The sequence below is a fragment of the Microbacterium sp. MMO-20 genome, assembly GCF_037147735.1.
Lineage (GTDB): Bacteria > Actinomycetota > Actinomycetes > Actinomycetales > Microbacteriaceae > Microbacterium.
Map to the genome: position 1 here is coordinate 1 of NZ_JBBCUU010000005.1, position 112,659 is coordinate 112,659.

The following is a 112,659-nucleotide window of genomic DNA, read 5'->3' on the forward strand; positions in this document are numbered from 1 at the left end:
GGGTGTGACGCTTCCTGCTGTTCGTCATGATCTGACCAGTCTCCCTGCCCGAACCCTCGGGCGACAGGACGACTCACACAACGACTGGACCTACAAAACGGGGTCAGTCCACCCCCAGGACCTTGGCGTCATCGTGGCCGCCATGCCCGCCCGCTGGCACCTGCCCCTTCGGGTGATGTTCGGCGCACACATGCGGTCCGGCGAGTTGATCGCCCTCCAGCGCGGCGACTACGCGGATGGGCTCCTCCAGGTGGAGCGGCAGACGACGCTCGTGAACGGCAAGCCGGTGACCTCCGGCACGAAGACCGGCAACGCGCGGACGGTGCCGCTCCCGCCCAGCATCGCGGCGGAGGTCGAGGCGCACCTGTCCGCGACGACGGGGTTCCCGAAGTCCCCGATGTTCGGCGGCCCGGACGGCATCACCAGCCACGGCCTCGGGCAGGCGTGGCGAAAGGCGGCGAGGTCCGTGGGGCTCGGGCAGTTCCACGTGCACGACGTGCGGCACGCGGGGCTCACGGCGGCGGCCCAGGTGGGTGCGACGACGCGCGAACTCATGGCCCGCGCCGGGCACCGGACCGCACGCGCGGCACTCATCTACCAGCACGCGGCGGAGGAGCGGAACGCGACCCTCGCGGCGGCCCTGGACGTGCTGGCTGGAGGGGCCATCGGCGGCGCTACTGGCACGGGGCTGGCACGCGGAGGCCTTCAGGCGCTCCCAGAGACGGCCGCGGATGCTGTGGAAAGTGGCCGCTGACCTGGGGATAAAGGGACTGTGGAGCCTAGGAGATTCGAACTCCTGACATCCTGCTTGCAAAGCAGGCGCTCTACCAACTGAGCTAAGGCCCCCTGTGGAGAAATCTACGGGGTGGTGGGGCTACCAGGACTTGAACCTGGGACCTCTTCATTATCAGTGAAGCGCTCTAACCGCCTGAGCTATAGCCCCGTGTGGAGGCCGGCGTCGCCGCCGTCAACCTCCAAGACTTTACCCGACTCGCGGGCAAAGCAGAAATCGAGTCAGTTGGAGGTGAAGCCGACGAGCAGGCCGCCGGTGACCTTCACCATGAGGTTGTAGATGCCGGCGACGACCGCACCGAGCACGGTGACGACGATGAGGTTCAGGATCGCGACGATCGCCGAGAACGCCATGACCTGCGAAAGGCCGATGTAGTCGCTCAGCACGAAATTGTCGTCGAACGCCTTGAAGAGGTCGTCGAGACGCGTGATCATGCCCGTGGTCTGGAGCACCATGAACACGAGGAACGCACCGACGATCGTGACGATCGCGAGGGCGACCGCGGCGAGGAACGACAGCTTCACGGCCGACCAGAAATCGACGTACACGAGGCGCAGGCGCACCTGCTTCGCGCTCGTCTTGCTCGATGACTTCTTGGCCAGCTTGTCGGCTACCGTGCTCATGCGTCAGTGTCACTCTCTTCGGGGGTCGAGGGCGTGGTCTCGTCCGCGGGGCTCGCCATTTCGTCGGCGTCGCCCAGGGTACGCTCCGAGTTCCGGGCGATCGCGAGGATGCGATCGTCGTCATCGGGGCGGGCGAAGACGACACCCATGGTGTCGCGACCCTTGGCGGGGACCTCGGCCACGGCAGAGCGTACCACCTTGCCGCTGGCAAGAACCACCAAGACCTCGTCGTCCTCGGCGACCATCAGGCCCCCCGCGAGATCACCCCGATCCTCGCTGAGTTTGGCCACCTTGATGCCCAGGCCGCCTCGTCCCTGCAGGCGGTACTCGCTCACCTTGGTGCGCTTCGCGTACCCGCCTTCGGTCACGACGAACACGAACGCGTCGTCCGCAGCGACGGATGCCGAGAGCAGCGAATCGCCTTCGCGGAAGCTCATCCCCTTGACGCCCTCCGTCGCGCGGCCCATCGGACGCAGCGAATCGTCGGTCGCGGTGAACCGCAGCGACATACCGTGCCGCGAGATCAGGAGGATGTCGTCGGTGTCGTTGACGAGCAGAGCGCTGACGACTTCGTCGCCCCCGGTCTCGTCCTCCTGGCCGCGCAGGCGGATCGCGATGATCCCGCCCTGACGGTTCGTGTCGTACTCGCTCAGGAAGGTCTTCTTGATCTTGCCGTCACGGGTCGCGAGCACCAGGTGCGTCGCGACCTTGTAGTCGCGGATGTCGAGGATCTGCGCGATCTCCTCACCCGGCTGCAGGGCGAGCAGGTTCGCGACGTGCTGACCCTTGGCATCCCGGCCCGCCTCGGGCAGCTCGTAGCCCTTCGCGCGGTAGACGCGCCCCTTGGAGGTGAAGAACAGCAGCCAGTGGTGCGTCGTCGTCACGAAGAAGTGCTCGACCACGTCGTCGGCACGCAGCTGCGCGCCCTTGACGCCCTTGCCGCCGCGATGCTGGGAGCGGTAGTTGTCGCTGCGCGTGCGCTTGATATAGCCGTCGCGCGTGACCGTGACGACGACCTCCTCCTCGGGGATGAGGTCCTCCATCGACATGTCGCCGTCGAATCCGTGCAGGATGTGCGTACGACGCTCGTCGCCGAACTTGTCGACGATGCCCGTCAGCTCCTCGGAGATGATGGTGCGCTGGCGCCCCTCGTCGGCGAGGATCGCCTGGTACTCCGCGATCTGGCGTTCGAGCTCCGCGAGCTTGTCGAGGATTTTCTGACGCTCGAGGGCGGCGAGGCGGCGCAGCTGCATCGCGAGGATCGCGTCGGCCTGGATCTCGTCCACACCGAGCAGCTCCATGAGGCCCGTGCGCGCGGCGTCGACATCGGGGGAGCGGCGGATGAGCGCGATGACCTCGTCGAGGGCGTCGAGGGCGAGCGCGTAGCCGCGCTGGATGTGCGCGTCCTCCTCGGCCTTGCGCAGGCGATACTGCGTGCGGCGGACGATGACCTCGACCTGGTGCTCGATCCAGTACGAGACGAACCCGTCGAGCGCGAGCGTGCGCGGCACGCCGTCGACGATCGCGAGCATGTTCGCGCCGAAGTTCTCCTGCAGCTGCGTGTGCTTGTACAGGTTGTTCAGGACGACCTTGGCCACGGCATCCCGCTTCAGGACGATGACGAGCCGCTGACCCGTGCGATCGCTCGTCTCGTCGCGGATGTCGGCGATGCCCTGGAGCTTGCCGTCGCGGGCGAGGTCGCGGATCTTCGCGGCGACGTTGTCGGGGTTCACCTGATACGGAAGCTCGGTGACCACGAGGCACGTGCGGCCGTGGATCTCCTCGACGTTCACGACGGCACGCATCGTGATCGAGCCGCGGCCGGTGCGCTGCGCCTCACGGATGCCCTTCGTACCGAGGATCTGCGCGCCGGTGGGGAAGTCGGGGCCCGGGATGCGCGCCATGAGCGCCTCGAGCAGCTCGTCGCGCGTCGCGTCGGGGTGCTCGAGTGCCCAGAGCGCACCATCGGCGACCTCGCGGAGGTTGTGCGGAGGGATGTTCGTCGCCATACCGACGGCGATACCCACCGAGCCGTTGACGAGCAGGTTGGGGAAGCGCGCCGGCAGGACCGTCGGCTCCTCCGTCTTGCCGTCGTAGTTGGGCTCGAAATCGACGGTGTCCTCGTCGATGTCGCGAACCATCTCCATGGCCAGCGGCGCCATCTTGGTCTCGGTGTACCGGGAGGCTGCAGCGCCCATGTTGCCGGGGGTGCCGAAGTTGCCCTGACCCTCGGCCAGCGGGTAGCGCAGCGACCACGGCTGCACGAGACGGACGAGCGCATCGTAGATCGCCGAGTCTCCGTGCGGGTGGAACTGACCCATGACGTCGCCGACGATGCGGGCGCACTTGTTGAACCCCTTGTCGGGACGGTAACCGCCGTCGTACATGCCGTAGATAACGCGCCGGTGCACCGGCTTGAGGCCGTCACGCACGTCGGGCAGCGCACGGCCGACGATGACGCTCATCGCGTAGTCGAGATAGCTTCGCTGCATCTCGACCTGGAGGTCGACCTGGTCGATGTTCCCGTGGTTGTAGTGCGCGGTCGGGTCGGGGCGTTCTTCGTCAGTCACTGTGTTCTCTCGATCAGATGTCCAGGAAGCGGACGTCCTTGGCGTTGCGCTGGATGAACCCGCGGCGCGATTCGACGTCTTCGCCCATGAGGATGGAGAAGATCTCGTCGGCCGCGGCCGCGTCGTCGATCGTCACCTGGCGGAGCGTGCGGGTCTCAGGATCCATCGTCGTCTCCCAGAGCTCCTTGGCGTTCATCTCGCCGAGGCCCTTGTAGCGCTGCACGCCGTTGTCCTTCGGGATGCGCTTGCCCTCTTCGAGACCGGCGGCGAGCAGCGCGTCGCGCTCCCGGTCGCTGTAGACGTACTCGTGCGGGGAGTTCGACCACTTGAGGCGGAACAGCGGCGGCATCGCGAGGTAGACATAGCCGGCCTCGATGAGCCCCCGCATGTACCGGAACAGCAGCGTGAGCAGAAGCGTCGTGATGTGCTGGCCGTCGACATCGGCATCCGCCATCAGGACGATCTTGTGATAGCGCGCCTTCTCGACGTCGAAGTCCTCGCCGATGCCCGTGCCGAACGCCGAGATCATCGCCTGGATCTCGGCGTTGCCGAGGGCACGGTCCAGGCGCGCCTTCTCGACGTTGAGGATCTTGCCGCGCAGCGACAGGATCGCCTGACGCTCGGGGTCGCGGCCGGACACCGCGGAGCCACCGGCCGAGTCGCCCTCGACGAGGAAGATCTCGGAGATCGAGGGATCCTTGCTCGTGCAGTCCTTGAGCTTCTCGGGCATGGAGAACGACTCGAAGACGCTCTTTCGGCGCGCGGTCTCGCGAGCCTTGCGCGCCGCAAGGCGTGCGGTGGCCGCATCGATCGCCTTCGTGATGATGCGCTTGGCCTGCGCCGGATTGCGGTCCAGCCAGTCGGTGAGCTGGTCGCCGACGATCTTCTGCACGAAGGCCTTCGCCTCGGTGTTGCCGAGCTTCGTCTTCGTCTGCCCCTCGAACTGCGGTTCGGAGAGCTTGACCGAGATGACCGCGGTGAGTCCCTCGCGGATGTCCTCACCCGTGAGGTTGTCGTCCTTCTCCTTGAGGAGGTTGTTCGCGCGCGCGTACTTGTTGATGAGCGTCGTCAACGCCGCACGGAAGCCCTCTTCGTGCGTGCCGCCCTCGTGGGTGTTGATCGTGTTCGCGAAGGTGAAGACGTTCTCGGTGTAGCTCGTCGTCCACTGCATCGCCAGCTCGAGCGAGATATGCCGCTCGGTGTCCTCCGACTCGACCTCGATGATCTCGTCGTTGACGATCTCGGCCTTGCGCACCTTGTTGAGGTACTCGACGTAGTCGACGAGACCGCGCTCGTAATGGAAGTCGTCGAGCGGCTGCTTCTCGACGGCCGTGCCGTCCTCGCCGTCGACGACGTACGCAGAGGCGGGGCGCTCGTCGCGCAGCGTGATCCGCAGGCCCTTGTTGAGGAAGGCCGTCTGCTGGAAGCGGGTGCGCAGCGTGTCGTATTCGAACTCGACGGTCTCGAAGATCGTGGCATCCGGCCAGAAAGTGATGACCGTGCCGGTCTCGTCCGTCGTCTCACCCTGCTCGAGAGGGCCCTGCGGCTTGCCGCCGTCGGCGAAGACCTGCCGCCAGACGAACCCCTGGCGGCGGATCTCGACCTCGAATCGCGTCGACAGGGCGTTCACGACGGACGAGCCCACGCCGTGCAGACCACCGGAGACGGCGTAGCCGCCGCCGCCGAACTTGCCGCCGGCGTGCAGGACCGTGAGCACGACCTCGACGGTCGACTTGGTGGGATCGGAGGCGTGCGGGTCGACAGGGATGCCGCGGCCACGATCGACCACGCGGATGCCGCCGTCGGCGAGGATCGTCACATCGACCAGATCGTTGTGGCCCGCGAGCGCCTCGTCGACGGAGTTGTCGACGATCTCGTACACGAGGTGATGGAGGCCCCGCTCACCGGTCGAGCCGATGTACATGCCGGGGCGCTTGCGCACGGCCTCGAGTCCTTCGAGCACCTGGATGGCATCTGCCCCGTACTCGTTCTCGACTCTCTTCGCCTGCGCGGGCTGCGTCGTGGGGATGTCCTCGGGAACGCTGTCGGGGGTATCGGATGTCATAGGTTTCGAGCGCTCCTGGCGTGGCGGATGATCGAGGCGCCTCCTGATCGGAGACATTCCATTCTATCGGGTCTGCGCTCCGTTTCGCCCGCTGAACGGCCCTGTGGCGCCGCGAAAGAGGTGCGGAGGTCGACGGACGTCCCTCACCCGTAGGTATCGCGAGGGCCCCGCCCTGGAACGGCTCTGGGGCCCCATTTCCACGAGGGGACGTCGGGTCCCACGAAACGGACGTTCTGCACGTTCGCGTCGGGGAAGCGTCGCATGAGCTGGGTCACGATCTCCGCGCGCATGAGCTGCAGGTTCTTCGCCCACGCCGTCGAGTCGCACTGGACGGTGAGGATGCCGCCCTCGAGAGCCACGGGATTGGCGTGCCGTGCCGTCTCGGCACCGGTGACCTCCTCCCACTGGAGCACGAGGTCCTCACGCGCGAGCTGGGCGTCCCACCCGGACTGGCGGGTGAGGTCGGCGAGGGCGTCACCGAGACCCTTCGGGTCGCGACCGGGCGCGAACGGCTGCTTGTCATCGTCGTCGACGGCACGCTTGCGGCGGCGGCGCGCGGCGCGCGGCGAGGGTTCGAGACCGCGCAGGCGCAGGTAGGTTCCGATCGTCTCGGGAACGTCGTCAGACATCGGGACCCCCTTCCTCGAGTTCATCCTCGGCGACGATCGTCCCCGCGACGACCCGGACTGTGCGGGCGCGCAGGGCGAGCGGGACGTCGGCCTCGACGGCCGCCGTCACGACCACTTGCTCGTAGCCTTCGACGAGCGCGGCCAAGCGCGCGCGTCGATCGGCGTCGAGTTCGGCGAAGACATCGTCCAGGATGAGGATCGGGTCTCCCAGCTGCGACTGCGCACGCAGCAGCTCGGCGGATGCCAGGCGCAGCGACAGTGCGACAGACCACGACTCCCCGTGCGAGGCATATCCCTTCACCGGGAGCCCGCGAACACGCAGAAGAAGGTCGTCGCGATGGGGACCGACGAGCGTGAGTCCTCGGTCGAGCTCGGCCGCACGTTTGTCGGCCAGCGCGGCACGGAACTGCGCCTGGATCTCCGCGGCCTGAGCCGGCGGCGACGGGGCGGCACGCGGGTCCGTGGACCCCGCATCCCCCGCACCCGCGTCGACGTCATCCTCGGGGTCGCCGCCGCCGATCGACAGTGCCCATTCGAGTTCAGGCCGGTGGTCCTCACCGGCGATCGCGGTGTATGCCGCGGCGACCGGTCCGGCGAGGTCAGCCGCCAGCGCGAGCCGAGCGCGGATGATGTCGGTGCCGAGCGCGACGAGCTTGTCATCCCACACGTCGAGCGTCGACAGCGCGTCGCCGCGGATGCCGCGGGCGCGCGCCGACTTCAGCAGGGCGGTCCGCTGCTTCAGCACGCGGTCGTAATCTCCGAGCACACCGGCCATGCGCGGCGCACGCTGAATGAGGAGCTGGTCGACGAAGCGTCGCCGTGCCGACGGGTCGGCACGGACGATCTGGAGGTCTTCCGGCGCGAACAGCACGACCTGCGCGTAGCGCGGGAGCTCGGACGTCTTCACCGGTGAGCCGTTGACGCGCGCCTTGTTGCTTCCGGTCCGGTTCAGCTGCGACTCCAGAAGCACGCGGCGTTCGCCGTAGGCGAGGCGCATGCGCACGATCGCGGCATCCGCGCCGTCGCGCACCATCGGCGCATCCTGCGACACGCGATGCGAACCGAGCGTCGCGAAGTAGCCGATCGCCTCGGCGAGATTCGTCTTGCCCTGACCGTTCCTACCGACGAAGACGTTCGCCCCGGCCGCGAGCTTTACATCGGCGACCGCGTAGTTGCGGAAGTCGACGAGACTCAGCTGCTCCACGATCACCGACTCAGCCTAATTGGGGGGCCGGACGGTGATCACGCTCAGCGCAGGAGCAGGTTCGGCTGCAGCAGGTACTTGAAGCTCTCCGGCGCACCCGAGGTCTGGGGCGTGATGAGAACGGGGCTCAGCTTGTTGGCGTTGTCGCTCGAGGTGAACGTGATGCGCGCGAATTCGCTCTTGACGGCGCCGAGGGCTTCGAGGAGGTACTGCGGGTTGAGGCCCAGCGTCACCTCTTCACCGGTCAGCGTCGCGTCGACCGACTCGGTTGCCCGCGCCTGCTCGGTGCCCGCGGCATCCATCGACACGCCGTCCTCGGTGAACGTGAACCGCAGCGGCGCCGAACGGTCGAGCACGAGCGACACACGACGCACGGCCTCGGCGAGATCGGCGGTGTTCACGACCGCGTAGTGATCGGTCTGCTCGGGGAAGAGGCGGCGCACGGGCGGGAAGTTGCCCTTGATGAGGAGCGACGTCACCGTCTTGTTGCCGGACGTGAACGCGATGATCTCACGATCGCCCGAGCCCGAGAAAGACACCTGGATGTCACCGGAGTGCGCGAAGGTCTTGCCGACCTCGGTGAGCGTGCGCGCAGGGACGAGCGCGGTGGTGGACTCGTCGCCGGCGACGGTGCCGCCGTCCCACTGCACATCACGGAGGGCGACGCGGTAGCGGTCGGTCGCGACGAGGCTGAGCGACGTGCCGGCGACCTCGAGCTGCACCCCCGTGAGGACCGGGGTGACATCGTCGCGCGAGGCCGCGAAGGCGACCTGCGAGATCGCTGTCGCGAAGTCATCGGCCGGTACGAGGCCGGACTCACCGGTCACCTCGGGGATCGCGGGGTATTCCTGTACCGGCATCGACGCGAGGGTGAACCGGGCGGAGCCGCACGTGAGCAGGATGCCGTCGTCTTCCGTGACCTCGATCTGGATCGGGGCGCCCGGCAGGCGACTCGCGATCTCGGAGAGCAGCCGGCCGTGGACGAGGATCGTGCCCGGCTCGTCGACGGTCGCTTCGATGGTCGTCCGTGCCGAGGCCTCGTAGTCGAACGCTGCGAGCGACAGGCCCTCGTCGGATGCCTCGATGAGCACGCCGGCCAGGATGGGCTGCGGGTTGCGCTGGGGCAGGAGCTTGACGACGAATGACACGGCCTCGCTGAAGACGTCGCGATTCACGTGGAACTTCACTGGTGCTCCCTGGGGGTCGGCTCGGGCGTCTCCATGCTAGTGCCCGGTCTCGTGATTCTCGCAGGGCTGCTTTCGCGGCGCTCGCCGGCCGCCCTGGTGATCGAATCGGATTTCTCTAGATGGATCTTTGTCATGGTGTTAACAGCTGTGGAAACTGTGGATAACCGCGTCGATCCCGCTCCAGGAGCGGAAACCACACGTGTGTAAGTTGTGAGCGAGCTGCGGATGCCGGTGATGGAGCGGGAACGCGGGACACCGACGACGCGGTCGATCATCCACAGTGATCGCGGATCCGTTCACAGGCATCCCGATTCGAAGGCAAGTTATCCACAGGCTCTCCACACTGTGAAGAACGCGAATAGTGGAGGACACCGCCGCTCGATGTCAAGTCGCAGGTGTCGATCACCCGGCGAGGGTCATCGTGAGACGCGACCGAGCTGCGTCGTGATCTCCGAGACCTGGTTGTAGATCGAGCGGCGTTCCTTCATGAGTTCCGCGATCTTCTTGCACGCGTACATCACGGTCGTGTGGTCGCGATTGCCGAAAAGCTGACCGATCTTCGGCAAGGACAGGTTCGTACGCTCGCGGCAGAGGTACATCGCGATCTGTCGCGCGGTCGCGACCGATTGCGAACGGCTCGAACCGTAGAGGTCGTCCACCGACAGCCGGAAGTACTGGGCCGTCGCGGCGATGATGTCGGTCGGAAGGATGACGTTGGCGTCGTCGGTGTCGACGATGTCGCGGAGCACGGTCTGAGCCAGTGCGATGTCGAGCGTCGAGCGGTTCAGGCTCGCGAAGGCCGAGACACGGATGAGCGCGCCCTCGAGTTCGCGGATGTTGCTGGACACCTTGGTCGCGATGTACTCGAGCACCTCGTCGGGAACGAGAAGACGCTCGGACTGCGCCTTCTTGCGCAGAATGGCGATGCGCGTCTCGAGGTCGGGAGCCTGGACATCGGTGATGAGGCCCCACTCGAACCGGCTGCGCATGCGGTCTTCGAATCCGGTGAGGTGGCGCGGCGGGACATCGCTCGTGATCACGACCTGCTTGTCGTGGTCGTGCAGCGTGTTGAACGTGTGGAAGAACGCTTCCTGCGTCTCTGCCTTGCCCTGCAAGAACTGGATGTCGTCGATCATGAGGATGTCGACGTCGCGATACCGAGCCTGGAACGCCGAGCCGCGGTTGTTGGCGATCGAGTTGATGAAATCGTTCGTGAACTCTTCGCTCGAGACGTATCGCACGCGGATGCCGCTGTACAGGCTCAGCGCGTAGTCGCCGATCGCGTGCAGCAGGTGCGTCTTGCCGAGGCCGGAATCCCCGTAGATGAACAGCGGGTTGTATGCCTTGGCGGGCGCTTCGGCGACGGCGACGGCGGCCGCGTGAGCAAAGCGATTGGACTGGCCGATGACGAAGTTGTCGAAGGAGTACTTCGGATTCAGTCGGGTGTCGCTGCGCGAGGCGCCCGGAGCGATGTCAGCGATGTCCTCAATGCCGGGGCGCGAGATCGGTGGGGCGAGGGGGCCGGACAGCGGTGCCGTGGAACCGGATGTCTCGGACACACCGCCGGGAGGCTGGACCGGGATCGGCGCGGTCAGGTGCGCGTCGGCGAGTTCGGGGTTCACCACCACACGAAATGACGTCGCGCTCGGCTCGGCGTCGACGCGGGCGAGCGCCTCCATGATGGGAGCGCGCAGCCGCTTGTTCAGCTGGGCTGCGGTGAGGTCGTTCGGCACGTCGAGATACAGGGTTCCACTCATCACTCCCTGCGCGACGGCGAGGCTGAGGAAGCCCTGCATCTGAGGGGTCACGCGCTCGTCGGCATCCAGCAGGGCGCGCGCAGCGGTCCAGACCGGAACATCGGGAACGTCGTGCTGAGACAATGCAACCCCCTGTGGATAACTACCCGAGCCACGGTAGTCAGCGACCCTGTCGAGGGCAAAATCCACTGTAGTTCCGGCCCGCGTGTCCTTGCCAGTGGTCATCCACAGGCGGTGGATAATATCCCTTCGGTCCGCGTCGGTTTGAGGTCTGGGGCGACTCGACGTATCCTCAGTAGGTTGACTTATGCCCACCTGGGCAGTCCCCTGTACCTGTGTCCCCGGTCTAGAGCGTTCGGGTGACCCGCCGATCCGGAGTGATCCACATGAGCAAGCGCACGTTCCAGCCCAACAACCGCCGCCGCGCCAAGAAGCACGGCTTCCGCGCCCGCATGCGTACGCGTGCCGGTCGTTCGATCCTGTCGGCGCGTCGCGCCAAGGGTCGTACCGAGCTCTCGGCCTGACCTTCTCGCGGTGCTGGCGCGCGGGAATCGCATCACCCGCGGGGCGGAGTACAGAGCCGTCGTCCGCGGGGGGTCCCGTTGCGCCGGTCCGCATACGGTGACCTACGTCGTCGCCGCGTCCGAGTCCGTGCACGAGCCGTCGACATCTGATCGCGCGGCTCGTTTCGGCTTCATCGTGAGCAAGCAGGTGGGCTCCGCAGTGACCCGCAACACCGTACGCAGGCGACTGAAGGCCGTCTGCGCAGAGGCATTGCCGAGCGTCGCGCCCGGCACCGATGTGGTGATCCGGGCGCTGCCGTCCGCGGCGGTCGCCGACTTCGCGGCGCTGCGGGCCGAGGTCGTCCGCTGCCTGAGCCGGCGAGCCGCCGCGTGAGCGTCACGACGCTGCCGTCCTACTCGCTCGGGACCGGCCGCTTCTCGGCATCCGACGTCCTTTCCGCGGTTCCGCTTCTTCCCCGCAATGCCGGTCTTGCGCTCCTGCACGGGTATCGGGCGACCATCTCGCATGTCTACGGCGACGTCTGCAAGTACTACCCGTCGTGTTCTGCCTACGCGGTCGGCGCGGTCCAGCAGCACGGACTGCTCAAGGGGTCCGCTCTGACCGCCGCGCGTCTCGCGCGCTGCCATCCGTGGGCACGCGGAGGCGTCGACGACGTGCCACTGCACCGCAACTTCCGACACGAGCTGACTCCGCACGGTTTCGTCGTGCCCGCAACCGACGACCCTCCCGTGGGTACGTCGCCCAGAAAGGACTGATCCGTGCTGGATCTTCTGTACCGCGCTGCCGCCACCCCCACCCCGGTGGTGCCGACTCCGACCACGCCGATGCCCGGCACGAGCCTGGACTTCTTCAGCGCGATCATGTGGCCGTTCAAGTGGATCGTCGAGGCGATCCTGGTGTTCTGGCACTGGATCTTCACGGCCGTCGGCCTGCCGGCAGACGCAGGTCTGACCTGGGTGCTGTCGATCATCGGCCTCGTTGTCGTCGTGCGCTCCGCGCTCATCCCGCTGTTCGTGCGGCAGATCAAGAGTCAGCGCAAGATGATGGAAATCGCTCCTGAACTGCGGAAAGTTCAGGAGAAGTACCGCGGCAAGAAGGATCAGCTGTCGCGTGAGGCGATGAGTCGCGAGACGATGGCTCTCTACAAGAAGCACGGCACCACGCCGGTGTCGAGCTGTCTTCCGCTCCTCGTGCAGATGCCGATCCTCCTCGGCATGTTCTACACGCTGTCGGACGTCAAGAAGCACGCCGAGTGGGGCATGGGCGGCGTCGGCCTGCTCAACAAGGATCTCACCTGGCAGTTCTACGAGGCGAAGCTCTTCGGCGTCGCTCCCCTGCACACGAGTCTCACTGAGGCTGTCGGCCAGAAGCCGGATGGCTGGGAGGCGACCGTCGCGATCCTCGTGGTCCTCGTCATCCTCATGATCGCGTCGCAGTTCATCACCCAGCTGCAGATCATCTCGAAGAACCTCTCGCCTGAGGCCAAGACCGGTCAGGCGTATCAGATGCAGCGCATCATGCTCTACATCCTTCCGCTCGCCTTCATCTTCTCGGGCGTCTTCTTCCCGCTGGGCGTCGTGCTCTACTGGTTCACCTCGAACATCTGGACGATGGTGCAGCAGTTCCTCGTCATCCGGAACCTGCCCACGCCCGGCTCCGAGGCGGCGAAGGCGCGTGAGGAGCGCCTGGCGCGCAAGGGCAAGGCACTGGATGCCTCGGGGAAGGTCATCCCGATGGAGAAGTACGAGGCGGAGCAGAAGCGTCTGTATGAGGAGGCGCAGAAAGCCAAGGCCGAAGCACCGAAGCGCCAGCAGCCCGTCAGCAAGCAGCGCGCGAAGAAGCAGGCGCAGAAGAACAAGCCGCAGGGCGAGTCCTGAGCGGGGCGGGAGAAGAACGATGAGCAACACGACTGACCAGGCGGGTACGCACGTGGACGGCGCGGGCGCGTCGACGAGCGTCGAGCAACTCGAGCAAGAGGGCGACATCGCAGCGGACTACCTCGAGGGTCTGCTCGACATCGCCGACATCGACGGTGATCTGACTCTCGATGTGCGTGCCGGACGCGCGTACGTCTCCGTGGAGAACGATGACGAGGACGCGCTCACGCTGATCTCGTCTCCCGACACGGTGCAGGCGCTGCAGGAGCTCACGCGGATCGCAGTACAGACGCAGACCGGACGGTTCTCCCGTCTGATCCTCGACGTGGGCGGGTCGCGCGATGCGCGACAGCGACAGCTCGAGAACCTGGTCGACCGCGCGATCGCCCGTCTCGACGAGGGCGCGTCGCAAGCATCGCTTCCCGCCATGTCGAGCTACGAGCGGAAGCTGGTGCACGACGTCGTCGCCGCGCGGGGGCTCGTGTCCGAGTCGTACGGCGAAGGCGCTGACCGGCACACGGTGATTCGCCGCGGCTGACGCCGGGCGTTTCACGTGAAACATCGAGATGATCGAGGTCGAGCCGACTGAGGCATCCGTCGTCTTCGGCGAGCACATCGATCGCGCGCGCCGGTTCGCGGCAGCACTGGGTGAACACGGCGAGGAGCGCGGTCTCATCGGGCCGCTGGAGCCGCCGCGTCTGTGGACGCGTCACATCCTGAACTCGGCCGTCGCCGCACCTCTTTTCCCCACCGGCGGCGTCGTCGGAGACATCGGGTCCGGTGCGGGACTGCCCGGGATCGTTCTCGCGATCGCGCGTCCCGATGTGCAATGGGTCCTGATCGAGCCGATGGAACGCCGAGTCGCCTGGTTGCAGGAGCAGACCTCCGCTCTGGGCCTCGCGAACGTGGAAGTGCTACGTGCGCGTGGCGAAGACTGGACACGTGGGCCGGTGCTGGATGCGGTGACCGCTCGTGCCGTGAGTGCACTGCGCACGCTCATCCCTCTGACGGCTCCCCTGCTGCGCGCCGGTGGTGAGCTGATCCTTCTCAAAGGCGCGAACGCGCAGAACGAGATCGGGGCGGCTGAGAAGGCGATTCGGAAGTACAAGCTCCAGAATGCGCGCGTCGAAGTCGTGGGGGAGGGTGTCATCTCCGAGCCGACACGCGTCATCCGCGCCACGGCGGCGGGCTGACGTCACGCGACGTTGCCAGCGGGTTGGTTGATCCTCTGCCGTGGCGAGCTTCGGCTGGAGTTCTTCCTGTTCCCTGGCCATGTGCCCGAGGAGAGCTCCTTCATGTGCAGCGTCCGAGTCGATGACCTCGATGAGCTGTATCGGCAGATCAAGGGGTCAGGCGTCGGCGAGCAGACTGCCGGTCTTCCGCGGCTGCACCCCGTGGAGGTGCAGCCGTGGGGGCAACGCGCCGGGTTCCTCGTCGACCCTGACGGGACACAACTGAACCTGATCGAGAATCTCGCTGAGCCCGGTTCCGCCAGCACTGGTATCTAGGCGATGAAGGCGTTGAGGATCACGCCGGCGGTGCCGGTTCTGGTCGCCCGGCTCCGAGATGGCCGTCGTGCTCCCGCGGGTGCAGAGGCGGCCACCTATCGCCCGGGACAAGTACGCCTTGTGGCCACGGACCGCGTCGGATCGGGTTCGTAGTCCGCCCTGGCATCCGCAAACGGTCGTCACCTCACGCCCCGGCGCGCACAGCAGCATCTCCTTGATTGAAGGACCACACACCCGAGAGCTCCTGCCGCGACCGGCGGTGCTCGCGGGGCATGTCACGGCAACCAGGAGGCGATGGCGAGGCCTCACGGTTGTCGACCGTCGTGAAGACGTGCGCATCGCAAATGAGCGCGGCCTGGCGGAGGAGGTGTTTCACGTGAAACATCGGCGGGTACGTACCTCGGTTACGCCAGTGCGCGGCGCCATATATGCCACACCATCGGCACGTGGAGTTCCGTTGATGTGCCGTCGGGCATGGATGGGTGTTCACGCCGGACCGATCGGTGTACGGGCCGTCAGGGTGCGCCAACTCTCGTGGACATTCCTTCCTGCGGCGGATGCTCCTCCTCGGTGTGTCGGCAACCTCGGATGCCGTCCGTCGCGCACCACTGCCGCGCACCTCGACATCACTGCGCGAGCATTGGGTGTTTCACGTGAAACATCGGTGTGGTCGTTGTGTCCACGATCTCCGTTCACTGGGCGTGGTGCGGCGCTCGATGAACGGCCGCGATCCGGTCCCTGTGGGGAGCGGTGCGGCAGCTTCGATTCCATTCAGTGAGGAGAAGGCGTTTCACGTGAAACATGGGCCGGCTCTACGGCGCGCCACGCGATGTGTTTCACGTGAAACGTCGCCGCCCATCGAGAGGGGACCTCGGCGTCGTGGGCCTCGACTACAGTGGGAAGGTCCCCGAAGCGATAGGAGTCCGCGGTGCAGGAATCGGAGAACGCGACCGCTCCCGCACCCTTCTCCATCGACGACAGCCCGATCGCTCGTGAACTCGCCGACCTCACATCACGGCGCCGGGCGCTCGATGCGGTGTCACTCGATTTCGAGGGAACGACACGGGTCATCACGGTGTCGAACCAGAAGGGCGGCGTGGGAAAGACCACCACAACCGTCAACATCGCCGCCGCGCTCGCGACCCTCGGGGCTCGAGTGCTGGTGATCGATCTCGATCCGCAGGGGAATGCGTCGACGGCGCTCGGCGTGCCGCACACCGCCGACATCCCGAGTGTGTATGACGTGCTGATCGATGAGTTCCCGCTCGCCGACATCATCCAGACGAGCCCGGAGTCTCCTAACCTGCTGTGCGCTCCCAGCACGATCCACCTCGCCGGCGCAGAGATCGAACTCGTCTCCCAGGTCGCACGAGAGCACCGTCTCCGCACCGCACTCGAGGAGTACCTTGCGACATCGACGGAGCGGCTGGATTACGTCCTCATCGACTGCCCCCCGTCGCTCGGTCTGCTCACGATCAATGCCTTCACGGCCGCCGGCGAGTTGATGATCCCGATCCAGTGCGAGTACTACGCACTGGAGGGCCTCAGCCAGCTGCTCGGCAGCATCCGGATGATTCAGAAGCACCTGAATCCGGCGCTCCACCTGTCGACGATCGTCCTGACGATGTACGACGGTCGTACCCGGCTCGCGCAGCAGGTCGCCGAGGAGGTGCGCCAGCACTTCCCGAGCGAGGTGCTGAAGACCGTGATCCCGCGCACCGTGCGGGTGTCGGAGGCGCCGAGCTTCGGGCAGACGGTCATCGCATACGACCCGCAGTCGGTCGGGGCCGTGTCCTACCGCGAGGCCGCGGTGGAGCTGGTGCAACGGCAGCGGACGAAGACGAACGAGGAAGGCATCTGATGGCGAAGCGCACAGGACTGGGCCGGGGGATCGGCGCCCTCATTCCGACGACCGAGAGCACCGAGTCCCGTCCGGTCGACGTGTTCTTCCCGGGGGCGGCAACACCCGCCCCCGATTCTGCGTCGACGCCGGCGTCCGTGGAGAAGACCTCCTCGACGTCGGGCGGCGGGGTGAATGCTCCCACGGAGGGCACCGCCGCAGACGAGGCTGTCGACCTCCTCGCCGTGCCGGGGGCGCGCCTCATCGAGATCGACCCCAACGAGATCGTGCCGAACCCGCGGCAGCCGCGTACCAACTTCGACCCGGATGATCTGGCGGAGCTCGTGCACAGTGTGCGGGAGTTCGGCGTGCTGCAGCCGGTCGTCGTGCGCCGCAACGACGAGGGCGCCTATGAGCTCATCATGGGTGAGCGGCGCACCCGCGCCTCGCGCGAAGCCGGACTCGCCTCGATTCCCGCGATTGTGCGCGACACCGCCGACGACGACCTGCTGCGTGACGCGCTGCTCGAGAACCTGCACCGTTCCCAGCTCAACCCGCTCGAAGAGGCATCCGCCTATCAGCAGCTCCTCGAGGATTTCGGCATCACCCAGGAGCAGCTCGCGACGCGCATCGGCCGATCGCGTCCGCAGATCAGCAACACGATCCGCCTCCTGAAGCTGCCCGTGCCGGTGCAGCAGCGCGTCGCCGCCGGGGTGCTGAGCGCCGGGCACGCGCGCGCGATCCTCTCACTCGACAGCGTCGAGGCGATGCAGCGCCTCTCGGACAAGATCGTCAACGAGGACCTGTCCGTGCGTGCGGCAGAGGCCGCGGCCAAGGGAGTGGATGCCGCGGTGCAGCGGACCCCGGCACCGAAGGCCGGCGCTCGTCGCGCTCATCTCGACGACGTCGCTGAGCGCTTGGGGGACCGGCTCAACACAAAGGTGAAGATCTCGCTTTCGGCAAGAAAAGGCCAGGTCATCATCGATTTCGCCACCATCCAGGACCTCAACCGCATCCTCGCAGAGATCGGTGAGACCGAGTACGGCTCCGCTGCAGGAGCGTAGGCTGGAGGGGTGACCGAACGCCCACCGCTCCCTCGACGCGCGAGCCTCGAGGTCCTGCGCGCCGAGGCGTCCGACGAACTGTCGGTGCTCGTCGAGGAGCGGATCCGCGACGGGGAGGACCCGTGGGATTTCATGGAGGACCTGCCGTCTGTCGACGAGCTGGTCGTTCTGACCCTCCGCGCCGAGAACATCGCCGCCGACGGCGGCAATCGGCCCACTGTCGCGCGCAACTATCGGGTGCTGCGTCAGATTTCGCTCGACTACCCCGCGCTCACGCGCGCCGTGTGGCGTCTGCTCGGCAGTGAGCCGCACCGTACGTGGGATGCCTCGGTTCGCGTCCAGGCGTCCTGACGACACGGCGCGCTGAGGACACCACGAACTGACGACGCCGCGGCGCTCGACCGGTGAACGGGAGCGCCGCGGCGTCGGTGGTCAGGCGATTACGGTGGTCAGGCGAGGTAGGTGGCGAGGTCCTGCTCGAGGGCGAATTTCGGCTTGGCGCCGATGATCGTCTTCTCGACCTGGCCCTTGTTGAAGACCTTCATCGCGGGGATCGAGGTGATCTGGTACTCCATCGCGAGGTTGGGGTTCTCGTCGACGTTGAGCTTCAGAACGGTGATCTTGTCGCCGTTCTCGGACTGGATCTCGTCGAGGATGGGGCCGACCATGCGGCACGGCCCGCACCAGGCGGCCCAGAAGTCGACCAGGACGGGGCCTTCTGCGTCGATGACGTCCTGCTGCCAGGTGCTCTCGCTCGTGGCCTTCGCGGTCATTGTGTTCTCCTTAGGGGTGGTTCGCTGTGGTGAAACGCGTTCGGCGTCGGAATTGTTCCGCTGCGCGTGTGTCAGACCGCGCCGGCCGCCGCGGGTGCTGCGGCGGTGTCGGCGTCGCCGTCGGCATCCGTGAGGTGGTCGATCTCCGAGGCATCCACTTCGGGAAGACCGGCGTCACCGCGAGCGGCGAGATAGTGCTCGACGTCGAGGGCTGCGGTGGTGCCGGATGCCGCGGCGGTGACGGCCTGCCGGTACGTCGGGTCGACCACGTCGCCCGCGGCGAAGACTCCGGCGACCGACGTACGCGAGGAACGGCCGTCGACCCACACGGTTCCGTGTTCGGTCAGGCGCAGCTGGTCGTGCACGAGGTGGGTGCGCGGGTCGTTTCCGATTGCGACGAAGACCCCGGTCACGGGCAGTTCTCGCGTCGAGCCGTCGACCGTGTCGCGCAGCAGCAGGCCCGTGACAGCGTCACCGCCGAGGACATCGGCGACCTCGCTGTTCCAGACGAACTCGATCTTCTCGTTCGCGAACGCACGGTCCTGCATGATCTTCGACGCGCGCAGCTCGTCGCGGCGGTGCACGATGTACACCTTCGAGGCGAACTTCGTCAGGAACGTCGCCTCCTCCATCGCCGAGTCGCCGCCCCCGATGACGGCGATCTGCTGCTCGCGGAAGAAGAAGCCGTCGCACGTCGCGCAGTACGAGACGCCGTGGCCGGAGAGGCGCTGCTCGCCCGCGATACCGATCTTGCGGGGTGCGGAGCCTGTGGCGAAGATGACCGACTCGGCCTCGTGCACGGCGCCGTTGCCCAGCGTGACCTTCTTCACGTCACCCGACAGGTCGAGTTCGACGACGTCCTGGTAGAGGACTTCGGTCCCGAACTTCTCGGCCTGCTCCTGCATCTTGGCCATGAGCTCGGGGCCCATGATGCCCTCGGGGAACCCGGGGAAGTTCTCGACCTCGGTGGTGTTCATGAGCTCACCGCCGGTCTCGACGGAGCTCGCGACGAGCAGCGGGGAGAGGTTCGCCCGCGCCGCGTAGATCGCGGCGGTGAAGCCCGCCGGGCCGGAACCGATGATGATGACCTGTCGCACTGCTCTGCCTTTCCGAGGCGTTGATGGCTTTCCGAGGCGTTTCGGAGGCTTTCCCTGCGGCCCGAAGCGGCCCACGAAGCTTAGAACCCATGGTAACCGCGGCGCATTCCACGACGGGGGAGGCGGGTCGTCAGCGGCCGATGATCCGGCGGACGAGACGGGCCGCGATGGCCAGCTCCGGTGCGCGCAGCGCGGCGAGCGCGGCGACGTACACGAGGAGGGATGCCGCGCCGACGATCGCGCCGCCGGCCGCTCCCAGGAACCGGTCGCTCGTCATCCATCCGCCGGCCCCCCCGAGCAGGAGGAACACCACCCACCCTCCGATGAACGCGGGAACCGCCGCGAGCGCGAAGCGGCCGAGGGCGCGCCACGTCGGGTGCAGCGCGGCCGTGTCGGTGTGACGGCGCAGCAGACGCAGCGCGACCGGTAGCTGCACGTATGTCGACAGCGACTGCGCGAGCGCGACGGTCGCGGCGAGGAAGGCGAGCGGCAGGATGCCGAGGTACACGGCGATCACGGCGATGACGGCGCCGATCGCCGCGAGCGCTGCCTGCACGAACGAGAACACGAACGGTGTGCGGGTGTCCTGGAAGGCGAAGAAGGCGCGGCGCAGCACGACGAGCACCCCGAACGGCACGAGCGCGATGAGGTAGGCGCACAGCACCCACGCCATGGCGACAGCGCCTTCCGTGCTATTCGTGAAGACGCGGGTGAGGGGGACGGATGCCGCGGCGATCGCCGCCGTGAAGCCGAACGCGAAAAGGGCGATCGCTCGGATCGACTCGTCGAGGTTCGGGCCGACGCGGTCGAGCCGTCCGGCGGTGACATCCTCGGCGAGCCGCGTGAAGTACGTCGTCGAGATGGACATCGCGACGATCGAGTGCGGCAGCATGAAGATCAGCCACGCGTAGACCATCACCGAAACGCTCGCCTTGCCCGATGCGAGCGTCACGACCTGACTCTGCACGATGCCGGCGACCTGACCCACGACGACGGCGAGAAAGGTCCACCACGCGAGGGTGCCGATGTGCCGCAGGCCGATGCCGCGCCACCGGAAGTCGGGGCGCACGTGCAGTTTCGTGCGCTTCCAGAAGAACAGCAGCACGACCGTCTGGAGTGCGATGCCGAGGGTAGCCGTTCCACCGAGCAGAGCGATCATGCCGGCATCCCAGTCCGACAGCTCGGTGAACGGACCGCCGAAGACGGCGAGGAACACCCCGAACCCGGCGATCGAGACGAGGTTGTTGACCGTCGGAGCCCAGCTGTACGGACCGAAGACTTTGCGCGCGTTCAGGACTTCGCCGAGAAGGGCGAACAGGCCGTAGAACAGCAGCTGCGGCAGCACCCAGTAGGCGAACGCGACGGCCAGCGCGTGCTGCTGCGGACCCCACGAGGCCGCGTACAGCCAGACGAGGACAGGTGCGATCGCCATCATGAGCGCTGTGGCGGCGACCAGGACGACCGCGCCGAGGGTGAGGAGTTTGGAGACGTACCGTGAGCCGCCGTCGGTGTGAGCGGCCGCTTTGACGATCTGCGGCACGATGATGCCCGTGATGACGCCCGCCGCCAGCAGTTCGTAGACGTTCGTCGGCAGCGTCGCCGCGACGCTGAAGGCGTCGGCAGCACGGCTGCCGTACGAGCCGATCACGGCGACGAGAACGAGCGAGCGGACAAGACCCGTGATGCGGGAGAAGAGAGTGCCCGCCCCGATGATGGCGCTGGCGCGACCGAGGCTAGCCATCGGCATCCTCACTCTTCGTCGTGCGGGACCCGGTCGCCGAAGCGCGCCGGCTTCTCAGCTTCAGCACGGTGCGGACGACCCCGACGATCAGGAGCGCCGCCACGAGCGTGATCATGATGATGAGTCCGACGGACTCCCATTCGGCGTGCACCGACACGTGCACGGGCACCGCGTCGCCGATCGCAACGCCCGTGGCGCTCCGCAGCTGCAGGTCGAGCGTCGATTCGCCGCTGCCGACCCGTGCCTGGACGGGCACCTGCACTCGGGTGTTCTGCGACGGGCCCGCTTCGACCGGGGTCGTGCTCTGAACGACCAGGCGTGGGTCGTTCCGCGTCGCGACGAGGACGACCGACACCGGCCAGCGCAGGTCGTTGCGCACCGAGAAGTTCAGCGGGGCGCTCGAAGCGGCGAGCGTGATGTCGACGGGCGGCGTGATCGCGACCGCGTCGAGGGTGTCGCGCGTCTGCGCACGGTGATCGGTGTACGCGGCGTCGGCCGCCTCCGTCGTCGCGGCGCGCCATCCGTTGCCGATGAGCTGCAGGATCGCCGCGCGCTCGGGAGAGGTCAGCACGCTCGGGTCGGCGAGGATCGACGAGAAGCTCTGCAGGTCGCTCTCGTCGTTCAGGAGCGCCTGCAGATGGGCGACGCGTGTCTCTTCGGCCGTCCCGGCAGTCGCTGTACGGAGCGTGACGGGGGTGGCCGCCCCGCTCGTGAGGCCAGTGAGGTCGGAACTCGCGGTGCGCCCGGCAAGGCCGGAGGCCGTCTGCAGCGCCGCGCGCAGCGACGGCGACGCACCCGAGCGGTCGATCGTGACGACGAGTGCGCCCGCGCCGGCATCGGCGGTCGCGAACTGCGCGTAGGCGGATGCGGCGGCCAGGGCGGCATCGCGCGCGGGGGCGGCATCGCTGGCGGCGGCCGCGCCGAGCGCGCGCGAGGTGTCGGCGTCGTAGACGAGGAGGCGGGCGTCGCCGGCATCGGGCGCCGTCGCCCAGGCGGGAGCCACGGCATCCGTCACCGCGCCCGAATCGATCAGCGTGAGGCTGGATGCCGGGGCGAGAGCCGCCACCGTCTCAGCGCCGGCCGTGCCCGTCGCGGGCCAGAGGACGGCATCGCCCGAGCCTCCCACGTCAGTGAGCTGAGCGAGCGTGGGCAGAGCGGTTGGCGCGCTCGGGGCGGGGGTCGGCGTTGCGGAGCTCGCGGAGTCACCGGGTGCCCCGGATGCCGCGCGGAAGTCGCGCGCAGACATGTAGGGGTCGAGTGGCAGCGCGGTGAGGGGTGCGCCGAGGCCGGCGGCGATCTGGGTCGCGAGGTCAGCATCGCCGAACTGCAGGGCGAAGCGCGGGTTGGGCAGTGTCATCAGGTCGGACAGCCAGGCGACGGCGCTCGCGGGTGCGGCGGTGCCGAGCACGCGGATGGCGGCGACGATCGCGGGATCCACGGCGAGCACGGCGTTCGATCCGGTCACGGCGTCGAGCGCGCTGCGCAGCTGTCCACCGGGAGCCGTCAGCGTAGTGAGCTCGTCGGCGGTGAGCAGACCCGTCGACCGCGCGGGCGCCGTGATCGGCGCGATGACCGTCACCGTTCCGCCCGTCGTGGCGGGCGGAACGACGAGTACGGTCCGCGCCGTGACGACACCTTGCGGCGTCGTGTAGTCGGCGCGGACGGGGTAGATGCCGGGCGTGCGGGCCGCGAAGGCCGCCGCGTCGAGGCTGATCGTCGTCGCTCCCGTTGCGCGGCTCGCGACGGGAGCGAGCGTCGTGTCGGCGAGGACCGTCTCGGTGCGGGACGCGTCAGTGGTGTCGCCCTGAAGCCACGCGCGCGTCGCCGCGCGGTCGCCGAGCGCGGTCGCCGACGTCGTCACGCGGACGGCGCCCGCGTCCACGTCGGCGAGAGTGGGGTTGTAGGCCGAGAGGGTCAGGGTCAGCGCACCCGTCGTCGAGACGATGCCTGCGCCGGAGGGTGCGGCTGTCAGCACGATCGCGGCGGTGCTGCCCGCGTCACCGTCCGCATCGTCGGCGACGGCGGGGGCGGTGAGGCCGAGTCCGATCGCGATCATCGCGGAGAGCGTCAGCACAGCGACCCACGCTCTCGCGAGAGGGCGGGCAGGGTGGAACGGGCTCAAGGTCATGACGGGATTCGACTCCTGTGCGATCCCAGACCGCACGATCAGGTGCGATTCTAGGGTCACGCCCCTGTGCGCCCGCAGTGACGGGCCGCGCGCGCGGTGAATGGACGACGAATGGATGCCGCTTGACTGACTCTCCGACCCCCCGTACGGCTGTGCCCGTGACTCCCGATCCCGCCGCCGCAGCGGCGCTCCGCCGGGATCTGTCCGACGCCGGCTACACCGCCGACGCGGTGCGTGCGGCGTGGGGACCGCTCGCCGACGAGGCGATCGGTCATGGTCTGGCCGGCCCTGCGCTCCGCGCGCTCGCGGGGGCTGCGTCGGGCGCGGGTGCGACGACAGCCGCCGTGGCGACCCTCGCGCGCCTCCTCTTCCTCGGGGCGCCCAGCCCCGCGGCATCCGTCGAGGCCGCCCTCCCGACGGCGGGCACCGCGGGACTCGCGGCGCTCGGACTCGCTCGGATCGAGGGCGACGAGGTCGTGCCGCTCGCGCTCGTGCGTCCGCAGGACTATGCCGAGGCCCGCACAGACGGGGAGGCCCGCGCCGACGGGGAGGCTCGCGGCGGCCAGTGGTGGATCGCGAGTGACCTCGACGAGACGGCGCTCGGCGGCCCGCTGCCCACGGGGCACGTGCTCGGCGTCGGCGGCGCGTCGCTCACGCTCGCAGGTCTCCAGCTTCCGACCTCGGCCGCACGGGTTCTCGACGTCGGCGCCGGCTGCGGCATCCAGGCCCTGCGCGCACGCCGCTACGCGGCAGACGTCGTCGCGACCGACGTGTCGGAACGGGCGCTCGCCTTCACACGCCTGAACGCGCTGCTGAACGACGTCGACCGCGTCGACACGCGTCTGGGCAGCCTGTTCCGCCCTGTCGCGGGAGAACAGTTCGACCGGGTCGTCTCCAACCCGCCGTTCGTCATCACGCCGCGCGCTGCCGGCGTCCCCGAGTACGAGTACCGCGACGGGGGCTTCGCGGGGGACGACCTGGTCGCCGCGTTCGTCAGCGGCGTCGGCGGGGTGCTCGCGCCGGGCGGGGTCGCGCAGCTGCTCGGCAACTGGGAGTACCGGGACGGCGAGGACGGCCTCGACCGGGTGCGCGGATGGGTGGATGCCTCGCCGGTGCCGCTCGATGCGTGGGTCGTCGAGCGCGAGCAGCTCGACCCGCTCGCCTACGCCGAGCTGTGGGTGCGCGACGGCGGCACGGCACCGGGAACGCCGGACTACGCCGCGCTCGTGGACGCGTGGCTCACCGACTTCGCCGCACGCGGTGTCGCGGCGGTGGGGTTCGGATACCTGCTGCTGCGGCGTGCGGCATCCGGCACGCTCACCCTCCGGCGCTTCGAGCGCATCACGCATGCTCTGCCGGAGGGGGCGCTCGGCGACCACCTCGCGGCGGCGCTCGCGGCCCACGACGCTCTCGCGGGCTTCGACGACGATGCGCTCGCCGCGGCGACGTTCGTCGTCTCCGGCGATGTCACAGAGGCGCGGCACCACCTCCCCGGTGCGGAGGACCGGTCCGTCATCGAGCTGCGTCAGGGCGGCGGGTTCGCCCGCGTCATCGAGGTCGACCCCGCCCTCGCCGCCCTCGTCGGGGCGTGCGACGGGGACCTTCCCGTGGGGGTCCTCTCCGACGCGATCGCGGAGCTGCTCGAGGTGGATGCCGCGGCGCTGCGCGCCGACCTGCTTCCGCGCGTGCGGGAACTGGCCTTCACGGGATTCCTGCGCCACGCGACCGGGACCCCGGAGGCTGCGCCGGTAGGCTGAAACCCATGCTCAACATGGCCGAGGGGCTCGACCGCCTGGGGGCACTCGCGACCTCTCCGATCATGGCGCGACTGGGCGCGGCGTTCGCGCAGGCCGGGTTCGAGATCGCGATCGTCGGGGGTCCGGTGCGCGACGCGATCCTCGGGCGCGAGACGCACGACCTCGACCTGACGACCAACGCGCGGCCCGACGACATCCTGCGGATCGTGAAGCCGCTCGCTTCGGCGACCTGGGACATCGGGCGGGCGTTCGGCACGATCGGTGCGAAGATCGCCGGTCCGTCCGGCAGTGCCGAGCAGGTCGAGATCACGACGTACCGCGCCGACAGCTACGACGGCGCGACCCGAAAGCCCACCGTCGAGTTCGGCGACTCTCTCGACGCCGACCTCACGCGCCGTGACTTCACGATCGGCGCGATGGCGCTGCGCCTGCCGGTGCCCGCACTCGTCGATCCGACCGGAGGCGTCGAAGACCTTCTCGCCGGAGTCCTGCGCACGCCCGGCGATCCCGACGTGAGCTTCGGGGACGATCCGCTGCGCATGCTGCGCGCAGCCCGCTTCGCCGGGCAGCTGGGGTTCGCGGTCGCTCCCGAGACGCTCGAGGCCATGACGCGGCTGCGCGCGTCGATCCGCATCGTCAGCCCCGAACGCGTGCAGGGCGAGCTCGTGAAGCTGCTCGAGTCGGCCGACCCGGTCCGCGGCATCCGGCTGCTCGTCGACACCGGGCTGATGGACGAGATCCTGCCCGAGATCCCCGCGCTGCGGCTCGAGATCGACGAGCACCACCACCACAAGGACGTCTACGAGCACTCGCTGACCGTGCTGCAGCAGACGATCGACCTCGAGCACGACCGTCACCCGGGCGCTGCTCCCGACGTGACGCTCCGTCTCGCGGCCCTGCTGCACGACATCGGCAAGCCCGCGACCCGCAAGCTGGAGCCGGGCGGGGGCGTCAGCTTCCACCACCACGACCTCAAAGGTGCGCGGATGGCTCGCAAGCGCCTGCAGGCGCTGCGCTTCGACACCGACACGATCTCGTCGGTCACGCAGCTCGTCGAGCAGCATCTGCGGTTCTTCGGCTACTCGGAGGGCGCCTGGACCGATTCCGCCGTCCGTCGCTACGTGCGGGATGCCGGGCCGGAGCTCGAGCGCCTGCACATCCTCACCCGGGCCGATGTCACGACGCGCAACAAGCGCAAGGCCGCGCGCCTGTCCGCCGCCTACGACGACATCGAGCGGCGCATCGCCGAGCTCGCCGCGCAGGAGGAGCTCGACGCGATGCGTCCCGAGCTCGACGGCAACCGCATCCAGGAGGTCCTCGGCATCGGCCCGGGGCGTGAGGTCGGCGAGGCCTATCGTTTCCTCCTCGATCTGCGGCTCGACGAGGGGGTCATCGGCCCGGATGCCGCGGAGGCGCGTCTGCGCGCCTGGTGGGCCGCGCGCGGCTGAGCGATCCGACCTAGAATCACAGCATCCGTCACTGTCGATCGGAGTCGCCGTGCCCTCGTCGTGGTCGTCACGGCGCGAGGTTTCGCCTGAGACATCGCGTCTGATGATCGAGCGCGCGCACGATGAGTTCGTCGGCGGCAATCTCTCCGATCCACGACTGGGGCAAGTGCGCGGAATCGTGCAGGACTCCTGGCGTCGCTCCCTCGCCCACCTCGTGGGACCCGACGGCACGCCTCCGCTCGACCTGAGCGCGGAGGAGCTCGAGGCCTACCGGAGTGCCCACCCCCTCGCCGGCGCGATGGACATGATCCGCGCGCTGCTGCTGCCGGAGTCGGATGCCGGCGTCGTCGTCGCGGTCGGCGATGCCGCCGGTCGGCTGCTGTGGGTCGAAGGCGACCGCCGGGTGCGCGACCTCACGGGCGGCATGGGCTTCGTCGCGGGGGCGAACTGGTCGGAAGAGATCGTCGGCACCTCCGCTCCCGGGACCGCCTTGGCGCTCGGGCGCTCGGTGCAGATCCATGGTGCCGAGCACTTCAACCGCCTCGTCGCGCCGTGGTCCTGCACGGCCGCGCCGGTGCACGATCCCGAGAGCCGGCGTCTGCTCGGCGTCATCGACGTGACCGGCGGCAGCGAAGCGGCGACGCCGCAGGCGCAGCTCTTGGTGGATGCCACGGCGCGCGCCGTCGAGGGCGAACTGCTCGTCGCGCGGTTGCGAGCGCGCGCGGCGGCGACGGCACCCATCCCGGTGCGGCGCGGGTCGTCGCGACGCGCTGCGCAGGCCCCACGCGCGCCCGAGTCCGCGACGCTGCGGGTGCTGGGCCGGGACCGCGGATTGCTGGAGGTGACGGGGGCCGGCGGTGAGACGCTCGCCGAGCTCTCCGGTCGGCACGCCGAGATCCTGCTGTTGCTCGCCGTTCACCGCCAGGGCCTGTCGGCCGACCGGCTGACCGAACTCGTCTACGGCCCCGACGCCGGGGAGGGCACGCTGCGCCCCGAGATGGTGCGGCTGCGCAAGGTGCTCGAGCGGGTCGCGCCGCAGCTCGTGCCGTCGTCCCGCCCCTACCGACTGCCGGCCGAGCTCGAGACCGACGCGCACCAGGTGATCTCGCTTCTCGACCGCGGCGCGCACCGCGTCGCGCTGTCCGCGTACCGCGGACAGGTCCTGCCCGACTCGACCGCCCCGGGCGTCGAGGAGTTCCGCGACACGGTGCGGCTGGCGCTGCGCGAAGCGCTTCTCACCGAGGCGTCCGTCGACGTGCTCCTCGCCTACGCCGACACGGTCGACGGCCAGCAGGATGCCGAGGTGCTCCGCCTCGCCCTCGAGATGCTGCCCGCCCGCTCGCCGCGCCGCGCCGCGCTCGTGACGCGGATCGAGAAGCTCGAGGCCTGAGCGGATCGCCGCCGCGGTGGGACACCGGCGGAGGCGCAGGAACCCGCGCCTGGCAGGATGGCGGTACGGAGGTGGACATGACCGCAGACATCCCGACGCCGGGTACGACGGCCGAGGTTCCCGGGGAGGCGCTCGTGCGTCTCGCCGACGCGCACGGCATCGCGACGGAGTACTGGTCGTTCTTCGGTGAGCGCGTCCACGTGCCCGCACCCACGCTCCGAGCCGTGCTGACGGCGATGGGCGTCGCTGCGGAGACGGATGCCGAGGTCGCCGACGCGCTCGCCGCCGCGGACGAGCGGCCGTGGCTCGCGCTGCTGCCGGCCTCCCACGTCACGCGGCCCGGCGTGCGGCCCCTCGTCGTCCATGTCGTCGACGGCCACGACGTCGCGCTCACCCTCACTCTCGAGGACGGGTCGGCGCGGGACCTCCCCATCCCCGCGCAGAGCCCGTCGGCTCGGCTCGCGGGCGGCGCGCTGCGGTGGCGCGTGGAGGTGCCCGTGCCCGCGGACCTGCCGCTCGGCTGGCACACCGTACACGCGACCGAGACGCCGTTCGGGGGTGGCGACCCCGCGCGCACCGCTGCGGCGACACTCGTCATCACGCCCGAGCGCATGCCCGACCCGCCGACGCGGCCCGGGCGCGATCGCGGGTGGGGCCTGATGGCGCAGCTGTACTCGGTGCGGTCGCGCGCATCGTGGGGCATGGGCGACTTCGCCGATCTCGGCGACCTCGCCGCGATCGCGGGTGCGCAGGGTGCGGACTTCCTCCTCATCAATCCCGTCCATGCGGCCGAGGTCACGAGCCCGATCGAGCCGTCGCCCTACCTGCCGGCGACGCGACGCTTCCTCGCGCCCCTGTACGTGCGACCGGAGGACGTCCGCGAGGTCGCGTACCTGACGCCCACCGAGCGGGCGCTCGTTGAAGCCGCGCGCGCTCCTGTCGCCGCGATGGATGCCGACGCGACGAGCCGCATCGACCGCGACGCCGTCTGGGCGGCCAAGCGCGCCGCCCTCGACGCGATCTTCGCTGTACCACTCAGCGCCTCGCGCCGTGCCGAGCTCGCGGCCTTCGCCGCGCGCGAGGGGCAGCCGCTGCAGGACTTCGCGCTCTGGTGCGCGCTCGAGGAGCACTACGACGGTGCGGAGCGCCCGAGCGACGCGTGGGACATCTCCTCACCCCTCGTCGCGGACCTTCGCCGCGACCTCGCGGGTCGCGTCGCGTTCCACGTGTGGCTGCAGTGGCTCTGCGATCAGCAGCTCGAGCATGCGCAGGCGGCGGCGGTGGCATCCGGCATGGCCATCGGCGTCATGCACGATCTCGCCGTGGGCGTGCACCAGCGCGGGTCGGATGCCTGGTCGCTGCGCCCCATGTACGCGCAGGGCATGGCCGTCGGCGCACCGCCGGACATGTACAACCAGCAGGGCCAGACCTGGAACCAGCCCCCGTGGCTCCCCGGCGCGCTCGCCGCGGCGGGCTACGCGCCGCTTCGCGACATGATCCGGACGCTCCTGCGCCATGCCGGGGCGCTCCGGATCGACCACGTGATCGGGCTCTTCCGGCTGTGGTGGATCCCCGAGGGGCTGTCGCCCGCGGGGGGCACCTACGTGCGGTACGACCACGAGGCGATGATCGGCGTGCTCATGCTCGAGGCGCAGCGCGCGGGGGCCGTGCTCATCGGCGAGGATCTCGGCAACGTCGAGCCGTGGGTGCGCGACTACCTCGCCGCGCGCGGGGTCCTCGGCACGAGCGTGCTGTGGTTCGAGCGCGCGGGCGACGGGTTCGTCCCGCCCGAGCACTACCGGCGCAGTCTCCTAGCGACGGTCAACACGCACGACCTGCCGCCGACCGCCGGCTACCTCGCCGACGAGCACGTCGCGCTGCGGGCGCGGCTGGGCCTGCTGACCCGCCCCGTCGACGAAGAGCTCGCCGACGCGGATGCCGAGCGCGCCACCATGCTCGCGCTCCTCCGCGACCGCGGGCTGCTGGGCGAGGCCCCGACCGAGCAGGAGGTCATCGCGGCGCTGTACGCCTTCATCACGGCGACGCCGTCGCAACTCGTCGGCGTGGCCCTCGTGGATGCCGTGGGCGAGAGACGTACGCAGAACCAGCCCGGCACGGACCGCGAGTACCCGAACTGGCAGATCGCGCTCGCCGACGGCGCCGGACGCGCCGTGCTGCTTGACGACCTGGCATCCGACCCGCGCTTCGTCGCGCTCGCACGCACCGTCGACACCCGCGTCTGACCGCGCGGCGGAAGGCGGCTGAGCCGCGCAACGGAATGCAACGTTGCGCGGCGTAGCTTCTGCGGCATCCGAAAAGCGGCGCTGCTGCCGCCCCCGAAGGAATGTCGAAGGAGACATCATGACCATCGTCGAAGAAGGCGTCTCGAGCGTTTACGCCGCCCCCGGCCAGCGCGGCTCCGTCGCCGAGTATCGCGCCCGCTACGGCCACTACATCGGCGGAGAGTTCGTCGAGCCGATCAAGGGCGGGTACTTCGAGAACATCACGCCCGTCACCGGCAAGCCGTTCTGCGAGGTCGGGCGCGGCACCGTCGAAGACATCGACCGTGCCGTGGACGTCGCATGGAAGGCGTTCGAGTCGTGGAAGCGGACAACGCCCGCTGACCGCGCCAACATCCTCAACAAGATCGCCGACCGCATGGAGGCGAACCTCGAGAAGATCGCCGTCGCCGAGACGTGGGAGAACGGAAAGCCCGTGCGCGAGACGCTCGCCGCCGACATCCCGCTCGCGATCGACCACTTCCGCTACTTCGCCGGAGTCCTCCGTGCGCAGGAAGGCACGCTCAGCCAGATCGACGAGGACACCGTCGCGTACCACTTCCACGAGCCGCTGGGAGTCGTCGGCCAGATCATCCCGTGGAACTTCCCGATCCTGATGGCCACGTGGAAGCTCGCACCCGCGCTCGCCGCCGGCAACTGCGTCGTGCTGAAGCCCGCCGAGCAGACCCCGGCATCCATCCTGTTCCTCTTCGACATCATCGGCGACCTGCTCCCGGCCGGCGTCGTGAACATCGTCAACGGCTTCGGCATCGAGGCGGGCGCGCCGCTCGCGCAGCACAAGCGCATCCGCAAGGTCGCGTTCACCGGTGAGACGACGACGGGACGGCTCATCATGCAGTACGCGTCGCAGAACCTCATTCCGGTGACGCTCGAGCTCGGGGGCAAGTCGGCGAACATCTTCTTCGAGGACGTCGCACGACAGCAGGACGCCTACTACGACAAGGCGCTCGAAGGCTTCACCTTCTTCGCCCTCAACCAGGGCGAGGTGTGCACGTGCCCGTCGCGCGCCCTCATCCAGCGCTCGATCTACGATCAGTTCCTCGGCGACGGCCTGGAGCGCGTCGGCAAGATCGTGCAGGGCAACCCGCTCGACCCGGCGACGATGATCGGCGCCCAGGCATCCAACGACCAGCTCGAGAAGATCCTCAGCTACATCGAGATCGGCAAGGCGGAGGGCGCCAAGCTCCTCGCCGGTGGCGAGCGGGTCGATCTCGGCGGCGAGCTGAGCGGCGGCTACTACGTCGCTCCGACGGTGTTCGAGGGTCAGAACTCGATGCGCATCTTCCAGGAGGAGATCTTCGGCCCGGTCGTCTCGGTGACGTCCTTCGACGGGTTCGACGACGCGATCCGCACCGCGAACGACACGCTGTACGGTCTCGGTGCGGGCGTCTGGAGCCGCTCGGCCGACACGATGTACCGCGCCGGGCGCGCGATCGAAGCCGGCCGCGTCTGGACGAACACCTACCACCAGTACCCCGCGCACGCGGCGTTCGGCGGGTACAAGCAGTCCGGCATCGGGCGTGAGAACCACCTGAAGATGCTCGACCACTACCAGCAGACGAAGAACCTGCTCGTGTCGTACGCCGAAGGCGCGATGGGATTCTTCTGAGCCGCGGAGAGCCCCCATCCACACGGCATGCAGCGCGGCAGACTCCCTCGCGCGTCGCGCGCTGCATGCCGTATCGGCGGAGAGAAGATCGAGGACGCCATGACCACCATCGTGAGCAGGGTCGCCGTGACGGATGCCGCGGCGGCCCTGCTGCGCCAATTGACAGCGCAGCACGGCCCGCTCATGTTCCACCAGTCCGGTGGATGCTGCGACGGCAGCGCCCCGATGTGCTACCCCGTGGGGATGTTCCTCACGGGGCCCTCGGACGTGAAGCTCGGCGACCTCGACGTCGGACTCGACGATGCGATCGAGGTCTTCATCTCGGAGTCCCAGTTCGAGTACTGGAAGTACACGCACCTGACGATCGACGTCGTACCCGGCCGAGGGGCAGGGTTCAGCGTCGAAGGTCCGACCGGCAACCGCTTCATCATCCGCTCACGCATGCTGGACGACGCGGAACTGGCGCACTTCGGCCTGCGCTGAGCGATGATCCGTTCGTTACGCGGCTAGAGCCAGCCGTTCTCGTCGGCGACGCGCACGGCATCGGCGCGATTGCGGGCACCGGTCTTGCCGATCGCACTGGAGAGATGATTGCGCACCGTGCCCTCGCTGAGGTGCAGCATCCGGGCGATGTCGGCGATCGAGCCACCCGTACGGGCCACCGCGAGCACATCGGTCTCGCGCGCCGTCAGGGGCGACTCGCCCTGGGCGAGCGAGTCGGCGGCGAGGGCCGGATCGACGACCTTCAGGCCCTGCGCCACGCGGCGCACCGCGTCGGCGAGCTTCGCCGCCGGTGTGTCCTTCACGACGAAGCCGGAGGCTCCCGCCCGCATCGCACGCGTCAGATACCCCGGCCGTCCGAAGGTGGTGACGATGAGCGCCCGGCACGAGGGCAGCGCGCCGCGCAACGCGGATGCCGCCGCGATCCCGTCCATCCCCGGCATCTCGATGTCGAGCAGGGCGACGTCCGCGGCCGATCGCACGGCGGCATCCACGACCTCGTCGCCGCGGCCCACCTCGGCGACGACCTCGATGTCGGGTTCGAGGCCGAGCAGGGCGGAGAGCGCGCCGCGGACGAGCGCCTGGTCGTCGGCGATCAGCAGCCGGATCACAGCGTCGCCTTCAGGAGGAATCCGCCGAGGTCGCTGCGCCCGATCGTGAGCCGGCCGCCGGCGCTCTCGACCCGCTCTCGGATGCCGACGAGCCCGCTGCCGGCGGCGGTCTCGTCCACCGTCGGTCCGACGCCGTCGTCGCAGATCGCGACGGTGCGGGCGGTCAGCTCGATGTGGCAGCGCGAGGCGTGCGCGTGACGGATGAGGTTCGTGACGCCCTCGCGCACGACCCAGCCCGCGAGCTCCCGCTTGTCCGCCGGCAGCATGTCGGTCGAGCCGGGGAGCTGCGCCTGGATCCCCGCCGCCTCGAGCGCGGCCCGTGCCGCGGCCAGCTCACCGGAGATGCTGACTCCGCGATAGCCGGCGACGGTGGCGCGCACGTCGGTCAGCGCTCCGCGGGCGAGTTGCTCGACCTCGGCGATCTCGGCACGAGCGCGCTCGGGATCGACGTCGATCAGACGCCCGGCCAGTTCTGTCTTGACGGTGATGACCGTGAGCGAGTGCCCCAGGATGTCGTGCAGATCGCGGGCGACCCGGCTGCGCTCGCGCTCGACCGCCATCGTCGCCATCTGATCGCGCGTCGCGCGCAGCTCGTTCATCGCGGCGATGTTGCGGGCGAAGGCGGCCATCATGGCGGAGAGGGAGATGAGGATGGCGGGGATCCAGAGGATGTCCTCGTTCCAGCCGTCCAGTGCGACGCCGGCGAGGAGGGAGGCCGCGCCGAGCGCGAGCAGCAGCAGCCACGTGAGGCGCAGCGGCAACACCGCCATGCCGACCAGCACGCCGACGTAGGTCCACAGACCGCGTACCTCCCACCCGGCCCAGGGGAACAGTGCGAACGAGAACACGAAGAGCGCGGCGGCGGGCAGCAATCGGTGCCGCGTCGCGCGGGGTGCCCACGCGAGTGGTGCGCCCACGAGGAACCCGACGGCGAAGACGGCCAGCAGCGTCAGCGGGAGTATCGCCCGCACCGGGCCGTCGGCGGTGAGGATCGGGATGAAGGTGAGCAACCAGATCATCGACACGGCCGCCCCCGTATACCAGCGCACGGCGCCACGCCCGGTGAGGATCCCCTTCACCGTGCGTGGCGCCGAGCCGTCGGTCGGCTGGATGTTCCAGCGCGGTTCGCCGAAGTCGTGCGACGGGCCGCCGCCGGTGAGTGCGGTCACGGAACTCACTGTAGGACGCGCGGCTCACACGCGCTTCGTGTCGCGCCGGAACGCCCAGGTCGTGCCGGCGATGAAGAGCACGAGCCAGACGAGCGCGTTGACAAGCCACATGATGTCGAAGCTCTCGCCGGTCAGCGGCGAGCGCGCAAGCTCCCCGATGCCGTAGACGGGTGTGAAGCGCGCGATCGTCTGCATGAAGTCGGGCATGCTGCTGAGCGGATAGAACAGGCCGCCGAGGAACGACAGGAACACGACGATCAGGCTCGTCACCTGCGCGGCGTTCTCGCTCGGCATGAGGTAGCCGACGAACAGCCCGAGGGTCGTGAAGACGGCGCTCGCGAGCACCCAGCCGACCAGTCCCGTGCCGGCCCACTGCGCGGCGCTGAGCTGGATGCCGCTGATCGCGCCGGCCGCATAGGTCGCGACCACCGCGAGAAGGCCGAGCACCATGCCGGCGATCATCTTGATGATGATGTTGACGAGCGGGTTCAGCGGGGTCAGCCGCAGCTGACGGCTCCACCCCTGCGTGCGCTCGAGAGCGACGGCGGCACCGGTCTGGGTGGCTGACATCATGGCGCCGTACATCGCCATCGACACCATGATGTACGCCGCGACCGAGACGCCGCCTGCCGCGAGCGGCGTCTCGGTCAGCTGTTCGTCGCGGAGGGGGATGCCGATGATGACGTACATCACGACCGGGAAGGCGATCGTGAAGAACAGCGTCCGGCGGTTGCGGAGGCGCCGCGTCAGCTCGATGCGGAGGTAGGTGAGAGTGAAGCCGCCGAACGGAGGCACCCGGCGCTCGAGGGTGACCCGGTCGGCCGACAGTGCGGACGTCGAGGAGGATGCGGTGCTCATGCGGAGGCTCCTTCGGAGGTGAGGGCGAGGAAGACGCTCTCGAGGTTCTGGGACGTGATCTCGACGTCGCGCGCCGCCGTCGCAGTGAGGAGGTGGCGGGCGACGGCATCCGAGTCCTTCGTGTGGATGCTGATGCGGTCGCCCGCGAACTCGACGTCGTCGACGGCGGGGAGGGCCGCGAGTCGAGCCGGATCGGCGCCCGGCAGCGTGGCGCGGACGATGCGCCCGGACACCAGGTTCTTGATCTCGGCGGTGGAGCCGTCGGCGACGATGCGGCCGCGGCTCATGAGGACGATGCGGTCGGCGTACTCGTCGGCTTCGTCGAGGTAGTGCGTTGCGAACACCACGGTCCGGCCGCGCGCGGCGTCGGCACGGATCGCGCTCCAGAACGCGCGGCGCCCCTCGACGTCCATCCCGGTGGTGGGCTCGTCGAGGATCAGCAGACCGGGGTCGCTCAGCAGCGCCATCGCGAATCGCAGGCGCTGCTGCTGTCCGCCCGAGCACAGTCCGACGCGGCGGCTGCCGAGTTCGCTGATGCCCGCGCGCTGCATGACCTCCTCGATCGGACGGGCGTCGGCGAACAGGCTCGCCGTGAGCGCGAGCGTCTCGCGGACCGTGATGTCCTTCAGGAGACCCCCGGTCTGCAGCACGGCCGAGACGAGGCCGTGCGCGATCGCCCCGCGCGGGCTCTCGCCGAAGATGCGCACCGTGCCCGCGTCGGGATCGGCGAGCCCCAGCAGCATGTCGATCGTAGTCGTCTTGCCTGCGCCGTTGGGACCGAGGAAGGCGATGATCTCGCCCGGACGCACCCGCAGATCGACGCCGTCGACCGCACGTACCGCTCCGAAGCTCTTGCGCAGGCCCGCGGCATCCACCGCGAGAGGAGTCTGGTTCTCGTTCATGATCCGACTCTCCCGCGGACCGGCAGCACACCCCTCACACGGGCGTCATCGATCGCCCATGACATCCGTCACGCGTCTCGAGCTGCGCGGTACTCGGTTTCAGTCTCGTTACAAAACCTCCGATGAGAGGGCAACCGCGGCGCGCCGGGTGAAAGATAGCCGAATGGCCCCGTCACCCTGCGGGGCGCCCGTCTCACAGCAGAGGTAAACGAATGGCACTGCATCACTCCACGCGCGCGCGCCTGATCGGCGCCGCATCGGCGCTCGGCGTCGCGACGCTCCTTCTCGCGGCCTGCTCCGGCGGCGGCACGACCGGCGGCGCCTCCGGCGGCGGCGACGCTTCGGGCGAGCCGATCATCGTCGGCACCACCGACAAGGTCACGACGCTCGACCCGGCAGGGTCCTACGACAACGGCTCGCTCGCCGTGCAGACGCAGGTCTTCCCGTACCTCGTCAACACCGACTACAACTCCACCGAGGTCGTCCCCGACCTCGCCGAGTCCGCCGAGTTCACCGCGCCCAACGAGTACACCGTCAAGCTCCCGTCGGGCCTGAAATGGTCCAACGGCCACGACCTGACGAGCTCGGACGTGAAGTTCTCCTTCGACCGCAACATGAAGATCGCCGACCCGAACGGCGCGTCGAGCCTCCTGTACAACCTCGACAGCGTCGAGACGCCGGATGACACCACTGTCGTCTTCAAGCTGAAGACCGACAACGACCAGGTCTTCCCGTTCATCCTGACGAGCTTCCCGGGAGCGATCGTCGACGAAGAGGTCTTCTCGGCCGACGCCGTCACCCCCGACCAGGACATCGTCGACGCGGACGCCTTCGGCGGCCCGTACAAGATCACCTCGTGGGACTTCAACAAGTCCGTCGAGTTCACCCCGAACGAGAACTACAAGGGTCTGCTCGACGCGCCCGTCAACGGCGGCGTCATCCTGAGCTACTTCGCCGAGTCGTCGAACCTCAAGCTCGCCGTGCAGCAGGGTGACGTCGATGTCGCCTACCGCAGCCTCTCCGCGACCGACGTCGAGGACCTCAAGGGCAACGACGCCGTCAAGGTCGTCGACGGCCCCGGCGGCGAGATCCGCTACATCGTGTTCAACTTCAACACGCAGCCGTACGGCGCGACGACGACCGAGGCCGACCCGGCCAAGGCGCTCGCCGTCCGTCAGGCCGTGGCCGACCTCGTCGACCGCGACGCGATCAGCGAGCAGGTCTACAAGGGCACCTACACGCCGCTGTACTCGTACGTCCCCGAGGGCTTCTCCGGCGCGACCGAGGCGCTGAAGGGTCTCTACGGCGACGGCAACGGCGGACCGGATGCCGCGAAGGCGAAGGCGACGCTCGAGGCCGCCGGTGTCACCACGCCCGTCAAGCTCAGCCTGCAGTACAGCCCGGACCACTACGGCCCCTCGTCGGGTGACGAGTACGCGCTGGTCAAGTCCCAGCTCGAGAAGGACGGCCTGTTCCAGGTCGACCTCCAGTCGACCGAGTGGGTGCAGTACTCGAAGGACCGCACGGCCGACGTCTACCCCGCCTACCAGCTCGGCTGGTTCCCGGACTACTCCGACGCCGACAACTACCTGACGCCGTTCTTCCTCAAGGAGAACTTCCTCGGCAACCACTACGACAACACCGAGGTGAACGACCTCATCCTCAAGCAGGCTGTCGAGCCGGATGCCGCGACGCGCAAGGCGGACATCGAGAAGATCCAGCAGCTCGTCGCCGGCGACCTCTCGACGGTGCCGCTGCTGCAGGGTGCTCAGGTCGCCGTGACCGGCAAGGACGTCAGCGGGGTCACCCTCGACGCGTCGTTCAAGCTGCGTTTCGCGCCCATCACCAAGTAGGACACCCGTCCGGACCCCCGCGCACCGAATCCCGGCGCGCGGGGGTCCGTTCCGTAAGGTAGACATCCATGACCATCGACGCTGCGGTCACCGAGCCGCCGCCCGCCCTTGAGGTCCCGCGACGCCGCGGATCCGGCGGGAGCCCTCTCGCTCGGTACATCCTGATCCGGTTCCTGCTCATCTTCCCGACCGTCCTGATCCTGGTGACGCTCGTGTTCTTCCTCATCCGCATGACGGGCGACCCGATCACCGCCGCCCTCGGCGGTCGCCTCCCGGCCGACCAGCTGGCCGAGCGCATCCACGAGGCGGGCTACGACCGCAACATCTTCATCCAGTACGTCGAGTACCTGGGTCAGATCTTCACGTTCGACTTCGGCACGACGATCACCGACAAGCAGCCTGTCGTGCACGTGCTCGCGACGTACGGTCTCGCGACGCTCGAGCTCGTGCTCTACTCCCTCGTCGTCGCCTTCATCGTCGGCATCCCGCTCGGCATGGTCGCCGCCGCGATGCGCGACCGCTGGCCGGATGCCGTGCTGCGCGTCTCGGCGATCCTCTTCTACGCGACGCCCGTCTTCTTCGCGGGTCTCGTCGCGAAGCTCGTCTTCTCGGTGTGGCTCGGCTGGCTGCCCGTCTCGGGACGCGCGAACGTCCGCACCGAGATCGCGCTCGGCCGCGACGGCGGCACCGGCATCTACCTCATCGACGCGATCGCGAGCGGCAACCCGAACTACATCTGGGACGTCCTCTCGCACGCGATCCTGCCGGCTCTCACCCTGGGTCTCCTCACGGCCGGCATCTTCCTGCGGCTCGTGCGCACCAACGTCATCGGCACGTACAACATGCCGTACATCGACGCCGCGCGCTCGCGCGGGGTGCGCGAGAGTCGGCTCGTGCGCACGCACGCGTACAAGCCCGCGCTCATCCCGATCATCACCGTCATCGGCCTGCAGATCGCGCTCATGCTCGGCGGCGCCGTCCTCACCGAGACGACGTTCGAGTGGAAGGGGCTCGGCTTCCAGCTGGCCGCCTACCTCTCCGCGCGCGACTTCGTGGCGGTGCAGGGCATCGTCGCGATGATCGCGATCATCGTCGCCGTGACCAACTTCCTCGTGGATATCATCGCCGCGTTCATCGACCCGAGAGTGAGGTACTGAGATGGCGCGCCGTCGCCTGATCGACCGCCTCCCGGTCGTCCACCAGCTGCGCCAGAGCGTCGGACTCCAGCGCGGCATGCTCGTCGCCGGACTCGTGCTCACGGGCGTGTTCGTCCTCCTCGCTCTCCTCGCGCCCTGGATCGCCCCGTACAGCTACAGCCAGCTGACGGATGCCGACGGCGTGAACTTCGGCGCACAGCAGCCGCCGAGCCCGCAGCACCTCCTCGGCACGACGGTCGGCGGCTACGACGTGCTGTCCCGCGTCATCTGGGGTGCGCAGACGGCCCTCATGGTCGTGGTCGTCGCGATCGCGATGTCGGTGTTCATCGGCATCCTCCTCGGTCTTCTCTCCGGGTATCTCGGCGGCTGGGTCGACCGGGTGCTCGTCGTCGTGGCCGACGCCATCTACGCTTTTCCGACGCTGCTGCTGGCGATCGTCGTCGCGATCGCGATCTCGGGCGGCCAGTCCGACCTGCGGTCGGGGATCATCGCGGCCGCGGCATCCATCACCGTGGTCTTCATTCCGCAGTACTTCCGCGTCGTGCGCGCGGAGGTCGTGCGCGTGAAGAGCGAGGCGTTCGTCGAGTCGGCGAAGGTCATCGGCGCCTCCACCCCGCGGGTCATGTTCCGACACGTGCTGCGTAATTCGACGCGGACGCTGCCGCTCATCGTGACGCTGAATGCGTCCGAGGCGATCTCGACGCTGGCCGCGCTCGGGTTCCTCGGGTTCGGCATCCAGCCGACCGCAGCGGCAGAGTGGGGCTACGACCTCAACAAATCGATCTCGGACGTCGCGGCGGGCATCTGGTGGACGGCGATCCCGCCGGGCGTCGCGATCGTGCTGACGATCCTCGGCATCACCCTCATCGGCGAGAGCCTCAACGACCTCGCCGACCCCCGCCTGCGCGCCCGCCGCCGGTCGGGCGGCAAGCGGGCGGCGTCGCAGACTCCGGCCGACGCGGTCGCCGCGAAGGAGCCGACCGCGCAGGAGTTCCTCGGAGAGGTGCCGTGATGAGCCCGAACGATCAGATCGCCGTCGAGATTCAGAACCTCGACATCACTTTCTCGACCGACGGCGGCGACGTGCACGCCGTGCGCGACGTGTCGCTGGATGTGCGCCCGGGCGAGGTGCTCGCGATCGTCGGCGAGTCCGGCAGCGGCAAGACCGTGACCGCGCGGTCGATCCTGGGTCTCCTTCCCGAGACCGCGACCGCGCGCGGTGCGGTGATCCTCGCCGGCACGGAGGTCGTGGGTCTCTCCGGTGAGAAGCTGCGCGAGGTGCGCGGCACGAAGGCCGCGATGATCTTCCAGGAGCCCTCGACGGCTCTGAACCCGGTCTTCACGGTCGGGTGGCAGCTCGCCGAGGGCCTCCGGGCGCACGGCGAGTACACGAAGGCGCAGGCCAAGGCGAAGGCGATCGAGATGCTCGGACGCGTCGGCATCCCCGACCCCGAGCGCCGCGTGAACGACTACCCGCACCAGTTCTCCGGCGGGCAGAAGCAGCGCATCGTCATCGCGATGGCGCTCGCCTTGAATCCCGCCGTGATCCTCGCCGACGAGCCGACGACGGCTCTGGATGTCACGGTGCAGGCCGAGATCCTCGAGCTGCTGCGACGCCTGCGCGACGAGACCGGCACGGCGATCCTCCTCATCACGCACAACATGGGCGTCGTCGCGGATCTCGCCGATCGCGTCGCCGTGATGCTGAACGGCGAATTGGTCGAGACGGGCCCGGTCCGCGAGATCTTCGCGGCGCCCCGACACGAGTACACCCGCACGCTGCTCGCTGCTGTGCCACGAGTCCAGCTCGTCGATCGGCCGCTGCCCGCGTCGGCGGACGCCGCAGCGACGCCGGTCGTCGAGGCGAAGGGTCTCGTGATCGAATACCCGGGGCGCCTGGGCAGCCCGACGTTCCGCGCCGTGCACGAGATCGACTTCGCGATCCGCCCGGGCGAGGTGCTCGGACTCGTCGGCGAGTCAGGATCGGGCAAGACGACGATCGGCCGGGCGATCGCGGGGCTCACCCCCGTCGCCGGCGGATCACTGCGCGTGCTCGGCACCGAGATGAACGGAGTGCGCGAGCGTGAGTTCCGAAAGCGCCGGAAGGATCTCGGGTTCGTCTTCCAGGATCCGGCAACGAGCTTCAATCCGCTCCTCACGATCGCGGAGTGCGTCGCCGAACCGCTCATCGTGCACGGGGACGCGCGCGACGCGGCATCCGCTCGCGACAAAGTCGACGAGCTGCTCGAGGCCGTGCAGCTGCCGAAGGCGTTCGGCGACCGTTACCCGCACGAGCTGTCCGGAGGTCAGCGTCAGCGCGCGTCGCTCGCCCGGGCGCTCGCCCTCGACCCGAAGCTGCTGATCGCCGACGAGCCGACCAGTGCGCTCGATGTCTCGGTGCAGGCGCGGGTGCTCGAGCTCTTCGGTGAACTGCAGGAGCGGTTCGGATTCGCCACCCTCTTCATCACGCACGATCTCGCCGTCGTCGACCTCCTCGCGCATCGCGTGGTCGTGCTGCACCGCGGTCGCATCGCGGAGGAGGGCCCGACGGCGCGGGTGCTCGGCGACCCACACGATGCCTACACGCGAAAGCTGATCGCGTCGCTGCCCGTGCCCGACCCCGACGCGCAGGCGGCGCGCCGACGCACAGGAGAGACCGGGCGCGACTGATCCGACGCTGCTGGTGGCCTCAGCGTCCGCCGACCGAGCCGAAAACGGCGGTGATCAGCGGGGCGAGGAAGCTCCACGCCCAGATCATGAGGAAGCCGACGACCAGGATCAGCCCGAACACCGAGAAACGCGATTTGAGGCGCCGCCCGCCGGGGGCCACCCCTGCGGGCGGCGCTGTCGGTGGAGTGAGAACCCCCGGTGCCGCCGCGAACGGCAGGGATGCCGCCCCTGGTACCGCCGCGGCATCCATGAGCCGGTCGTCGCGCCACCGCTCCCACTGCGCGAGCTTGTCGAGCAGCGACCGGACGACGGAGAAGAGCCACTCCCAGGTCGCCGCGTCGAGGGTCGACAGGTCGCGCTGGGCGTAGAGGAAGAGCCAGTCGTCGACGATCTCTACGTCGAGCGCGGCGGCGTTGTCGACGAAGCGTGCCATGATGTCGGGAGTGAAGAGGTAGAGCGCGTCGCGCTCGTAGCCCGCCGGGCAGTAGAGCGCGAAGTAGCGGTCGAAGTCCCCCTCGAGGCTCAGTCGCTGATGCTTGTCGAACGACTCCGGCAGATTCGACCCGAACCAGCCGTTGTTGCCCGTGGCATCCAGCACGATGTGCGGGAGAGGGTTCGCGAGCTTGACTGCGACATACCCCCACGTGTGCGTCGACTCGTTCTTGCCCGAGCCGGTCTTGTAGCGATAGTTCGCGAACTCGACGAGCCGCGGACGGTCGCCGCGCAGGATGTCGGTCGCGACGCGGGAGTGCCCCGCGTCGAAGATCATGCCCGGGAGAGCGGGCGCCTTCGCCTCGGGGTACCACGTCATGCCGTTGGCCTGCGCGAAACGGTCGAGGCGATAGGCGCGCAGCGGACCCGACCCGATCCGACCGGTGAACAAACCCCAGATGACGAAGCCGGCCCCGACGACGAGCGCTGCGAAGACGAGCACGGGCACCACCGCGGCGAACCCGCCGGCGCGCATCGACAGGATCGAGCCGATGATCCCGATGAAGACAGTGCCGAACATCAGCAGGAACACCGCGAACACGGCGACGCCGATGATGAGGCCGACGGGGGATGCCGAAGGCATCCGCCCCGACGCCTTCAGCTGCTTCACGTAGGCACGAGCCGTGCGGCGGTCGACGGGTTCGGTCAGCGCGCGGGCATCCATGTCGCTACGCTACCGGCGCGTCCTCGCGGGCGTACCGCTCACGCAGCCGCCGCTCCTCCGCCGGCGACGGGAGCCCGAGGAGCACCACGAGGAATCCCAGCGCGATCGCGATCCCGCCCACGAGGTACGCCGCCCAGGCGCCGTCGACGAAGCTGATCCGCGCGGCCTCGATGATCCGGTCGGCGTAGGCAGGGTTGTCGGATGCCACGTGCAGGGCCGAAGCGTACGAGGCCCGGAGCGCCCGAGCGACATCGGCACCGATCGTGGTGCCCTCGGGCGACGAACTGATGAGGTCGCCGAAGACCCGGGCGAAGCCGCCCGCGAGGACGGCACCCAGGAGCGCCTGCAGGATCGCTCCGCCGAGGTCGGTCTGGAGGTCGGTCGTGGCTGAGGCCATGCCGGCGCGCCGCACCGGCGTACTGCTCATGAGTGAACGGGATGCCGCGGTCATGACGAACGATGCGCCGCCGCCGACGAGAGCGAAAGCGAGAGCGACGAGCCATGAGGGCGTGTCCGCGGTCCAGGCGAGCATCGCGGCGAAGGCGCCCGCGAGGAGCACATAGCCGAGGGTCATGCTCGGCCGCACGCCCCTCGAGACCAGGATGCTCGCCGGGGCGCCGCACAAGAGCAGGGCCGCGGCGGCGGGCAGCAGCGCGAGGCCTGACTGCATCGCGTCGTAGCCCAGGATGTTCTGCAGGTACTGCTGCCCGACGAACATCGCGCCCTCGAGTGCACCGAACGCGAGCGCACCGGCGACGGCGGGCACCCAGAACAGTCGCCGGCGGGCGACCTGCAGGTCGTGCAGCGGCGACGCCGCCGCGCGTTGACGGGCGAAGAAGACGGCGAGCAGCGCCGCGGCGGCCAGGAGCAGCAGACCGCCGGTCGAGGCTTCACCGGGCGCGAAGACCACTTCGACGCCCAACACGAGTGCCGCGACGGCGACCACCGACACGACCCCGCCCCGATGATCGACGGGTTCGCTGGACTCCTCGACGCCACGCGGGACCGTCCGCGCGGCGAGAACGAGAGCCACGAGCGCGAGTGGGACGGGCGCCCCGAGGGCGATGCGCCACCCGACGGTGTCGACGAGCGCGCCCGACAGGATCGATCCGCCCACTGTCGCACCCGCGCAGATCGCGGTCCAAAGCGCGATCGCCCGGCCGCGCGCGGCGCCGTCGGTCCAGAGGGCGGTGATGAGCGCGAGGGTCGTCGGGAACGCCATGCCCGCCGCCATCCCGGTGAGGACGCGGGCTGCCATGAGGGTCTCCGCAGACGGCGCGAGTGCGGCGGCGGCACCGGTGACGAGAAGGGCGGTGAGTCCGATGCACAGCACCCGGACGCGGCCATAGCGGTCGGCGATCGCGCCCGCGTAGAGCACCGTCATCGCCATTCCGAGGCCCGTGCCGAGCGCGATCAGGTTCAGCGTCGTCTGCGAGGCGTTGAAGTCCGTGGCGATCTGAGGGAGCGCGACCGTGGCTCCGGCGAGGGTCAGATTGCAGATCGCAGCCGTGAGGACGAGCGCGGTCAGCACGGCGGCGGCGCGCGGGGGTGTGCGGGCGGGTGCGGTGGTGCCCGGCATCCGTCGTCCTCTCCGGGGCGGGTGGTCTCGACGAGAGCGTACTGGGGATTCGGCCGGGTCCGCGGCATCCGCTAGACTGTTGTGGTCGTCCGTCTGCGCGCGATTCCCGTGCGCTTCGATGGACACGTGCATCAACCCTCCTGATGCCGGGAAATGCCCGGCATCCGTTCTAGTCCGAAGGAGGTGGGTTAGTGACGCACTCACACCAGTACGAGCTCATGGTCATCCTCGACCCCGAGATCGACGAGCGTCAGGTCGCCCCCAAGCTCGACGGATTCCTGAAGGTCATCACCGCTGATGGTGGCTCGATCGACAACGTCGACGTCTGGGGCAAGCGCCGCCTGGCATACGAGATCCAGAAGAAGAACGAGGGCATCTACGCCGTCGTCAACTTCACCGCCACGAGCGAGGCCACGCAGGAGCTCGACCGTCAGCTCAAGCTGAACGAGCAGATCATGCGTACGAAGGTCCTGCGTGCCGAGGAGGCGATCGCTCAGGTCGCCGCCGAGAAGGAGCGCGCCGAGGCCAAGGCCGCCCGCAAGGCAGCGAAGGCGTAACGGACGATGGCCGGCGAGACCGTCATCACCGTCGTGGGCAACCTCACGGCAGACCCCGAGCTGCGCTACACGCAGAACGGGCTGCCCGTCGCGAACTTCACGATCGCGTCGACTCCGCGCAACTTCGATCGTCAGGCGAACGAGTGGAAGGACGGCGAAGCGCTGTTCCTCCGCGCGAGCGTGTGGCGCGAGTTCGCCGAGCACGTGGCCGGGTCGCTCACGAAGGGTTCCCGCGTCATCGCGACCGGCCGGTTGAAGCAGCGTTCCTACCAAGACCGCGAGGGCAACAACCGCACCGCGATCGAGCTGGAGGTCGACGAGATCGGCCCCTCGCTCCGGTATGCCACGGCTCAGGTCACGCGCGCCGCGTCCGGCGGAGGCAACTTCGGCGGCGGCGGTGGCCAGCAGCGCCCGCAGCAGGTCCAGCAGGCGGAGGAGCCGTGGGCGACCCCCGGCTCGGCCGCTCCGGACGCGTGGAGCGCTCCCGGTTCCTACGGCGACGACACGCCGTTCTGATTTCACAACACTCGTAAGGAAAAACAATGGCTGGAAAGGCTACCGGCGATCGCCGCAAGCCGCGGAAGGGCGCGAAGAACGCCGCTCCCGCGAAGGCGATCCGCGTCGGCGTCATCGACTACAAGGATGTCGCGACGCTTCGCAAGTTCATCTCGGAGCGCGGCAAGATCCGCGCCCGCCGTATCACCGGTGTGTCGGTGCAGGAGCAGCGTCTGATCGCCAAGGCGATCAAGAACGCGCGCGAAATGGCGCTCCTGCCTTACGCCGGCGCTGGCCGCTAAGGAGCACCTCATGGCAAAGCTGATTCTCACGAACGAGGTTGCCGGGCTCGGAAGCGCCGGTGACGTCATCGAGGTCAAGAACGGGTACGCCCGCAACTACCTCATCCCCCAGGGCTTCGCTGTGGCCTGGAGCCGCGGTGGCGAGAAGCAGGTGGCATCCATCCGTGCCGCCCGCGACGCCCGCGCGATCCACGACCACGAAGAGGCCGTGGCGCTCAAGGACGCCCTCGAGGCGAACAAGGTCCGCCTCACCGTCAAGGCCGGCAAGGAAGGCCGCCTGTTCGGCGCCGTCAAGCCCGCCGACGTCGCCGACGCCGTGCAGGCGGCGGGCCTGGGTGAGCTCGACAAGCGCAAGATCCACATCACCGCACCGATCAAGGCGACCGGCGAGCACGAGGCGACCATTCGTCTGCGTGACGACCTCACCGCCGTGATCACCCTGCAGGTGGTCGCCGCGAAGTAATTCGCGCACGACGGATGCCGCGACCGCTCCTTCGGGAGTGTCGCGGCATCCGCCGTTTCCGGGGCTGGTCAGGCGGTCATGCGGCGCCGCACGGTGAATAGCGTCCCCGCGCCGAGCGCGAGCAGGCCCGCGGCGAGCGGCAGCCAGGGCAGGACGCCACCCGTCTGTGCGAGCGTGCGCGCTGAACCCATCACGGCAGCAGTGCCCGAGGTTCCGGAGGTACCCGGAGTTCCCGGAGTGTCGGGTGTGCCAGGCGTTCCCGAGGTGCCGGGCGTCCCCGGGGTGCCGGGCGTGCCGGGCGTCCCGGGAGTGCCGGGCGTCCCCGGCGTTCCCGTCGTGGCGTTCGTCGTCGTCGCGTCTCCGACGATGGCGACCGCGTTGCCGCCGATGGTGATCGGCAGGCTGATCGGGGCGATGAGCTGGGTGCCGCCGAGGATGCTGTCCTCACCGCTGGTGGTGGCGCCGCCCGACATACCCGCCGAGGGCGAGCCGCCGGTCGTCGTGGCATCCGTGGTCTCGGCGTCGCCGAGGACGGAGACCGCGTTGCCGCCGATGGTGACGGGAACACTGATCGGGATGATGGCCTGGGTGCCGCCGCCGATGCTGTCGTCACCGCTAGTGGTGGCGCCGGCCGCGGAAGCCGGAGCCGTGTTGCCGCCGGTCGTCGTGGCATCCGTCGTCTCGGCGTCGCCGAGGACGGAGACCGCGTTGCCGCCGATGGTGACGGGAACGCTGACCGGGATGATGGCCTGGGTGCCGCCGCCGATGCTGTCGTCGCCGCTGGTTGCCGGAGCCGCTTCGGCCTCTGCCGCCGGCGCCGCGGGTGTCGCCTGCTCGGGCGCCGTCGTCGTGGCATCCGTGCTCTCGGCGTCGCCGAGCACCGACACGGCGTTGCCGCCGACGGTCACCGGAACGGCAACGTCGATCAGCGCCTGTGTGCCGGACAGGATGCCGTCCAGGCCGGATGTCGAAGCGCTCCCGCTGGGGGCGCTCGTCGCATCCGGCGTCGACGTCTCGGCGCCGGTGCTCGTCGCGTCGCCGAGGATCGACACGGCGTTCGCGCCGATCGTGATCGGTGCGTCGAGCGAGACGAGGGCTTGCGTGCCGGACAGGAGTCCGTCGTCGCCCGTGGTTTCGACCGCCTGTGCGACCGTTGCGCCGAGGAGCGTAATGCCCCCGGCCAGAAGCGTGCCCCAAAGGGCGCGCGAAACGATGGTGTTCATGATCTCTCCTTGACAGGGTGTGTAGGGCGTGCGCGCACGAGCGCGCATCATCGTGCCGCTCCAGGAGCGGCCACGACCCGGTCAGTCGGGAGAGACGTCGGTGCCGAAGGTCGGCGACGACGGGACGGACTCGTCCCCCGGACCGCGACGCCACGCCCAGGCACGGTGCATGGCGAACAGTCCGAAGGCGAGCGCGGCGGCCGCGCCGAAGCCGAAGGTGGACGAAGATGAGAAGAACGAGGTCGCGTCGATCGCGCCGCCCAGTGGCAACGTGAGACTGAGCGTCGAGGCGAGAGTACTGACGCCGGCGCCGACGGTCGTGGCGGTCGTCGCGGAGGCGATGGATGCCGCGGTGACCACGGGCACCATCTGCCACACGACGCGTGCGCCGGCGGGGATCGACGGCTGCGCGGTCGCCGCGGACACGAGCGCCCCGCCGTCGGCACGCACGCCGGTTCCCGCGGTATCCGTGGGGCCAGTCGGCTTCGGCGCCGTGGTTGTCGACCCGATTTCGGGGAGAAGCTTGTCGATGGGAAGCACGGGCTCGACGACCTCGGTGACCGGGGTGAGCACGGGAGCGAGGGGTGCGACGACGGTCGCCACCGGTTCGAGCACCGGCTGCAGAACCGGGGTGAGAGGCTCGATGACGGGATCGAGCACCGGCGCCACCACGGGGGCGACCGCTTCGACAACCGGAGCGACGGCGTCGGTGACCGGCGTCAGGGCATCGGTCACCGGGGCCGCGATCTTCGCCACGGGCTCCAGCACGGGCGTCGTGACGGATCCGACCGTTCCAGCGAGGGCGCCGAGGGTGTTGCCGAGCACTCCAGAATCGTCATCGTCGGCGGCGTGAGCACTGCCCGCGCTGAGGGCGATCGTGAGCAGGACCCAGGCGAACACGACACCGGCCGCAATGGCCAGGAGCCGCGCGAGCCGCGTTGTGCGCGCGACGAGGTCGCTTGGTGTATCCACGTTCACCTCCCACGACGAATGGTCGGATGTCGACGTCACGGTCGACTCTGGAGTGCCTGGACTGGCAAAGATACTCCCGTCATCGAACGGTGTCCAGACCCCCGGTCGACGAACGAGACGCCGCATCGACGCCGTCCGCCATAATGCGGGTATGACCGATGAGGTGCTCACGTCGGATGGCATTCTTCACCGGGCCGCTCATCGAGTTCTGGACGCGACGCGTCAGTACGCCGCTGATGGCGAGGTCGCTTGAGGCCCGCTCGCTGTGACAATCCCGGACGAGGACAGCGCGTACCCACGTGTGACGTCGCGTTTCGCGCGCGCGACGCGCCGGGCGGAATCGGACTTGACAAAGCCGGAGTTATCCCCGTGGTTGTCCCCAGGTGGGGTGCTGACGACCAACCTTCAACCCACACTTCAGACACGATTCCCGTCCACAGGCTGTGCAACAGATAAGGCCGGTTCAAAGGCCATTTCCGTTCCACAGAAGGCTGCAAGATCGCTGAGTTTCCACAGGCGCTGTACACAGGCATCCCGGCGTTTCTCGCACACTCTCCACACAGTTATCCACAGGCGCGTTTGCGGGTGTCGGAACCCGTCTCTAGCGTGTCTGGAGGCTCGGAAGGTGAGCCGGAACGAGCTGGGGACAGGGGCGCTGCATGTCGATCGCGGACATCTCGAACGAGCGTCTCGGCGGGGCACCCGAACGGGGGAACGAGCGCACACCTCCGCATGATCTGCTCGCTGAACAATCCACGCTCGGGGGCATGCTGCTCTCACCGGATGCCGTGGCCGATGTCGTCGAGTCGATCCGCGGCACCGACTTCTACGTGCCGAAGCATGAACTGATCTTCGAGGCGATCCTCAGCCTGTATTCGCACGGCGAACCCACCGACGTCGTCGCCGTCACGGACGAGCTGATCAAGACCGGTGACCTCATGCGCGCGGGCGGCGCGGACTACCTGCACTCGCTGACCTCGATCGTTCCGACCGCGGCGAACTCCGCCTATTACGCGTCCATCGTGCGTGAGCGCGCGCTGCTGCGGCGACTCGTCGAGGCGGGTACGCGCATCGTGCAGATGGGGTACAACGGCCAGGGCGAGGCGCTCGACCTCGTCAACAACGCGCAGGCCGAGATCTACTCCGTCACCGGCGCCGAGCAGGCTGAAGACTACGTGCCCCTCGAGGTCGCCGTCGGCGCGGCTATCGAGGAGATCGAGGCCGCCCGCGGCCGCGACGGCCAGATGACCGGCATCCCCACCGGGTTCGCCGGACTCGATCAGCTGACCAACGGCCTGCATCCGGGTCAGATGATCGTCGTCGCCGCGCGCCCGGCGATGGGCAAGTCGACGCTCGCGCTCGACTTCGCGCGAGCCGCGGCGATCAAGCACAACCGTCCGACGATCTTCTTCTCACTCGAGATGGGGCGCAGCGAGATCGCGATGCGCCTCATGAGTGCCGAGGGCGCGGTGCCGCTGCAGTCGATGCGCAAGGGGTCGCTCGATTCGCGTGACTGGACGACGATCGCGTCGACGCGCGGCCGCATCAACGACGCCCCGCTGTACATCGACGATTCGCCCAACATGACGCTCGTCGAGATCCGCGCGAAGTGCCGCAAGCTCAAGCAGCGCGTCGGGCTGCAGATGGTCGTGATCGACTATCTCCAGCTGATGACCTCGGGCAAGCGTGTCGAGTCGCGTCAGCAGGAGGTCTCGGAATTCTCGCGTGCCCTCAAGCTCCTCGCGAAGGAGCTGCAGGTGCCGGTGATCGCGCTGTCGCAGCTGAACCGTGGACCCGAGCAGCGCGCGGACAAGAAGCCCGTGATCAGCGACCTGCGCGAGTCGGGCTCGATCGAGCAGGATGCCGACATGGTGATCCTGCTGCACCGCGAGGCGGCCTACGAGAAGGACAGCCCTCGCGCCGGCGAGGCCGACCTCATCGTGGCGAAGCACCGAAACGGTCCGACCGACACCGTGACCGTCGCCTTCCAGGGCCACTTCTCGCGCTTCACCGACATGGCGCCGGGGGACTTCGGGTAGTGAAGGTTCTCGGTGAGAGTTGATGACCGTTGAGCTCGAGACCGCATGGAGCCTCCGCAGCGTGATGGCCTCGCGCGAGATCTTCCAGACCTCCAAGCTGAAGCCGTTGCTCGAGGAGCGGGGCGTCGACCTGTCCCGGGAACAGGTGTACCGACTGGTGACGCAAGCACCGCAGCGGGTTCGCATCGACGTGCTCGCCGCGCTGTGCGACGCGTTGGAGTGCTCGCTCGACGACCTCGTGCAGGTCACCCGCCGGGAGGCTGCGGCCCCGGTCGCGGTGGGTGAAGAGGCGACGCGGGGTGCGATCGGCGATCTGCGGCCCGTGCGGGCCACGATCCGTCGCCCGCGCTCGAAGTAGGCCGCGGTGGCGAAGCCTCCGCAGGAGCCCAGGGTTGCTGAGGTCGCCGGGCTCGTCCACGCGATCGCGCCGGAGATCCCGGTGGAGCGCCTTGTTGAGATCGTGGCTGAAGTCGCACCCGTGCCGCTCACCCAACGGCGTCTCGAACTCGCACTCCTCAAACAACCTGGAGTCCTCGAAGGGCGACACCGGAACGTACCGGTGACGGTGCAGGATCTGGCCCACGCTCTCGTGAACGAGGGTGCCGGGCGGGTCGTCTTGCCTACATGCGATTCCTGTGGACGTGCCGTTCGGATGCCTCACAAGACGCAGACCGGCGGTCGCCACTGCTCGCGCTGTGAACGGAATGCCCGATCGGTCGCGTGTGCCAGATGCGGACGAGTTCAGCCCGTGCAGCGCACCGTCGATGGGCAACGGTTCTGCCGGGACTGCTGGCGAGCCGATCCGCGGTCGTTCGGCGACTGCTCGCGATGCGGGCAGAACGCCACGATTATCGTCCGTCGCCCCGCGCTCGTCTGTCTCGCGTGCTACACCGCGCCGGTCAAGATGTGCGAGCTCTGCGGGGAGCCGGGCCGCGTAGCGACGCACCTGGACGGCCGACGGGTCTGCGCCCGCTTCTACTACGCGATGCGACGCCCCCAGCCGTGCCCGGAGTGCGGGCGGAAGGTGTTCCTCACTGGCTTCATGAATGGGCACAAGGTCTGCGCCGAGTGCGCAGGAGCTCCCGTGACGATGGCATGCCCGGGATGCGGGACGATCGAAGAGGTGCGCAAGCACCGGCTATGCGTAGAGTGCCGGCGACCTATCGCCATCCAGCAACTGCTTGCTGACGACAGCGGAGAGATCCGCCCCGAGCTGCACCCGCTCGCGGAGTATCTGGTGACGCACCACGGCAGTGCGATCTCCCTCGAGCGGTGGCTGTACAAGAGCCGCTGTGCGGTCGTCCTCCGTGAGCTCGCCGATGGCACGCTGCCCCTCACCGCGGACGCGATCATGACCAGAGCGCACGCCGGCCAGTCCGTGGCATTCCTGCTCTCGCTCCTCATCCGCTCAGGCGTGCTGCCCGATTTCGACATCCAAGCGGCGAGGTTCGAGCACTGGTTCCAACGGTGGCTTCCGACCGTCCCCCATCCCGAGGACCGGCTCCTCCTACGGCGGTACTGCACCTGGGAGCTGCTGCCGTCGGGCAGATCACTCAGGGGCAGACCAGCTACGGCCGTCCGATCCGGCTCCACCTATCAGAAGGTGCGTGCGGCGCTGAAGCGGTGCGCGGCCCTCCTGCAGCAGATCCGCGCGAGCGGCGAAACGCTGACGACATACCCGCAGCGATCTCTCGACGGCTTCCTCACCGGTTCGCCCTCACAACGGGATGCCCCCGCGCCGTTCACCCGGTGGCTGCGACGGCACCGCCTGAGCCGCCTCCGGGTCGAGTTCCGCAGCCATCGCCTCGAAGGGCGCGACTACGCCGCCGACCATCGGTGGACGATGGCACGCGCGTTCATCACGCGAGACGACATGGATCCCGTGACGCGAGTCAGCGGATTGCTCGTCCTGTTCTACGGGCTCCACCTGACCCGCATCGCAGCGATCACCCGCGCACAAGTCGATACGACCGCGCGCCCCATGACGCTGACGGTCGGAACTGAACCGATCGAGCTGCCCGAAGTCCTCGCCGAAGCAATGGTCCAGCTGCTCGACGGCAACCGCTCCGACACTTGGCTCTTCCCGGGCAGGAACCCGGGCCGACCGATCACCCCCGGGCCGCTCAGCCGTCGACTCCGTCAAGAAGGACTCCTCGCCGGCAGCGCTCGTGTCACCGCGCTGATGGACCTCACCCGACAACTGCATCCTCGAATCGTGTCCGACCTGCTCGGCATCACGGCGTCATCAGCTGCCGCCTGGGCACGCCTCTCCGGGGGCGAATGGTCCGACTATCCCGCGCTGCGCTCAACCTCGACCTGAGCACCAATGGCCTCCCGCTACGCTTGCGCCTCCAGTGGGACTGCCTGAATTATCGGACAGACCCCCGGGCTTGGCTACAGATAGCGGCAGACCTGATCCGAGCTGCACGTGTCGGGCTCGACGTGCTCGGCCTGGTCGCGGAGCCCGGCGAGGGTGTCGCGCAGGTCGTGGAGCTGCCTGAGCTGCTGGTCGATATCGGTGAGGCGTGCGTCGAGGAGGTCGCGGACGTGGCTGCAGGGCGCTTGGCCGTGGTCGCGGATGTGGAGGATCTGCTGGATCTGGGCGAGGGTGAGTCCAGCGGCTTGGCCGCGGTGGATGAAGTCGATTCGGGCGATGGTCTCGGCGGTGTAGTTGCGGTAGCCGCTGGGCGTGCGCCCGGCCGGCGGCAGGAGCCCCTGGTCCTCGTAGAACCGCAACGTCTTCGCCGTGGTGCCGGCCGCGTCGGCGAGCTCTCCGATCCGCATTCCCCGCCCCCCCTTTTCGCTGGTCGCAAATTTCGTGCTTGACCTTCCCCTGTGGTGGAAGGTTCATGATGAGTGTATCAGCGGGATGTTCCAAGATGTCCAGGGAGGAATAAGGATGCCATCGAGGTTTGATCTGGCCGTGATTGGGTCGGGTGGCGCGGCATTCGCCGCGGCGATCCGCGCCACCACACTGGGAAAGTCGGTGGTGATGATCGAGCGCGGCACGTTGGGCGGCACGTGCGTGAACACGGGGTGCGTTCCGTCCAAGGCGCTGCTCGCGGCCGCCGAGGCCCGCCACGTGGCCGCGGATGCGGGCTCCCGGTTCCCGGGGATCGCCGCCACCGCTGGCCCGGTAGACATGCACGGGCTGGTGGGTGGCAAGCAGGACCTGGTCGAGGCGATGCGGAGTGAGAAGTACATCGACGTGGCAGAAGCCTACGGCTGGCCGGTCCGCCAGGGCGAGGCGGCGTTCGCCGGCACGCCGGATGCGTCGGTCCTCGAGGTCACCGCCGCGGACGGCACCGTCGAAACCATCGAGGCCGCCCACTACCTCATCGCCACAGGCTCCCGCCCGTGGGCTCCTGCCATCGAGGGGCTGGACGGCGTCGACTTTCTCACCTCGACGTCGGCGATGGAGCTGTCCGAGGTGCCTGACTCGCTGCTGGTGCTCGGCGGGGGCTACGTGGCGCTGGAGATGGCACAGTTGTTCGCCCGGCTCGGCTCGAAGGTGACTCTGCTGGTGAGGTCCCGGCTGGCGTCGAAGGAGGAGCCGGAAGTCTCCAAGGCGTTGCAGGAAATCTTCGCCGACGAGGGCATCCGAGTGGTCCGCCGCGCCATCCCCACCCGCGTCACCCGCGACCCGGGCACCGGCCAGATCGTCGCCGCGGCCGAGGTCTCGGGCGGCGTGCAGGAGTTCCGTGCCGACGAGATCCTCGTCGCGCTCGGCCGCGCCCCGGTCACCGACGGGCTCAACCTCGAGACCGTGCAAGTGAAGACCGGCGCGGCCGGAGAGGTCGTGGTCACCGACCAGTTGCAGTCCTCCAACCTTCGCGTCTGGGCGGCTGGGGATGTCACCGGGCACCCCGAGTTCGTCTACGTCGCAGCCCGGCACGGCACGTTGGTCGCCGAGAACGCCTTCACTGACGCCAGCACGTCGGTCGACTACACGCGGATGCCGCGGGTCACATTCACGAGCCCTGCCGTCGGCGCGGTCGGGATGACCGAGAAGGAGGTCATCGCGGCCGGGATCCGCTGCGACTGCCGTGTCCTGCCACTGGAGTACGTGCCCCGCGCGCTGGTGAACCGGGACACCCGCGGGTTCATCAAGATGGTCGCCAACGCGGACACCGGCGAGATCCTCGGCCTGACCGCGGTCGCCAAGGACGCCGGCGAACTCGCCGCCGCAGGTGTCCACATCCTCGGCAAGACCATCACCGAGGTCGCCGACGCGTGGGCCCCGTACCTGACCACGGCCGAAGGCATCCGGATCGTCGCCAAGGCCTTCACCACCGATGTGTCGATGCTGTCCTGCTGCGCCTGACCGCGCGCCAGACAGCGGATCCACCCCATCAGAAACTGGAGCCTCGCCCGCTCCTCGATCGGCCCGCCCGGGTCGAATCGATCTCCCCGGCCAGCGGCGACACGATCCGCGTCACCGTCGACTCGACCGCCGGTGTCACTAGCGTGGAACCGGCGACCGCGGTGGTGTCCTTGGTCAGCCCCGAGGCCATGCACTCGATTCGCTCCTCGTTCTGCAACCAGGTCCACTACTTCGCTTCCCGCGAGGACGCCGCCGGATGGCTCACGGAACACCCGATGGCCCAAATCCTCACGGTCGCCGATGCCTTCGAGGTTGGCAGCACCCTGATCACCGAGATGCTCGAGCGCCCCCGGACCGGTGCCGACGAACTGTCTGGAAGCTGCTGCGGTCCCGAGACCTGCTGCTGAGACGGCACCACGAGAGGACAGAACACCAATGCCTCCCAACCAGGACGACCAGCGAGGCGGCCGTGGCCTGCTCCTTGGGGCCGTCGCCGCACTGCTCGTGGTCGGCTGCTGCGCCCTCCTTCCACTTCTCGTCGTCGGAGGCACGATCACAGGGATCGGCACCCTCCTCCGCAACCCGTGGGTGATCACGGGCGGTGCCGCACTCCTGATCCTCGCGGTGGTTGCAAGCATCGTGATGACAGCGCGTGCCAGGCGACACCGCCGCGAAAACGACCCCGACTGCTGCCCGCCCCTTCGCCCGACCATAACGAAGACAGACCCGAGGCGAAGGGAAACCGGAACCAAATGATCATGGCCATTAGACCCCGGCATGCGGCCCGCCCGATAGGCCCCTAGCCAGCAGGCAAGTCGCCGATCAACGCGCGCGAACTCTGATGTGAAATCTAAAGGTCATCCGCATGGTCCCGGATCAAGCCGTCACGCGGCGGCGACGTCCTGCGCGGTCACGTGCTTGCCTTCCGCGTCGACGCGGCGCGCAGGCCGTTGAGGATCACGATCACCTCGGCGATCTCGTGCACCAGCACCACTGCCGCAAGCCCCAGGACGCCAAAGAGGGCGAGCGGGAGCAGCACGCTGATGATCAGCAGCGACAAGATGATGTTCTGGTTGATGATGTGCCGCCCCCGACGGGCATGGGCGAACGCGCGCGGGAGAAGCCGCAGATCGTGACCGGTGAAGGCCACGTCGGCCGACTCGATCGCGGCGTCGGAGCCCGTCGCGCCCATCGCGATCCCGATGTCCGCGGCGGCCAGCGCAGGGGCGTCGTTGATGCCGTCGCCGATCATCGCGACCGGCCCCTTCGCACCGAGCTCTGCGATCGCGGCGGCCTTGTCCTCCGGGCGCAGCTCGGCGCGCACGTCCTCGATCCCTGCCTGCGCAGCGAGAGCGCGGGCGGTGCGGGCATTGTCGCCGGTGAGCATGGTCACCCCGATGCCCTGGGTCGCGAGGGTGCGCACGACCTCGGGGACCTCCGGGCGCAGCTCGTCGCGGACGCCGATCGCGGCGACCGCGACGCCGTCGCGGTGGACGATCACGACCGTCATGCCCTGCTCCTCCAGCCCCGCGACCCGGTCGTCGAGCGTGCCGGCGTGCAGCCAGCGGGGACTGCCGACGGTGATCCGCGCGCCATCGAGCTCGCCCTCGATGCCGTGCCCGGCCTGCTCGGTCACGCCCTCCGCCGCAGGCGCATCCGGCGCTGCGGCGGTGATCGCGGCCGCGAGCGGGTGGGTGCTGCGCTGCTCCAGGGCGGCCGTCCACGCCAGCGCCTCCGCCTCGCTCACACCGTCCACGGTGAGGACGGCGGCGACGGCGGGCTCGTTGCGGGTGAGGGTGCCGGTCTTGTCGACGGCAACGTGGCGGATCACGCCGAACCGCTCGAACGCGGCACCCGACTTGACGATCACGCCGAACTTGCTCGCCGCACCAATCGCAGCGACAACAGTGAGAGGCACCGAGATCGCCAGCGCGCACGGCGACGCCGCCACGAGCACCACGAGGGCGCGGGTAATCCACAGCTCCGGGTCACCGAAGAGCGAACCGATCACGGCGACCAGGACGGCGAGGATCAGCACACCCGGCACGAGCGGGCGGGCGATGCGGTCCGCGAGACGAGCGCGGTCCCCCTTCTCCGCCTGTGCCTGCTCCACGAGCTCGACGATGGTGGTCAGCGAGTTGTCGGTGCCCGCCGCGGTCGTCTCGACCTCCAGCGCTCCCGCGGTGTTGATCGCGCCGGCCGACACTGAGTCACCAGGCTCGACCTCCACCGGGATCGACTCCCCGGTGATCGCGGAGGTGTCCAGGCTGGAGCGGCCCGTGCGGACGACGCCGTCGGTCGCGATCCGCTCGCCCGGGCGCACCAGCATCAGCTGGCCGACGGCGAGGTCCTTCGCGGCGACCTCGACCGAGGCCCCGTCGCGCCGGATGGTCGCGGTCTCGGGGACGAGCTTGAGCAGCGCCCGGAGCCCGCCGCGGGCGCGGTCCATCGCCTTGTCCTCCAGGGCCTCGGCGATCGAGTAGAGGAACGCCAGTGCCGCGGCTTCTTCGACGTAGCCGAGGATGACCGCACCGATCGCGCTGATCGTCATCAGCAGACTGATGCTCAGCTTGCCCGTGAACAGCTTCCGGATCGCGCCCGGCGTGAACGTCGACGCGCCCAGCAGCAGGCCGATCCAGAACAGCACCAGCGCAGGGATCTCCATCCCGGACCACTCCAGCGCCAGACCGGTGAGGAACGCCACACCCGCGAAGACCGGGACCATGATCCCGCGGTCCCGCCACCAGCGGCGCTCCGCCTCCTCGGCCTCTTCGCCGACTGCGGTCTCAGGCTCGTCGTGCTCGCAGCCGCACGCCGCGCTCACGCGCCCGCTCCCGTCCCGCAGCAGCCCGGCACCGTGCACGAAGCGTCCATGCAGGGCGCGTGCTCGTCCACCGCGAGCGTCACGTCCACCAGCGCGGTCAGCGCCGCCGCGAGGTGCGGGTCCGCGATCTCGTAGCGCGTCTGCCGCCCTTCCGGCTCGGCGACCACGATGCCGCAGTCGCGCAGGCAGGTCAGGTGGTTCGAGACGTTCGAGCGGGTCAGCTCCAGCTCACGCGAGAGCACCGCCGGGTAGCTGGGGCCGTCGAGCAGGGTCATCAGTATCCGGGAGCGCGTCGGGTCCGCCATGGCCCGGCCGAGCCGGTTCATGACGTCGAGACGTGGAGCAATGGTCAGCATGCACTGATCATACAGTGTTGACTGAATTAATCCCAGGATGAATAGTGCACCCTGCGACATTCGGCCCTACCAGTAACCCCGCGGGCGCGCAGCAGCAGCCCGGCGTTTTCGAGCGCGCCGAGGACGCGGACGATGCTGGTGGTGTTGCAGGACACCACCCGGGTCAGGTCCCGGCCGAGCGCGGTGGCGTAGTTGGCCTGGGCGACGAAGGAGTGCCCGGTGGTCGAGTGCGCTTCCCCGCCCTGCACGATCACCTTTACTCCCGCCGCCTGGTAGCGGGGCAGGTTTCCGGCGGCGACGTGCTTGGGGGTCGTATCGACGATCACGTCGCTCTGCGCGAGGAGATCGTCGAGGGTTCCCTCGGGGCGGATGTCGGTGTCCACCATGCCGCTGTGCGCGTCGGGGGTGGCGGCGACTACGGGCAGCCGCGGGACGGCGGATTGTATTCGCCAGTCGGTGACGATGTCCGCGACGCCCACCAGGTGCATGTCGGGTTGGGCGTGGACGGCGTCGGCGACCCTCTTGCCGATCACTCAATACCCGTTGACGCCGACTCTGATCCTGTCCATCTTCGTCTCCTTTCGTGGTGTTCTTGAGCCGTGCGCGGGTCAGGGGCGGGGTCGGCGGCGCCGCAGCGTCCACAGCAGATAGCTGCCGAGGGCGCCGATCGTGCCGGTCCCGGCGCCGATCAGGACGCCTTCCCGGGAGCGCCATTTCGTGTTCCCGCCGACGAGGGTGCCGATCCCGCTGATCAGCGCGGCGGCGATCATTCCCGCGACGACACGGTTGCCGACGCGTTCGGCGCGCCCGACGAGAGGTTCCAGCTCCGTCGCGCGCAGGTGCACCTCGAACCCGCCGTCTTCGAGGAGATGCCGGAGCCGGCTCAGGGTGGCGGGCAGCTCGGTGAGCAGTGCCCCGGTGTCGGCTCCCGCGCGCGCCCATCGCCGGGCCAGAGCCGGCAGGGACAGCTGGGCGCGGGTGAGCTGCTCAGCGTAGGGCTGCAGGGCGTCGAGCATCTGGAAGTCCGGATCCAGCCGCGCCGCGGTCCCTTCGGCCATCATCAGCACTTTGAACAGCAGCGCCGTCTCCTGCGGAAGGTGCAGCTGGTGCTGCTGCAGGATGCCGAGCAGCTGCTGGAGCATGATTGCGAGGCTGATCTCCGACAGCGAACGGCCCCGGTAGCGGGCCGTGAACGCGGTGATCGCCTGCCGCAGCCCTGCCCGGTCGACGACGTCGGCGGTCCGGGAGAGTTCTATCAGGGCGGTGGTGAGGGTGTCCGGGTCGTCGCGGGTGAAGGCGAGCACGATGCCGGCGAGGCCGTCCGTGGTCTGTTCGGTGAGCTCCCCGACCATCCCGAAGTCGATCAGCGCGAGCGCGCCGTCGGGCTGCACGAACATGTTCCCGGGATGGGGGTCGGCATGGAAGAACCGGTTGTCGAACACCATCGTGAGCACGATGTCGGCACCCAGCCGCGCGAGTGCGACCCGGTCGATGCCGGCGGCGTCCAGGCCCTCCAGGTCGTCGATCCGCACCCCGCTCATCCGCTCCAGGGTCAGCACGCGCGAGGTCGTGGTCTCCCCGTGCACGCGGGGAATCCGCACCCGCGCCGCGTGGGCGAACTCCTGCGCGAACCGTTCGGCGTTGCGGGCCTCCTGCAGGTAGTCCAGCTCGGCACGCAGCGTGCGGGAGAACTCCTCCACCAGCCCGGGCAGGTCGTACTGCCGGATGGCATCCCAGCGCCGGTCGGCGCGGTCGGCGAGGTTGCGGAGAATGTCCAGGTCTTCATGCACCTGCGCGACCACGCCGGGCCGGCGCACCTTCACGACGACCTCGGTGCCGTCGTGAAGAGTTGCCGCGTACGCCTGCCCGATGGACGCCGCCGCCAGCGGCACCGGGTCGAACTGGGCGAACACGTGCTCTGGGTCGGCGCCGAGCTCTTCACGGAGCACGTCCCGAATGCCCTCCCACGGTGCCGCGGCGACGTCGTCCTGCAGTTTGGCGAACTCGGCGACCCATGCCGCGGGGAGCAGATCGTGCCGGGTGGAGAGGATCTGGCCCAGTTTCACGAACGTCGGCCCGAGCTCCTCCAACGCGACCCGCACATGCTCGGGGTTCGTGTAGGGGTCCTCCTGCCGGGCGTGTCCGAGGGCGCCGCGTTGGAACGGCACCAAGCCGCCCAGGCCCAGCACGCCGGCCAGGACGCCGAGTCCGTGCCGGCGCAGCACGGCCCCGATCTGCCGGTACCGGCTACTCCCCGCGCCCATCAGCTCACGCCCCTCTCGGCTGGAGTGCCGGCCGATGCTCGTTCGAGGATGAAGTCGACGCGCGCGTCGGGGGCGAGTGCGGGGACGGTGACGACGGGAAAGCCCAGCTCCTGGTACACCAGCCCGAGCAGGTCGTGGATGCGCCGCTGCGCGGCGGGGTCCTCGGTGCGCGCGTAGTCGGACGCCAGCGGGAGCAGGTCAAGCAGGAACACCGTCGCGTACCGGGCGCCGGCCAGCGCGCCCAGCAGGGCGGTGCCGGGGGCGAGGCCGAGGAAGCGGTAGTAGGCGAGCGAGTCCGGCAGAGCACGGTCCAGGAACACGGTCTGTTGCGGGTCGAGGGAGCGTTCCTGCTCGATCTGCATGTCGACGACGGCGCGCTGGAACTCGCTCTGCCGTGCCCGCACCTCCGCGGTGCTGCGCCCGGTGATCCGTTGCAGGTCGATGTAGTGGCGGGCGTGCTCGATTTTGGTCGTGTACCCGCGGCCCCGCAGCAGGTTGACCGTGGTGGTCTTGCCCGAGCTGGGACCGCCCGTCACGACGTGCCAACGGGTGGTCTGTGCGGGCCGCGGCTCCTGGATGCCGGTCATGACCTCACCCTACACCCTGTACCCCTACAGGGTATGGTAGATTGTGGGTGGAGGTGCGAGATGGCACACGGGTATGTGGACAACAAGCCGGCGCTGCTGGCGCGGCTGAGCCGCGCGGAGGGTCAGGTGCGCGGGATCGCGCGGATGATCGACGAGGACGTGTACTGCATCGACGTGCTGACCCAGGTGTCGGCGGCGACGAAGGCGCTGGAGTCCGTCGCGCTGTCGCTGCTGGAAGACCACCTCGCGCATTGCGTCGCGCAGGCGACCGCCGAAGGCGGCCCGCTCGCGGAGGAGAAGCTCCGCGAGGCGAACGCCGCGATCGCGCGCCTCGTGCGCTCCTAACGTCGTCCCCACTCACATCGTTCAACGCTCTTGAAGGGAGCACATCATGACCGGACAGGGATTCCAGGACCTCGGCCTGCAGGCGACCAGCACCGGCGGTGGCTGCGCCTGTTGCAGCCCCACCTCCCACGCCACGGCAGCCACCGACACCGGCGCGCCGGCGCAGCAGACGGCGGCGGGTGAGACCGTGTCGGCGCAGTTCCTGGTGGAGGGGATGACCTGCGCGCACTGCGTGCGTAGCGTCACCGAGGAGGTCTCCGCGATCGACGGTGTCTCCGACGTCGCGGTCGATCTGCACGCCGGTGGCGTGTCCACGGTGACGGTGTCCAGCGCGACGCCGGTGGATGCGGAGCGGGTGCGGGCGGCGGTGGAGGAGGCCGGGTACAGCCTCGCCGCAGCCTCATGAGCACGCTGGACGTCGATCTCGACATCACCGGGATGACCTGCGCGTCGTGCGCGACGCGGGTCGAGCGGAAGCTGAACAAGCTGCCCGGGGTGGAGGCGACGGTCAACTTCGCCACCGAGAAGGCCCGCGTGCACTCGGAGGCCCCGGTGCCGGTGGAGGAGCTGATCGCGGCGGTCGAGCAGGCGGGGTACGGAGCGAGCCTCCCAGCCCCGCCTGTGCCCGACACGGCTGAGCAGACCATCCCGCGGGACGATGAGCTGGCGTCGCTGCGGCAGCGGCTGATCGTCTCGGCGGTGCTGGCGGTGCCGGTCGCGGTGCTGTCGATGATCCCCGCCCTGCAGTTCACCTACTGGCAGTGGCTCACGCTCACCCTGGCCGCGCCGGTGGTGGTGTGGGGGGCGTGGCCGTTCCACCGCGCCGCGGCGATCAATGCCCGGCACGGGGCGGCGACGATGGACACTCTGATCAGCGTCGGGGTGCTGGCCGCGTTCGGCTGGTCGCTGTACGCGCTGTTCTTCGGCGGTGCGGGGATGCCGGGAATGCGGATGAGCGTCACCTTCGTCGGCACCCCGCAGGCCGGTGGCCACGAGGTGTACCTGGAGGTCGCCGCGCTGGTGACCGTGTTCATCCTCCTCGGCCGCTACCTCGAGGTTCGTGCCAAGCGGCAGTCCGGCGAGGCCCTGCGCGCCCTGCTGGAGCTCGGCGCCAAGGACGCAGTGATCCTCCGCGAAGGCACTGAGCAGCGCGTCCCCGTCGCACAGCTCGTTCCGGGTGATGTCGTGGTGGTGCGGCCGGGTGAGAAGATCCCCGCCGACGGCCTCGTCACCGAGGGAATGTCCGCGGTGGACGAGTCGATGCTGACCGGCGAGTCCGTGCCGGTCGAAGTCGCCCCCGGCTCCCGCGTGGTCGGCGCGACTGTGAACACCGGCGGGCGCCTGCTCGTGCAGATCACCCGCGTCGGCGCCGACACCGAGCTGGCCCGGATGGCGCGGCTGGTCGAGGAGGCGCAGACCGGCAAGGCCCAGGTGCAGCGCCTCGCCGACCGGGTGTCGGCCGTCTTCGTCCCCATCGTCATCGTCCTCGCCCTGGCCGCGTTCGCCGGGTGGCTGATCGCGGGGGCGCCCTTGGAGGTCGCCTTCACCGCCGCGGTGACCACCCTGATCATCGCCTGCCCGTGCGCGCTGGGGCTGGCGACGCCGACCGCTCTGCTGGTCGGCACCGGCCGCGGCGCCCAGCTGGGCATCCTCATCCGCGGACCCCAGGTGCTCGAGCAGACCCGCCGCATCGACACCGTCGTGCTCGACAAGACCGGCACCATCACCGCCGGCACCATGACCGTCACCGGCATCCACCCCGCTCCCGGCACCGATGAGGCGGAGCTGATCCGGTTCGCCGCGGCGCTCGAGCACGGCTCCGAGCACCCCATCGGCCGCGCCATCACCGCCGCAGCCGACGGCCCGACGGATGCCGTGGAGTCATTCGCCGCCGAGGCCGGTCAAGGCGTGCAGGGCATCGTCGACGGCCGCCTGGTCGCCGCCGGCCGCGCCTCCTGGATCACCACCCAATGGGCGCTCCCCATCCCCTCAGGCCTCGCCGCGACCATCGCGGCGGACGAGGCGGCGGGGGCGACGGTGACGGTGGTGGCGTGGGACGGGCAGGTGCGCGGGGCGATCAGCGTCGCCGACACCATCAAACCCACCAGCCGTGAGGCGGTCGCACGGCTCCGGGAGCTCGGGTTGACCCCGATCCTGCTCACCGGCGACAACCCCGGCGCCGCCCGCGCGATCGCCAACCAGGCCGGGATCGAGGACGTCCGCGCCGGGGTCACCCCGCAGGGCAAGCTCGACACCATCCGCGACCTGCAGGCCGCGGGCCGGGTGGTCGCGATGGTCGGCGACGGCGTCAACGACGCCGCAGCCCTCGCCGCCGCCGACCTCGGGATCGCGATGGGCACCGGCACCGACGCGGCCATCACCGCCGCGGACCTGACCATCGTCTCCGGCGACCTGATGCTGGTCCCGGACGCGATCCGGCTGGCCCGCCGCACCCTGGGCACGATCAAGGGGAACCTGTTCTGGGCGTTCGCGTACAACGTCGCCGCGATCCCGGTCGCGATGCTCGCCCTGCTCAACCCCATCCTCGCCGCCGCGGCAATGGCGTTCAGCAGCGTGTTCGTCGTCACCAACAGCCTCCGCCTGCGCCGCTTCCGCCCCCTGCCCACCCCGACCCGTGCCGGCGCCCCCGCCACCCGAGAGCCCGCGCCCGTCCAGGCCTAACCATCGCTCGAGAAGGAGACACACCATGTCCCACGACCACGACCACTCCGGGCACGACCACACGCACGGGCACGACCATGGAGGACACGAGCATGGTGCGCACGAGCATCACCATCACGAGCCGCCGGCGGGGGCGACGAACCTGGTGACCTGTCCGGTGATGCCCGGCAACCAGGTCGACCCGGCCTGGGCCGAGCAGCGCGGCCTGTTCCGCGACTACCAGGGCAGCCGGTACTGGTTCTGCTGCGCCGAGTGCGGGCCGCTGTTCGACGCCGACCCGGCCCGCTACGCGCACGCCGCCTGACCGGCCAGATAACCCGGTCGGAGATAGAGGGTGGACACGGCGGTCGCGCTGGTGCAGGCGTACCTGCGGGTCAACGGCTACTTCACCGTCGCCGAATACCCCGTGCTGGACGCCACCGGTCCCGGCGGTCCCCGCACCATCACCGACCTGGACATCCTCGCCGTACGGCTGCACCGCGCACCGGGAGCGTCCGGGACCGTCGACGCACCGCTGGACCCGGCCCTGGGTGCCGGGGGCGGAGCGGACATGATCGTCGGCGAGGTCAAGGAAGGCCGCCCGCACCCCAACCCGGCGATGCGGGACCCGGCCGTGCTGGAAGCCGCGTTCACCCGGTTCGGGTGCTGCGCCCCGACCGATGCCGCCCGGCTGGTCGCCGAACTGCTGGGAACGGGACGGACGGTGGCGCCGGAAGGGCGCACGATCCGCACGGTCGTGTTCGGCAACCCCACCTCCCCGCCCGGGGCGGGGGCGCCGTGGCACACCGTCCCGTTCGCCCGGGTGCTGCGCTACCTCGAAGACCACCTGAGCGCGCACTGGGGCATCCTCGGCCGCACCCAGATCAAGGACGACACCCTCGCCCTGCTGGCCCTGCGGGAGAAGGCCCACCGCGCCGCGACCGGCGCCTCCCGCCAGGGCACGGACCGGTAGGGCGGGTCATGGCGGGGGAGCGTGTGCACACGCAGGGGGAGCCGGTGTGGGTGCGCACCCGTGGCGGGCGCGCACCCTATGCGATGGTGCTGCCGGGCCCCGCCGGGGCCCCGGGTGCCGACGGTGGTGTTCGAGGCGGGATCGGCGGCGACCCGCTCCACCTGGGCGTTGCTGCAGACCCGGGTCGCCGCGTTCACGCGGGCCGTGGTGTATGACCGGGCAGGGCTGGGCCGGTCCGCCCCGGATAGTGCAGGGCGCACCCTGGACCGGATGGCCGACGACCTGAACGATTTGCTGGACGGCCTCGAGCCGAGCAGCGGGTTCGTGCAGGTGGGGCATTCCGCGGGCGGCCCGATCGTGCGGCAGGCAGCAGACCGGCCGCCCGGACCGGGAGGCCGGTCTGGTGCTGGTGGATCCGACCGACGAGGCAGCGACCCAGCAGTTCGGTGTGCCGTTCCGGGTCGGGGAGAAGATCGTGATCGCCGTGGAGTGGGTGCTGGCACGGGTGGGGTTGCTGGAGCGGTTCTTCCGGTTCCTCGGGGAGGGGATGCCCGCGGATGTGCGGGCGGATCTTCACCGGGAGGCGTTCCGGCCCGCGGTGGTGGTCACCCAGGGTCGGCAGGCGCGCACGTTCCTCACCGAGCTGCACGCCTGGCGCGGCGACCCGCCGGTGCTGCCCGATGTCCCGGTCACCGTCATCTCGGGCAGTCTCGCGGACGGGATGCCGCGACGGGTCCGGGATGCCGCGACCGCCGCCGGGCGGTATCGGGCCGCACAGTCCCGGCAGGGCCGGCACGTGGTCGCTGCCCGCTCCGGCCACTACATCCCCGCCACAGAATCGGACCTGATCGCTGCGGAGATCCGCCGCCTCGTCCTCCCGCCCGTCGGATAGCCCCGGGTTGTCTGGCGGGCATGCCTGGTCAGGCCACGGCAGGGGGGCGTCGCCGCCGGGCGATCGCACCGGTGAGGGCGAGACCACCCAGCCCACCCCATAGGGTGACAGTGGAAACGCCTTGCCCGATGAGGACGGCGGGGGTGAGCCCGGCGCGCAGGTCGGTGTCGGCGATCATCGCCCCGGCCTGTCCGGCGGGCAGACCGGTGAGGGTGCTGCCGTCGGGGCGGATGATCTGGCTGGCGCCGACGGTGGGAACCTGCCCGCATCGAGGACGGGGTGAAGGTGTTCGAACTGACCGTGTCCCAGATCCGCTGGGAGATCCTCCCCGGCGTCACCGTCGACGCGTACGCATACAACGGGCAGATCCCGGGGCCTCGGCTGCAGGTCACCCAGGGCGACCGGATCCGCATCGACGTCACCAACGAGCTCGACGAGTCCACAACCGTGCACTGGCACGGCCTGGACGTGCCCAACGAGATGGACGGGCCCGCCGGGATCACCCAGGATCCCATCCAACCCGGCGACACCTACCGGTACGAGTACACGGTGAAGCAGTGGGGCACGTTCTTCTACCACTCCCACGATCACGCCGACCGGCAGCAGGCCCTCGGCCTGTACGGGGCGCTGATCATCGACCCCGCCGACCCCGGCCTGCAGCCGCCCGCCGATCACGAGTACACGATCCAGCTGCAGGAGTGGCTGTCCCGGGAGGGACTGACCTATCCGGCGATGCCGATGGAAGGGGGCATGCCGAACTACTTCACCATCAACGGGAAGGCATACCCGGCCACCGAGACCATCGACATGAAGGTGGGCGAGACCCTCCGGGTGCGGTTCATCGGCTCGAACACCATCGACATTCACCCGATGCACATCCACGGCGGCCCGTTCACCGTCGTCGCCCGCGACGGGGCGGCCCTCACCACGGCGCAGCGGTTCCAGGCCGACACGATCAACGTCGGGCCGGGACAACGCTACGACGTGCTCTGGAACGCGCTCGAGCCCGGCCAGTGGCTCATCCACTGCCACATCAACCACCACACCACCAACAACAACGTCGAAACCGACGGCGCCGGCGGCCTGACCATGATCATCAACGTCACCGAATAACCCCACGAACCAAAGAACCGCCGCCGTCTTCGCCGTTGCCGGGTCGAGTCACGTCCGCGCCCACCGGCAGCACAGCAGGCCGATGCCAGGGGTGCCCAGCTCATCGTGCCCGACGGTTTCGGTTGCCGGGGGCCGACATCGCCCGCCCGCCCGCAACGGGGCGCGGTGACCTCGCCGTGGTCAGGTGGTGGAGGGAGGGAGGACGCGTCGGCGGCGGGCGACGGTGACGGCCGCGGCGACCGTGAGTGCCGTCGAGACGGCGAGGAGCACGGCGATACCCATCCTGGATACCCCGGATGGGTATATGCTGAGTGGTAGGGGGCGCCCGCTCCCGTGCGTGGTGTTCTGACCGTGTCGCGGAGGCAGGGCACCGCTACCCTGGACGCGAAGGAGGTCGGTCGTGAACGTGATTCGCTCGCACGCGCGTCTGAGCCCCGGGGTGCGACGGCTCCTGCTGGCCGCTCCGATCGCTCTGGCGATCATCACCGGGCTGCTGTCCATGCACATCCTGACCGGTTCCCACCAGCCCGCCCTGGCATCAGAGACCAGCGCGATGAGCACGCACAGCCAGGTCGGCTCCGCACCAGCCGCCGCCGACGATACGCCGATGACCGCAGCTGCGGCGGAGGGCGCTGGAGGGCATTGCCAGGACGGGTGCGGCAGCCCTGCGGGGATGCCGGATCACTCGATGCTGATGATGGTGTGCGTGCTGGCGCTGCTGGCCGCGGTGATCGTCCTGCTCGCCCCGACGTTCCGTGCCCTTCTCACATACGCCGTAGCCCGCTCGCGCTCCCATACCCGGACTCTGCTGGCCGGATTGCCGCATCCCCGCCCGCCTTCACTGCTTGTCCTGTCCATCAGTCGCACCTGATTCCGCCTGAACCCCGGCGACCCTTGCCGGGGATGCTGCACTCTGCCCTCCCGGGCACTGAATCAGACCCTCACCGACTGAATAGACAAGGACACCCCTGATGCGTTTTCGTACTCTCACGCTGACCGCTGGCGCCCTGGCCACCGTGCTCGTGCTCGCTGGCTGCGCCCCCACCGACGGCACCATGCCCGGCATGGACCACGGCTCCGGGGGGATGACCAGCACCGCCCCGTCCCAGTCCGCCGCCGCGTTCAACGCCGCGGACGAGATGTTCGTGACGATGATGATCCCGCACCACCAGCAGGCCATCGAGATGGCCGATCAGATCCTCGCGAAAGACGGCATCGACGAGCGGGTCGTCTCCCTCGCCGAGCAGATCAAGGCCGCACAGGACCCGGAGATCCAGACCATGAAGGGCTGGCTTCAGGAGTGGGGCGTCCCGTACGACGACTCCATGTCCGGGATGGAGGGCATGGACATGGGCGGCGGGATGATGTCGGAGGACGACATGGCCGCTTTGGATGCCGCGACCGGGGTCGAGGCGACCCGCCTGTTCCTGAACGGCATGATCGCTCACCATCAGGGCGCCGTGACGATGGCGCAGTCGGTGCTCACCAACGGGCAGAACACGGACGTGGCCGCCCTCGCGCAGCAGATCATCGACGGGCAGACCGCCGAGATCACCACGATGCAGGACATCCTCGCCAGCCTCTGACCCGGTACCCCTCGGACGGGACCCGCGCTCCGATGCCGGTCCCGTCCGAGGCCCCACCCTCGACCCCTGTGCGGTCACCGGTATCCGGCGTACCCGCACGGAAAGGCTCTCCGTTCATGATCTCTCCCACCACCCGCAGACTGGCGATCACGGCCACCGTCACCGTCGCGCTGCTGCTCACGGGCTGCAGCACCACCCCTGCGGAGCCCGATGCCCCCGCGGGCACCGCGGCCGGGTTCGGGCATGTGCACGGCATCGTCGACGCCGGTGACAGCACCGTGCTGCTGGGCACCCACACCGGCCTGTACACGCTGGGCGAGGACGGCACCGTCACCGGCCCGGTCGGTGGCATCGACCTGGACGCGATGGGACTGACCGCTACCGGTGACACCCTCTACGCGTCCGGGCACCCCGGCCCGTCCACCCCGGCGGAGCTCGGCGCCCCCAACCTCGGCATCATCCGCAGCCTCGACGCCGGCGCCTCGTGGGAACCGGTCGCGTTCACCGGGGAAGAGGACTTCCACGTCCTCACCGTCACCGGCGACGGCACCCTGTACGGGATCGGATCCTCCCGCCCGCTGCTGCGCACCAGCAGCGACGGCGGGCAGAGTTGGGCGGACGGTGCCGAGCTGCCCGCCGTCGACCTGGCCGCCGCGACCGACGGCACCCTGTACGCCGCCACCCAGGACGGGCTGCAGCACAGCACCGACGGTGGCGCCACCTTCACCCCGGCGCCGGACGCGCCAGTGCTGTACCTGGTGGAGACCGACCCAACCGGTGGGGTGGTCGGAGTGGACACCGACGGGACGTTGCGACGCCTAGTCGGCACCGGCTGGGAGAACGTCGGCACCACCACGGGAACCGTCCAAGCCCTCGGGGTCACCGGGGACGGTGCGATCGTCCTGGTCGATGACCGCGGCGTGGTCTGGATCCGCGACACCACCGCCACCGTTCTCATCCCGGCGGCAACACCATGACCACCGTCATTCGCACCTGGCGCGACCCGAGCGGTCGCGGATCGGAAGGAGACCGACCATGACCCCCACACCGGCACCCCCCGCGTGGGCGCACCGCACCACTGATGCCACCGCCGAGCAGTTGGCGGCGGTGGATGCGTGGTGGCGGGCGGCGAACTATCTGAGCATCGGGCAGATCTACCTGCAGGGTAACCCGCTGCTGCGCCACCGCCTCAGCCGGGACGACATCAAGCCGCGGCTGCTGGGGCATTGGGGCACCACCCCGGGCCTGAACTTCCTCTACGCCCACCTGAACCGCGCCATCCGCGACCGCGACCTGAACACCCTGTACGTGACCGGGCCCGGGCACGGCGGACCCGGCATGGTCGCCAACGCCTACCTCGACGGCACCTACACCGAACGCTACCCGGGCATCGACCGCACCGAAGAGGGGCTGCGGGCGCTGTTCCGGCAGTTCTCCTTCCCGGGCGGGATCCCCTCGCACGCGTCCCCGGAAACGCCCGGGTCGATCAACGAGGGCGGGGAGCTGGGCTACTCCCTCGTGCACGCCTACGGGGCCGCGTTCGACAACCCCGACCTGCTGGTCGCCTGCGTGATCGGTGACGGGGAGGCGGAGACCGGGCCGCTGGCGACCGCGTGGCACGGCAACAAGTTCCTCAACCCCGCCCATGACGGGGTGGTGCTGCCGATCCTGCATCTGAACGGGTACAAGATCGCCAACCCGACCGTGCTGTCCCGCATCCCCGAGGAAGAGCTGGTCGCGCTGCTGCGCGGCTACGGCCATCACCCCCACGTCGTCACGGTCGGCTTCGATGGCGAGACCCCGCAGGAGTCCCACGCGACGTTCGCGGCGGTCCTGGATGCGGTGCTGGATGAGATCGCGGACATCAAGGCCGCCGCGGCGGCCGGGACGCTGGAGGGGCGGCCGGCGTGGCCGGCGATCGTGCTGCGCAGCCCGAAGGGGTGGACCTGCCCGAAGATCATCGACGGTCTGCCGGTGGAGGGCACCTGGCGGGCACACCAGGTGCCGCTCGCCGAGGTCCGCGACAATCCCGAGCACCTGCGGATCCTCGAGGACTGGCTGGCGTCCTACCGCCCGCACGAGCTGTTCGACGTGACCGGCGCCCCCCGCCCGGCCACGGTCGCGATCGCCCCGGACGGGGATCGGCGGATGAGCGCGAACCCGGCCGGCAACGGCGGACAACTCACCGTCCCGCTGCGGCTCCCGGACTTCCACAAGCACGCGCAGCCGGTCGACCCGGCCGAGCGGGGTGCGGGAACCGGGGAAGCGACCCGCGTGCTGGGCGAGTGGCTGGCGGGGGTGATCCGGGACAACCCGGACAACTTCCGCATCTTCGGCCCGGACGAGACCGCCTCCAACCGGCTCGCCCCACCCGTCTACCAGGCCACCGGCAAGCAGTGGAACGCGGCCGTGGAGCCCGTCGACGAGCACCTGGCCCCGACTGGGCGGGTGATGGAGGTGCTCAGCGAGCACCAGTGCCAGGGCTGGCTCGAGGGCTACGTCCTTACCGGCCGGCATGGGCTGTTCAACTGCTACGAGGCGTTCACCCACATCGTCGACTCGATGTTCAACCAGCACGCCAAATGGCTCGAAGCGGCCCGGGAGGTGTCGTGGCGGGACCCGATCCCGAGCTTCAACTACCTGCTCTCCAGCCACGTCTGGCGGCAGGACCACAACGGGTTCTCTCACCAGGACCCCGGGTTCATCGACCTCGCCCTGAACAAGAGCCCCGACATCGTGCGCGTCTATCTGCCGTTCGACGCGAACACGCTGCTGTCCACCTACGACCACTGCCTGCGCTCGGCCGGGTACATCAACGTCGTCGTCGCCGGGAAGCAGCCCGCCCCGCAGTGGCTGACGATGGACGAGGCGATCGAGCACTGCACCCGCGGGCTGGGCATCCTGCCGTGGGCGGGCACGGAAACCGAGGGCACGGAGCCGGATGTGGTGCTCGCCGCCGCCGGCGACGTCCCCACCCTCGAGACCCTCGCCGCCGCGGCGCTGCTGCGCGAGCACATCCCCGATCTGAGAGTGCGGGTGGTGAACGTGGTCGACCTGACCCGGCTGCAATCCGAGGACCAGCACCCGCACGGTCTCCCGGACCGGGAGTTCGATGCGATCTTCACCCCCAACAAGCCGGTGATCTTCGCCTACCACGGCTACCCGTGGCTGATCCACCGACTCACCTACAACCGCGCCGGACACCAGAACCTGCACGTGCACGGCTTCCAGGAGCGCGGCACCACCACGACCCCGTTCGACATGGTCATGCTCAACGACCTCGACCGGTACCGGCTGGCGATCGACGTCCTCGACCACGTCCCGGGCCTCGCCGCCCGCCACGCCGGCCTGCGGCAGGAGCTGCAGGACGCCCGCCTGCACGCCCGCGCCCACACCCGCGAGCACGGCACCGACATCCCCGCCGTCGCCGACTGGCAATGGCCCCACCCCGACACCACCGACCCCACCCTCGGGAAGGAACCGAAATGAGCGACACCAGAACCGTGACCCTGCAGGTCAGCGGCATGATCCGCGCGACCTCCAAGAACGTCACCGAAGCCCACCTGAGCCGACAACCCGGGGTGATCGCCGTGGACGCGAACCCGGTCTCGCAGACCGCGACCGTCACCTACGACCCCGAGACCACCTCGGTCGCGCACCTGCAGCAGTGGGTCATCGACTGCGGGTATCACTGCGCCGGCCAGTCCGTCCCCGACCATATCTGCGACCCCGCGCACGACCCGCACGACGAGGGTGCGCACGACCACAGCGCCCACCACGGCCCCGCAGCTGAGGGCGCACAAGAACCGCACGCGAGTCACGACGCGCACGAGGGCCACACGGATGCCACGGGTCACGCCAGCCACGCGGGCCATAAGGGTCCTGCGGGCTATCACGACGACCCCGTCCACGATCACGCCGCTGGCCACGACCACACGCACGCCCCGTCGGCGACGGCGGATGACGGTGAGCAAGCCGGTCACCACGTCGAGCACGCCGGTCACACCGCGGCCGCGGGTGGGCACGATCATGGTGCAGCGTCGGGTCACAGTGCGCAGGAGATGATGGGCCACGGTGGGCACCACGGCGGGATGTCGATGGACGCGATGATCCGCGACATGCGCAACCGGTTCCTGGTCGCGCTGATCCTGTCGATCCCGATCACCCTATGGTCTCCGATCGGGCGGGAGGTGATCGGATTCGAGGTGCCGGCCCCGTTCGGGCTGCGCGATGACGTGTTCATGCTGATCCTGTCGCTGCCGGTGATCTTCTACTCCGCGTGGATCTTCTTCGACGGCGCCTACCGGGCGCTGCGCGCGAAGACCCTCGACATGATGGTGCTCGTCGCGGTCGGAGTCGGCGCCGGCTGGCTGTACTCCCTCGCGGTCACCCTCACCGGCGGCGGTGAAGTGTTCTACGAAGCCGCCACGGTGCTTGCCACCTTCGTGCTGCTGGGGCATTGGGTGGAGATGCGCGCCCGCGGCGGCGCGAACGACGCCATCCGCACCCTCCTGGAGCTCGCACCCTCGCAGGCGGTCGTGATCCGTGACGGGCAGGAAGTCGAGATCCCCACCAGCGAGGTCGTCCCGGGGGATCTGATGCTGGTGCGGCCGGGGGCGAAGATCCCCACCGACGGTGTCGTGGAATCCGGAGAGTCCGAGGTGGACGAGTCGATGGTTACCGGCGAGTCCATGCCGGTGGACAAAGCGCCCGGGTCGGAGGTGATCGGAGCGACCGTGAACACCGTCGGCACCCTCCGCGTCACAGCCACCAAAGTCGGGTCGGACACGGCGTTGGCGCAGATCGTGAAGCTCGTGCAGGAGGCGCAGAACTCCAAAGCCCCCGGGCAGCGCCTCGCCGACCGGGCAGCGTTCTGGCTCGTCCTGGTCGCCCTGATCGGCGGCACCCTCACCTTCCTGGTGTGGCTGCTCGCCGGCGCTGCAATCCCGATGGCGATCCTGTTCGCTATCACCGTCGTCGTCATCACCTGCCCCGACGCGCTCGGCCTCGCCACCCCGACGGCGATCATGGTCGGCACCGGGCTCGGCGCGAAACGGGGCGTGTTGTTCAAGAACGCCTCCGGGATCGAAACCGCCGCCCACATCGACACGGTCGTGTTCGACAAGACCGGCACCCTCACCAAGGGGGAGCCGGAGGTCACCGACTACATCCCCGTCGGCGACGACGACCTCGAGACTCTCTCCCTCGCGGTCGCGTTGGAGCGGGAATCCGAGCATCCTCTGGCGAAAGCGATCGTGAATTACGCCGACGCCCGCGACATCCCCCGTCGCACCGCGACCGCGTTCCGAAACGTCACCGGGCAGGGCGCGATCGCCACCGTCGACGGTCGACAGGTCGTCCTCGGCAACCCGCGCCTTCTCACCGGGGAGGGGATCGACATCAGCGGGGTGCAGGCCGCTCAGCAGGACCTGGCTGGGTCCGGCCGCACCGCGATCCTGTTCGCCGTGGACGGGCAAGTCGCCGGGATCATCGGTCTCGCCGACGCACCCCGGGACACCGCAAAGACCGCGATCGACGCTCTCCACGAGCAGGGCGTCGAGGTCGCAATGCTCACCGGGGACAACAAGCCCACCGCCGACCGGATCGCCGCTCTCCTCGGCATCGACACCGTGATCGCGGATGTGCTCCCCGAGGACAAGTCCGCGAAGGTCGCCGAGCTGCAGAAGACGGGCAAGAAGGTCGCGATGGTCGGCGACGGCGTCAACGACGCCCCCGCCCTCGCCCAGGCCGACCTCGGCATCGCGATCGGCGCCGGCACCGACGTCGCCATCGAGACCGCCGACGTGGTCCTGATGCGCTCGGACCCGCTCGATGTTGCGATCGCACTCAAGATCGGCAAGGGCACACTGCGAAAGATGCGGCAGAACCTGGGCTGGGCCATCGGATACAACGCCGCCGCCCTCCCCATCGCCGCTGGCGTGTTCTACCCGGCGTTCGGGATCATGCTGTCCCCGGAGATCGCCGCCCTGTCGATGTCCGGTTCCTCCGTGATCGTCGCCGTCAACGCCCTCCTCCTCAAGCGGCTCCGCCTGCCCGCCCAGGCGCCCGCTGCGACGACCATGCAGAAGGAGCCCGAACATGCCTGACCGTCCGCTCTCTCCCACACCGTCCTCCCCGATGCTGCTGACCCGACGAGGTGTGCTCGGACTCGGACTGGGCGCCGTCGCGGCAGCCGTGCTCGCCTCCTGCACCCCCGCGCCGCAATGGGTGACACCCACCGGCGCAGCGGTGTCCGGCACGGAGAAGAACCGCGGCGGCACCGGCCGAGTCACCACCGTCGACCTCACCGCCGCCCCCACCACGCTCGACCTGGCCGGTACCTCCGCCGCCACCTGGGCGTTCGGAGGTATCCCCGCCCCGGTAATCCGGCTCACCGCAGGCGACACGCTGAAAGCGACCGTCCGCAACCAGCTCGACGCGGACACCTCCGTGCACTGGCACGGACTCGCCCTCCGCAACGACATGGATGGGGTCCCTCCGGTAACCCAAGCCCCCATCGCCCCGGGCGGACAGTTCGCATACGAGTTCGTCACCCCGCATCCGGGCACCTACTGGTTCCACCCCCACGTCGGCCCGCAACTGGACCACGGCCTCTACGGTGCGCTCATCATCGACGACCCGGACGAGAAGGTGACGTGGGACGACGAATGGGTGCTGATCCTCGACGACTGGCTCGACGGCGTCACCGCCACCCCGGACCAGGTCCTCACCGACCTCTCGAAGGGCATGGGAGACATGGGCGGGATGGGCGACATGTTCATGCGGATGGGGAACCTGCTGATGGGCGCCACCTCCGACCTGCTCGGCGGCGACGCCGGCGACGTCTACTACCCGCACTACCTCATCAACGGCAAACCCAAAGCCGACCCCGCCCAATTCACCGGCACTCCTGGTGCCCGGGTGCGGATCCGTGTCATCAACGCCGGCAGCGACACCGCGTTCCGGTTCGCGATCGGCGGCCACACCCTGACGATCACCCACACCGACGGGTTCCCGGTGGATCCTGTCGAGGTCGACAGTGTCCTGATTGGGATGGGCGAACGCTACGACCTGCAGGTCACCCTGGACGATGGGGTGTTCCCTGTCGTCGCCGACGCGGAAGGCAAGCAGGATCGCGCGTTCGCGCTCGTTCGCACCGCCGCTGGCACGGCTCCGGCCAGCGACGTCCCCGTCGCCGAGCTCGGCACCGGCAGGGTCGGCACCGCTGCCGGACTGAGCGCGACCGCCTCCGTCACCCTGCACCAGGCATCCCCCGACCGGGTCGTGCACCTCGCGCTGACCGGGGGGATGGAGGCGTACGACTGGGGGATCAATGGGCGCCGGTTCGACATGAACGACCCGTTGCGGGACGCGCACGCGGTCAGTATGGGGGAGCGGGTGCAGTTGCGGATCCGCAATGACACCGAGATGTGGCATCCGTTCCACCTGCACGGCCACACCTACCAGCACGCGAACGGCGGCCCCCGGAAGGACACCTCCATCATCCTCCCGGGCCAGACCCTGACAGTCGACTTCGACGCCGACAACCCCGGCCAGTGGGTCGCGCACTGCCACAACATCTACCACGCCGAGACCGGCATGACCACGGTGCTCGGATACCAGTCATGAACCGCGCGTTCATCCCCAGCACGGGAGGATGATCGCGCGGGCGATCGGACGGCGGCGGCGGACGTCAAGTCTAAGTGGACTTCCTACTCTTATGTAGGGATCTGCCATTTCGCGCGGAATCCTGCTGACGAAACTGCTGCCAATTAGCGTGGAATCCCCGAGTTCTCCGCCACCTTGACCGGGAACCTACAGTAGTTGTGTAGGTTCCGCTCGGAGTTGTCCATTTCGCAAGTGAGATGTCTACGCGATGTCCATATGGACATTTCGGGGCATTGGGGTTAGTGCTCCGGTGGGGTTCGCAAAAAATGTCGAGACGCCGACAGTCCGCGCTCGTAGATTCGAGGCGTGTCCTCAGCCGTCCTTCCACTCACCGCTCAGCGGCATCTGCAACGTGTGAGCCGGGCGCTTCACTGGGTAGAGGAGCGTCTCGAGGAGCCGGTGACCCTCGCCGAGATCGCGGCGGTCGCTGGGCTTTCGCCGCATCACTTTCACCGCGTATTCCGTGCGGTCGTGGGTGAGAACCTGAAAGCGCACCTGCGCCGGTTGCGGCTTGAGCGAGCGGTCTACCGGCTCAAAGTCAGTACGGACACGGTGCTGCACATCGCATTGGAATCTGGGTTCGCAACCCCTGAGACGTTCACACGCGCGTTCGTGCAGCGGTTCGAGATCAGCCCATCGGAGTATCGCCGGATGCTGCGCGCGTACCGCGAGCACGCGGACGTGGCCCAGCAGAGCACGACGTTTGCGGGCTTCGCAGAAGGGACGCCGCTGACACTCCATTTCGACCTTGAGGCCGTCCCGGTACGGGTTGAGCGCACCCCTGAGCGGCACCTGCTCGTCCTTCGTCATCGCGGGTACAGTGGCCTCGGCATCGGGCACCCATCTGTCGAGCCGTGGCAGCAGCTACGGGCCTTCGCGAGAGAGCACGGCATCGCCCACTCCTCCGACCTCCTCGTGGGCATCACCCCAGATGACCCATACGTGGTGGATAACGAGCAGATCCGCTTCGACGCTGGCATCCCCATCCCCGCACCGATAGACCCACCCCACCCCTTCACCTACCGCCGGATGCCGGCGCAGGTGTGCGTCGCGCATCGGCACACCGGCGGTGCAGAGCAGATCGCGAAGACCTTCGCGGCCATCGGGGTGCAATGGACGCCCTCAGAAGGGTGGCGGTTGCGCTGCGCACCGCCCTTTGAGATCCATTACGTCGACCAGGGCGCGAACGACGTCGTTCGCATCAGCTGGACGGACGCCTATGTGCCTCTTGATCACCACCCCGACCAACACCCAGGAGAAGCCCCATGATCGCTTTCGAGTTCACCGAGCACATCGACAGATCGCAGCAGGAAGTGTTCGCAGTGCTAGCAGATCCCACAAGGGCGGTCGACTACGTCGACGGTGTCGTGAAGAGCGTGAAGGTGACGGATGGCCCGCTCGATGTGGGGTCCGTCATCGAGGAGACGCGCCGAGTGAAGAGCAAGGAGGCGACGGGGCAGCTGCAGATCGTGGCTCTCGAGCCGCCCACCGCTTTTGCGGTCGCAAGCGAGGCGGAGGGCATAACCGCGACCTACGTCTACCGGCTGCACCCGGACGGCACCGGCACGCGGATCGAGTGGACGTGCGAGCTCGCAGCCGGCGGACTGCGGCGGATGATGCTGCCCCTGGTGGCCGCGATCACGAAGAAGGAGGACGGCGACCACCTGGCCCGACTCAAGGCATACATCGAATCGCAGCGAGCAACGGAGACCGCCTCGTGATGCCTTCCGACACCAACGTCGACGAGGCGCTGGATCGGGCAACCGGGCCGCGACGCGGCGAGGTAACCGAACTCCTCGAGCTCTTCGAGCACGTTGCACAGCGCCCGCCGGTGGTGTGGGCGGAACGGATCGTCGGGTTCGGCCAGTACGCCTACGCGTACGACAGCGGGCGAGAGGGCATCGCGCCTGAGATCGCGTTTGCTTCCGGGTCCAAGCACACGCTCTACCTGGTCGAGGGGTTTGCCGAGCGGTGGCCCGACCTGCTCGAACGGCTCGGTCCACACCGCACGAGTAGCGCGTGCCTCTACCTCACCCGGTTGTCGGCGGTGGACCAAGATGCGCTGCGGGAACTACTCGATCGCTCCCTCGCCGTCATTCGAGACGTGAACGGGGACGGCAAATGAGCATGGCGTCTCTCGTCCAGGTGGCCCAGCGCGCGGTCGATCTGGAACGCGCCACAGCCTTCTACTCTGCGCTGCTCGACTCCGCCCCTCTGGCCCGATTCGATCCGCCCGGTTTGGTGTTCTTCAATCTCGACGGCGTCCGTTTGCTACTCGAGAGCGCCGCACCGTCAGCGCTGCTCTACCTCCGCGTCGATGATCTGGAGTCGGCTCTTGACCGAGCCGGCGACGTCGAGATCGTATCCCCAGGGCGGCCGATCTTCACTCACACCACAGATGCTCTCGGACCAGCAGGGCGGGAAGAATGGCAAGCATTCATTCGCGACCCTGAAGGAAACCTCGTAGGTCTAGTGGCGTTCAGAGAGCCGCCGGAAACCAAGTAGTGAAGGCTTCGACGAAGCTGGCCGCAGCCGTCATGGACAACTCAGCACAGAATCTGGCCGCACTCCGGTGGACATCTTCGGTGGGAGATCCCGGCTCTGTGGCTGGCACCGCGGACAACTCTGAGCGGTTCCTACAGTAGTTGTCGCCGTTTCGGTCAGTCGGGCCGATTCCCGCCCGCGTGCGCGGCCACCTTGGCGGCAGTGTGGGTGGCGAGTACGACAAGCGCAATGGGTCTGGCGACGGTGTGCCGGGGGAGCTGTTGCGTGACGACGCTGGTGGGGCCTGTCTGTCGGCTGCCGGGAAGCCCCGACGGTCCTCGACACGTCAAGAGGAACCGCAGAAGTCGCCTCACGAGACCCGGTAGGAAGGCAGCCCGCGCCGGCGGATGCTCGCACGTTACCGCGGATCTCGTCGTCGGAGAGCGCCGAGCCCGTCGAGCTCGATCTCCACCGCGTCTCCCCCCGGGTCGATGACGACCGTCATGAGGATGTGATCGCAGCCGCGGCAGCGCACGACGAGACGCCCGCCCGCGCGTTCCACGATCGTCTCCGCGATCGCGCCGGCCCGACCGCACCGCCGGCACGTGAGCGACAGGGACGTGGCATCCACGCCGAGCAGGCCCAGGAGCGGCCCGGCGAGGGCGTTGCCGTCGACGACCGCGTCGGGGTGCCCGGTGGGCCGATGGCTGAACGTCGTCATGATCCTGCACCTCCGAATCGCTCGGTGCGGATCCGACCCGGCGGATGCCCCGCCTCGACGAGGGCGTCGGCGACCGCCTCCACGAACGCTGTCGGCCCGCAGACGAAGACCGTCGGCGCGGCATCGACCGGCCAGATCAGGCCGGCGATCTCCTCCGGAGTGATGCGGCCGGCGCCACGCGTCGCGCGTGCCGGCGCGCGACGCGTGTAGACCCAGTCGACGCTGATTCCCTCGGCGTCCAGGGCGTCGATCTCCGCTGCGTACATGGCGTCGTCCTCGCTTCTCACCGAGTAGAGCAGTCGGAACGGCTGCGCGGTGCCGCTCGCGCGCCGGGCGCGGGCGATGGCGAGCAGCGGCACGATTCCCGAACCGCCGGCGATGAGCTGGACCGGGCTCGGATCACTCTCGCGCCACACGAAGTACTGTCCCAGCGGACCCTTCACCTCGAGGAAATCCCCTTCGCGCACCTCCTCCACGAGGTACGGCGAGACTTCGCCGTCCGGCACCTCGTCGACGGCGAGCTCCACCCGATCGCCCGGACCGAAACTCGCGATCGAATACGAGCGCTCCGCCTGATACCCGTCATCAGCGGTAAGCCGGATGTCGAGGTGCTGGCCCGGGAGATTGCCTCCCCACCCGGGCACGGTGAGGACGATCGCGCGCGAATGGCTCGTGAGGGCGGTCACGGCGGACACGTGCGCGGGGAGCCACGCCGCCCCGGTCACCAATACCGCTCTTCCTTCCACGGGTCGCCGTGCAGGTGGTACCCGTTCTGCTCCCAGAAGCCGGGATCGTCGTGCTGCTGCAGCACGAGTCCGCGCACCCACTTCGCGCTCTTCCAGAAGTACAGGTGCGGGACGAACAGGCGCGCCGGTCCGCCGTGTTCGGGCGCGAGCGGAGAGCCGTCGTACTCGTAGACCACCCACGCTTTGCCGCCGCGCAGGTCGACGAGCGGAACGTTGGTCGTATAGCCGCCGTACGAGTGCGCCATCGCGGACATGCCCGAGACGTCCAGTCCCGCGAGCAGCGTGTCCACCGATACGCCGCGCCAACTCGTGCCGAGCTTCGACCAGCGGGTGACGCAGTGGATGTCGGTGTGCACGTCCTCCGCCGGGAGCGCCAGGAACTCCTCCCACGACCAGGACCGGGTCATGCCGTCCTCGGCGCGGATCGTGAACTCCCACTCGTCCAGAGAGATCCTCGGAGTGGGGCCGGCCGACAGCACGGGGAAGTCGGTCGTGAGGTACTGGCCGGGGGGAAGCGCCGCTGCCGACTCGCGCCGGCGCCCCCCGAAACCCCTGCTGAACTCGGCCATCGATGCTCCTCCTCGCGACGCGGGCGCTCTTGAGCACATCGTGACGCACGCGGGCATCGGCCGTCTAGGGTGCCCGACCGCGGCATCCACCTTTCGATGGATGCCGCGGTCGTCTCACCGGGCGATGGCAGCGCGTGGTCCGGCAGCTGAACTGGTGTGGTGCGATCCCTGTCCTCCGCCCTGTCCCGTGTCCTCACCTCGCGCCGAGGCGCGTGGGTCTCCCTCGTCGTCGGCATCCTGGTGCTCGTCGGCATCATCGGCGCGTTCGGTCGCGCCACCATGTCCCCTGCGGGTCAGGGCGGGCCGCCCGACTCGGAGTCGGCTCGTGTCGCAGCGCTGGTCGAGGAGTTCCCGGATGCCGACGATCGCACGCTCCTCGTCGTCGCATCGACCCTCGACGGCGAGACCCTCAGCGCCGACCAGAGCGAGGGACTCGGTCGCCTCGCCGAGGCGCTGGAGAGCGACGGCGCCGCGCGTGTTCTCGGCCCGTTCCCGAGCGATGACGGCCGCGCCGCGGTCGTGCAGGTCACCACGACGGTCAACGGTGACGAGACGGAAGCCGACCGCGCGCTCGTCGATGACGTCCGGGGGGTCGTCGCCGGACACGGCGTGGACGGCCTCGCGCTGCAGGTGACCGGGGGGCCGGCGTTCGGCGTCGACGTGGCATCCGCCTTCGACGGAGCCGACTTCACGCTCCTGCTCGTGACGGTCGGAATCGTCGCCGTCCTGCTGATCTTCACCTACCGCTCTCCCGTGCTGTGGCTCGTGCCGCTCCTCGTCGTCGCGATCGCCGACCAGGCGGCGAGCAAGGCGACGACGGCGCTCGGAGCGGCGCTCGGACTCTCCTTCGACTCGGGGATCGTGAGCGTGCTCGTCTTCGGCGCGGGCACGAACTACGCGCTCCTGCTGATCTCGCGCTACCGCGAGCAGCTTGCTGTGGAAGCGGATCATCGGCGGGCCCTCGCCGAGGGGTGGCGCGCGACGGTGCCGGCGATCGTGGCATCCAACGTCACCGTCGTCCTGTCGCTCCTCACCCTCGTCCTCGCCGTCATCCCGGGAACGCGCGGCCTCGGACTCGCGTGCGCCCTCGGACTCGTGATCGCGCTCGCCGCCGTCCTGCTCGTCCTGCCGCCGGCCCTGGCCGTCTGCGGCCGACGCGTCTTCTGGCCGTTCGTGCCGCGCGTCGGCGAGACGACGGATCGCGGCCGGCTCTGGCGGTCGGTCGCGCGCCGGGTCGTCCGCCGGCCGTGGGTGCCGCTGATCGGCGGACTCGCCCTGCTCGCCGTGATGGCCGCGGGTCTTCTGGGCGCATCGGTCGGACTCAGCCAGACGGAGAAGTTTCGAGTCCCCTCCGAGTCGGCCGCGGGCCTGACCGCGCTCTCGGAGCACTTCGACGCCGGGCAGGCGCAGCCGTTCACGATCGTCACGCGCGCCGCCGCGCAGGATGAGGTGCAGGCAGCCGCCGAAGCCGTTCCCGGCGTCGTGCGCGTGAACGTCGCCGCGTCGAGTCTCGACGGGGAGCTCAGTCGGCTGTCGGTCGTGGGTGCGCCCGCGCCGGGCACGGCCGAGAACCGCGCCCTCGTCGCTGAGCTGCGCACCGCAGTGCATGCGGTCCCCGGCTCCGATGCGCTCGTCGGCGGTCAGGGTGCGGCCGACGTCGACGCCCGGGACGGGAATCTGCGCGACCTGCTGCTGATCGCGCCCCTGATCCTTCTCCTCACGTTCCTCGTGCTGACGGTGCTCCTGCGCGCTGTCGTCGCACCCCTCCTCCTCCTCGCCGTGAATACCCTCAGCGCGGTCGCCGCGATCGGGGCGGGCGCGTGGCTGGGTCGCGTGCTGTTCGGCTGGGACGCGCTCGACCTCCAGGTGCCGCTCCTGGCGTTCCTCTTCCTCGTGGCGCTCGGCGTCGACTACACGATCTTCCTCGTCCACCGTGCCCGCACGGAGGCCCGCGCCGTCGGCACCCGCGAGGGAATGGTCACGGCGCTCGCGACGACGGGCGGCGTGATCACGAGTGCGGGGGTCGTTCTCGCGGGCGTGTTCGCCGCTCTCGGACTCCTTCCGCTCGTGACCCTCGGTCAGATCGGGCTCATCGTCGGCATCGGCGTGCTCGTGGACACGCTCGTCGTGCGCACCCTCGTCGTGCCGGCCCTGTTCGCCGTGGTCGGCGACGGCATGTGGTGGCCGAGCCGTACGATCACCGACGCGGATGCCACCGACGCGCGAGAATCGGACCATGACGCCGACCGAGCCCCTGCCCGAGCGGGTGTCTGAGCGGGCGCCGGCGGGTGCGCGCCCGGAGCCCACGCCGCGGCCGGAGCGTAAGGCGCGCCCGGGCGGCGGCGCGGCGTGGGCGATTCGGCTCGGACAGACGGGGATCACGACGATCCTGCTCGTCATCGCCGTCGTCCGTGCGGGGGGCGACGGGGTGCCGCTCGCGTGGGTCGTCTCACTCGCGCTCGTCTTCGCGGGGTGGTACGTCGGCGGTCTGCTCCTCGGCGCGCGCACGCGCGACGCCGCGCTCGCCGCCTGGTGGCTGGCGGGTCTCTCGCTCATCTGGGCGGGCACAGTGGCGGTGTCGGCCGAGTTCGTATGGCTCGCGTTCCCGCTGTGGCTGCTCGCGGGATTCGTCCTGCGCCTTCCGTGGGCGATCGCGTTCAGCGCCGCGATCCTCGCCGTCGTGATCGCCGCCCCGCTCCTCCACTCGGGCGCGACGAGCTACGCCAACGTGATCGGACCTGTCGTGGGCGGCGTCTTCGCCTTCGGCATCGCGCGCGGCTACCTCGAACTCGTCCGCGACGGGCGCGAGCGCCGTCGCCTCATCGCCTCGCTCGTGGCGGCCCAGGCCGAGACGGCGCAGCTGCAGGACGAGCTCGCCCGCACCCAGCGAGAGTCGGGGGCCGGCATCGAGCGGACGCGCATCTCTCGGGACATCCACGACACGGTCGCGCAGTCGCTCTCGTCGATCGGGATGCTCGCGCGCGCCGCGCGCGCCGGCGCCGAACCGGCGATGGCCGACGCGCTCGACCAGATCGACCGGCTCTCGCGCGACGGGCTCACCGATGCCCGCCGCATCGTCAACGCGATGGCGCCCGCCGAGCTGGAGGGGTCCGCCCTCGGCGATGCTCTCCGCCGCATGCTCGCCCGGCTGGAGGAGGACACCGGCATCCGCACCGATCTCCGTCTCGATGAGGGGCTGCCCGCGCTGTCGATGGGAGCGGAGGTCGCGCTCCTGCGCACGGCGCAGTCGGCCCTCGCGAACGTGCGCGCCCACGCGGGCGCGTCGCGTGTGGTGGTGACGATGGCGGATGCCGGTGACGCGATCCGCCTCGACGTCGCCGACGACGGCGTCGGCTTCGACGCGACCCGTTGGGAGCGCGCCGCGCGCCGCCCCGACGGCTCGGGGTACGGGCTGCGCGCGATGCGCGCGCGTCTGCGCGAGCTCGGCGGCGACCTCGACATCGAGAGCGCCCCCGGCGACGGCGTCGCGCTCTCCGCGTCGCTCCCCTTCGCCGCGCAGGGGGATCCCGCGCACGGAGATCCGCAGTGACGCCGCCGACGCCGCCCGCGGCGCCCCTGCGACTGATCCTCGTCGACGACCACCCGATCGTCCGGGCGGGCATGCGCTCGCTGTTCCCCGCGGGCGGATCGGTCGAGGTCGTCGGCGAAGCCGTGACGGGCGAGGAGGCGATCGCGCTCGCGCGCCACCTGCAGCCCGACGTCGTTCTCTGCGATCTCCGGCTCGGCGAGGGCATCGACGGCGTCGAGACGACGCGACGCCTCCGCGCCATCGACCCCGCTCCGGTCGTCGTCATCCTCACCACGTTCGATCGCGACGCCGAGATCCTGCAGGCCGTGGAGGCGGGCGCGGCGGGCTACCTCCTGAAGGACGCGCCCGCGGAGGAGATCACGTCCGCGATCCGCCGCGCCGCGGCGGGCGAGCTCGTCCTCTCTCCCGAACTGACCGCGCGGATGGTGCACGTCATGCGCGCGCCCCGGGTGCGCCTCACCGACCGCGAGGCCGACGTCCTGCGGCTGCTCGACACGGGGGCATCCAATCGCGAGATCGCGAAGAGCCTGTTCGTGACGGAGGCGACCGTCAAGACGCACCTCGTGCACCTGTTCGACAAGCTCGGGGTCGACTCACGGGCGCGCGCGGTCGCGGTCGCCCGAGAGCGCGGACTCCTGTGAAGGGATGCTGCCGAATCGATCTCAACCGTTCGGATGATCCCCCTCGCGCGTGCGGCGCGCACAGTGGAGAGTGACGTCGAAAGGACAATCATGCGTCGCCTCTACATCGCCTCGTTCGCCTACATGGCCGCCGGAGTCCTCTCCGGACTCTTCTTCCGCGAGTTCACGAAGCTCAACGGCTTCCCCGAAGGTGCGCCCACGCAGCTCGGTCTCGCGCACACCCACCTGCTGACCCTCGGCTTCATCGTGCTCCTCATCGTCCTCGTGCTCGAGAAGGTCTTCGCGCTCTCGCGCAGCAGGCTGTTCGGCTGGTTCTTCTGGCTGTACAACGCCGGCGTGATCCTGACATCGGGCATGCTGATCTGGCACGGCATTCTGACCGTGCTCGGAGAGGAGTCGAGCAAGATGATCGCGGGCATCGCCGGAACGGGCCACATCCTGCTCGCCGCCGGGATGGTTCTTCTCTTCCTCGCGCTCGGTCGGGCACTGAAGCGCGATCGCACCGGGGCTGTCATCGCCGCCGAGCCTCTGGCGGTCGCCGCATCGTGAGCGCTGCCGACGCCGTGATCGACGCACCGCCGACGCGCCGCGACTGGCTCGCGCTGGCGGTGCTGTCGATCGGTCTCGGGCTCATCGTGCTCGACGGCACGATCGTCGGCGTCGCCCTGCCCGACATCATCGCCGACCTCGGTCTCGACCTCACCGATGCCCAGTGGGTCAACAGTCTCTACGCGGTCGTGCTCGCAGCTCTCCTCCTGTCGACGGGCAAGCTCGCCGATCGCTGGGGGCGGAAGAACCTCTTCCTCGCGGGGCTCGTCGTCTTCGTCGGCGGGAGCCTCCTGGCCGCCCTGTCGGATGCCGCGGGGCCGCTCATCGCGGCGCGTGCCGTCCAGGCGGTGGGTGCGGCGCTGATCATGCCCTCCACGCTGTCGACCGTGAACGCGGTCTTCCGCGGAAAGTACCGCGCGGCTGCGTTCGGCGTGTGGGGTGCCGTGATCTCCGGTGCCGCGGCCGTCGGTCCGCTCGCCGGCGGAGCGCTGACCCAATGGGCGTCGTGGCACTGGATCTTCCTCGTGAACCTGCCGCTCGGCGCGCTGATCTTCGCCGCTGGCATCCTGACCGTTCCGGCGACCCGTGGCGGACGCGAGCGCCCGGGCGCCGACGTCGACGGCGCACTCCTGTCGGCGATCGGCTTCGGCGCGCTCGTCTTCGCAGTGATCGAGGGCCCTGACCTCGGGTGGTGGGCGCCGAAGCGAGACCTGGAGCTGTTCGGCTGGGTATGGCCGGCGGATGCCGCCGTCTCGGCCGTCCCCGTCGCGTTCGCGATCGCGGCGATCGCGCTCACCCTGTTCGTCGTGTGGGAGCGCCATCGTGAGCGCGTGCAGCGCTCCGCCCTGCTCGACCTCGAGCTCTTCTCGCTGGCGACCTTCTCGTGGGGCAACCTCACCGCCGCGATGGTCGCCGTCGGCGAGTTCGCGATCATCTTCGTGCTTCCGTTGTACCTCATCAATGCCCTCGGGCTCAGCGTCATGGGGGCGGGGCTTGTCCTGGCCGCGATGGCGATCGGCGCCTTCTTCTCGGGCGCGTCCGCGCGTCACCTCGCCGCGCGCTTCGGCTCACCCGGGACCGTCCTGATCGGTCTGGCGCTCGAGCTCGTCGGTGTGGTCGCTCTCGTCCTCCTCATCACCGGATCGACCCCGGGATGGATCGTGGCGATCCCGCTCGTCGTCTACGGCGTCGGACTCGGACTCGCGTCGGCCCAGCTCACGGGCACGGTGCTGCGCGACGTCCCGGTCGGGGTGTCGGGGCAGGCATCCGCGACGCAGAGCACGGTCCGTCAGATAGGCTCGGCGCTCGGCACAGCCTTCGCCGGGGCGGCGCTGTCGGTCTCGCTCGCCGTGACGCTCCCCTCCGCACTCACCGGCGCCGGTATCACGGGGACCGCCGCCGACGAGCTCGCCGCCTCGACGCGTCAGTCGGCCGGCACCGTCATCGCGCAGCTGCGGGGGGAGGGGTCCTCCGCCGCGGCGGTCGACGCGCTCGCACAGGGATTCGCCGACGCGACGCGCTGGTCGCTCATCGTGGCATCCGTCTTCCTGCTCCTCGGCGTCGTCGGCGCCGTGCGGCTGCGCCGCGTTGCGGAACGGTCCTGACGGGAGCGAGTCGCGAAGGGAAGGGTGCTCCCTTCCCTTTCCATTATCCCGCACGACCCCGGGCTTGCGGCAAGGCCCCCTGCGTGAGGCAGAATCGCTGATCGCGCGCTCATTTCCGACCGGATCGCGCGCGCGTGACAGGGGAGATGGATGCCGGAAACACACGACAGCGCGAGCGCGTTCGACCTGCCCGAACGGCTGCGGCGCAAGGCCGATCCGGCGCTGATCGCCGGCGACGAGGCCCGCTTCGCCGCGATCGGTGCGGCGATCGCGGCCGAGATCGCACGCACGAGCGCGCGTCTCGACGCGCTCCGCCGCGAACCGGCGTCGGCGGGCCAGCGCGCCCTCGAGCGCGATCTCGAGATCCGCGCCGAATCGGCGCGACTTCGGGTGCTGCAGCGCTTCGGACTCGACGCGTGCATCGGGCGGATGGTCGGCGTCGACGGGACCGTCACCTACATCGGTCGGTTCGGCCTCGCGGGGGCCGGCGAAGAGCGTCTGCTGATGGACTGGCGCGCCCCGGCATCCGCCCCCTTCTTCGCGGCGAGCGGCGCCGATCCGATGGGCCTCGCGAATCGGCGGCGCTACCGCTGGAGCGGCGGACGCATCGTGGACTACTGGGACGAGGTCTTCGCCCCCGACGGCGTCGACCACTCGGCCGCCCTCGACGATCAGTCGGCGTTCATCGCGAGCCTCGGCGCGAGCCGATCGGCCAAGATGCGCGACGTGCTCGCGACGATCCAGGCGGATCAGGACGCGATCATCCGCGCCGACGCGCACGGAGCGCTCGTCGTCGACGGCGGGCCCGGCACGGGCAAGACGGTCGTCGCGCTCCACCGCGCCGCGCACCTGCTCTATGCCGACGCTCGTCTGGAGCATGGCGGCGGCGGCCTGCTGTTCGTCGGGCCGCATCGCCCCTACGTCGCGTACGTCGACGACGTGCTGCCGAGCCTCGGCGAGGACGGCGCGCTCGTGTGCGCCCTCGACGACCTGGTCGTCGTCGCGGGCGGCGCGCGGGAGGAGACGGATGCTGCGGTGCGCCGCACGAAGGGCGACGGCCGCATGATCGATGCGGTCGAGGCTGCCGTGCGCCTGTGGCAGCCTGTGCCGCGCCGCACCCACGCCGTCGACACCGCGTGGGGTGCCGTTCCCGTCACGGGCGCCGACTGGGTCGAGGTCTTCGCCGACGCCGACACGACGCCGCACAACGTGCTGCGCTCACGAGCGTGGAACCGCCTGCTCGATCTCCTCGAGGAGCGCATCGAGGACGACGGCGGCGGCGAGGCGCGCGACCCGTGGGCGGAGCAGGGCTTCGACGCGTACGGGTCGGGGTGGGACGAGGACGAGTCGGTGCGCGAGACGCTCGAGAACGACGCCGACCTGCACGAGCTGTTCGACCGCGCCTGGCCGCTTCTCGACCCCGACGCGCTCCTGCGCGGGCTGCTGTCCACTCCGGACATGCTCCGCCGGTGCGCACCGTGGATGAGCGCGGGTGAGATCGCGGTGCTCTCCGCGGCCCGCGACACCTCCTGGACGGACGTCGATCTGCCGCTTCTCGACACCGCCCGCATCCTCGTCGGCGACCCGCACGCGGAGGTCCGTGCCCGCCGGGCGCAGCGGGAGGCCGCTGTAGAGAAGAGGATCATGTCCGACGTCGTCGCCGACCTCATCGCGGCGGACGACGGCGACCTGCGCATCATGTCGATGCTGCGCGGGCAGGACCTGCGCCGCACCCTGACCGCGTCCACGGCATCCGCCGGCGACCCCTACGCGGGCCCCTTCGCCCACATCGTCGTCGACGAGGCGCAGGAGCTGACCGATGCGCAGTGGCGCATGCTGCTGCGCCGGTGCCCCTCCGGCAGCCTCACGATCGTGGGCGATCGGGCGCAGGCGCGGCACGGATTCACCGAGTCGTGGGAGCAGCGCCTCCAGCGCATCGGCGTCGGACGCACGAGGGTCGAGACCCTGACCGTGAACTACCGCACCCCGGAAGAGGTGATGGATGCCGCGGGCCCCGTCATCCGCGCGGCGCTGCCCGACGCGAACGTGCCGACGTCGATCCGCCGCACCGGCGTGCCCGTGCGCCTCGGCCGCCGGAACGAGCTCGACGACGTCGTAGCCGAGTGGGAGCGGCGAAACGACGACGGGACGGCGGTCGTGACCGGCGCGCCGGACTTCGCTCCGCGCGAGCGCGTGCGGTCGCTCGACCCCGTGCGCGTGAAGGGGCTCGAGTTCGACCTCGTCGTGCTCGTCGACCCCGCCGGCTGGGGAGAGGGCCTCACGGGCGCGGTCGACCGCTACGTCGCGATGACACGGGCGACGCAGCGGCTCGTCATCCTCGAGGGATGAGGGATCAGCTCAGCGCTGCCAGAACCCCACGGCGGAGAGCAGTCGGGTCTCGTCATCGGCGCCCTCGGGCGGGTCGATCGCGGGCGGGAAGACCCCGAACTCGCGCCATTCGTCGGCGTGCGCCACGACGTGCTCGTTCAGGCCCGCGATGAGCTCGGGAGAGAAGCGGAACGGGATGCCGAGCAGCTTCGCGATCAGCCACGCCTGGAACGCGCGGTAGGTGGAGAGGTGGGCGAATCCCTCCGCCGCCGGGTAGTCGCCGTAGGTGAAGTGGAACGTGTCGGCGGTGGCGCCGGCCCGTACCGCCGCTCCCGCCGCGTCATTGAGGGCGTCGTATGCAGCGATGGGGTCGTCGCCGAGCAGGTCGGCGTCGGCGAACGGGTCGCCGTCGGCGGCGGAGCGCCCGGCGATGACGCCCGGGATCCACGCCTCGTCGTAGGCGTGGCGGGAGACGATGTCGCGGATGGTCGGGTCGGGGATCTGGGTCCACTCCTGCGGCGCGGGTGTGGACAGGTTCTCGACGGTGAGCTGATCGAAGACGTCCCGCAGGGCGGCGTCGGAGGCGAGGAAGAGTTGTTCCGGTGTCATGGCGCCGACGCTAGCGGCAACCACCCCCACGCACCACACGCTCGCCCACCGCCCCACCCACCCGGGGCGTGCTTACGATGGCGGGATGAGAATCGTCCTCACCGGCGCGACCGGGTACATCGGCTCCTCCGTTCTTGCGGCGCTCGTCGCGCGCGGCCACGACGTGATCGCGCCAGTGCGCAGCGAGGCATCCGCCGCCACGGCGACGAATGCGGGTGCCTCCGCCGTCGTCGGCGATATCACCGATCCGGGCTGGTTCACTCCGCTCCTGCACGACGCCGACGCCGCGATCCACCTCGCCGCGTCGCGCGCAGGTGACGGTGCGCAGTTCGACGGTGCCGTCGCGGATGCCGTGATCGCCGCCTTCGGCGGCACCGGCAAGCCCTACATCCACACCGGCGGCCTCTGGATCCACGGGCCCTCCGACGATCTCACCGAGGAGACCCCCTTCAACCCGCCCGCCCTCGTCGCATGGCGCGAGGGCGTGGAGTCGCGGCTCGAGGCCGCCGCCCTGGAACTCTCGATCGTCGAGCCGGGCATCGTCTACGGGCACGGCGCGGGCATCCCGGCATCCCTCGCCGATGCGCCGAAGGATGACGAGGGCCGTCTCACCGTCGTCGGCGACGGCACGCAGCACTGGCCGACGGTGCACGTCGACGACGTCGCCGACCTTTACGCGCTGATCGTCGAGCGACCCGCGCCGGCCGGTCGCGTGCTCGCGTTGAGCGGACAGAATCCGACGGTCGCCGAGATCGGCGAGGCGTTCGCGGGTGGCCCCGTCGTTCCCGAGGGCGCGGATGCCTCGCGCACCCGACTGGGTGCGGGCTACGCCGACGCGCTCATGCTCGACCAGCAGGGGAGCGGCGCGAAGGCCCGTGCGCTCGGCTGGTCGCCGTCACGCGCATCGCTTCTCGACGAGATCCGGTCGGGGCGGTACACGGCGTCGGCCGACGAGTGACGCGCGGCCTCCTCGCGGAGGTCGCGCCGGGTGTCCTCGTCGCGACGAGTCGAGTCATGTCGACGACCTCCACCGTCATCGTCGGCTCCGCCGGTGACGCCCTGCTCATCGACCCCGCCTGGATGCCGGATGAGCTGGCCGCGCTCGCCGACGAACTCACCGCGCGCGGACTTCGCGTCGTCGGCGGATTCGCCACGCACGCGCACCACGACCACCTGCTGTGGCACCCGGGGTTCGGCTCGGGCCCCCGCTGGGCATCGCTCGCGACGGCACGCATCGCGGCATCCGAGCGCGAAGATCTGGTCGCGGCTCTCGGCGACGAATTCGACGGAGAGCTCTCGACCCTGATGGGGCGGGTGACGGGCGTCGCGGGGGCGATTCCCCCCGAGTCCGTGCCGGCGGGCGTCGAAATCGAGCTGATCGTGCACGACGGCCACGCCCCCGGGCACACCGCGCTGTGGCTGCCCGGCCCGCGCATCCTGATCGCCGGCGACATGCTGAGCGACATCGAGCTGCCGCTGCCGTTCTGGCCCGACGATCTTCCCGCCTACCTCGCCGCGCTCGATGTGCTCGCGCCCTACGCGGAGCGCGCGGCTCTCGTGATCCCGGGTCACGGGGGCGTCGGAACCGATGCCGCCGCGCGGTTGGGCGCCGATCGTCGCTACCTCGAGGACATGGTCCGCAGCGGGGCATCCGATGACCCGCGCACCCGCCTGCCGGCGATGGCGGACGACCATGCCCACATGGAGGTCCTCGCCGAGGAGCATCGCGCGGGTCTACGCTCGCCGCATGTGCCGCAACATCCGCGTCCTCCACAACTTCGAACCGCCGACGACCGATGACGAGGTGCGCGAGGCCGCACTGCAGTTCGTCCGCAAAGTGAGCGGATCGACGCGCCCCTCGCGCGTCAACGCCGAGCCGTTCGACCGCGCGATCGATGAGATCGCCCTCGCCACGCGACGGCTTCTCGACGCCCTCGTGACGAACGCACCGCCCAAGAGCCGCGAGGCCGAAGCGATCAAAGGTCGGGCGCGCCACGAGGCGCGGATGGAGCGCGAGGTGCGCATCCGCACGGCATCCTGAACGGGTGCCTCAGCTTCGTGAGTTGGGCGCGCCGTCTGCGGTGAGGGCGAGTTCGGCACCCGACTGCGGCCGGATTCCTCGGACGATGAGGTACACGGCGAGCCAGATCTCGAACGCGAAGATCGGCAGGGCGCAGATGCCGGCGATCGTTCCGTTGAGGGGAATGAGGCCGAACAGCTGGGCGAGATCGCTCGTCAGGACGAGCGCCCCACCGACCGTCCCGAGAATCGCGAGCGCGCGCGGCACGGCACCGGATGACACCAGCAGCGATCCCAGGACGATCGTGTTCACGCCGATGACGAGACCCTGACCGACGAGGAACGACGCTGTGTGCACCGCGGTGAGCGCGGATGTCGCCTCCGCCGAGAGCGGCGCGAGCGTTCGAGCGACCATCGGGAGCGCGCCCGCGAGGATCACGGCGGCCTCGAGCCCCCGCAGCGCGACGAAAGTCGCGGCACGGGCCGGCCCCGAGGCGCGCAGCAGCAGCCAGAGCAGGATGCCGGTGCCGAGGCATCCGAGCGCCAGGAGGAACTCGACCGCCACCCCCAGTGTCAGCGCGCCGGCGCTGTAGGCGGCGACGGCTCCCACCGAGGTGACGTGCGTGACCAGGTAGAGCGCGCCCGTGGTGCGCGCGTACGTCCGGGCGATGTCGTTCATGATGCCTCTCTGCGGGTATACGGCGTATACCCATACTCGCTGAGGATACGGTTTACGGTGTATACGTGTCAACCACCACCCGTCGCCCGCCGCTCGATCGGGTCACCGTGGTTTCGACCGCGATCGCCCTCGCCGACGCCCGCGGACTCGAAGCGACCACCATGCGGGGGCTCGCCGATGTCCTCCAGGTGACGCCGATGGCGCTGTACAAACACGTCGCGCACCGCGAGCAGTTGATCGACGAGATGGTCGACCACGTCGTCGGTGCGATCGCCGAGCCGTCGGACGACGCGGCCGCGTCCGATACGGAGAGGACCGCGGATGCCGAGGACTGGCGCGCCCACGTGCGCCGCCGCGTCCTCGCCGCCAGACGCGCCCTGCGCACCCACCCGTGGGCGCAGAATGCGATCGAAACGAGGACGACGGCGAGTCCCGTCGTCCTCGCCTACATGGACGCGCTCATGTCCGCGATGTTCGACGGGGGACTTTCCGCCGACCTCGTGCACCACGCCATGCACGCCCTCAGTACCCGCATGTGGGGTTTCACCCGCGACGTCATGCCGACTCCGACGGCCCCCGACGACCCGGCGGAGCGTGCGGCGGCGCTGAACTCCTTCCTGGCCGCCTATCCCGCCATTGCCCGCATGATGACGACGGCTCCCCACGCCGGGCAGGGGTGCGACGACGATGAAGAGTTCGCCCTCGCGCTCGACCTGCTCCTCGACGGCGTCCAGCGCCGTCACGAGGCGGGGTGGAACTCCGCCTGAGGAGCCGTTGCGCTGCGACGCCCGCGCACTGACGCGACGAGCACGCCGCCGATGAGCAGCAGACCTCCTGTGATCTCCGCCGCGTTCGGGATCTGACCGAGCAGCAGCGCCGCCGCGCTCATCGCGACCACCGGTGCGAGGAGCACCCACGGCACGACAGCCGCCGAGCGGTTGCGGGAGAGCAGGGCGTTCCAGATCGAGTACCCGATGAGCGTGCAGAGCCCCGCCGTGTACAGCGTCGACAGCGCCGCCATCCAGCCGAAGGCGGCGAGGCCCGCCCCGATCGCGGCCGGACCCTCGACGAGCAGCGAGAGGGCGAGCGCGGGAACCGGGACGACGAGGGCCGACCAGACCGTGAGCGAGAGGCTGCCCGCGCGGCCTGGGCCCGTGACGACGCCGGCGCGCCGCGAGATCACGTTGCCGATCGCCCAGGATGCCGCAGCAGCGAGAGCCAGTGCGACGGCCAGGGCGGGAGCCTGCCCGCCGCGGCCCGCCGCGACGATCGCGAGGCCGACGACACCAAGCGACACGCCGACCAGTTGGGGGCGCGTGGGGCGCTCGCGCAGCGCGAGCGCCGCGAACACGATCGTGAAGACCGCCTGCGCCTGCAGCACGAGTGCGGCGAGCCCGGGCTGAAGGCCGAGGGCCATCGACGTGTAGAGCAGACCGAACTGGCCGAGCGACATGAACAGCCCGACGCCGACGATCGTGCGCCACGACGTGCGCGGGCGCGGCACGAAGACGACCGCCGCCGACACCATGAGAAAGCGGATCGCGACGAACAGCAGGGGCGGCACGCCCTGCATCCCCCAGTCGATGACGACGAAGTTGAACCCCCACAGGGCGGCGACGGCGGCGGCCAGGATCATGTCGCGTCTGTTCACGTCTCCACTTCAGCGCCCGCGCCGATGAAGCACAAGCAATCATTTCTGCGATGGATCGTGTAGCTTCGCTTCATGATTGATCTGGAAGCCGTAGTCTCGCTCCGCGCCGTCGCGACCGGTGGCAGCGTGTCTGCCGCGGCGAGCACCCTCGGATTCACCCCCTCGGCAGTGTCGCAGCAGATCAAGCGCCTGGAACGCGAGGTCGGGGTGGCGCTCCTCGAACGCGTCGGGCGCGGTGTCGTGCTGACGGATGCCGGGACGCGGCTCGTCGTGGCATCCACGCCCATTCTCGAAGGGCTCGACCGCCTCGGGGCAGACCTGCAGCTGACCGGGGGTCAGGAGCACGTCACCGGTGAGGTCCGGCTCGCCGCGTTCTCGACGGTCGTGCGGGGGCTCATGATCCCCACGATCGCCGGTCTCCGTGAGCGGCACCCGGGCCTCTCGTTGCCGCTGCGCGAGAGCGAGCCGTGGGAGACCATCGCGCTCGTGGCATCGGGGCAGCGCGACCTGGGTGTCGTGCACCGGTGGGGCGGCGTCGCCCTCGCGATGCCCGAGCCTCTCGTCGCGACCCCACTGTTAACCGACGTCGCCGATGTGATCCTGCGCCGCGACCACCCGCTCGCGGGCCGCGCGGTTCTGCACCCCGAAGACCTCGCCGGGGAGGCCTGGGTCGCGACATTCGAGGCGACGATCTGCCGGCAGTGGCTGCGGCGTCTGTTCGACGGCGTGCCCGGGGCCCCGCGCATCGCGCACGAGTCGATGGAGTTCGAGAACCACGTCGCGTTCGCACGCGCCGGCGGCATCGTCGCTCTCGTCCCCCGCCTCGGCCGGGGTGAGCTCGGCCCGGACCTCGTGGCGATCCCGACGGCGGGTCCCGCCTCGACGCGCGACGTGCTGGCCGTCCACCGCCGCACGCAGGGCGACTCGCCGGCCCTGCGCGCCGTGCTCGACGACCTCGTCGAGCGCGCGCGCGCCTTCGGCTGAGCGCCCGCGCCCGGCCGCGGATTCTCAGGCGCGCCCGTGTGCGGGCGCGTCCGCCGGCGCGACCGGCGGGCGCCAGACGAGCACCGCGACGATCACGACGAGGATGATCGCGGTGAGCGCGAACGGCACGGGGATGAGCGGGTCGACGAGCACGAGCACGGCGCCGACCGGCACCACGGTGTTCACGACGGGGTCGGCGACCCGCCGTATCGCGAGGAGCCACACCCCCAGGATGAAAACGGCGATCGGGATGGTGTACGCGAACGACGCCCACGGCGCGTGCAGTTCGCTGTGACCGGTCAGCACGTCGATCTCCACCTCGATGCCCGCGGAGAACGCGCCGGCCGCGGCGAAGATGAAGTAGTGCCCGTAGCCGTAGGCGATCGACTGGCGGAGGTTGCCGATCGCGTGGTGGTGCGGCGGCCAGAAGTAGATCCACCACAGCGCCGCCGTCGCGACGAGGGCGAGCACCGCGATGCCGATGAGAGGGGCGATCGACTCGGCATCCTCGAGCGCATGGATGATCGCGTTCGCCGAGGCGAGCAGGCTCTCGCCGAGAACGATCAGCGTGAAAAGTCCGTAGCGCTCGGTGATGTGGTGCGGATGCCAGGGCGTGTTGCCGTGGCGCTCGGCGATGATCGGCACGGAGATCTCCGCCACGATGAGCACGACGATCGCGGCGGGCGCGAGCGACGCGGGCACGAGCAGCGAGAGCAGCCACAGCACCTGGACGAGGGCGATGCCGCCGGCGTAGGTGAGGGTCGTGCGGCGCAGCTCGCCCGCGCTGTGGGAGGCGCGCAGCCACTGGGCGAGCAGGGCCAGGCGCATCACGACGTAGCCGATCACCATGATCGTGAAGTCGTTGTGCGCGAACAGCGGCGGGATCCCCGCCGCGAGGACGAGCACGCCGCTCATCTGCAGGATCGTGAGCACCCGATAGAGCCAGTCGTCGGTGTCGAACGACGTCGCGAACCAGGTGAAGTTCATCCACGCCCACCAGATCGCGAAGAACACGACGGCGAAGTGGAGGAGGCCCTCCCACACGTGGTCCTCGGTCAGGGAGTGGTGCAGCTGGACGGCCGCCGTGCTGATCGCGATGACGAAGACGAGGTCGAAGAAGAGCTCGAGGCTGGATGCCGCCCGGTGCGGCTCGTGCGCGTCGCGCGGCCGCATGCGCAGGAGCCGGAATCGCGAATATTGCGGGCTGGACGCGGAACTCATCGCGCCAGAGTAGTGGGTGAGGGCCGTTCGCCGGCGCGCAGCGGAGACATCCTTGAGCCGGATCATCCGTCCGGCGTCGTCCGGAGCCGCCGTTCTCCACAGATTCCGCAACCCCTCACCACGCGCCTGCTCCGACCGGTAGCCTCGTGCGCGGGCGGATGTCGGAGGTGCCGGTGGCTGACGAGGCCGAGACGATCTACGAACTGCGCGACGAGCTCGCGCGCGATGCGCAAGCGTACGAGGATGCCGCCGCGCGCTCCCTTCCGACGGAGGCGTCGGACGACGCCGAGATGATCCACGTGCGAGTCGCCGACGACGGGGTGCCGACGATCACCGTTCGCGACGGGTGGCTCTCCGCATACGAGCCCGGCGAACTCGCGGGGGAGATCATGGCAACGCTCGGGCGCTTGAGCCAGGCGCGTCTCGAGGCCTGGGCGGTCGGAGCCGGCGAGGCTCTCGACGTCGAGCGTCGCAACACGCCCGTCCCTCCGCTGAGCGAGACCACCGCCGGCAAGGTGAAGGCGGCCCTCGAGGCCGAGAAGGATGAGAGCGTCGCGATCACCGCGATGCTCGAGCGGGTGCTCACGATGCTCGACGACATCGCCGAGAATCTCGACTCCGGTTTCGACGATGCGCTGCGCAAGGGTCAGGCGACGACAGCGGGCACGTCGTCGGGGCGGTCGGTGATCGTCCAGGTCGCCCCGAGCGGTGACCTGCGGTCGATCGAGCTTTCGGAGCGATGGCTCGAGGCGACCAGTGCCGATCAGATCAGCCGCGAGATCACTGCGGCGATCGCCATGGCTCGCGATCAGACCCCGCCCTCGGAGGGACCGCTGGACGGGACCGCTCTGGCTGCGTACCAGCGGTTCGTCGACGACCACGATGCCTTCGTGCGCTTCTTAAACGGAAAGGACTGACGATGGATCCCGAACTGAAGGTCGCGTTCGAGGCGCTCGCACAGGACGCGTCGACATGGGACGGTGTCGGAGAGGCGCTGTCGACGGCCCGCGCCGACATCGACGCGATCGACGTGTACCGAGGAGCGTTCTCGTTCGCCGGGCTCGACCTCGCCGATTCGTACGCGGAACTGCACGCCACCGTTATCACTCTTCTCGGCGACGGCGCAGAGGCGACGCACGCCGGCGCGGATGCGCTTCGCGCCGTCCGCGACGACTTTCTGCGGTACGAAGACATCGCCCAGAGCGAGCTGTACGCCCTCTGGCAGCCGGTCCGCTGAGACCAGGAACGAGACGAGCCATGAATCCCGCCGATAAGGTCATCGAGCTGCTCCAGAAGATCCAGGAGAAGATCGAGCAGATCACCCGACTGGTCAACGCCGTCCTCAGCCGCATCCCGTCCTTCCTGAGCTGGGTCGCCGACAAGCTCCGCGACGGCTGGAACACCATGCTCGCCAAGCTCGGCGAGTTCTGGGACTGGTTCGCCGACAAGCTCTCGTACGTCGGCAACCCCTTCCTCCTCAACGGCGCGGCCGACGGATGGAAGCAGGCGGCCGCGAAGGTCGCTCGACTCAACGACGACATCACCGATCTGAACCTGTCGGTCGACGACCGGTGGACGGGCCGCGCCGCAGAACAGTACAAGCAGTCGATCGAGCCGCAGCGCCGCGCGAACACGTCGATCATGTCCGATTTCGCGGAGAACATCGCCGGCGCCATGACGACCATGGCGGGGGCGATCATCGCGTTCTGGGCGGGTATCGCCATTGCGATCATCGCCCTGCTGAGCGCGCTCGCCGGCGCCGCCGTCGCGACCGGCACGATCATCGGTCTGCCCGCCGTGCCGGTGCTGATCACGCTGGGCATCGTCGCCTTCCTCATCGCCGCCGGCAGCGGAGTCGCGATCCTCTACGTGTCGGCGGGTGGGGCGCGCTCGACCATGCGCTCGACGTCCGCGGGCATCACCAGCTGGCCGAAGATCGCAATGCAATGACCGAGCGGTCTCCGCAGTCCTTCCGCTCCCGCAGGCCGGGCGTCACGGCGACGGTTGCCGTGATCATCGCGGGACTGGCGGCCGTCGTCGCTGCGCTGCTGCTCTGGGCGGCCGCCATGGACGGTGCCCTCGTCGGGCCTGGCGCGTCGATGCTGCTCCTCGCGGTGCTCAGCGCCGTCCTCGGCATCATCGGGTTCCGTGTCGCGCGCACTCCTCGCGAGTCCGCCCCGATGACCGGTCCGTTGCAGCTGCTCACGATTCTCGTCTTCGTCGTGGGCGTGACAGGTGCGGTTCTCGGCGTCGTGATCGGAGGCATCCAGGGGTCGATGCCGGCGATCGGCACGGGGGTGCTGACACTCGTGCTCGGCCTCGTCATCGCCCTGCAGGGCGCGCTCCTCTACGGCGCGGCACAGCACGGCTCCTGACCGGCCCCTGGCTCGCGTCTGAGCAGTTCCCGACGCGGTGTTCCTCCGCGCCCCGGCATCCGCTCAGACCCGCTCGGTACACTTTCCTGTGCCCGAAAACCCCTCCATCGACCCCGCTGAGCTCGAGATCGCGCTGCGCGTGATCGCCGCGACCGCCGATCTCGACCCGGAGGACCCCGACTACATCGCCCTGCGCCGCGCCACGGGCAAGATGTACAAAGACGTCAAGCGGCAGGCCCGCAAGGACAAGCGTCAGCGCATCGCCGACGCCGATCGCGCCGTCGTCGCGGCGACGGCGACAGGGGCGCCGGACCGCATCGACGACGAGACGCGCGGCATCCCGCTCGCCGCCCGCACCGCGGCTCCCACAGCCGGCGAGCTCATCAAGCCGCGCGCCTGCTACATCTGCAAAGAGCTCTACACGACGGTGGATGCCTTCTACCACCAGCTCTGCCCGGACTGCGCTGCCATGAGTCACGAGAAGCGCGACGCGCGCACCGACCTCACCGGCCGCCGCGCGCTGCTGACCGGCGGGCGCGCGAAGATCGGCATGTACATCGCGCTGCGGCTGCTGCGCGACGGCGCACACACGACGATCACGACCCGCTTCCCCCGCGACGCGGTGCGCCGCTTCTCAGCACTGCCCGACTCGGCGGACTGGATCCATCGCCTCAAGATCGTCGGCATCGACCTGCGCGACCCGGCCCAGGTGATCGGACTCGCCGACGCCGTCGCGGCCGACGGCCCGCTCGACATCCTCATCAACAATGCGGCGCAGACGGTGCGGCGCTCCGCCGGTGCGTACAAGCCGCTGGTGGATGCCGAGCTGGCGCCCCTGCCCCAGGGCCCGCTGCCCGAGCTGCTCACGTTCGGGCACACGAACGACGCGCACCCGCTCGCTCTCGCGCAGTCGGTCTCGAGTCACCCGATCCTCGCGGCCGCCGCACGCGACGCTGAGACCCTGACCGCCGAGGCGATGGCGGCCGGCTCGTCGTCGCTCGAGCGCCTCGCCGCCGGCACCGCGATCGACGCGGGGGGTCTCGTGCCCGACGAGAACCACATCAACAGCTGGACCCAGTCGGTCGACCAGGTCGAGCCGCTCGAGATGCTCGAGGTGCAGCTCGCGAACATGACAGCACCGTTCCTGCTCGTCAGTCGCCTGCGTCCCTCGATGGCTGCCGCGACGGCCCGACGCAAGTACATCGTCAACGTCTCGGCGATGGAGGGCGTCTTCGGACGCGGGTACAAGGGCCCGGGGCATCCGCACACCAACATGGCCAAGGCTGCCCTGAACATGCTGACGCGGACGAGCGCGCGCGAGATGTTCGAGACCGACGGCATCCTCATGACCGCCGTCGACACCGGCTGGATCACCGACGAGCGCCCGCACTTCACGAAGGTGCGTCTCGCCGAGGAGGGCTTCCACGCGCCGCTCGACCTCGTCGACGGTGCGGCCCGCGTCTACGACCCGATCGTGCGCGGCGAGGCCGGCGAGGATCTGTTCGGCGTCTTCCTGAAGGACTACCGCAAGAGCTCGTGGTGAGCGAACCGCACCTCGAACACCGTGCCGGGGTCGACGCGTATCGACGCGGCATCCGGCAGCATCGCCGGGAGGTCCGTCGACGGAGTGCCCACCAACCAGGTCGTCGCGGGGTCGAGGCCGCGCACGAGCTTCTCGTGCGTCCAGGCGAGAAGCGCCGTCCCGCCGGGCTCGGGTGACGTCGCCAGTTCGAGATCGCCCCGACCCGGGTCGGTGGAGCTCGCCACGATGAGCGGCTGATCAGCGGCCGCGGCGACGGCGTCGTCCCGCGTCCCTGCGCCGGCTGCGAGGCGCACGACGGCGAGCTCGAGCGCGGTGAGGGCGCGGCTGCCAGGAGCGGAGGATGCCGGCTCCGGCGAGCCGCTCTGCACCGCAGCGAGGTCCGCCGCGGGAATCTCGCACGTCGGCTGAGAACCGGGGTTGAGCACGATGCCTGCTCCTCCCCGGGCGCCCGCGGCGAGGACGCCGCCGCGGACCCACATCGGCCGCAGATCCGGCCGGGCGTGCTCGCCGATGCGATCCGGGGACGTGAACGCCGCCACGAGCGGTGTTCCCGACGCGGACTGCAGCATCAGCGGCTCGAGCGTCGACGAATCCCCATAGGTCAGCACCAGCACGGGCCAGCCGGACAGCGTCGCCAGCACGTCGCTCAGGGGGACTGCCCCGAGTCGCCATGCCGTCAGGGTCGATTCGAATCCCGGTTCTGCGGGGCGACCGAGCAGGGTCAGCACGGGGTTGGCGGCGGTCACGATGTTCGCTCTCTCTCGGGAAGGACGGGGAGGTCCAGCACATCGGGGCGCGGCATCGTCGCGCGCAGCCAGGAGTCGATCGTCGCGAGCGCCTCCTCGACGCGGCGCGGCTGGCCGTCGGCCCCGAACGACCGTCCGAACGCGCCGTCCAAGCCGCCTCCGGTCGCGATCCAGCCGGTGACGCCGCCATGACGGCCCAGGCGCACCTCGACCCGGAAGGTGTCAGTCGGGCGAAGGGAGTAGGTGACGCCGCCGTACTCGGGCACGCGCAGCACGGGGGCATCCGGCCACCATGCCCGGATGCGCTCGCCGAGAGCCTTCTCGTCGATGTGGTCGAGCGGATCGACGCCGTGCGAACGGAGGGTGCGGGCATCCAGTGCTGCCTGGCGTCGCTCCTGCCAGGTGAGCCGCGGGTCCGGCACGGCGGAGGAGCGCGCGGGCGCTGAGCGCGGCGTGGGCGCTAGCGCGTCGTCCGTGGCGAGCTCATGGATCACGCGATCGATGTCGGAGAGGAGGGCCTCGAGGTCGTCCGACGTCGTCCGGGTGAGGTACCCGCTGAGATCGCGATCCCACCCGATCAGACGGGCGGTGAACGCACCGGGCTCGGCCGCGGCGCGCAGGTACACGTCGAACAGCGCGAAGAGCTTCACCTGCACGAGGTCGCCGGAGACGAGGACAGCGACGATCGCAGCGCCCCACCGAGCCCGGACGCGGGAGACGATGAGGTCGGTGACGGAAGGGGCATCCGTCATCATCGCGGAACCGCGGTGCCGTGCGGACCGAGTGTCGGGACCCATTCGTAGAGGCCCGCGAAAGGCCCGTTCGCGTCGAAGATGTGACGGAACTCGCTTCCGAGCGCGCCGCTGACGACGTTCCCGCTCGCGTCGAGGGGCGAGTGCGAGAACTGGATGTTCATCCGCGACGTCATCACGTCGTCGAGGAACGGAGCGTTGAGGGTCTCGAACATGTCGCTATTCGACAACCCGTTCGCGTTCTGCACGGCGCCCCAGAGGTCCACGCCCTCGTCGGTGGTGCCGAGCTCGAAGTACGCGGACCCGTTGTCGCGCGCGACGTTCGCGTAGCTGGTCGGGGCATCGCCCTCCCAACGCCCGAGGACCGCCGTGTCGGCATCCATGTTGTGGAACGCCTGCTGATAGACCTGCTCCGGATCGGAGAGATCGAAGGGCCATGTGTCGGGGTCGTCGACGTCGAACGGCTTCTTCCCGGGCGGGACCGCGCCGTCGACGGGCGTCCGCGGCGGCGCACCATCGGGCAGATCGGGCAGGTCGGGCGCGCGCGCGGCGTCGGGTGCTCCGGCGTGCGTGCGGGGACCGCCGGGGAGCACCTTGGAGGTGAGTGCGGCGAGCTCGTCCCACGAGCTGCGCAGGCTCTTCAGCAGGGTGCCGAGCTTGCCCATCGCCTCGAGGAGCGCGGTGAGCTTCGTGCCGACCTTCGCGCTCAGCGAGGCGACACGCGTGGAGACCTGGCCGACGATGACGGGCGTCGCGAGTCCGAGGGTGAACACGGCTTCGGCGGCCCACGAGATGATCGAGCCGACCAGCTGTGCGATGACGTCTCTGACGAGGTCGTGGACGACTTGGACGATCGTCGACGCGATGGTGAGCCCCGTCGACATCGCGCCGGCCCAGGTGCCCGCAGCGCCGATGTGCGCCGCAGCATCCGTCTGGAAGCGTCGATAGGCGTCGATCGCCTCGCCGGCGAGCGGGTCGACGTCGGAGAGTACGCGCGTCAGCTCCTGCGCCGAACCCGCGAGCTGTGCCGAGATGTTCGCCCACGTCTGCGCGAATCCCTGAACCTCGCCGGCGTCTCCCGTCAGGTCGTTCAACCAGCCCTTGAGCGGCTCGAGATGATCCATCAGCCAGCCGAGACCGGCGGCGATCAGCGAACCGATCGGGTCGATCGCCATCGCGACGGTGTCCAGCACCGCGGTGAACGCGGCGACCCCGCCCGCGACCCAGTCTCCTGACTCGATCGCCGCCGCGACCTGCGAACCGCTGTCGAGGATGCCCGCGCCCGAGAACGGCGTGGCGGTGTCGACGGGCCCGGCGACCAGCGGATTCGGCGGAGTCACCCCGTCAGCCTAATCATCCGCACGCCCGACCGGAACCCGGCCGCGCTCGGCTACGCGTTCGGGAGGAAGTAGGTCGCGGCGAGCGGCGCGACGTCGAGGGCGGATGCCTCGGCCCGGGTCACCCAGCGGACCTCGTCGATCTCGGCATCCGCGACGGGGGTCTGACCGCCGATGTCGACGCGGTAGACATCGGCCACCACGAGGAAGCCGGGCTCGTTCGCGGCAGCCGCAGTGAACTCCCCGAGGGGTGCGAGCGCGCCCAGATCGAGGCGCAGTCCGAGTTCTTCGCGCAGCTCGCGCACGAGTGTCACGTCGGGGGTCTCGCCCGGCTCGGGCTTGCCGCCGGGCTGCATGAACGCGGTCGTGCCCGCCTTGCGCACGAGCAGCAGGCGGCCGTCGACATCGGTGATGACGGCCGCCGACACGCGGATCGAGCCGGTGGATGCCGCGGCGCCGGAAGCAGGAGTCACGCTCTCACGCTACCGCCGCGGGCGAGGCCCGCCCGTCACGGATTCGCGCTCGTAGGCTGGAATCATGTCGTCCGCACCCCTCGCGCTCCCGCTCGTCCGCCGCTCGCCCGAGGAGCTCGGCATCCCCGCCGCGGCGCTCCTCGCGCTCGCCGACCGGCTCGCCGAGGAGGGTCTCGACCCGCACGCGCTGCTCGTCGCCCGCCACGGCGCGGTCGCTTTCGAGGCGGCCTGGGCGCCCTACCGACTCGACCGGCCGGCGCTCGTCTACTCGGCGTCGAAGACGTTCACGTCGCTCGCGATCGGGTTCCTCGCGGACGAAGGGCGGCTGTCGTTGGATGCCGCGGCCGCAGACCTCCTCGCCGTGCTGGCCCCGCTCGGCGCCCCGGTGATCACCGTGCGGCACCTCCTCACGATGAACACGGGACACACGAGCGCGCAGATCGACGCCCTCGGAGAGGATCCGCGTGACCTTCTGCGCGTCGCGCCGGAGGCCGTGCCGGGCTCGCATTTCGCATACAGCTCGCCCGCCACGCATGCTCTCTCTGCGATCGTCACCGCCCTGACGGGCGAAGCGCTGACCGCGTACCTCCGCCCCCGGTTGCTCGACCCGCTCGGCATCGGGCAGCGGTGGATGCGCCCGCGCGGCGGCATCGAGCACGGGGCGTCCGGTTACCACCTCACCGTCGAGGACCTCGCCCGCGTGGCGATCATGCTCGCTTCGGGCGGCGCTTTCCGCGATACGCAGGTCGCGCCGGCCTGGTACGTCGAGGAGATGAGCCGAGCGTGGTCGGTGACGGCCGACGTCGACGGGCCCGCGGCGGCCGATGGCGAGGTCGGCGACTGGAGCCGCGGCTACGGGTACCAGGTGTGGCGGAGCGCCCACGGCTTCCGCCTCGACGGCGCCGCGGGGCAGTTCGGGCTCGTCATCCCCGAGCATGACCTCGTCATCGCCTACCAGGGCGCGGCGGCCGACACGCAGGCGACGCTGCGGGCGTTCTGGGCCTTCGTCGATGCCGTCGCGGACGCCGACGCCGCCGGAGGAGCAGACCCGGCGCTCGATACTGCGCTCGATCCGGCGCTCGATCCCGCGGGCAAGACCGCGCTGGCGGCATCCGTCGTGCGCGACTCCTGGGACGCGCGTGACCGCATCGCGCCGTGGCCGTGGGAGTCGCCGTTCGACTCGAACGGCCTCGCCCTCGCCGACGCGGGCGACGCGAACGGCTGGACGCTCACCCTTCCCGGCGTCGGAGACCTGCCGGTCGCGACCGCCTGGCGCGAGGTCGTGATTACGGCATCCGCGGCGCCGGGGCAGGCCGATCGCCTGACCGTCGCGACCCGCGGTGAGACGTGTCCCGACGGCTCGGTACTCGTGCACGTCGTCGACACGACCTCTCCGCACCGGGCGATCGTCACACGCGACGCCTCGGGCGCGGCCACCGGAGCGTGGCACGTGCCGCCGCTGTGGAACGGCTGGCCCGGACTGCGCGTGCCGTCGATGGTCACCGAGGCGACCGTCGACGCTGCCGCCGTCCTTCTCGACATGGACGGAACGCTCGTCGATTCCACCGCCGTCGTCGAGCGGCTCTGGACGCAGTGGGCGCTCGAGCACGACGTCGACCCCGCCCGTGCTCTCGGGATCATCCACGGTCGTCAGGGGCAGGACTCGATGGCGCTCCTGCTGCCCGACCGCCCGCACGAGGTCAATCTCGCCGAGAACCGTGAGCTCCTCGCCGCGGAGACGGCCCAGACCGACGGCGTCGTGGCGATCCCGGGCGCGGCAGCGCTGCTCGCCGACCTCGCGGGTCTGCCGCACGCGCTGGTCACGAGCGCCACGCTTCCGCTCGCCCGCGCCCGGATGGATGCCGCGGGCCTGCCCATGCCGGCGCTCGCCGTGACGGCCGAGGACGTGACGCGCAGCAAGCCCGACCCGGAGGGCTTCGTCGCCGCGGCTCGAGCGCTCGGAGTCGAGCCCGCAGACTGCATCGTCGTCGAGGATTCGCCGAACGGCATCGCCGCCGGCCTCGGCGCCGGCATGCGCGTCATCGGCATCGGCCCGCACGCCGCCGCAGCGGGCCCGACCTGGCTGGTGGCGGATGCCGCCGGCATCCATGTCGCCCCCGCCGACGGCGGCGCGGGGGTCCGCGTCACGATCACGGGCTGAGCCGCCTCGCCCCGCGCGCCGCGGGTGAGCGCCGGCCGCCGCCGGGCGTCACGCCTTCGGCGCCGCGTGCCCTTCGGAGAACGAGAGGTTCCGGCCGAACGCCTTGCCGATGAGCAGCACGACTCCGACGATGACGAGGCCCCACGCGAGCCCGGCGACGGCGGAGATCGCGGTGTCGGCGAGCCACACGACGACCGCACCAGCGGGCTCGAGCGCATGCTCGACGGTGTGCAGCACGTCGATCGGAGCGTGCCAGCCGACCTCGCCCAGGTTCTGCAGCACGAGGTGGCCACCCACCCACAGCATCGCGACGGTGCCGACGATCGAGATCACGCGGAACACCGTCGGCATCGCGCGGACGACACGCTCGCCGAAGCGCCGCACGCCGGGCGAGTCTCCGGCGGCCATCGTGAGGCCGATGTCGTCGAGCTTCACGAGCAGCGCGACGGCACCGTACACGAGGGCCGTCATGGCGAGGGCGATGATCGCGAGCACGGCCAGGCGCATCCAGAAACCCAGACTCGGATCGATCGCCGCGAGACCGATCAGCATGATCTCCGCCGAGAGGATGAGGTCGGTGCGCACAGCTCCGGCGACCAGTCGCTTCTCGTCACGGCCGCCCTCCTCCCCGTCGTGGCCGCCGTGATGGAAGCCGAACCACTCGAGCACCTTCTCCGCGCCCTCGAAGCACAGGTAGCTGCCGCCGGCGATCAGCAGCCACGGCAGCACCCACGGGGCGAAGGCCGTGAGCAGCAGCGCGATCGGGATGATCACGAGGAACTTGTTCGCGAGCGATCCGAGCGCGATGCGCCCGACGACCGGCAGCTCGCGCGCGGGCGACAGGCCCTGCACGTACTGGGGCGTCACGGCGGCATCGTCGATGACGACTCCGGCCGACTTCGCGGACGCTTTGAGAGCGGCGCTCAGGATGTCGTCGACAACAGCGAGCAGACCCACGGACATGCGTCTCACAGTACGCGGTGCGCACTCAGGCGGGGGACTTGACCTCGTCGAATCGATTCGATAGAGTGGATGCCGTGGCGCTCCGTCGGGGGCGCCCTTCGCCGTTTCCGGCCTGTTCCCTCTCTCCGCTCCCTCCCGCGAAGGATCCATGTCCCGCACCCTCACCACCGGCCGCCCGTGGCGCGTCATCCTCGCCTTCTCGGTGCCGCTGCTGATCGGCAACGTCGTCCAGCAGCTGTACCAGTTCGTCGATGCCATCGTCGTCGGGCGTCTCCTCGGCGTCGACGCGCTCGCCGCCGTCGGGGCGACGGGTGCGCTGCTGTTCCTGTTGCTCGGGTTCACCTGGGGCCTCGCGAGCGGTTTCGCGATTCCGACGGCGCAGGCGTTCGGTGCGCGCGACTTCGCGGGTGTGCGCCGCTCGGTCGCCACGGGCGCTCTGCTGTCGGCGGCGATCACGATCGTGCTGACCGTCTTCGCGCCGATGTTGGCGGGACCGATCCTCGCACTCCTGCAGACCCCCGCAGAGCTTCTGCCGGGGGCGACGGTATTCGCGCAGATCAGTTTCCTCGGCACGGGCGCCATCGTCGCGTTCAACTTCCTCGCGTCGATCATCCGCGCGATCGGCGACTCGCGGACCCCGCTCATCTTCCTGACGATCTCGTGCCTGCTCAACGCGGGACTCGTGATCCTCATGGTCGGCCCTCTGGCGTGGGGAATCGCCGGTGCCGCCCTCGCGACCGTCGTCGCGCAGGCGGTGTCGGTCGTGCTGTGCCTCGACTACGTGCGGCGGCGCGTGCCGGTGCTGCACGTGCGCCGCTTCGACTGGCGCGTGACGCGCGCCGACATCGCCGAGCACCTGCGGCTCGGCCTCCCGATGGGATTCCAGGCATCCATCATCGGCATCGGCACGCTCACGGTGCAGATCGCTCTCAACACGCTCGGCGCCGATGCGGTCGCCGCGTACACGACGGCGTCGCGCGTCGACGGACTCGCGGTGGCGCTCCTGCAGTCGCTGGGCCTCGCGGCATCCATGTACGCGGCGCAGAACCTCGGCGGGCGCCGGCCAGACCGCATCCGCCGCGGTGTCGTCCAGGCGGTGTGGATGGCGCTCGGCGCCGGAGTCGTGCTCGGAGCGCTCCTCATCGCGTTCGGCGGATCCATGGTGCGCCTGTTCGTCGGCGACGGCTCGGAGCGCGTCGTCGAGCTCGCGACGCTCATGCTCCACGTCAACGGCTTCTGGTACTGGGCGCTCGCGATCCTGTTCATCCTGCGCGGATCGCTGCAGGGCCTCGGATCGACGATCATTCCCACCGTCACGGGCGTCATCGAGCTCATTATGCGCGTCGTCGCGGCGCTCCTGCTCGGGCACCTGCTCGGCTTCGAGGGCGTCGTGTGGTCGAACCCGCTCGCGTGGATCGGCGCGTGCGTCGTGCTCGTTCCCGCCTACATCCGCGCGCACCGCGCCCTCGCGGCCATGCCCGTCGACCCGATCGAGGTCACCGCGACGACGGCCATTCCCGTCATCGGGCCGACCGACGGATCGATGGTGGTGGATGCCGTGGTCACGGCATCCATCCCGGTCATCGCGTCGCAGGACGCGGTCCGTGGGCGCGGACGACGCCGCGGCGAGTCCGCGCGCACAACGCGCAGGGGCCGAAAGGTCGGCACGCGGGAGTAGCCTCGGGTTCATGCGGAAGGGGTTTGCATGAAAGCCGTCCTGAACGACACCGTCATCGCCGAGGCGCCGCGCGAGGACCTCATCTCCATCGAGGGCAACTGGTACTTCCCGCCGTCGAGCGTGCGCGCCGAATACCTGAGCACGAGCCCGACGCCGTACACCTGCCCGTGGAAGGGCGAGTGCCAGTACTTCACCGTCACGGCGGAGGGCGAGACGCTCCCCGATCGCGCCTGGAGCTACCCGCACCCGTACCCGTCGGGAATTCAGCGCGTCGGCAAGGACTTCTCCGACTACGTCGCGTTCTGGAAGGAGATCCGTGTCATCGAATGAGCAGGCGCCCGCGCCGCTGGCGGAGCTGACCCGGCTGCCCGATCCGCAGTTCATCATGGTCGGCGAGGGGCTGCGCATCGCGACCTACTCCTGGGGCGAGCTGGACGACCCGGTCGTCGTCGTCGTGCACGGGTTCGCCTCGAGTACGAAGGACAACTGGGTCGCGACCGGCTGGGTGCGCGACCTGCTGCGCGCCGGCTACCGCGTCATCGGGCTCGACCAACGGGGGCACGGGGCGAGCGACAAGCCCCACGACTCGCACGACTACGACCTGCGTCAGCTGGCGGGCGACGTCGAGACGGTGCTCGACACCTACCTCGTCGACGATGCCCTCTACGTCGGGTACTCGCTCGGGGCGCGCGTCGGGTGGGAGGTGATCCAGGACATCGCACCGCGCATCCCGCGCGCGATCCTCGGCGGTGTACCCGACGGCATCCCGCTCGCGCGGCTGGACATCGACCAGGTGCGCGCCTACGTCGACGAGGGGATGCCGGTGACCGACCGCGTGACGCAGAACTACATCGCCCTCACCGAGCGGGTGCCCGGCAACGACCTGCGCGCCCTCCTCGCGATCGCCCGCGGCATGCGCGAGTCGAAGACCGTCGATCCCGATCCGGCGCACGCCCCGCAGCAGCCCGTGCTGTTCGCCACCGGCTCCGAGGATGCGATCATCCCCGGCTCGCGCGCGCTCGCAGCGGCCACGCCGCAGGGGAGGTTCCTCGAGATCCCCGGTCGCCACCACTTCAACGCCCCGGGCTCGCGCGTCTTCCGCGAGCAGGCGATCGCGTTCCTGCAGGAGGAGACCCGGTGACCCGCACCGACACGATCCGCCTCGCCACCATCGGCACGAGCACCATCACGGAGCGCTTCGCCGATGCCGTCCGAGCGGCGGATGCCGGCGGCGACGGCATCCGCATCGACGTCGCCGTCTCCCGCGATGCCGAGCGCGGTCGCGCCTTCGCCGACCGGATCGGCGCACCGCGCACCGCGACCGATCTCGACGCGCTGGTCCGCTCGGGCGACATCGACGCCGTCTACGTCGGGTCGCCCAACGGAGTCCACGCCGAACAGGCGCGGCGCGCGATCGCCGCCGGCGTGCACGTCTTCCTCGAGAAGCCGGCGACGCCGACGGCGGAGGAGTTCGCGGACCTCGTCCAGCTCTCACGCGAGCACGGCGTCGTCGTCTTCGAAGGCATGCGCAACGTCTACGACCCCGGCCTGCGGCGCGTCGCCGAGATGCTTCCCCAGGTCGGTCCCGTGCGGCTCGTCTCGTTCGGGCAGTCGCAGTACTCGGCGCGCTACGATCTCGTCCTCCGCGGGGAGACGCCGAACATCTTCGACCCGAAGCTCTCCGGCGGCGCACTTTTCGACCTCGGCGTGTACCCGCTGAGCGCCGCCATCCACCTGTTCGGCGCGCCCACATCCGCCACGGGTCATCTCGTCGAGATCGCCACGGGAGCCGACGGCGCGGGCGCCGCCGTCCTCGGCTACCCCGACACCGTTGCGCAGGTCTCGTTCTCGAAGGTCGGCGTCTCGCACCGGCCCAACGAGATCCAGGGCGAGTGGGGCACGATCACGTTCGACGAGGTGACCGCGCCGCGCGAGATCGCGCTGTCGCTGCGCGCCCGCGGTGACGCGGCCGCGTCGCACACCGCCGAGCGGGTCGAGGCGGCCGCGAACAACATGGTCTACGAGGTGCAGCGCTTTGCGGCGCTCGTGCGCGGCGAGGACCCGGCGCCCGATCAGGAGCGCACGCTCGCCGTCCTCCGCATCATCGCGGCGCTGCGCGCACGCGCGTGACGCCCATGACGGACTGGCCGTGACGACCCGTCAGGACCTCGACACCCTCGCCCGGTTGCGGCGCGTCCGTGACCGGATGGACCGTTCGTACGCGCAGCCGCTCGATATCGAGTCCCTCGCGCGCGATGTGCACCTCTCGGCGGGCCATCTGTCGCGCCAGTTCGTGCTCGCGTACGGCGAGACGCCGTACGCGTACCTCATGACCCGTCGGATCGAGCGCGCCATGACGCTGCTGCGTACGACCGATCTGTCGGTCACCGAGGTGTGCTTCGCGGTCGGCTACCAGTCGCTCGGCACCTTCTCGACGCGCTTCAGCGAGCTCGTCGGCGTGGCCCCGAGCCTCTACCGCGACCGGGGTGCGCCGTTTCGCCCCGGCATGCTGCCGTGCATCGCGAAGCGCCTCACGAAACCGATCAGGAATCGAGAAGCGCCGCCTTCGCCGAGCTGAATATCGTGAACGCCATGGACATCACCATCCACTCCAGCTTCCTTCCGCACACCGATGCCGAGGCATCCCTCGCGTTCTATCGAGACGTGCTCGGGTTCGAGGTGCGGCTCGATGTCGGCTACGAGAGTATGCGCTGGATCATCGTCGGACCGCCCGATCAGCCCGACACCGCGATCGTGCTGCACCCCGTCGGCGTCGGCTACGAGGTCTCCGACGACGAGAAGCAGACCCTGCTCGAGCTCGTCGCGAAGGGGAGCTACTTCGGGGTCAATCTCGCCACCGACGATCTCGACGCGACGTTCGCGGCCATCGAGGCGGCGGGCGCCGACATCGTGCAGGAGCCGATCGATCAGGATTACGGCATCCGTGACGCCGCCGTGCGCGACCCCGCGGGCAATCTCATTCGCATCCAGCAGAACCGCGCGACCGACAGCGCGCCCACCGAAAACGGACACTGACATGACCGACACGAAGAGCGGGTTCAGCGCCGACGAGCGCGCCGCGATGAAGCAGCGCGCGGCGGAGATCCGCGCCGACAAGGGCCTGAAGGGCGCCGCGAAGACGGCGAAGGAGTACGAGGACTGCATCGCCGCGATCGATGCGCTCACCGGCATCGACAAGGAGGTTGCGGTCACGCTCCACCAGATCGTCGCCGACGTCGCGCCCGACCTCGCTCCGAAGACCTGGTACGGCTTCCCGACCTATGCGAAGGACGGCAAGGTCGTCGTCTTCTATCAGCCGGCGGCGAAGTTCAAAACCCGCTACGGCACCGTCGGCTTTCAGGATGCCGCGCAGCTCGACGACGGCGCGATGTGGGCCGTGACCTACGCCGTCGTCGAGGTGACGGATGCCGTGCGGGCGAAGCTGCGCGACCTCGTCGCCACCGCGGCCGGAGCTCCGGAGGAACGCGCCTAGACTGGGGAGGTCCTTTTCTTCCCGTCCGGATGAGCTCCACGTGACCGACGCCTCGACGCGCACCTTCGCCGTGCGACACCTGCAACTCGCGCGTGCCCTGTTCGCGGCGATCGCGGCGATCATGATCACCTTCTCCGCCGATCACTCCGCCGCCGTCGGCCTCTCGGTGTTCAGCGGGTTCGCCATCGCGACGGCGATCGTGCTGTTCCTCGGAGTCTGGCTCGTGTACCCGGCGGCGTCCCGCGCAGTCCCAGTGCTCCTCGGCATCGTCACTCTCCTCGCGGGCATGGTCACCGGCATCCCGCCGCTGCGCTCGACGACGCTCTTCTTCGTGGCCGTCATCGCGTGGGCGGTGATCGCGGGCGTCATCGAGCTCGTCGGCGGTCTGCGCGCACGTCGTACCGGAGACGCGTACGCACGGGACGGCATCCTCATCGGCGCCTTCACGCTCGCCCTCGCCGTCGGGCTGCTCGTCGTGAACCCGGCGTTCCGCCTCGACTACACGGTCGGACCCGAGGACCTCACCCTCACGGGCACTGCGATCGGCGTCGGAATCTTCGGGGGGTACGCCGCGATCATCGCGGTCTTCCTCGGCATCGCGGGCTTCTCCCCGCGGACCGTGACGGCTGCGCCGGTGCCCACGCCGACGGCAGGAGAGCGCGCATGAGCGAGAACCGACCCACCCGCCGCGACCTCATGAAGCCGGTGCAGCTGCTCGGATTCGCTTTCGCCGCCGCCGTCTTCGGCGGCGTCATCGCGCTCGTCTCGATGGGCTTCTTCCAGGATCTCAGCGACGAC

The 112,659-nt window shown here is 69.7% G+C and carries 111 protein-coding genes and 2 tRNA genes (1 of these 113 only partly in view); 73 read left to right on the forward strand and 40 right to left on the reverse strand.

Going from position 1 to position 112,659, the window contains the following annotated elements:
- Positions 1–142 precede the first annotated feature (142 nt).
- A complete protein-coding gene (locus WFI52_RS08115; protein WP_336626885.1) occupies positions 143–754 on the forward strand; it encodes a tyrosine-type recombinase/integrase in 612 nt (203 codons plus the stop codon).
- A gap of 19 nt (positions 755–773) precedes the next feature.
- On the opposite strand, the gene WFI52_RS08120 is transcribed toward WFI52_RS08115, so the two are convergent.
- The 9 genes from WFI52_RS08120 to dnaA all read right to left on the reverse strand — a co-directional run bounded on the left by WFI52_RS08120 (position 774) and on the right by dnaA (position 11,053).
- A tRNA-Ala gene (locus WFI52_RS08120) sits at positions 774–846 on the reverse strand.
- A gap of 20 nt (positions 847–866) precedes the next feature.
- Positions 867–943: transfer RNA gene (locus tag WFI52_RS08125), tRNA-Ile, on the reverse strand.
- Positions 944–1,014: 71 nt separating this feature from the next.
- Positions 1,015–1,416, reverse strand: a complete 402-nt coding sequence (locus tag WFI52_RS08130) for a DUF3566 domain-containing protein (RefSeq protein WP_292860421.1) — start codon at positions 1,414–1,416, stop codon at positions 1,015–1,017.
- Positions 1,413–3,986, reverse strand: coding sequence for a DNA gyrase subunit A (gyrA, locus tag WFI52_RS08135; RefSeq protein ID WP_336626884.1), 2,574 nt, complete (start codon positions 3,984–3,986; stop codon positions 1,413–1,415). Before gyrA ends, WFI52_RS08130 begins: the two co-directional genes overlap by 4 nt.
- A 13-nt stretch (positions 3,987–3,999) precedes the next feature.
- Complete coding sequence (gene gyrB, locus WFI52_RS08140) at positions 4,000–6,051, reverse strand: DNA topoisomerase (ATP-hydrolyzing) subunit B (protein ID WP_336626883.1); 2,052 nt, start codon at positions 6,049–6,051, stop codon at positions 4,000–4,002.
- 143 nt (positions 6,052–6,194) lie between these two features.
- Positions 6,195–6,680 (reverse strand): DUF721 domain-containing protein, encoded by a 486-nt coding sequence (locus tag WFI52_RS08145; RefSeq protein WP_336626882.1) that lies wholly within the window; start codon positions 6,678–6,680, stop codon positions 6,195–6,197.
- Complete coding sequence (recF, locus tag WFI52_RS08150; protein WP_336626881.1) at positions 6,673–7,890, reverse strand: DNA replication/repair protein RecF; 1,218 nt, start codon at positions 7,888–7,890, stop codon at positions 6,673–6,675. The genes WFI52_RS08145 and recF overlap by 8 nt, the downstream gene beginning before the upstream one ends.
- A gap of 38 nt (positions 7,891–7,928) precedes the next feature.
- Positions 7,929–9,071, reverse strand: a complete 1,143-nt coding sequence (gene dnaN / locus WFI52_RS08155; RefSeq protein ID WP_336626880.1) for a DNA polymerase III subunit beta — start codon at positions 9,069–9,071, stop codon at positions 7,929–7,931.
- Positions 9,072–9,487: 416 nt separating this feature from the next.
- Positions 9,488–11,053, reverse strand: a complete 1,566-nt coding sequence (dnaA, locus tag WFI52_RS08160) for a chromosomal replication initiator protein DnaA (RefSeq protein WP_442927723.1) — start codon at positions 11,051–11,053, stop codon at positions 9,488–9,490.
- Between the two features lie 161 nt (positions 11,054–11,214).
- Between dnaA and rpmH the strand changes: the two genes are divergently transcribed.
- From rpmH to WFI52_RS08210, 10 genes are all read left to right on the forward strand, one after another.
- Positions 11,215–11,352, forward strand: a complete 138-nt coding sequence (rpmH, locus tag WFI52_RS08165) for a 50S ribosomal protein L34 (RefSeq protein ID WP_005054680.1) — start codon at positions 11,215–11,217, stop codon at positions 11,350–11,352.
- Between the two features lie 10 nt (positions 11,353–11,362).
- Positions 11,363–11,725, forward strand: a complete 363-nt coding sequence (rnpA, locus tag WFI52_RS08170) for a ribonuclease P protein component (RefSeq protein WP_336626878.1) — start codon at positions 11,363–11,365, stop codon at positions 11,723–11,725.
- Positions 11,722–12,108 (forward strand): membrane protein insertion efficiency factor YidD, encoded by a 387-nt coding sequence (gene yidD / locus WFI52_RS08175; RefSeq protein ID WP_336626877.1) that lies wholly within the window; start codon positions 11,722–11,724, stop codon positions 12,106–12,108. The genes rnpA and yidD overlap by 4 nt, the downstream gene beginning before the upstream one ends.
- Before the next feature lie 6 nt (positions 12,109–12,114).
- Positions 12,115–13,230, forward strand: a complete 1,116-nt coding sequence (gene yidC / locus WFI52_RS08180) for a membrane protein insertase YidC (RefSeq protein WP_336626899.1) — start codon at positions 12,115–12,117, stop codon at positions 13,228–13,230.
- A gap of 19 nt (positions 13,231–13,249) precedes the next feature.
- On the forward strand, positions 13,250–13,768 hold the full coding sequence (locus tag WFI52_RS08185; protein ID WP_336626876.1) for a Jag family protein: 519 nt from the start codon (positions 13,250–13,252) through the stop codon (positions 13,766–13,768).
- A 28-nt stretch (positions 13,769–13,796) separates the two neighbouring features.
- Complete coding sequence (rsmG, locus tag WFI52_RS08190) at positions 13,797–14,423, forward strand: 16S rRNA (guanine(527)-N(7))-methyltransferase RsmG (RefSeq protein ID WP_336626875.1); 627 nt, start codon at positions 13,797–13,799, stop codon at positions 14,421–14,423.
- A gap of 102 nt (positions 14,424–14,525) precedes the next feature.
- Positions 14,526–14,738, forward strand: coding sequence for a hypothetical protein (locus WFI52_RS08195; RefSeq protein ID WP_336626874.1), 213 nt, complete (start codon positions 14,526–14,528; stop codon positions 14,736–14,738).
- Positions 14,739–15,666: 928 nt separating this feature from the next.
- Entirely contained in the window at positions 15,667–16,599 is a 933-nt protein-coding gene (locus WFI52_RS08200; protein WP_336626873.1) for a ParA family protein, read from the forward strand.
- Positions 16,599–17,642 carry a ParB/RepB/Spo0J family partition protein gene (locus tag WFI52_RS08205; protein WP_336626872.1) on the forward strand — a complete coding sequence of 348 codons (1,044 nt, stop codon included), beginning with the start codon at positions 16,599–16,601 and terminating at the stop codon, positions 17,640–17,642. The genes WFI52_RS08200 and WFI52_RS08205 overlap by 1 nt, the downstream gene beginning before the upstream one ends.
- A gap of 9 nt (positions 17,643–17,651) precedes the next feature.
- Entirely contained in the window at positions 17,652–17,993 is a 342-nt protein-coding gene (locus WFI52_RS08210; RefSeq protein WP_336626871.1) for a tryptophan synthase subunit alpha, read from the forward strand.
- Between the two features lie 98 nt (positions 17,994–18,091).
- Here WFI52_RS08210 and trxA read toward each other — a convergent pair whose 3' ends face one another.
- The 4 genes from trxA to WFI52_RS08230 all read right to left on the reverse strand — a co-directional run bounded on the left by trxA (position 18,092) and on the right by WFI52_RS08230 (position 23,381).
- Positions 18,092–18,415: a thioredoxin gene (gene trxA, locus WFI52_RS08215; RefSeq protein ID WP_336626870.1), complete on the reverse strand. Its 324-nt coding sequence runs from the start codon at positions 18,413–18,415 to the stop codon at positions 18,092–18,094.
- Positions 18,416–18,486: 71 nt separating this feature from the next.
- Positions 18,487–19,512: a thioredoxin-disulfide reductase gene (trxB, locus tag WFI52_RS08220; RefSeq protein ID WP_336626869.1), complete on the reverse strand. Its 1,026-nt coding sequence runs from the start codon at positions 19,510–19,512 to the stop codon at positions 18,487–18,489.
- Between the two features lie 130 nt (positions 19,513–19,642).
- Positions 19,643–21,253: a murein biosynthesis integral membrane protein MurJ gene (gene murJ, locus WFI52_RS08225; RefSeq protein WP_336626868.1), complete on the reverse strand. Its 1,611-nt coding sequence runs from the start codon at positions 21,251–21,253 to the stop codon at positions 19,643–19,645.
- Positions 21,246–23,381, reverse strand: a complete 2,136-nt coding sequence (locus tag WFI52_RS08230) for a DUF6049 family protein (protein ID WP_336626867.1) — start codon at positions 23,379–23,381, stop codon at positions 21,246–21,248. The genes murJ and WFI52_RS08230 overlap by 8 nt, the downstream gene beginning before the upstream one ends.
- A gap of 158 nt (positions 23,382–23,539) precedes the next feature.
- Here WFI52_RS08230 and WFI52_RS08235 point away from each other — a divergent pair, with 158 nt between their 5' ends.
- The 6 genes from WFI52_RS08235 to WFI52_RS08260 all read left to right on the forward strand — a co-directional run bounded on the left by WFI52_RS08235 (position 23,540) and on the right by WFI52_RS08260 (position 32,368).
- Positions 23,540–25,138: a DUF7059 domain-containing protein gene (locus WFI52_RS08235; protein WP_442927724.1), complete on the forward strand. Its 1,599-nt coding sequence runs from the start codon at positions 23,540–23,542 to the stop codon at positions 25,136–25,138.
- Between the two features lie 5 nt (positions 25,139–25,143).
- Positions 25,144–26,586: a CCA tRNA nucleotidyltransferase gene (locus WFI52_RS08240; protein ID WP_336626865.1), complete on the forward strand. Its 1,443-nt coding sequence runs from the start codon at positions 25,144–25,146 to the stop codon at positions 26,584–26,586.
- Between the two features lie 49 nt (positions 26,587–26,635).
- Positions 26,636–27,976 (forward strand): GAF domain-containing protein, encoded by a 1,341-nt coding sequence (locus tag WFI52_RS08245; RefSeq protein WP_336626864.1) that lies wholly within the window; start codon positions 26,636–26,638, stop codon positions 27,974–27,976.
- Positions 27,977–28,053: 77 nt separating this feature from the next.
- Positions 28,054–30,219, forward strand: coding sequence for a 4-alpha-glucanotransferase (gene malQ / locus WFI52_RS08250; RefSeq protein ID WP_336626863.1), 2,166 nt, complete (start codon positions 28,054–28,056; stop codon positions 30,217–30,219).
- A 118-nt stretch (positions 30,220–30,337) separates the two neighbouring features.
- Positions 30,338–31,885: an acetaldehyde dehydrogenase ExaC gene (exaC, locus tag WFI52_RS08255; RefSeq protein ID WP_336626862.1), complete on the forward strand. Its 1,548-nt coding sequence runs from the start codon at positions 30,338–30,340 to the stop codon at positions 31,883–31,885.
- 99 nt (positions 31,886–31,984) lie between these two features.
- Positions 31,985–32,368 (forward strand): DUF779 domain-containing protein, encoded by a 384-nt coding sequence (locus tag WFI52_RS08260; protein WP_336626861.1) that lies wholly within the window; start codon positions 31,985–31,987, stop codon positions 32,366–32,368.
- A 23-nt stretch (positions 32,369–32,391) separates the two neighbouring features.
- Here WFI52_RS08260 and WFI52_RS08265 read toward each other — a convergent pair whose 3' ends face one another.
- The 4 genes from WFI52_RS08265 to WFI52_RS08280 are packed head-to-tail and all read right to left on the reverse strand — an operon-like array spanning position 32,392 to position 35,926.
- Positions 32,392–32,997 carry a response regulator transcription factor gene (locus WFI52_RS08265; protein WP_336626860.1) on the reverse strand — a complete coding sequence of 202 codons (606 nt, stop codon included), beginning with the start codon at positions 32,995–32,997 and terminating at the stop codon, positions 32,392–32,394.
- Complete coding sequence (locus tag WFI52_RS08270) at positions 32,994–34,166, reverse strand: sensor histidine kinase (RefSeq protein ID WP_336626859.1); 1,173 nt, start codon at positions 34,164–34,166, stop codon at positions 32,994–32,996. The genes WFI52_RS08265 and WFI52_RS08270 overlap by 4 nt, the downstream gene beginning before the upstream one ends.
- Positions 34,167–34,190: 24 nt before the next feature.
- Positions 34,191–35,024 (reverse strand): ABC transporter permease, encoded by an 834-nt coding sequence (locus WFI52_RS08275; protein ID WP_336626858.1) that lies wholly within the window; start codon positions 35,022–35,024, stop codon positions 34,191–34,193.
- Positions 35,021–35,926: an ABC transporter ATP-binding protein gene (locus WFI52_RS08280; protein ID WP_336626857.1), complete on the reverse strand. Its 906-nt coding sequence runs from the start codon at positions 35,924–35,926 to the stop codon at positions 35,021–35,023. Before WFI52_RS08280 ends, WFI52_RS08275 begins: the two co-directional genes overlap by 4 nt.
- A gap of 212 nt (positions 35,927–36,138) precedes the next feature.
- On the opposite strand from WFI52_RS08280, the gene WFI52_RS08285 reads away from it, so the two are divergent.
- From WFI52_RS08285 to WFI52_RS08300, 4 genes are all read left to right on the forward strand, one after another.
- Positions 36,139–37,779: an ABC transporter substrate-binding protein gene (locus tag WFI52_RS08285; protein ID WP_336626856.1), complete on the forward strand. Its 1,641-nt coding sequence runs from the start codon at positions 36,139–36,141 to the stop codon at positions 37,777–37,779.
- A 68-nt stretch (positions 37,780–37,847) separates the two neighbouring features.
- Positions 37,848–38,936 carry an ABC transporter permease gene (locus WFI52_RS08290; RefSeq protein WP_336626855.1) on the forward strand — a complete coding sequence of 363 codons (1,089 nt, stop codon included), beginning with the start codon at positions 37,848–37,850 and terminating at the stop codon, positions 38,934–38,936.
- Position 38,937: 1 nt separating this feature from the next.
- Positions 38,938–39,948, forward strand: a complete 1,011-nt coding sequence (locus WFI52_RS08295) for an ABC transporter permease (RefSeq protein WP_336626854.1) — start codon at positions 38,938–38,940, stop codon at positions 39,946–39,948.
- On the forward strand, positions 39,948–41,606 hold the full coding sequence (locus tag WFI52_RS08300) for an ABC transporter ATP-binding protein (protein ID WP_336626853.1): 1,659 nt from the start codon (positions 39,948–39,950) through the stop codon (positions 41,604–41,606). Before WFI52_RS08295 ends, WFI52_RS08300 begins: the two co-directional genes overlap by 1 nt.
- A 19-nt stretch (positions 41,607–41,625) precedes the next feature.
- Here the strand turns inward: WFI52_RS08300 and WFI52_RS08305 are convergent, their stop codons facing one another.
- Both WFI52_RS08305 and WFI52_RS08310 read right to left on the reverse strand, forming a co-directional pair.
- Positions 41,626–42,762, reverse strand: a complete 1,137-nt coding sequence (locus WFI52_RS08305; RefSeq protein ID WP_336626852.1) for a hypothetical protein — start codon at positions 42,760–42,762, stop codon at positions 41,626–41,628.
- Between the two features lie 4 nt (positions 42,763–42,766).
- On the reverse strand, positions 42,767–44,341 hold the full coding sequence (locus WFI52_RS08310) for an MFS transporter (protein WP_336626851.1): 1,575 nt from the start codon (positions 44,339–44,341) through the stop codon (positions 42,767–42,769).
- Between the two features lie 218 nt (positions 44,342–44,559).
- Between WFI52_RS08310 and rpsF the strand changes: the two genes are divergently transcribed.
- Genes rpsF through rplI form a run of 4 tightly spaced genes read left to right on the forward strand, consistent with a single transcriptional unit; the run spans position 44,560 to position 46,158 of the window.
- Positions 44,560–44,898, forward strand: a complete 339-nt coding sequence (rpsF, locus tag WFI52_RS08315) for a 30S ribosomal protein S6 (protein ID WP_292860625.1) — start codon at positions 44,560–44,562, stop codon at positions 44,896–44,898.
- Positions 44,899–44,904: 6 nt separating this feature from the next.
- A complete protein-coding gene (locus tag WFI52_RS08320) occupies positions 44,905–45,414 on the forward strand; it encodes a single-stranded DNA-binding protein (protein ID WP_292860534.1) in 510 nt (169 codons plus the stop codon).
- A 26-nt stretch (positions 45,415–45,440) separates the two neighbouring features.
- Positions 45,441–45,695, forward strand: coding sequence for a 30S ribosomal protein S18 (gene rpsR / locus WFI52_RS08325; protein ID WP_005054609.1), 255 nt, complete (start codon positions 45,441–45,443; stop codon positions 45,693–45,695).
- A 10-nt stretch (positions 45,696–45,705) separates the two neighbouring features.
- Positions 45,706–46,158, forward strand: a complete 453-nt coding sequence (gene rplI / locus WFI52_RS08330; protein ID WP_336626850.1) for a 50S ribosomal protein L9 — start codon at positions 45,706–45,708, stop codon at positions 46,156–46,158.
- A 68-nt stretch (positions 46,159–46,226) separates the two neighbouring features.
- Here the strand turns inward: rplI and WFI52_RS08335 are convergent, their stop codons facing one another.
- Positions 46,227–47,381 (reverse strand): hypothetical protein, encoded by a 1,155-nt coding sequence (locus WFI52_RS08335; RefSeq protein ID WP_336626849.1) that lies wholly within the window; start codon positions 47,379–47,381, stop codon positions 46,227–46,229.
- Between the two features lie 81 nt (positions 47,382–47,462).
- Positions 47,463–48,392: a hypothetical protein gene (locus WFI52_RS08340; RefSeq protein ID WP_336626848.1), complete on the reverse strand. Its 930-nt coding sequence runs from the start codon at positions 48,390–48,392 to the stop codon at positions 47,463–47,465.
- A gap of 620 nt (positions 48,393–49,012) precedes the next feature.
- Here WFI52_RS08340 and dnaB point away from each other — a divergent pair.
- From dnaB to WFI52_RS08355, 3 genes are all read left to right on the forward strand, one after another.
- Entirely contained in the window at positions 49,013–50,392 is a 1,380-nt protein-coding gene (dnaB, locus tag WFI52_RS08345) for a replicative DNA helicase (RefSeq protein ID WP_336626847.1), read from the forward strand.
- 22 nt (positions 50,393–50,414) lie between these two features.
- On the forward strand, positions 50,415–50,750 hold the full coding sequence (locus tag WFI52_RS08350; protein WP_336626846.1) for a helix-turn-helix domain-containing protein: 336 nt from the start codon (positions 50,415–50,417) through the stop codon (positions 50,748–50,750).
- Positions 50,751–51,482: 732 nt separating this feature from the next.
- The gene (locus tag WFI52_RS08355; protein ID WP_336626898.1) at positions 51,483–52,712 is read left to right on the forward strand and encodes a hypothetical protein; all 1,230 of its coding nucleotides are present in this window, start codon (positions 51,483–51,485) and stop codon (positions 52,710–52,712) included.
- A 74-nt stretch (positions 52,713–52,786) separates the two neighbouring features.
- Here WFI52_RS08355 and WFI52_RS08360 read toward each other — a convergent pair whose 3' ends face one another.
- Entirely contained in the window at positions 52,787–53,176 is a 390-nt protein-coding gene (locus WFI52_RS08360) for a heavy metal-responsive transcriptional regulator (RefSeq protein ID WP_017828519.1), read from the reverse strand.
- Between the two features lie 115 nt (positions 53,177–53,291).
- On the opposite strand from WFI52_RS08360, the gene merA reads away from it, so the two are divergent.
- Together merA and merB are read left to right on the forward strand one after the other, a co-directional pair.
- Complete coding sequence (gene merA, locus WFI52_RS08365) at positions 53,292–54,716, forward strand: mercury(II) reductase (protein ID WP_336626897.1); 1,425 nt, start codon at positions 53,292–53,294, stop codon at positions 54,714–54,716.
- Positions 54,626–55,123, forward strand: coding sequence for an organomercurial lyase (merB, locus tag WFI52_RS08370; protein WP_082829205.1), 498 nt, complete (start codon positions 54,626–54,628; stop codon positions 55,121–55,123). Before merA ends, merB begins: the two co-directional genes overlap by 91 nt.
- 503 nt (positions 55,124–55,626) lie before the next feature.
- Here the strand turns inward: merB and WFI52_RS08375 are convergent.
- From WFI52_RS08375 to WFI52_RS08395, 5 genes are all read right to left on the reverse strand, one after another.
- The gene (locus tag WFI52_RS08375; protein ID WP_336626845.1) at positions 55,627–57,540 is read right to left on the reverse strand and encodes a heavy metal translocating P-type ATPase; all 1,914 of its coding nucleotides are present in this window, start codon (positions 57,538–57,540) and stop codon (positions 55,627–55,629) included.
- Positions 57,537–57,896: a Cd(II)/Pb(II)-sensing metalloregulatory transcriptional regulator CmtR gene (gene cmtR / locus WFI52_RS08380; RefSeq protein WP_060960787.1), complete on the reverse strand. Its 360-nt coding sequence runs from the start codon at positions 57,894–57,896 to the stop codon at positions 57,537–57,539. The genes WFI52_RS08375 and cmtR overlap by 4 nt, the downstream gene beginning before the upstream one ends.
- A 26-nt stretch (positions 57,897–57,922) precedes the next feature.
- A complete protein-coding gene (locus WFI52_RS08385; protein WP_336626844.1) occupies positions 57,923–58,429 on the reverse strand; it encodes a hypothetical protein in 507 nt (168 codons plus the stop codon).
- A 75-nt stretch (positions 58,430–58,504) separates the two neighbouring features.
- Positions 58,505–60,160, reverse strand: a complete 1,656-nt coding sequence (locus WFI52_RS08390) for an ABC1 kinase family protein (protein WP_336626843.1) — start codon at positions 60,158–60,160, stop codon at positions 58,505–58,507.
- The gene (locus WFI52_RS08395) at positions 60,160–60,747 is read right to left on the reverse strand and encodes an ATP-binding protein (RefSeq protein WP_336626842.1); all 588 of its coding nucleotides are present in this window, start codon (positions 60,745–60,747) and stop codon (positions 60,160–60,162) included. Before WFI52_RS08395 ends, WFI52_RS08390 begins: the two co-directional genes overlap by 1 nt.
- A gap of 60 nt (positions 60,748–60,807) precedes the next feature.
- On the opposite strand from WFI52_RS08395, the gene WFI52_RS08400 reads away from it, so the two are divergent.
- The 6 genes from WFI52_RS08400 to WFI52_RS08425 all read left to right on the forward strand — a co-directional run bounded on the left by WFI52_RS08400 (position 60,808) and on the right by WFI52_RS08425 (position 65,618).
- Positions 60,808–61,092, forward strand: a complete 285-nt coding sequence (locus tag WFI52_RS08400; RefSeq protein WP_005049572.1) for a metal-sensitive transcriptional regulator — start codon at positions 60,808–60,810, stop codon at positions 61,090–61,092.
- A gap of 46 nt (positions 61,093–61,138) precedes the next feature.
- On the forward strand, positions 61,139–61,498 hold the full coding sequence (locus WFI52_RS08405) for a heavy-metal-associated domain-containing protein (RefSeq protein ID WP_051498747.1): 360 nt from the start codon (positions 61,139–61,141) through the stop codon (positions 61,496–61,498).
- Positions 61,495–63,774 (forward strand): heavy metal translocating P-type ATPase, encoded by a 2,280-nt coding sequence (locus tag WFI52_RS08410; protein WP_067165091.1) that lies wholly within the window; start codon positions 61,495–61,497, stop codon positions 63,772–63,774. The genes WFI52_RS08405 and WFI52_RS08410 overlap by 4 nt, the downstream gene beginning before the upstream one ends.
- Positions 63,775–63,799: 25 nt before the next feature.
- On the forward strand, positions 63,800–64,078 hold the full coding sequence (locus tag WFI52_RS08415; RefSeq protein WP_005049577.1) for a YHS domain-containing protein: 279 nt from the start codon (positions 63,800–63,802) through the stop codon (positions 64,076–64,078).
- Between the two features lie 30 nt (positions 64,079–64,108).
- Positions 64,109–64,726, forward strand: coding sequence for a hypothetical protein (locus WFI52_RS08420; RefSeq protein ID WP_067165095.1), 618 nt, complete (start codon positions 64,109–64,111; stop codon positions 64,724–64,726).
- Positions 64,727–65,129: 403 nt separating this feature from the next.
- Positions 65,130–65,618 carry an alpha/beta hydrolase gene (locus WFI52_RS08425; RefSeq protein WP_336626841.1) on the forward strand — a complete coding sequence of 163 codons (489 nt, stop codon included), beginning with the start codon at positions 65,130–65,132 and terminating at the stop codon, positions 65,616–65,618.
- Between the two features lie 28 nt (positions 65,619–65,646).
- On the opposite strand, the gene WFI52_RS08430 is transcribed toward WFI52_RS08425, so the two are convergent.
- Positions 65,647–65,796 (reverse strand): hypothetical protein, encoded by a 150-nt coding sequence (locus tag WFI52_RS08430; RefSeq protein ID WP_336626840.1) that lies wholly within the window; start codon positions 65,794–65,796, stop codon positions 65,647–65,649.
- A gap of 107 nt (positions 65,797–65,903) precedes the next feature.
- Between WFI52_RS08430 and WFI52_RS08435 the strand changes: the two genes are divergently transcribed.
- The 11 genes from WFI52_RS08435 (at position 65,904) to WFI52_RS08485 (ending at position 78,490) form a co-directional block, all read left to right on the forward strand.
- Positions 65,904–66,731, forward strand: coding sequence for a multicopper oxidase family protein (locus tag WFI52_RS08435; RefSeq protein ID WP_336626839.1), 828 nt, complete (start codon positions 65,904–65,906; stop codon positions 66,729–66,731).
- A gap of 400 nt (positions 66,732–67,131) precedes the next feature.
- Positions 67,132–67,602 (forward strand): DUF6153 family protein, encoded by a 471-nt coding sequence (locus tag WFI52_RS08440; RefSeq protein ID WP_336626838.1) that lies wholly within the window; start codon positions 67,132–67,134, stop codon positions 67,600–67,602.
- Positions 67,603–67,702: 100 nt separating this feature from the next.
- Complete coding sequence (locus WFI52_RS08445) at positions 67,703–68,317, forward strand: DUF305 domain-containing protein (protein ID WP_336626837.1); 615 nt, start codon at positions 67,703–67,705, stop codon at positions 68,315–68,317.
- A 116-nt stretch (positions 68,318–68,433) separates the two neighbouring features.
- A complete protein-coding gene (locus WFI52_RS08450; protein ID WP_292856135.1) occupies positions 68,434–69,294 on the forward strand; it encodes a F510_1955 family glycosylhydrolase in 861 nt (286 codons plus the stop codon).
- A 58-nt stretch (positions 69,295–69,352) separates the two neighbouring features.
- Positions 69,353–71,806, forward strand: a complete 2,454-nt coding sequence (locus tag WFI52_RS08455; protein ID WP_336626836.1) for a phosphoketolase family protein — start codon at positions 69,353–69,355, stop codon at positions 71,804–71,806.
- The gene (locus tag WFI52_RS08460; RefSeq protein ID WP_336626835.1) at positions 71,803–74,424 is read left to right on the forward strand and encodes a heavy metal translocating P-type ATPase; all 2,622 of its coding nucleotides are present in this window, start codon (positions 71,803–71,805) and stop codon (positions 74,422–74,424) included. Before WFI52_RS08455 ends, WFI52_RS08460 begins: the two co-directional genes overlap by 4 nt.
- The gene (locus WFI52_RS08465; protein WP_336626834.1) at positions 74,417–75,946 is read left to right on the forward strand and encodes a multicopper oxidase family protein; all 1,530 of its coding nucleotides are present in this window, start codon (positions 74,417–74,419) and stop codon (positions 75,944–75,946) included. Before WFI52_RS08460 ends, WFI52_RS08465 begins: the two co-directional genes overlap by 8 nt.
- Positions 75,947–76,291: 345 nt before the next feature.
- On the forward strand, positions 76,292–77,254 hold the full coding sequence (locus WFI52_RS08470) for an AraC family transcriptional regulator (protein ID WP_336626833.1): 963 nt from the start codon (positions 76,292–76,294) through the stop codon (positions 77,252–77,254).
- On the forward strand, positions 77,251–77,706 hold the full coding sequence (locus tag WFI52_RS08475) for an SRPBCC family protein (protein ID WP_336626832.1): 456 nt from the start codon (positions 77,251–77,253) through the stop codon (positions 77,704–77,706). The genes WFI52_RS08470 and WFI52_RS08475 overlap by 4 nt, the downstream gene beginning before the upstream one ends.
- Positions 77,706–78,110 (forward strand): DUF1801 domain-containing protein, encoded by a 405-nt coding sequence (locus tag WFI52_RS08480; protein WP_336626831.1) that lies wholly within the window; start codon positions 77,706–77,708, stop codon positions 78,108–78,110. Before WFI52_RS08475 ends, WFI52_RS08480 begins: the two co-directional genes overlap by 1 nt.
- Before the next feature lie 2 nt (positions 78,111–78,112).
- Positions 78,113–78,490, forward strand: a complete 378-nt coding sequence (locus WFI52_RS08485; protein WP_336626830.1) for a VOC family protein — start codon at positions 78,113–78,115, stop codon at positions 78,488–78,490.
- 397 nt (positions 78,491–78,887) lie between these two features.
- Here the strand turns inward: WFI52_RS08485 and WFI52_RS08490 are convergent, their stop codons facing one another.
- From WFI52_RS08490 to WFI52_RS08500, 3 genes are read right to left on the reverse strand one after another with little or no spacing between them, the layout of a single operon-like run.
- Complete coding sequence (locus tag WFI52_RS08490; protein ID WP_336626829.1) at positions 78,888–79,190, reverse strand: DUF6510 family protein; 303 nt, start codon at positions 79,188–79,190, stop codon at positions 78,888–78,890.
- A complete protein-coding gene (locus WFI52_RS08495) occupies positions 79,187–79,915 on the reverse strand; it encodes a ferredoxin reductase (protein WP_336626828.1) in 729 nt (242 codons plus the stop codon). The genes WFI52_RS08490 and WFI52_RS08495 overlap by 4 nt, the downstream gene beginning before the upstream one ends.
- Positions 79,912–80,505 carry a sulfite oxidase-like oxidoreductase gene (locus tag WFI52_RS08500; protein ID WP_336626827.1) on the reverse strand — a complete coding sequence of 198 codons (594 nt, stop codon included), beginning with the start codon at positions 80,503–80,505 and terminating at the stop codon, positions 79,912–79,914. Before WFI52_RS08500 ends, WFI52_RS08495 begins: the two co-directional genes overlap by 4 nt.
- Positions 80,506–80,664: 159 nt before the next feature.
- Between WFI52_RS08500 and WFI52_RS08505 the strand changes: the two genes are divergently transcribed.
- The 6 genes from WFI52_RS08505 (at position 80,665) to helR (ending at position 89,198) form a co-directional block, all read left to right on the forward strand.
- Positions 80,665–82,779, forward strand: a complete 2,115-nt coding sequence (locus WFI52_RS08505) for an MMPL family transporter (protein WP_336626826.1) — start codon at positions 80,665–80,667, stop codon at positions 82,777–82,779.
- On the forward strand, positions 82,742–84,055 hold the full coding sequence (locus WFI52_RS08510; RefSeq protein ID WP_336637404.1) for a sensor histidine kinase: 1,314 nt from the start codon (positions 82,742–82,744) through the stop codon (positions 84,053–84,055). The genes WFI52_RS08505 and WFI52_RS08510 overlap by 38 nt, the downstream gene beginning before the upstream one ends.
- Positions 84,052–84,696 carry a response regulator transcription factor gene (locus WFI52_RS08515; RefSeq protein ID WP_336626824.1) on the forward strand — a complete coding sequence of 215 codons (645 nt, stop codon included), beginning with the start codon at positions 84,052–84,054 and terminating at the stop codon, positions 84,694–84,696. Before WFI52_RS08510 ends, WFI52_RS08515 begins: the two co-directional genes overlap by 4 nt.
- Positions 84,697–84,786: 90 nt before the next feature.
- Complete coding sequence (locus WFI52_RS08520; protein ID WP_336626823.1) at positions 84,787–85,245, forward strand: DUF2871 domain-containing protein; 459 nt, start codon at positions 84,787–84,789, stop codon at positions 85,243–85,245.
- Complete coding sequence (locus tag WFI52_RS08525) at positions 85,242–86,849, forward strand: MFS transporter (protein WP_336626822.1); 1,608 nt, start codon at positions 85,242–85,244, stop codon at positions 86,847–86,849. The genes WFI52_RS08520 and WFI52_RS08525 overlap by 4 nt, the downstream gene beginning before the upstream one ends.
- Positions 86,850–86,999: 150 nt before the next feature.
- Entirely contained in the window at positions 87,000–89,198 is a 2,199-nt protein-coding gene (helR, locus tag WFI52_RS08530) for an RNA polymerase recycling motor ATPase HelR (protein WP_336626821.1), read from the forward strand.
- A 9-nt stretch (positions 89,199–89,207) separates the two neighbouring features.
- Here helR and WFI52_RS08535 read toward each other — a convergent pair whose 3' ends face one another.
- Entirely contained in the window at positions 89,208–89,786 is a 579-nt protein-coding gene (locus WFI52_RS08535; RefSeq protein WP_336626820.1) for a hypothetical protein, read from the reverse strand.
- Between the two features lie 85 nt (positions 89,787–89,871).
- Between WFI52_RS08535 and WFI52_RS08540 the strand changes: the two genes are divergently transcribed.
- Genes WFI52_RS08540 through WFI52_RS08550 form a run of 3 tightly spaced genes read left to right on the forward strand, consistent with a single transcriptional unit; the run spans position 89,872 to position 91,827 of the window.
- Positions 89,872–90,744 (forward strand): NAD-dependent epimerase/dehydratase family protein, encoded by an 873-nt coding sequence (locus WFI52_RS08540; protein ID WP_336626819.1) that lies wholly within the window; start codon positions 89,872–89,874, stop codon positions 90,742–90,744.
- Between the two features lie 56 nt (positions 90,745–90,800).
- A complete protein-coding gene (locus tag WFI52_RS08545; protein WP_336626818.1) occupies positions 90,801–91,586 on the forward strand; it encodes an MBL fold metallo-hydrolase in 786 nt (261 codons plus the stop codon).
- Positions 91,534–91,827, forward strand: a complete 294-nt coding sequence (locus WFI52_RS08550) for a DUF2277 domain-containing protein (protein WP_336626817.1) — start codon at positions 91,534–91,536, stop codon at positions 91,825–91,827. The genes WFI52_RS08545 and WFI52_RS08550 overlap by 53 nt, the downstream gene beginning before the upstream one ends.
- Before the next feature lie 9 nt (positions 91,828–91,836).
- On the opposite strand, the gene WFI52_RS08555 is transcribed toward WFI52_RS08550, so the two are convergent.
- Positions 91,837–92,484, reverse strand: a complete 648-nt coding sequence (locus tag WFI52_RS08555) for a DUF4386 domain-containing protein (protein WP_336626816.1) — start codon at positions 92,482–92,484, stop codon at positions 91,837–91,839.
- A 65-nt stretch (positions 92,485–92,549) separates the two neighbouring features.
- Between WFI52_RS08555 and WFI52_RS08560 the strand changes: the two genes are divergently transcribed.
- A complete protein-coding gene (locus WFI52_RS08560) occupies positions 92,550–93,251 on the forward strand; it encodes a TetR/AcrR family transcriptional regulator (RefSeq protein WP_336626815.1) in 702 nt (233 codons plus the stop codon).
- Here WFI52_RS08560 and WFI52_RS08565 read toward each other — a convergent pair.
- Positions 93,224–94,135 (reverse strand): EamA family transporter, encoded by a 912-nt coding sequence (locus tag WFI52_RS08565; protein ID WP_336626814.1) that lies wholly within the window; start codon positions 94,133–94,135, stop codon positions 93,224–93,226. The two genes, WFI52_RS08560 and WFI52_RS08565, sit on opposite strands and share 28 nt — an antisense overlap.
- Before the next feature lie 72 nt (positions 94,136–94,207).
- Here WFI52_RS08565 and WFI52_RS08570 point away from each other — a divergent pair, with 72 nt between their 5' ends.
- The gene (locus tag WFI52_RS08570) at positions 94,208–95,119 is read left to right on the forward strand and encodes a LysR family transcriptional regulator (RefSeq protein ID WP_336626813.1); all 912 of its coding nucleotides are present in this window, start codon (positions 94,208–94,210) and stop codon (positions 95,117–95,119) included.
- A gap of 24 nt (positions 95,120–95,143) precedes the next feature.
- Here the strand turns inward: WFI52_RS08570 and WFI52_RS08575 are convergent, their stop codons facing one another.
- The gene (locus WFI52_RS08575) at positions 95,144–96,340 is read right to left on the reverse strand and encodes a low temperature requirement protein A (protein WP_336626812.1); all 1,197 of its coding nucleotides are present in this window, start codon (positions 96,338–96,340) and stop codon (positions 95,144–95,146) included.
- 173 nt (positions 96,341–96,513) lie between these two features.
- Here WFI52_RS08575 and WFI52_RS08580 point away from each other — a divergent pair, with 173 nt between their 5' ends.
- From WFI52_RS08580 to WFI52_RS08600, 5 genes are all read left to right on the forward strand, one after another.
- A complete protein-coding gene (locus WFI52_RS08580) occupies positions 96,514–97,257 on the forward strand; it encodes a hypothetical protein (RefSeq protein WP_336626811.1) in 744 nt (247 codons plus the stop codon).
- Between the two features lie 2 nt (positions 97,258–97,259).
- A complete protein-coding gene (locus tag WFI52_RS08585; RefSeq protein ID WP_336626810.1) occupies positions 97,260–97,577 on the forward strand; it encodes a hypothetical protein in 318 nt (105 codons plus the stop codon).
- A 20-nt stretch (positions 97,578–97,597) separates the two neighbouring features.
- Positions 97,598–98,290 (forward strand): hypothetical protein, encoded by a 693-nt coding sequence (locus WFI52_RS08590; RefSeq protein WP_336626809.1) that lies wholly within the window; start codon positions 97,598–97,600, stop codon positions 98,288–98,290.
- On the forward strand, positions 98,287–98,715 hold the full coding sequence (locus WFI52_RS08595) for a hypothetical protein (protein ID WP_336626808.1): 429 nt from the start codon (positions 98,287–98,289) through the stop codon (positions 98,713–98,715). Before WFI52_RS08590 ends, WFI52_RS08595 begins: the two co-directional genes overlap by 4 nt.
- Before the next feature lie 88 nt (positions 98,716–98,803).
- A complete protein-coding gene (locus WFI52_RS08600; protein ID WP_336626807.1) occupies positions 98,804–100,258 on the forward strand; it encodes an SDR family NAD(P)-dependent oxidoreductase in 1,455 nt (484 codons plus the stop codon).
- Here the strand turns inward: WFI52_RS08600 and WFI52_RS08605 are convergent.
- From WFI52_RS08605 to WFI52_RS08620, 4 genes are read right to left on the reverse strand one after another with little or no spacing between them, the layout of a single operon-like run.
- Positions 100,237–101,004, reverse strand: coding sequence for an SseB family protein (locus WFI52_RS08605; RefSeq protein WP_336626806.1), 768 nt, complete (start codon positions 101,002–101,004; stop codon positions 100,237–100,239). The genes WFI52_RS08600 and WFI52_RS08605 overlap by 22 nt on opposite strands.
- Positions 101,001–101,759, reverse strand: coding sequence for a hypothetical protein (locus WFI52_RS08610; RefSeq protein ID WP_336626805.1), 759 nt, complete (start codon positions 101,757–101,759; stop codon positions 101,001–101,003). The genes WFI52_RS08605 and WFI52_RS08610 overlap by 4 nt, the downstream gene beginning before the upstream one ends.
- Positions 101,756–103,096, reverse strand: coding sequence for a hypothetical protein (locus tag WFI52_RS08615; protein ID WP_336626804.1), 1,341 nt, complete (start codon positions 103,094–103,096; stop codon positions 101,756–101,758). The genes WFI52_RS08610 and WFI52_RS08615 overlap by 4 nt, the downstream gene beginning before the upstream one ends.
- 50 nt (positions 103,097–103,146) lie before the next feature.
- Positions 103,147–103,566: an NUDIX hydrolase gene (locus tag WFI52_RS08620; protein ID WP_336626803.1), complete on the reverse strand. Its 420-nt coding sequence runs from the start codon at positions 103,564–103,566 to the stop codon at positions 103,147–103,149.
- 64 nt (positions 103,567–103,630) lie between these two features.
- Here WFI52_RS08620 and WFI52_RS08625 point away from each other — a divergent pair, with 64 nt between their 5' ends.
- Positions 103,631–105,727: an HAD-IA family hydrolase gene (locus WFI52_RS08625; RefSeq protein WP_336626802.1), complete on the forward strand. Its 2,097-nt coding sequence runs from the start codon at positions 103,631–103,633 to the stop codon at positions 105,725–105,727.
- 48 nt (positions 105,728–105,775) lie between these two features.
- Here WFI52_RS08625 and WFI52_RS08630 read toward each other — a convergent pair whose 3' ends face one another.
- Positions 105,776–106,690, reverse strand: a complete 915-nt coding sequence (locus WFI52_RS08630; RefSeq protein WP_336626801.1) for a DUF808 domain-containing protein — start codon at positions 106,688–106,690, stop codon at positions 105,776–105,778.
- A 148-nt stretch (positions 106,691–106,838) separates the two neighbouring features.
- On the opposite strand from WFI52_RS08630, the gene WFI52_RS08635 reads away from it, so the two are divergent.
- From WFI52_RS08635 to WFI52_RS08675, 9 genes are all read left to right on the forward strand, one after another.
- A complete protein-coding gene (locus tag WFI52_RS08635; protein ID WP_336626800.1) occupies positions 106,839–108,368 on the forward strand; it encodes an MATE family efflux transporter in 1,530 nt (509 codons plus the stop codon).
- Positions 108,369–108,395: 27 nt separating this feature from the next.
- Complete coding sequence (locus WFI52_RS08640; RefSeq protein ID WP_336626799.1) at positions 108,396–108,698, forward strand: DUF427 domain-containing protein; 303 nt, start codon at positions 108,396–108,398, stop codon at positions 108,696–108,698.
- 55 nt (positions 108,699–108,753) lie between these two features.
- Complete coding sequence (locus WFI52_RS08645; RefSeq protein ID WP_336626896.1) at positions 108,754–109,509, forward strand: alpha/beta fold hydrolase; 756 nt, start codon at positions 108,754–108,756, stop codon at positions 109,507–109,509.
- Positions 109,506–110,498: a Gfo/Idh/MocA family protein gene (locus WFI52_RS08650; protein WP_336626798.1), complete on the forward strand. Its 993-nt coding sequence runs from the start codon at positions 109,506–109,508 to the stop codon at positions 110,496–110,498. Before WFI52_RS08645 ends, WFI52_RS08650 begins: the two co-directional genes overlap by 4 nt.
- 76 nt (positions 110,499–110,574) lie before the next feature.
- A complete protein-coding gene (locus WFI52_RS08655) occupies positions 110,575–110,946 on the forward strand; it encodes a helix-turn-helix transcriptional regulator (RefSeq protein ID WP_336626895.1) in 372 nt (123 codons plus the stop codon).
- Positions 110,947–110,960: 14 nt separating this feature from the next.
- Entirely contained in the window at positions 110,961–111,404 is a 444-nt protein-coding gene (locus WFI52_RS08660; RefSeq protein ID WP_336626797.1) for a VOC family protein, read from the forward strand.
- Position 111,405: 1 nt separating this feature from the next.
- Positions 111,406–111,861 (forward strand): hypothetical protein, encoded by a 456-nt coding sequence (locus tag WFI52_RS08665; RefSeq protein ID WP_336626796.1) that lies wholly within the window; start codon positions 111,406–111,408, stop codon positions 111,859–111,861.
- A gap of 40 nt (positions 111,862–111,901) precedes the next feature.
- Positions 111,902–112,528, forward strand: coding sequence for an acyl-CoA synthetase (locus WFI52_RS08670; protein ID WP_336626795.1), 627 nt, complete (start codon positions 111,902–111,904; stop codon positions 112,526–112,528).
- Positions 112,525–112,659: the beginning of an amino acid transporter gene (locus tag WFI52_RS08675; protein ID WP_336626794.1), read on the forward strand. 210 nt of this gene lie beyond the right edge of the window; only the first 135 of its 345 coding nucleotides appear in the window; the start codon lies at positions 112,525–112,527; its stop codon lies off the right edge, out of view. Before WFI52_RS08670 ends, WFI52_RS08675 begins: the two co-directional genes overlap by 4 nt.

What these genes read in the sequence shown, in the direction of transcription:
- WFI52_RS08550 (WP_336626817.1), top strand. Translation starts at nt 91,534, where the DNA reads ATGTGCCGCAACATCCGCGTCCTCCACAACTTCGAACCGCCGACGACC.
- WFI52_RS08430 (WP_336626840.1), bottom strand. Translation starts at nt 65,796, where the DNA reads ATGATCGCCGACACCGACCTGCGCGCCGGGCTCACCCCCGCCGTCCTC.
- WFI52_RS08390 (WP_336626843.1), bottom strand. Translation starts at nt 60,160, where the DNA reads ATGGGCGCGGGGAGTAGCCGGTACCGGCAGATCGGGGCCGTGCTGCGC.
- WFI52_RS08625 (WP_336626802.1), top strand. Translation starts at nt 103,631, where the DNA reads ATGTCGTCCGCACCCCTCGCGCTCCCGCTCGTCCGCCGCTCGCCCGAG.
- cmtR (WP_060960787.1), bottom strand. Translation starts at nt 57,896, where the DNA reads ATGCTGACCATTGCTCCACGTCTCGACGTCATGAACCGGCTCGGCCGG.
- WFI52_RS08350 (WP_336626846.1), top strand. Translation starts at nt 50,415, where the DNA reads ATGACCGTTGAGCTCGAGACCGCATGGAGCCTCCGCAGCGTGATGGCC.
- WFI52_RS08400 (WP_005049572.1), top strand. Translation starts at nt 60,808, where the DNA reads ATGGCACACGGGTATGTGGACAACAAGCCGGCGCTGCTGGCGCGGCTG.
- helR (WP_336626821.1), top strand. Translation starts at nt 87,000, where the DNA reads ATGCCGGAAACACACGACAGCGCGAGCGCGTTCGACCTGCCCGAACGG.
- rsmG (WP_336626875.1), top strand. Translation starts at nt 13,797, where the DNA reads ATGATCGAGGTCGAGCCGACTGAGGCATCCGTCGTCTTCGGCGAGCAC.
- WFI52_RS08520 (WP_336626823.1), top strand. Translation starts at nt 84,787, where the DNA reads ATGCGTCGCCTCTACATCGCCTCGTTCGCCTACATGGCCGCCGGAGTC.
- WFI52_RS08575 (WP_336626812.1), bottom strand. Translation starts at nt 96,340, where the DNA reads ATGAGTTCCGCGTCCAGCCCGCAATATTCGCGATTCCGGCTCCTGCGC.
- WFI52_RS08310 (WP_336626851.1), bottom strand. Translation starts at nt 44,341, where the DNA reads ATGCCGGGCACCACCGCACCCGCCCGCACACCCCCGCGCGCCGCCGCC.
- WFI52_RS08195 (WP_336626874.1), top strand. Translation starts at nt 14,526, where the DNA reads ATGTGCAGCGTCCGAGTCGATGACCTCGATGAGCTGTATCGGCAGATC.
- WFI52_RS08510 (WP_336637404.1), top strand. Translation starts at nt 82,742, where the DNA reads ATGACGCCGACCGAGCCCCTGCCCGAGCGGGTGTCTGAGCGGGCGCCG.
- WFI52_RS08145 (WP_336626882.1), bottom strand. Translation starts at nt 6,680, where the DNA reads ATGTCTGACGACGTTCCCGAGACGATCGGAACCTACCTGCGCCTGCGC.
- WFI52_RS08660 (WP_336626797.1), top strand. Translation starts at nt 110,961, where the DNA reads ATGGACATCACCATCCACTCCAGCTTCCTTCCGCACACCGATGCCGAG.
- WFI52_RS08490 (WP_336626829.1), bottom strand. Translation starts at nt 79,190, where the DNA reads ATGACGACGTTCAGCCATCGGCCCACCGGGCACCCCGACGCGGTCGTC.
- WFI52_RS08230 (WP_336626867.1), bottom strand. Translation starts at nt 23,381, where the DNA reads ATGACCTTGAGCCCGTTCCACCCTGCCCGCCCTCTCGCGAGAGCGTGG.
- WFI52_RS08545 (WP_336626818.1), top strand. Translation starts at nt 90,801, where the DNA reads ATGTCGACGACCTCCACCGTCATCGTCGGCTCCGCCGGTGACGCCCTG.
- WFI52_RS08465 (WP_336626834.1), top strand. Translation starts at nt 74,417, where the DNA reads ATGCCTGACCGTCCGCTCTCTCCCACACCGTCCTCCCCGATGCTGCTG.
- dnaA (WP_442927723.1), bottom strand. Translation starts at nt 11,053, where the DNA reads ATGACCACTGGCAAGGACACGCGGGCCGGAACTACAGTGGATTTTGCC.
- WFI52_RS08320 (WP_292860534.1), top strand. Translation starts at nt 44,905, where the DNA reads ATGGCCGGCGAGACCGTCATCACCGTCGTGGGCAACCTCACGGCAGAC.
- WFI52_RS08595 (WP_336626808.1), top strand. Translation starts at nt 98,287, where the DNA reads ATGACCGAGCGGTCTCCGCAGTCCTTCCGCTCCCGCAGGCCGGGCGTC.
- WFI52_RS08450 (WP_292856135.1), top strand. Translation starts at nt 68,434, where the DNA reads ATGATCTCTCCCACCACCCGCAGACTGGCGATCACGGCCACCGTCACC.
- WFI52_RS08260 (WP_336626861.1), top strand. Translation starts at nt 31,985, where the DNA reads ATGACCACCATCGTGAGCAGGGTCGCCGTGACGGATGCCGCGGCGGCC.
- WFI52_RS08205 (WP_336626872.1), top strand. Translation starts at nt 16,599, where the DNA reads ATGGCGAAGCGCACAGGACTGGGCCGGGGGATCGGCGCCCTCATTCCG.
- WFI52_RS08415 (WP_005049577.1), top strand. Translation starts at nt 63,800, where the DNA reads ATGTCCCACGACCACGACCACTCCGGGCACGACCACACGCACGGGCAC.
- WFI52_RS08355 (WP_336626898.1), top strand. Translation starts at nt 51,483, where the DNA reads ATGGCATGCCCGGGATGCGGGACGATCGAAGAGGTGCGCAAGCACCGG.
- WFI52_RS08280 (WP_336626857.1), bottom strand. Translation starts at nt 35,926, where the DNA reads ATGAACGAGAACCAGACTCCTCTCGCGGTGGATGCCGCGGGCCTGCGC.
- trxA (WP_336626870.1), bottom strand. Translation starts at nt 18,415, where the DNA reads ATGACCGCGAAGGCCACGAGCGAGAGCACCTGGCAGCAGGACGTCATC.
- WFI52_RS08410 (WP_067165091.1), top strand. Translation starts at nt 61,495, where the DNA reads ATGAGCACGCTGGACGTCGATCTCGACATCACCGGGATGACCTGCGCG.
- WFI52_RS08630 (WP_336626801.1), bottom strand. Translation starts at nt 106,690, where the DNA reads ATGTCCGTGGGTCTGCTCGCTGTTGTCGACGACATCCTGAGCGCCGCT.
- exaC (WP_336626862.1), top strand. Translation starts at nt 30,338, where the DNA reads ATGACCATCGTCGAAGAAGGCGTCTCGAGCGTTTACGCCGCCCCCGGC.
- WFI52_RS08635 (WP_336626800.1), top strand. Translation starts at nt 106,839, where the DNA reads ATGTCCCGCACCCTCACCACCGGCCGCCCGTGGCGCGTCATCCTCGCC.
- WFI52_RS08395 (WP_336626842.1), bottom strand. Translation starts at nt 60,747, where the DNA reads ATGACCGGCATCCAGGAGCCGCGGCCCGCACAGACCACCCGTTGGCAC.
- WFI52_RS08445 (WP_336626837.1), top strand. Translation starts at nt 67,703, where the DNA reads ATGCGTTTTCGTACTCTCACGCTGACCGCTGGCGCCCTGGCCACCGTG.
- WFI52_RS08405 (WP_051498747.1), top strand. Translation starts at nt 61,139, where the DNA reads ATGACCGGACAGGGATTCCAGGACCTCGGCCTGCAGGCGACCAGCACC.
- WFI52_RS08305 (WP_336626852.1), bottom strand. Translation starts at nt 42,762, where the DNA reads ATGGATGCCCGCGCGCTGACCGAACCCGTCGACCGCCGCACGGCTCGT.
- murJ (WP_336626868.1), bottom strand. Translation starts at nt 21,253, where the DNA reads ATGGCTAGCCTCGGTCGCGCCAGCGCCATCATCGGGGCGGGCACTCTC.
- WFI52_RS08185 (WP_336626876.1), top strand. Translation starts at nt 13,250, where the DNA reads ATGAGCAACACGACTGACCAGGCGGGTACGCACGTGGACGGCGCGGGC.
- WFI52_RS08240 (WP_336626865.1), top strand. Translation starts at nt 25,144, where the DNA reads ATGCTCAACATGGCCGAGGGGCTCGACCGCCTGGGGGCACTCGCGACC.
- rpsF (WP_292860625.1), top strand. Translation starts at nt 44,560, where the DNA reads ATGGTCATCCTCGACCCCGAGATCGACGAGCGTCAGGTCGCCCCCAAG.
- WFI52_RS08570 (WP_336626813.1), top strand. Translation starts at nt 94,208, where the DNA reads ATGATTGATCTGGAAGCCGTAGTCTCGCTCCGCGCCGTCGCGACCGGT.
- WFI52_RS08455 (WP_336626836.1), top strand. Translation starts at nt 69,353, where the DNA reads ATGACCCCCACACCGGCACCCCCCGCGTGGGCGCACCGCACCACTGAT.
- WFI52_RS08290 (WP_336626855.1), top strand. Translation starts at nt 37,848, where the DNA reads ATGACCATCGACGCTGCGGTCACCGAGCCGCCGCCCGCCCTTGAGGTC.
- merA (WP_336626897.1), top strand. Translation starts at nt 53,292, where the DNA reads ATGCCATCGAGGTTTGATCTGGCCGTGATTGGGTCGGGTGGCGCGGCA.
- WFI52_RS08480 (WP_336626831.1), top strand. Translation starts at nt 77,706, where the DNA reads ATGCCTTCCGACACCAACGTCGACGAGGCGCTGGATCGGGCAACCGGG.
- WFI52_RS08610 (WP_336626805.1), bottom strand. Translation starts at nt 101,759, where the DNA reads ATGATGACGGATGCCCCTTCCGTCACCGACCTCATCGTCTCCCGCGTC.
- WFI52_RS08645 (WP_336626896.1), top strand. Translation starts at nt 108,754, where the DNA reads ATGGTCGGCGAGGGGCTGCGCATCGCGACCTACTCCTGGGGCGAGCTG.
- WFI52_RS08555 (WP_336626816.1), bottom strand. Translation starts at nt 92,484, where the DNA reads ATGAACGACATCGCCCGGACGTACGCGCGCACCACGGGCGCGCTCTAC.
- WFI52_RS08300 (WP_336626853.1), top strand. Translation starts at nt 39,948, where the DNA reads ATGAGCCCGAACGATCAGATCGCCGTCGAGATTCAGAACCTCGACATC.
- WFI52_RS08360 (WP_017828519.1), bottom strand. Translation starts at nt 53,176, where the DNA reads ATGCGGATCGGAGAGCTCGCCGACGCGGCCGGCACCACGGCGAAGACG.
- gyrB (WP_336626883.1), bottom strand. Translation starts at nt 6,051, where the DNA reads ATGACATCCGATACCCCCGACAGCGTTCCCGAGGACATCCCCACGACG.
- WFI52_RS08115 (WP_336626885.1), top strand. Translation starts at nt 143, where the DNA reads ATGCCCGCCCGCTGGCACCTGCCCCTTCGGGTGATGTTCGGCGCACAC.
- malQ (WP_336626863.1), top strand. Translation starts at nt 28,054, where the DNA reads ATGACCGCAGACATCCCGACGCCGGGTACGACGGCCGAGGTTCCCGGG.
- WFI52_RS08275 (WP_336626858.1), bottom strand. Translation starts at nt 35,024, where the DNA reads ATGAGCACCGCATCCTCCTCGACGTCCGCACTGTCGGCCGACCGGGTC.
- WFI52_RS08485 (WP_336626830.1), top strand. Translation starts at nt 78,113, where the DNA reads ATGGCGTCTCTCGTCCAGGTGGCCCAGCGCGCGGTCGATCTGGAACGC.
- WFI52_RS08285 (WP_336626856.1), top strand. Translation starts at nt 36,139, where the DNA reads ATGGCACTGCATCACTCCACGCGCGCGCGCCTGATCGGCGCCGCATCG.
- WFI52_RS08500 (WP_336626827.1), bottom strand. Translation starts at nt 80,505, where the DNA reads ATGGCCGAGTTCAGCAGGGGTTTCGGGGGGCGCCGGCGCGAGTCGGCA.
- WFI52_RS08475 (WP_336626832.1), top strand. Translation starts at nt 77,251, where the DNA reads ATGATCGCTTTCGAGTTCACCGAGCACATCGACAGATCGCAGCAGGAA.
- WFI52_RS08335 (WP_336626849.1), bottom strand. Translation starts at nt 47,381, where the DNA reads ATGAACACCATCGTTTCGCGCGCCCTTTGGGGCACGCTTCTGGCCGGG.
- WFI52_RS08295 (WP_336626854.1), top strand. Translation starts at nt 38,938, where the DNA reads ATGGCGCGCCGTCGCCTGATCGACCGCCTCCCGGTCGTCCACCAGCTG.
- WFI52_RS08535 (WP_336626820.1), bottom strand. Translation starts at nt 89,786, where the DNA reads ATGACACCGGAACAACTCTTCCTCGCCTCCGACGCCGCCCTGCGGGAC.
- WFI52_RS08665 (WP_336626796.1), top strand. Translation starts at nt 111,406, where the DNA reads ATGACCGACACGAAGAGCGGGTTCAGCGCCGACGAGCGCGCCGCGATG.
- WFI52_RS08585 (WP_336626810.1), top strand. Translation starts at nt 97,260, where the DNA reads ATGGATCCCGAACTGAAGGTCGCGTTCGAGGCGCTCGCACAGGACGCG.
- WFI52_RS08640 (WP_336626799.1), top strand. Translation starts at nt 108,396, where the DNA reads ATGAAAGCCGTCCTGAACGACACCGTCATCGCCGAGGCGCCGCGCGAG.
- WFI52_RS08655 (WP_336626895.1), top strand. Translation starts at nt 110,575, where the DNA reads ATGGACCGTTCGTACGCGCAGCCGCTCGATATCGAGTCCCTCGCGCGC.
- rpsR (WP_005054609.1), top strand. Translation starts at nt 45,441, where the DNA reads ATGGCTGGAAAGGCTACCGGCGATCGCCGCAAGCCGCGGAAGGGCGCG.
- rplI (WP_336626850.1), top strand. Translation starts at nt 45,706, where the DNA reads ATGGCAAAGCTGATTCTCACGAACGAGGTTGCCGGGCTCGGAAGCGCC.
- rpmH (WP_005054680.1), top strand. Translation starts at nt 11,215, where the DNA reads ATGAGCAAGCGCACGTTCCAGCCCAACAACCGCCGCCGCGCCAAGAAG.
- WFI52_RS08460 (WP_336626835.1), top strand. Translation starts at nt 71,803, where the DNA reads ATGAGCGACACCAGAACCGTGACCCTGCAGGTCAGCGGCATGATCCGC.
- dnaB (WP_336626847.1), top strand. Translation starts at nt 49,013, where the DNA reads ATGTCGATCGCGGACATCTCGAACGAGCGTCTCGGCGGGGCACCCGAA.
- WFI52_RS08130 (WP_292860421.1), bottom strand. Translation starts at nt 1,416, where the DNA reads ATGAGCACGGTAGCCGACAAGCTGGCCAAGAAGTCATCGAGCAAGACG.
- WFI52_RS08540 (WP_336626819.1), top strand. Translation starts at nt 89,872, where the DNA reads ATGAGAATCGTCCTCACCGGCGCGACCGGGTACATCGGCTCCTCCGTT.
- WFI52_RS08590 (WP_336626809.1), top strand. Translation starts at nt 97,598, where the DNA reads ATGAATCCCGCCGATAAGGTCATCGAGCTGCTCCAGAAGATCCAGGAG.